Annotated in this window: 110 protein-coding genes and 1 tRNA gene (1 of these 111 cut by a window edge); 93 read left to right on the top strand and 18 right to left on the bottom strand. The window is 71.5% G+C overall.

From position 1 onward, the window contains the following. From rpoB to ACZ52J_RS05800, 11 genes are all read left to right on the top strand, one after another. Positions 1-2,462 carry the 3' portion of a DNA-directed RNA polymerase subunit beta gene (gene rpoB, locus ACZ52J_RS05750; protein WP_360494918.1) on the top strand. It extends 1,015 nt beyond the left edge of the window, so 2,462 of the gene's 3,477 nt are visible here — the last part of the coding sequence; its start codon lies beyond the left edge, outside the window; the stop codon is at positions 2,460-2,462. 98 nt (positions 2,463-2,560) lie between these two features. Continuing rightward, entirely contained in the window at positions 2,561-6,454 is a 3,894-nt protein-coding gene (locus ACZ52J_RS05755) for a DNA-directed RNA polymerase subunit beta' (protein ID WP_360494921.1), read from the top strand. A gap of 197 nt (positions 6,455-6,651) precedes the next feature. Next, a tRNA-Met gene (locus ACZ52J_RS05760) sits at positions 6,652-6,725 on the top strand. 172 nt (positions 6,726-6,897) lie between these two features. Then, positions 6,898-7,572: a DUF4097 family beta strand repeat-containing protein gene (locus ACZ52J_RS05765; RefSeq protein WP_465616136.1), complete on the top strand. Its 675-nt coding sequence runs from the start codon at positions 6,898-6,900 to the stop codon at positions 7,570-7,572. 82 nt (positions 7,573-7,654) lie between these two features. Further along, a complete protein-coding gene (locus tag ACZ52J_RS05770) occupies positions 7,655-8,842 on the top strand; it encodes a sensor histidine kinase (RefSeq protein ID WP_465616138.1) in 1,188 nt (395 codons plus the stop codon). Further along, on the top strand, positions 8,839-9,519 hold the full coding sequence (locus tag ACZ52J_RS05775; RefSeq protein WP_360494930.1) for a response regulator transcription factor: 681 nt from the start codon (positions 8,839-8,841) through the stop codon (positions 9,517-9,519). Before ACZ52J_RS05770 ends, ACZ52J_RS05775 begins: the two co-directional genes overlap by 4 nt. A gap of 148 nt (positions 9,520-9,667) precedes the next feature. Continuing rightward, on the top strand, positions 9,668-10,285 hold the full coding sequence (locus tag ACZ52J_RS05780; RefSeq protein WP_465616140.1) for a hypothetical protein: 618 nt from the start codon (positions 9,668-9,670) through the stop codon (positions 10,283-10,285). An 87-nt stretch (positions 10,286-10,372) separates the two neighbouring features. Next, complete coding sequence (locus ACZ52J_RS05785) at positions 10,373-11,113, top strand: SIR2 family NAD-dependent protein deacylase (protein ID WP_360494936.1); 741 nt, start codon at positions 10,373-10,375, stop codon at positions 11,111-11,113. Positions 11,114-11,256: 143 nt separating this feature from the next. Continuing rightward, the gene (locus ACZ52J_RS05790; RefSeq protein WP_465616142.1) at positions 11,257-12,471 is read left to right on the top strand and encodes a cytochrome P450; all 1,215 of its coding nucleotides are present in this window, start codon (positions 11,257-11,259) and stop codon (positions 12,469-12,471) included. A gap of 50 nt (positions 12,472-12,521) precedes the next feature. Beyond that, a complete protein-coding gene (locus tag ACZ52J_RS05795) occupies positions 12,522-13,520 on the top strand; it encodes an ADP-ribosylglycohydrolase family protein (RefSeq protein WP_465616144.1) in 999 nt (332 codons plus the stop codon). Between the two features lie 342 nt (positions 13,521-13,862). Next, positions 13,863-15,182: a serpin family protein gene (locus tag ACZ52J_RS05800; RefSeq protein WP_465616146.1), complete on the top strand. Its 1,320-nt coding sequence runs from the start codon at positions 13,863-13,865 to the stop codon at positions 15,180-15,182. Positions 15,183-15,222: 40 nt separating this feature from the next. On the opposite strand, the gene ACZ52J_RS05805 is transcribed toward ACZ52J_RS05800, so the two are convergent. From ACZ52J_RS05805 to ACZ52J_RS05820, 4 genes are all read right to left on the bottom strand, one after another. Further along, the gene (locus tag ACZ52J_RS05805) at positions 15,223-16,335 is read right to left on the bottom strand and encodes an ADP-ribosylglycohydrolase family protein (protein ID WP_465616147.1); all 1,113 of its coding nucleotides are present in this window, start codon (positions 16,333-16,335) and stop codon (positions 15,223-15,225) included. Positions 16,336-16,390: 55 nt separating this feature from the next. Next, entirely contained in the window at positions 16,391-17,707 is a 1,317-nt protein-coding gene (locus ACZ52J_RS05810) for a DUF2786 domain-containing protein (RefSeq protein ID WP_465616149.1), read from the bottom strand. A 167-nt stretch (positions 17,708-17,874) separates the two neighbouring features. Continuing rightward, positions 17,875-19,500, bottom strand: coding sequence for a transporter (locus ACZ52J_RS05815; protein ID WP_465616151.1), 1,626 nt, complete (start codon positions 19,498-19,500; stop codon positions 17,875-17,877). Then, positions 19,497-20,303 (bottom strand): ABC transporter ATP-binding protein, encoded by an 807-nt coding sequence (locus tag ACZ52J_RS05820; protein ID WP_465616153.1) that lies wholly within the window; start codon positions 20,301-20,303, stop codon positions 19,497-19,499. The genes ACZ52J_RS05815 and ACZ52J_RS05820 overlap by 4 nt, the downstream gene beginning before the upstream one ends. 258 nt (positions 20,304-20,561) lie before the next feature. On the opposite strand from ACZ52J_RS05820, the gene ACZ52J_RS05825 reads away from it, so the two are divergent. The 7 genes from ACZ52J_RS05825 to ACZ52J_RS05855 all read left to right on the top strand — a co-directional run bounded on the left by ACZ52J_RS05825 (position 20,562) and on the right by ACZ52J_RS05855 (position 27,691). Further along, complete coding sequence (locus ACZ52J_RS05825) at positions 20,562-21,185, top strand: DUF1707 and DUF4190 domain-containing protein (RefSeq protein ID WP_465616155.1); 624 nt, start codon at positions 20,562-20,564, stop codon at positions 21,183-21,185. A 471-nt stretch (positions 21,186-21,656) separates the two neighbouring features. Further along, entirely contained in the window at positions 21,657-22,028 is a 372-nt protein-coding gene (rpsL, locus tag ACZ52J_RS05830) for a 30S ribosomal protein S12 (protein WP_014144289.1), read from the top strand. A gap of 2 nt (positions 22,029-22,030) precedes the next feature. Beyond that, on the top strand, positions 22,031-22,501 hold the full coding sequence (gene rpsG / locus ACZ52J_RS05835) for a 30S ribosomal protein S7 (RefSeq protein ID WP_188306747.1): 471 nt from the start codon (positions 22,031-22,033) through the stop codon (positions 22,499-22,501). A gap of 39 nt (positions 22,502-22,540) precedes the next feature. Beyond that, positions 22,541-24,646, top strand: coding sequence for an elongation factor G (fusA, locus tag ACZ52J_RS05840; RefSeq protein WP_360494962.1), 2,106 nt, complete (start codon positions 22,541-22,543; stop codon positions 24,644-24,646). 195 nt (positions 24,647-24,841) lie between these two features. Further along, complete coding sequence (tuf, locus tag ACZ52J_RS05845) at positions 24,842-26,035, top strand: elongation factor Tu (protein WP_031063092.1); 1,194 nt, start codon at positions 24,842-24,844, stop codon at positions 26,033-26,035. A 193-nt stretch (positions 26,036-26,228) separates the two neighbouring features. Continuing rightward, positions 26,229-27,191, top strand: a complete 963-nt coding sequence (locus ACZ52J_RS05850; RefSeq protein WP_360494965.1) for a glycosyltransferase family 2 protein — start codon at positions 26,229-26,231, stop codon at positions 27,189-27,191. Beyond that, entirely contained in the window at positions 27,188-27,691 is a 504-nt protein-coding gene (locus ACZ52J_RS05855; protein WP_465616158.1) for a GtrA family protein, read from the top strand. The genes ACZ52J_RS05850 and ACZ52J_RS05855 overlap by 4 nt, the downstream gene beginning before the upstream one ends. Here the strand turns inward: ACZ52J_RS05855 and ACZ52J_RS05860 are convergent. Continuing rightward, positions 27,678-29,252 carry a DUF2142 domain-containing protein gene (locus ACZ52J_RS05860; protein WP_465616160.1) on the bottom strand — a complete coding sequence of 525 codons (1,575 nt, stop codon included), beginning with the start codon at positions 29,250-29,252 and terminating at the stop codon, positions 27,678-27,680. The genes ACZ52J_RS05855 and ACZ52J_RS05860 overlap by 14 nt on opposite strands. A gap of 101 nt (positions 29,253-29,353) precedes the next feature. On the opposite strand from ACZ52J_RS05860, the gene ACZ52J_RS05865 reads away from it, so the two are divergent. Further along, positions 29,354-29,791: a GtrA family protein gene (locus ACZ52J_RS05865; protein ID WP_360494974.1), complete on the top strand. Its 438-nt coding sequence runs from the start codon at positions 29,354-29,356 to the stop codon at positions 29,789-29,791. A gap of 79 nt (positions 29,792-29,870) precedes the next feature. On the opposite strand, the gene rfbC is transcribed toward ACZ52J_RS05865, so the two are convergent. After that, positions 29,871-30,476: a dTDP-4-dehydrorhamnose 3,5-epimerase gene (rfbC, locus tag ACZ52J_RS05870; RefSeq protein ID WP_465616162.1), complete on the bottom strand. Its 606-nt coding sequence runs from the start codon at positions 30,474-30,476 to the stop codon at positions 29,871-29,873. Then, positions 30,473-31,348 (bottom strand): glucose-1-phosphate thymidylyltransferase RfbA, encoded by an 876-nt coding sequence (gene rfbA / locus ACZ52J_RS05875; protein ID WP_360494980.1) that lies wholly within the window; start codon positions 31,346-31,348, stop codon positions 30,473-30,475. Before rfbA ends, rfbC begins: the two co-directional genes overlap by 4 nt. A gap of 83 nt (positions 31,349-31,431) precedes the next feature. On the opposite strand from rfbA, the gene rfbB reads away from it, so the two are divergent. The 8 genes from rfbB to ACZ52J_RS05915 all read left to right on the top strand — a co-directional run bounded on the left by rfbB (position 31,432) and on the right by ACZ52J_RS05915 (position 37,921). After that, positions 31,432-32,409, top strand: coding sequence for a dTDP-glucose 4,6-dehydratase (rfbB, locus tag ACZ52J_RS05880; protein ID WP_360494983.1), 978 nt, complete (start codon positions 31,432-31,434; stop codon positions 32,407-32,409). After that, positions 32,406-33,320, top strand: a complete 915-nt coding sequence (gene rfbD / locus ACZ52J_RS05885; protein ID WP_465616165.1) for a dTDP-4-dehydrorhamnose reductase — start codon at positions 32,406-32,408, stop codon at positions 33,318-33,320. The genes rfbB and rfbD overlap by 4 nt, the downstream gene beginning before the upstream one ends. After that, complete coding sequence (locus tag ACZ52J_RS05890) at positions 33,317-34,636, top strand: lipopolysaccharide biosynthesis protein (protein ID WP_465616166.1); 1,320 nt, start codon at positions 33,317-33,319, stop codon at positions 34,634-34,636. The genes rfbD and ACZ52J_RS05890 overlap by 4 nt, the downstream gene beginning before the upstream one ends. A gap of 109 nt (positions 34,637-34,745) precedes the next feature. Then, on the top strand, positions 34,746-35,138 hold the full coding sequence (locus ACZ52J_RS05895) for a DUF2304 domain-containing protein (protein WP_360254645.1): 393 nt from the start codon (positions 34,746-34,748) through the stop codon (positions 35,136-35,138). Then, the gene (locus ACZ52J_RS05900; RefSeq protein ID WP_360494995.1) at positions 35,135-35,914 is read left to right on the top strand and encodes a glycosyltransferase family 2 protein; all 780 of its coding nucleotides are present in this window, start codon (positions 35,135-35,137) and stop codon (positions 35,912-35,914) included. Before ACZ52J_RS05895 ends, ACZ52J_RS05900 begins: the two co-directional genes overlap by 4 nt. A 7-nt stretch (positions 35,915-35,921) precedes the next feature. Beyond that, entirely contained in the window at positions 35,922-36,815 is an 894-nt protein-coding gene (locus ACZ52J_RS05905) for a glycosyltransferase family 2 protein (protein WP_360494998.1), read from the top strand. A gap of 48 nt (positions 36,816-36,863) precedes the next feature. Continuing rightward, complete coding sequence (locus tag ACZ52J_RS05910) at positions 36,864-37,553, top strand: glycosyltransferase family 2 protein (RefSeq protein ID WP_465616169.1); 690 nt, start codon at positions 36,864-36,866, stop codon at positions 37,551-37,553. Further along, on the top strand, positions 37,550-37,921 hold the full coding sequence (locus ACZ52J_RS05915; RefSeq protein WP_360495004.1) for a DUF2304 domain-containing protein: 372 nt from the start codon (positions 37,550-37,552) through the stop codon (positions 37,919-37,921). The genes ACZ52J_RS05910 and ACZ52J_RS05915 overlap by 4 nt, the downstream gene beginning before the upstream one ends. 87 nt (positions 37,922-38,008) lie before the next feature. Here ACZ52J_RS05915 and ACZ52J_RS05920 read toward each other — a convergent pair whose 3' ends face one another. Then, positions 38,009-39,220: an acyltransferase family protein gene (locus ACZ52J_RS05920; protein ID WP_465616171.1), complete on the bottom strand. Its 1,212-nt coding sequence runs from the start codon at positions 39,218-39,220 to the stop codon at positions 38,009-38,011. 338 nt (positions 39,221-39,558) lie between these two features. Between ACZ52J_RS05920 and ACZ52J_RS05925 the strand changes: the two genes are divergently transcribed. The 37 genes from ACZ52J_RS05925 (at position 39,559) to glmM (ending at position 64,180) form a co-directional block, all read left to right on the top strand. Beyond that, a complete protein-coding gene (locus ACZ52J_RS05925; protein WP_465616173.1) occupies positions 39,559-41,370 on the top strand; it encodes a hypothetical protein in 1,812 nt (603 codons plus the stop codon). A 397-nt stretch (positions 41,371-41,767) separates the two neighbouring features. Further along, positions 41,768-42,076 carry a 30S ribosomal protein S10 gene (gene rpsJ / locus ACZ52J_RS05930; protein ID WP_012785157.1) on the top strand — a complete coding sequence of 103 codons (309 nt, stop codon included), beginning with the start codon at positions 41,768-41,770 and terminating at the stop codon, positions 42,074-42,076. A 14-nt stretch (positions 42,077-42,090) separates the two neighbouring features. Then, a complete protein-coding gene (rplC, locus tag ACZ52J_RS05935) occupies positions 42,091-42,738 on the top strand; it encodes a 50S ribosomal protein L3 (RefSeq protein WP_360495013.1) in 648 nt (215 codons plus the stop codon). 4 nt (positions 42,739-42,742) lie between these two features. Next, positions 42,743-43,420 (top strand): 50S ribosomal protein L4, encoded by a 678-nt coding sequence (rplD, locus tag ACZ52J_RS05940; protein ID WP_360495016.1) that lies wholly within the window; start codon positions 42,743-42,745, stop codon positions 43,418-43,420. Beyond that, positions 43,420-43,740 (top strand): 50S ribosomal protein L23, encoded by a 321-nt coding sequence (rplW, locus tag ACZ52J_RS05945; RefSeq protein ID WP_030055819.1) that lies wholly within the window; start codon positions 43,420-43,422, stop codon positions 43,738-43,740. The genes rplD and rplW overlap by 1 nt, the downstream gene beginning before the upstream one ends. Before the next feature lie 43 nt (positions 43,741-43,783). Continuing rightward, positions 43,784-44,620, top strand: a complete 837-nt coding sequence (gene rplB, locus ACZ52J_RS05950) for a 50S ribosomal protein L2 (RefSeq protein ID WP_188306762.1) — start codon at positions 43,784-43,786, stop codon at positions 44,618-44,620. Positions 44,621-44,631: 11 nt separating this feature from the next. Then, positions 44,632-44,913: a 30S ribosomal protein S19 gene (gene rpsS, locus ACZ52J_RS05955; RefSeq protein WP_030055821.1), complete on the top strand. Its 282-nt coding sequence runs from the start codon at positions 44,632-44,634 to the stop codon at positions 44,911-44,913. A gap of 50 nt (positions 44,914-44,963) precedes the next feature. After that, positions 44,964-45,311: a 50S ribosomal protein L22 gene (gene rplV / locus ACZ52J_RS05960; protein ID WP_033824229.1), complete on the top strand. Its 348-nt coding sequence runs from the start codon at positions 44,964-44,966 to the stop codon at positions 45,309-45,311. Further along, positions 45,311-46,135: a 30S ribosomal protein S3 gene (gene rpsC, locus ACZ52J_RS05965; protein ID WP_030393298.1), complete on the top strand. Its 825-nt coding sequence runs from the start codon at positions 45,311-45,313 to the stop codon at positions 46,133-46,135. Before rplV ends, rpsC begins: the two co-directional genes overlap by 1 nt. A 5-nt stretch (positions 46,136-46,140) precedes the next feature. Continuing rightward, a complete protein-coding gene (rplP, locus tag ACZ52J_RS05970; RefSeq protein WP_030055824.1) occupies positions 46,141-46,560 on the top strand; it encodes a 50S ribosomal protein L16 in 420 nt (139 codons plus the stop codon). Then, a complete protein-coding gene (gene rpmC / locus ACZ52J_RS05975) occupies positions 46,560-46,784 on the top strand; it encodes a 50S ribosomal protein L29 (RefSeq protein WP_049649042.1) in 225 nt (74 codons plus the stop codon). The genes rplP and rpmC overlap by 1 nt, the downstream gene beginning before the upstream one ends. After that, positions 46,784-47,056: a 30S ribosomal protein S17 gene (gene rpsQ / locus ACZ52J_RS05980; RefSeq protein ID WP_030055826.1), complete on the top strand. Its 273-nt coding sequence runs from the start codon at positions 46,784-46,786 to the stop codon at positions 47,054-47,056. Before rpmC ends, rpsQ begins: the two co-directional genes overlap by 1 nt. 102 nt (positions 47,057-47,158) lie before the next feature. Next, positions 47,159-47,530, top strand: a complete 372-nt coding sequence (gene rplN / locus ACZ52J_RS05985; RefSeq protein ID WP_030393301.1) for a 50S ribosomal protein L14 — start codon at positions 47,159-47,161, stop codon at positions 47,528-47,530. Between the two features lie 15 nt (positions 47,531-47,545). After that, positions 47,546-47,857, top strand: coding sequence for a 50S ribosomal protein L24 (rplX, locus tag ACZ52J_RS05990; protein WP_030055828.1), 312 nt, complete (start codon positions 47,546-47,548; stop codon positions 47,855-47,857). Continuing rightward, positions 47,857-48,426, top strand: a complete 570-nt coding sequence (gene rplE, locus ACZ52J_RS05995) for a 50S ribosomal protein L5 (protein ID WP_030393302.1) — start codon at positions 47,857-47,859, stop codon at positions 48,424-48,426. Before rplX ends, rplE begins: the two co-directional genes overlap by 1 nt. Positions 48,427-48,430: 4 nt before the next feature. Then, a complete protein-coding gene (locus ACZ52J_RS06000) occupies positions 48,431-48,616 on the top strand; it encodes a type Z 30S ribosomal protein S14 (protein ID WP_030055830.1) in 186 nt (61 codons plus the stop codon). A gap of 266 nt (positions 48,617-48,882) precedes the next feature. Beyond that, positions 48,883-49,290 carry a 30S ribosomal protein S8 gene (rpsH, locus tag ACZ52J_RS06005; RefSeq protein WP_033824224.1) on the top strand — a complete coding sequence of 136 codons (408 nt, stop codon included), beginning with the start codon at positions 48,883-48,885 and terminating at the stop codon, positions 49,288-49,290. A gap of 22 nt (positions 49,291-49,312) precedes the next feature. Continuing rightward, entirely contained in the window at positions 49,313-49,852 is a 540-nt protein-coding gene (rplF, locus tag ACZ52J_RS06010; RefSeq protein ID WP_030055832.1) for a 50S ribosomal protein L6, read from the top strand. 3 nt (positions 49,853-49,855) lie between these two features. After that, on the top strand, positions 49,856-50,239 hold the full coding sequence (gene rplR, locus ACZ52J_RS06015) for a 50S ribosomal protein L18 (protein WP_030280785.1): 384 nt from the start codon (positions 49,856-49,858) through the stop codon (positions 50,237-50,239). Positions 50,240-50,287: 48 nt separating this feature from the next. Beyond that, a complete protein-coding gene (rpsE, locus tag ACZ52J_RS06020) occupies positions 50,288-50,908 on the top strand; it encodes a 30S ribosomal protein S5 (protein ID WP_030393306.1) in 621 nt (206 codons plus the stop codon). Next, positions 50,908-51,090, top strand: coding sequence for a 50S ribosomal protein L30 (gene rpmD, locus ACZ52J_RS06025; protein WP_030055835.1), 183 nt, complete (start codon positions 50,908-50,910; stop codon positions 51,088-51,090). Before rpsE ends, rpmD begins: the two co-directional genes overlap by 1 nt. Before the next feature lie 2 nt (positions 51,091-51,092). After that, complete coding sequence (gene rplO / locus ACZ52J_RS06030; RefSeq protein ID WP_360495020.1) at positions 51,093-51,545, top strand: 50S ribosomal protein L15; 453 nt, start codon at positions 51,093-51,095, stop codon at positions 51,543-51,545. 326 nt (positions 51,546-51,871) lie between these two features. Then, positions 51,872-53,182, top strand: coding sequence for a preprotein translocase subunit SecY (secY, locus tag ACZ52J_RS06035; protein ID WP_360495023.1), 1,311 nt, complete (start codon positions 51,872-51,874; stop codon positions 53,180-53,182). Continuing rightward, a complete protein-coding gene (locus ACZ52J_RS06040; protein WP_360495026.1) occupies positions 53,182-53,835 on the top strand; it encodes an adenylate kinase in 654 nt (217 codons plus the stop codon). The genes secY and ACZ52J_RS06040 overlap by 1 nt, the downstream gene beginning before the upstream one ends. 117 nt (positions 53,836-53,952) lie before the next feature. Beyond that, the gene (map, locus tag ACZ52J_RS06045; RefSeq protein ID WP_360495029.1) at positions 53,953-54,792 is read left to right on the top strand and encodes a type I methionyl aminopeptidase; all 840 of its coding nucleotides are present in this window, start codon (positions 53,953-53,955) and stop codon (positions 54,790-54,792) included. A 142-nt stretch (positions 54,793-54,934) separates the two neighbouring features. Continuing rightward, entirely contained in the window at positions 54,935-55,360 is a 426-nt protein-coding gene (gene mscL, locus ACZ52J_RS06050) for a large conductance mechanosensitive channel protein MscL (RefSeq protein ID WP_360495032.1), read from the top strand. A 194-nt stretch (positions 55,361-55,554) separates the two neighbouring features. After that, positions 55,555-55,776 carry a translation initiation factor IF-1 gene (infA, locus tag ACZ52J_RS06055; RefSeq protein WP_003956442.1) on the top strand — a complete coding sequence of 74 codons (222 nt, stop codon included), beginning with the start codon at positions 55,555-55,557 and terminating at the stop codon, positions 55,774-55,776. A gap of 33 nt (positions 55,777-55,809) precedes the next feature. After that, entirely contained in the window at positions 55,810-55,923 is a 114-nt protein-coding gene (rpmJ, locus tag ACZ52J_RS06060; RefSeq protein ID WP_003956441.1) for a 50S ribosomal protein L36, read from the top strand. Between the two features lie 176 nt (positions 55,924-56,099). Beyond that, positions 56,100-56,480, top strand: coding sequence for a 30S ribosomal protein S13 (gene rpsM / locus ACZ52J_RS06065; protein WP_360495035.1), 381 nt, complete (start codon positions 56,100-56,102; stop codon positions 56,478-56,480). A 72-nt stretch (positions 56,481-56,552) separates the two neighbouring features. Then, the gene (gene rpsK / locus ACZ52J_RS06070; protein WP_030232513.1) at positions 56,553-56,960 is read left to right on the top strand and encodes a 30S ribosomal protein S11; all 408 of its coding nucleotides are present in this window, start codon (positions 56,553-56,555) and stop codon (positions 56,958-56,960) included. Between the two features lie 145 nt (positions 56,961-57,105). Continuing rightward, positions 57,106-58,128 carry a DNA-directed RNA polymerase subunit alpha gene (locus tag ACZ52J_RS06075; protein ID WP_030055844.1) on the top strand — a complete coding sequence of 341 codons (1,023 nt, stop codon included), beginning with the start codon at positions 57,106-57,108 and terminating at the stop codon, positions 58,126-58,128. A gap of 127 nt (positions 58,129-58,255) precedes the next feature. Next, positions 58,256-58,735, top strand: a complete 480-nt coding sequence (gene rplQ, locus ACZ52J_RS06080; protein WP_360495038.1) for a 50S ribosomal protein L17 — start codon at positions 58,256-58,258, stop codon at positions 58,733-58,735. Between the two features lie 75 nt (positions 58,736-58,810). Beyond that, complete coding sequence (truA, locus tag ACZ52J_RS06085) at positions 58,811-59,719, top strand: tRNA pseudouridine(38-40) synthase TruA (protein WP_465616181.1); 909 nt, start codon at positions 58,811-58,813, stop codon at positions 59,717-59,719. Between the two features lie 41 nt (positions 59,720-59,760). After that, on the top strand, positions 59,761-61,419 hold the full coding sequence (locus tag ACZ52J_RS06090; protein ID WP_465616183.1) for an ABC-F family ATP-binding cassette domain-containing protein: 1,659 nt from the start codon (positions 59,761-59,763) through the stop codon (positions 61,417-61,419). Between the two features lie 232 nt (positions 61,420-61,651). Beyond that, positions 61,652-62,095: a 50S ribosomal protein L13 gene (gene rplM / locus ACZ52J_RS06095; RefSeq protein ID WP_465616185.1), complete on the top strand. Its 444-nt coding sequence runs from the start codon at positions 61,652-61,654 to the stop codon at positions 62,093-62,095. Positions 62,096-62,128: 33 nt separating this feature from the next. After that, a complete protein-coding gene (rpsI, locus tag ACZ52J_RS06100; RefSeq protein WP_396288796.1) occupies positions 62,129-62,650 on the top strand; it encodes a 30S ribosomal protein S9 in 522 nt (173 codons plus the stop codon). A 165-nt stretch (positions 62,651-62,815) separates the two neighbouring features. Next, positions 62,816-64,180, top strand: coding sequence for a phosphoglucosamine mutase (gene glmM / locus ACZ52J_RS06105; RefSeq protein WP_465616187.1), 1,365 nt, complete (start codon positions 62,816-62,818; stop codon positions 64,178-64,180). A gap of 65 nt (positions 64,181-64,245) precedes the next feature. On the opposite strand, the gene coaA is transcribed toward glmM, so the two are convergent. Beyond that, on the bottom strand, positions 64,246-65,241 hold the full coding sequence (gene coaA / locus ACZ52J_RS06110) for a type I pantothenate kinase (RefSeq protein WP_360495053.1): 996 nt from the start codon (positions 65,239-65,241) through the stop codon (positions 64,246-64,248). Positions 65,242-65,340: 99 nt separating this feature from the next. Here coaA and glmS point away from each other — a divergent pair, with 99 nt between their 5' ends. From glmS to ACZ52J_RS06140, 6 genes are all read left to right on the top strand, one after another. Further along, positions 65,341-67,197 (top strand): glutamine--fructose-6-phosphate transaminase (isomerizing), encoded by a 1,857-nt coding sequence (glmS, locus tag ACZ52J_RS06115; RefSeq protein WP_360495056.1) that lies wholly within the window; start codon positions 65,341-65,343, stop codon positions 67,195-67,197. 114 nt (positions 67,198-67,311) lie between these two features. Further along, positions 67,312-68,787, top strand: coding sequence for an NAD(P)H-hydrate dehydratase (locus ACZ52J_RS06120; RefSeq protein WP_465616189.1), 1,476 nt, complete (start codon positions 67,312-67,314; stop codon positions 68,785-68,787). Positions 68,788-68,969: 182 nt separating this feature from the next. Further along, entirely contained in the window at positions 68,970-70,169 is a 1,200-nt protein-coding gene (alr, locus tag ACZ52J_RS06125; protein ID WP_465616191.1) for an alanine racemase, read from the top strand. Then, positions 70,166-71,449, top strand: coding sequence for an alpha/beta fold hydrolase (locus tag ACZ52J_RS06130; RefSeq protein ID WP_465616193.1), 1,284 nt, complete (start codon positions 70,166-70,168; stop codon positions 71,447-71,449). Before alr ends, ACZ52J_RS06130 begins: the two co-directional genes overlap by 4 nt. 109 nt (positions 71,450-71,558) lie before the next feature. Then, on the top strand, positions 71,559-72,065 hold the full coding sequence (tsaE, locus tag ACZ52J_RS06135; RefSeq protein ID WP_465616195.1) for a tRNA (adenosine(37)-N6)-threonylcarbamoyltransferase complex ATPase subunit type 1 TsaE: 507 nt from the start codon (positions 71,559-71,561) through the stop codon (positions 72,063-72,065). A 128-nt stretch (positions 72,066-72,193) separates the two neighbouring features. After that, the gene (locus tag ACZ52J_RS06140; RefSeq protein ID WP_465616197.1) at positions 72,194-72,388 is read left to right on the top strand and encodes a hypothetical protein; all 195 of its coding nucleotides are present in this window, start codon (positions 72,194-72,196) and stop codon (positions 72,386-72,388) included. A gap of 41 nt (positions 72,389-72,429) precedes the next feature. Here ACZ52J_RS06140 and ACZ52J_RS06145 read toward each other — a convergent pair whose 3' ends face one another. Beyond that, the gene (locus ACZ52J_RS06145; RefSeq protein WP_360495408.1) at positions 72,430-72,999 is read right to left on the bottom strand and encodes a hypothetical protein; all 570 of its coding nucleotides are present in this window, start codon (positions 72,997-72,999) and stop codon (positions 72,430-72,432) included. A gap of 153 nt (positions 73,000-73,152) precedes the next feature. Here ACZ52J_RS06145 and tsaB point away from each other — a divergent pair, with 153 nt between their 5' ends. The 5 genes from tsaB (at position 73,153) to ACZ52J_RS06170 (ending at position 76,692) form a co-directional block, all read left to right on the top strand. Continuing rightward, positions 73,153-73,815, top strand: a complete 663-nt coding sequence (tsaB, locus tag ACZ52J_RS06150; protein WP_465616199.1) for a tRNA (adenosine(37)-N6)-threonylcarbamoyltransferase complex dimerization subunit type 1 TsaB — start codon at positions 73,153-73,155, stop codon at positions 73,813-73,815. A gap of 23 nt (positions 73,816-73,838) precedes the next feature. Next, positions 73,839-74,345 (top strand): ribosomal protein S18-alanine N-acetyltransferase, encoded by a 507-nt coding sequence (gene rimI, locus ACZ52J_RS06155; protein WP_465616371.1) that lies wholly within the window; start codon positions 73,839-73,841, stop codon positions 74,343-74,345. After that, the gene (gene tsaD / locus ACZ52J_RS06160) at positions 74,338-75,441 is read left to right on the top strand and encodes a tRNA (adenosine(37)-N6)-threonylcarbamoyltransferase complex transferase subunit TsaD (protein ID WP_465616201.1); all 1,104 of its coding nucleotides are present in this window, start codon (positions 74,338-74,340) and stop codon (positions 75,439-75,441) included. The genes rimI and tsaD overlap by 8 nt, the downstream gene beginning before the upstream one ends. Beyond that, positions 75,441-75,701: a hypothetical protein gene (locus ACZ52J_RS06165; protein WP_465616203.1), complete on the top strand. Its 261-nt coding sequence runs from the start codon at positions 75,441-75,443 to the stop codon at positions 75,699-75,701. Before tsaD ends, ACZ52J_RS06165 begins: the two co-directional genes overlap by 1 nt. A gap of 79 nt (positions 75,702-75,780) precedes the next feature. Beyond that, positions 75,781-76,692, top strand: a complete 912-nt coding sequence (locus tag ACZ52J_RS06170; protein ID WP_360495079.1) for a polysaccharide deacetylase family protein — start codon at positions 75,781-75,783, stop codon at positions 76,690-76,692. A gap of 32 nt (positions 76,693-76,724) precedes the next feature. On the opposite strand, the gene ACZ52J_RS06175 is transcribed toward ACZ52J_RS06170, so the two are convergent. Continuing rightward, positions 76,725-77,921, bottom strand: a complete 1,197-nt coding sequence (locus ACZ52J_RS06175) for a THUMP-like domain-containing protein (protein ID WP_465616205.1) — start codon at positions 77,919-77,921, stop codon at positions 76,725-76,727. Continuing rightward, positions 77,918-78,232 (bottom strand): hypothetical protein, encoded by a 315-nt coding sequence (locus tag ACZ52J_RS06180; protein WP_465616207.1) that lies wholly within the window; start codon positions 78,230-78,232, stop codon positions 77,918-77,920. The genes ACZ52J_RS06175 and ACZ52J_RS06180 overlap by 4 nt, the downstream gene beginning before the upstream one ends. A gap of 249 nt (positions 78,233-78,481) precedes the next feature. Between ACZ52J_RS06180 and groES the strand changes: the two genes are divergently transcribed. The 3 genes from groES to ACZ52J_RS06195 all read left to right on the top strand — a co-directional run bounded on the left by groES (position 78,482) and on the right by ACZ52J_RS06195 (position 81,983). Continuing rightward, on the top strand, positions 78,482-78,787 hold the full coding sequence (gene groES / locus ACZ52J_RS06185; RefSeq protein ID WP_014136232.1) for a co-chaperone GroES: 306 nt from the start codon (positions 78,482-78,484) through the stop codon (positions 78,785-78,787). A gap of 114 nt (positions 78,788-78,901) precedes the next feature. After that, the gene (gene groL, locus ACZ52J_RS06190; RefSeq protein ID WP_360495088.1) at positions 78,902-80,533 is read left to right on the top strand and encodes a chaperonin GroEL; all 1,632 of its coding nucleotides are present in this window, start codon (positions 78,902-78,904) and stop codon (positions 80,531-80,533) included. A 451-nt stretch (positions 80,534-80,984) separates the two neighbouring features. Further along, entirely contained in the window at positions 80,985-81,983 is a 999-nt protein-coding gene (locus ACZ52J_RS06195; protein ID WP_465616209.1) for a LysR family transcriptional regulator, read from the top strand. 97 nt (positions 81,984-82,080) lie between these two features. On the opposite strand, the gene ACZ52J_RS06200 is transcribed toward ACZ52J_RS06195, so the two are convergent. After that, the gene (locus tag ACZ52J_RS06200) at positions 82,081-82,407 is read right to left on the bottom strand and encodes a WhiB family transcriptional regulator (protein WP_049654358.1); all 327 of its coding nucleotides are present in this window, start codon (positions 82,405-82,407) and stop codon (positions 82,081-82,083) included. A 562-nt stretch (positions 82,408-82,969) separates the two neighbouring features. Between ACZ52J_RS06200 and ACZ52J_RS06205 the strand changes: the two genes are divergently transcribed. The 4 genes from ACZ52J_RS06205 (at position 82,970) to ACZ52J_RS06220 (ending at position 87,733) form a co-directional block, all read left to right on the top strand. Next, the gene (locus ACZ52J_RS06205; protein ID WP_014136228.1) at positions 82,970-83,581 is read left to right on the top strand and encodes a response regulator transcription factor; all 612 of its coding nucleotides are present in this window, start codon (positions 82,970-82,972) and stop codon (positions 83,579-83,581) included. Between the two features lie 332 nt (positions 83,582-83,913). Then, positions 83,914-84,639, top strand: coding sequence for a sigma-70 family RNA polymerase sigma factor (locus ACZ52J_RS06210; protein ID WP_465616211.1), 726 nt, complete (start codon positions 83,914-83,916; stop codon positions 84,637-84,639). A gap of 300 nt (positions 84,640-84,939) precedes the next feature. Next, complete coding sequence (gene guaB / locus ACZ52J_RS06215) at positions 84,940-86,442, top strand: IMP dehydrogenase (protein WP_360495096.1); 1,503 nt, start codon at positions 84,940-84,942, stop codon at positions 86,440-86,442. Between the two features lie 166 nt (positions 86,443-86,608). Beyond that, positions 86,609-87,733: a GuaB3 family IMP dehydrogenase-related protein gene (locus ACZ52J_RS06220; RefSeq protein ID WP_360495099.1), complete on the top strand. Its 1,125-nt coding sequence runs from the start codon at positions 86,609-86,611 to the stop codon at positions 87,731-87,733. Positions 87,734-87,836: 103 nt separating this feature from the next. Here ACZ52J_RS06220 and ACZ52J_RS06225 read toward each other — a convergent pair whose 3' ends face one another. Then, complete coding sequence (locus ACZ52J_RS06225; protein ID WP_465616213.1) at positions 87,837-88,400, bottom strand: hypothetical protein; 564 nt, start codon at positions 88,398-88,400, stop codon at positions 87,837-87,839. 252 nt (positions 88,401-88,652) lie between these two features. Between ACZ52J_RS06225 and ACZ52J_RS06230 the strand changes: the two genes are divergently transcribed. Next, positions 88,653-90,644, top strand: a complete 1,992-nt coding sequence (locus ACZ52J_RS06230; RefSeq protein WP_465616215.1) for a serine/threonine-protein kinase — start codon at positions 88,653-88,655, stop codon at positions 90,642-90,644. 42 nt (positions 90,645-90,686) lie between these two features. On the opposite strand, the gene ACZ52J_RS06235 is transcribed toward ACZ52J_RS06230, so the two are convergent. Further along, positions 90,687-91,238, bottom strand: a complete 552-nt coding sequence (locus ACZ52J_RS06235) for an SHOCT domain-containing protein (protein ID WP_465616217.1) — start codon at positions 91,236-91,238, stop codon at positions 90,687-90,689. 57 nt (positions 91,239-91,295) lie between these two features. On the opposite strand from ACZ52J_RS06235, the gene ACZ52J_RS06240 reads away from it, so the two are divergent. From ACZ52J_RS06240 to ACZ52J_RS06270, 7 genes are all read left to right on the top strand, one after another. Then, positions 91,296-92,426 carry a protein kinase family protein gene (locus ACZ52J_RS06240; RefSeq protein WP_465616219.1) on the top strand — a complete coding sequence of 377 codons (1,131 nt, stop codon included), beginning with the start codon at positions 91,296-91,298 and terminating at the stop codon, positions 92,424-92,426. Positions 92,427-92,587: 161 nt separating this feature from the next. Continuing rightward, the gene (locus ACZ52J_RS06245; RefSeq protein WP_465616221.1) at positions 92,588-94,381 is read left to right on the top strand and encodes a serine/threonine-protein kinase; all 1,794 of its coding nucleotides are present in this window, start codon (positions 92,588-92,590) and stop codon (positions 94,379-94,381) included. A gap of 145 nt (positions 94,382-94,526) precedes the next feature. After that, complete coding sequence (locus ACZ52J_RS06250; protein ID WP_465616223.1) at positions 94,527-96,158, top strand: succinic semialdehyde dehydrogenase; 1,632 nt, start codon at positions 94,527-94,529, stop codon at positions 96,156-96,158. Between the two features lie 89 nt (positions 96,159-96,247). Continuing rightward, positions 96,248-98,053, top strand: a complete 1,806-nt coding sequence (locus ACZ52J_RS06255; RefSeq protein ID WP_465616225.1) for a GMC oxidoreductase — start codon at positions 96,248-96,250, stop codon at positions 98,051-98,053. A gap of 291 nt (positions 98,054-98,344) precedes the next feature. Further along, a complete protein-coding gene (locus ACZ52J_RS06260; RefSeq protein ID WP_465616227.1) occupies positions 98,345-99,982 on the top strand; it encodes a proline-rich domain-containing protein in 1,638 nt (545 codons plus the stop codon). A 1,014-nt stretch (positions 99,983-100,996) separates the two neighbouring features. Beyond that, positions 100,997-102,592 carry a glutamine-hydrolyzing GMP synthase gene (gene guaA, locus ACZ52J_RS06265; protein ID WP_360495125.1) on the top strand — a complete coding sequence of 532 codons (1,596 nt, stop codon included), beginning with the start codon at positions 100,997-100,999 and terminating at the stop codon, positions 102,590-102,592. Positions 102,593-102,794: 202 nt separating this feature from the next. Further along, positions 102,795-103,814, top strand: a complete 1,020-nt coding sequence (locus ACZ52J_RS06270) for a Rieske 2Fe-2S domain-containing protein (RefSeq protein ID WP_465616229.1) — start codon at positions 102,795-102,797, stop codon at positions 103,812-103,814. Between the two features lie 59 nt (positions 103,815-103,873). Here ACZ52J_RS06270 and ACZ52J_RS06275 read toward each other — a convergent pair whose 3' ends face one another. Next, on the bottom strand, positions 103,874-104,083 hold the full coding sequence (locus tag ACZ52J_RS06275) for a hypothetical protein (protein WP_360495131.1): 210 nt from the start codon (positions 104,081-104,083) through the stop codon (positions 103,874-103,876). After that, positions 104,080-105,510, bottom strand: a complete 1,431-nt coding sequence (locus tag ACZ52J_RS06280; protein ID WP_465616232.1) for a PspC domain-containing protein — start codon at positions 105,508-105,510, stop codon at positions 104,080-104,082. The genes ACZ52J_RS06275 and ACZ52J_RS06280 overlap by 4 nt, the downstream gene beginning before the upstream one ends. Positions 105,511-105,773: 263 nt before the next feature. Here ACZ52J_RS06280 and ACZ52J_RS06285 point away from each other — a divergent pair, with 263 nt between their 5' ends. The 3 genes from ACZ52J_RS06285 (at position 105,774) to pcrA (ending at position 110,525) form a co-directional block, all read left to right on the top strand. After that, positions 105,774-107,105 (top strand): ATP-binding protein, encoded by a 1,332-nt coding sequence (locus ACZ52J_RS06285; RefSeq protein ID WP_465616373.1) that lies wholly within the window; start codon positions 105,774-105,776, stop codon positions 107,103-107,105. Then, positions 107,098-107,802, top strand: a complete 705-nt coding sequence (locus ACZ52J_RS06290; protein WP_465616234.1) for a LuxR C-terminal-related transcriptional regulator — start codon at positions 107,098-107,100, stop codon at positions 107,800-107,802. The genes ACZ52J_RS06285 and ACZ52J_RS06290 overlap by 8 nt, the downstream gene beginning before the upstream one ends. An 83-nt stretch (positions 107,803-107,885) precedes the next feature. Further along, positions 107,886-110,525 carry a DNA helicase PcrA gene (pcrA, locus tag ACZ52J_RS06295; RefSeq protein WP_465616236.1) on the top strand — a complete coding sequence of 880 codons (2,640 nt, stop codon included), beginning with the start codon at positions 107,886-107,888 and terminating at the stop codon, positions 110,523-110,525. A 2-nt stretch (positions 110,526-110,527) separates the two neighbouring features. Here pcrA and ACZ52J_RS06300 read toward each other — a convergent pair whose 3' ends face one another. Continuing rightward, positions 110,528-111,328 (bottom strand): M23 family metallopeptidase, encoded by an 801-nt coding sequence (locus ACZ52J_RS06300; RefSeq protein WP_465616238.1) that lies wholly within the window; start codon positions 111,326-111,328, stop codon positions 110,528-110,530. Between the last annotated feature and the right edge of the window lie 309 nt (positions 111,329-111,637).

Consider the following 111,637-nt stretch of genomic DNA (forward strand, 5'->3'; position numbering starts at 1 on the left):
GTGACGGCGAGGGCCGCGACATCGTGGTCGAGGTCGACGACATCGACCACTTCGGCAACCGCCGCCTGCGCAACGTCGGCGAGCTCATCCAGAACCAGGTCCGTACGGGTCTCGCCCGTATGGAGCGCGTCGTGCGCGAGCGCATGACCACCCAGGACGTCGAGGCGATCACGCCGCAGACCCTGATCAACATCCGGCCGGTCGTCGCCTCCATCAAGGAGTTCTTCGGCACCAGCCAGCTGTCGCAGTTCATGGACCAGACGAACCCGCTGTCGGGCCTGACCCACAAGCGTCGTCTGTCCGCGCTCGGCCCCGGCGGTCTCTCCCGTGAGCGCGCCGGCTTCGAGGTCCGTGACGTGCACCCCTCGCACTACGGCCGCATGTGTCCGATCGAGACCCCCGAAGGCCCGAACATCGGTCTGATCGGGTCGCTGGCCTCGTACGGCCGGGTCAACGCCTTCGGCTTCATCGAGACCCCGTACCGCAAGGTCATCGAGGGTGTCGTCACCGAGCAGGTCGACTACCTCACGGCCGACGAGGAGGACCGCTACGTCATCGCGCAGGCCAACGCCCCGCTGACGGCGGAGCTGACCTTCGCCGAGCCGCGCGTCCTGGTCCGCCGCCGTGGCGGCGAGATCGACTACATCCCCGGCACCGAGATCGACTACATGGATGTCTCGCCGCGCCAGATGGTGTCGGTCGCGACCGCCATGATCCCGTTCCTCGAGCACGACGACGCCAACCGCGCACTCATGGGCTCGAACATGATGCGCCAGGCGGTGCCGCTGCTGAAGAGCGAGGCTCCGCTGGTCGGTACCGGCATGGAGTACCGCTGCGCCGTCGACGCCGCGGACGTCATCACCGCCGAGAAGGCCGGTGTCGTCCAGGAGGTCTCGGCCGACTACGTCACCGTGGCCAACGACGACGGCACGTACACCACGTACCGCGCCGCCAAGTTCACCCGCTCCAACCAGGGCACCGCCTTCAACCAGAAGGTGCTCGTGGACGAGGGCGCCCGCGTCGAGGTCAACCAGGTGCTGGCCGACGGCCCCTGCACCGACGAGGGCGAGATGGCCCTCGGCAAGAACCTCCTCGTGGCGTTCATGTCCTGGGAGGGTCACAACTACGAGGACGCGATCATCCTGTCGCAGCGCCTCGTGCAGGACGACGTCCTCTCCTCGATCCACATCGAGGAGCACGAGGTCGACGCCCGTGACACCAAGCTGGGCCCCGAGGAGATCACCCGGGACATCCCGAACGTCTCCGAGGAGGTCCTCGCCGACCTCGACGAGCGCGGCATCATCCGCATCGGCGCCGACGTCGTCACCGGCGACATCCTCGTCGGCAAGGTCACCCCGAAGGGCGAGACCGAGCTGACCCCGGAGGAGCGCCTGCTCCGCGCGATCTTCGGTGAGAAGGCCCGTGAGGTCCGCGACACCTCGCTGAAGGTGCCGCACGGTGAGTCCGGCAAGGTCATCGGCGTCCGCGTCTTCGACCGCGAAGAGGGCGACGAGCTGCCCCCGGGCGTGAACCAGCTGGTCCGCGTCTACGTGGCCCAGAAGCGCAAGATCACCAACGGTGACAAGCTCGCCGGCCGTCACGGCAACAAGGGTGTCATCTCCAAGATCCTGCCGGTCGAGGACATGCCGTTCCTGGAGGACGGCACCCCGGTCGACATCATCCTCAACCCGCTGGGCGTCCCGTCCCGAATGAACCCCGGGCAGGTCCTGGAGATTCACCTCGGGTGGCTCGCCAAGCAGGGCTGGGACGTCTCCGGCCTCGCCGACGAGTGGGCCCAGCGCCTGCAGGCGATCGGCGCCGACACCGTCCAGGGCGGCACCAACCTCGCCACCCCGGTCTTCGACGGCGCCCGCGAGGACGAGATCACCGGCCTGCTGGACAACACCACCCTCACCCGTGACGGTGAGCGCCTGGTGAACTCCACCGGCAAGGCCCGGCTGTTCGACGGCCGCTCCGGCGAGCCGTTCCCGATGCCGGTCTCGGTCGGCTACATGTACATCCTCAAGCTGCACCACCTGGTCGACGACAAGCTGCACGCCCGCTCGACCGGCCCGTACTCGATGATCACCCAGCAGCCGCTCGGTGGTAAGGCGCAGTTCGGTGGTCAGCGCTTCGGTGAGATGGAGGTGTGGGCCCTCGAGGCGTACGGCGCGGCCTACGCGCTGCAGGAGCTCCTCACCATCAAGTCCGACGACGTCCTCGGCCGCGTGAAGGTCTACGAGGCCATCGTCAAGGGCGAGAACATCCCCGAGCCCGGCATTCCCGAGTCCTTCAAGGTCCTCATCAAGGAAATGCAGTCGCTCTGCCTCAACGTGGAGGTGCTGTCCTCGGACGGCCAGTCCATCGAGATGCGGGACTCCGACGAGGACGTGTTCCGCGCCGCCGAAGAGCTCGGCATTGACCTGTCCCGGCGCGAGCCGAGCAGCGTCGAAGAGGTCTGACGGAGGTTGGGCCGGCTGCCCGCGCAGCCGGCCCGCCCCCAGGCCCCCCTCAGACCACATGAACGACTCTCGACTTACGAAAGAGGGCTTGACGACCAGTGCTTGACGTCAACTTCTTCGACGAGCTCCGCATCGGCCTGGCCACCGCCGACGACATCCGCCAGTGGTCGCACGGCGAGGTCAAGAAGCCGGAGACCATCAACTACCGCACCCTGAAGCCGGAAAAGGACGGGCTCTTCTGCGAGAAGATCTTCGGCCCCACCCGGGACTGGGAGTGCTACTGCGGTAAGTACAAGCGCGTCCGCTTCAAGGGCATCATCTGCGAGCGCTGCGGCGTCGAGGTGACCCGCGCCAAGGTGCGTCGCGAGCGGATGGGCCACATCGAGCTGGCCGCCCCGGTCACCCACATCTGGTACTTCAAGGGTGTCCCGTCCCGCCTGGGCTACCTGCTGGACCTGGCGCCGAAGGACCTCGAGAAGGTCATCTACTTCGCCGCCTACATGATCACCTGGGTCGACGACGAGCGCCGCCAGCGCGACCTGCCGTCCCTGGAGGCGCACGTCTCGGTCGAGCGTCAGCAGATCGAGAACCGCCGCGACTCCGACCTCGAGGCCCGCGCCAAGAAGGCCGAGACCGACCTGGCCGAGCTGGAGGCCGAGGGCGCCAAGGCCGACGTGCGCCGCAAGGTGCGCGAGAGCGCCGAGCGCGAGATGAAGCAGCTGCGCGACCGCGCGCAGCGCGAGCTCGACCGCCTCGACGAGGTGTGGGCCCGCTTCAAGAACCTCAAGGTCCAGGACCTCGAGGGCGACGAGCTGCTCTACCGCGAGCTGCGCGACCGCTTCGGCACCTACTTCTCCGGCTCGATGGGCGCGGCGGCCCTCAAGGACCGCCTCGAGACCTTCGACCTGGCGGAGGAGTCCGAGCGCCTGCGCGAGATCATCCGCACCGGCAAGGGCCAGAAGAAGACCCGTGCGCTGAAGCGCCTCAAGGTCGTTTCCGCGTTCCTGCAGACCACCAACAAGCCCAACGGCATGGTGCTGGACTGCGTCCCGGTCATCCCGCCGGACCTGCGTCCGATGGTGCAGCTGGACGGTGGCCGCTTCGCGACCTCCGACCTGAACGACCTGTACCGCCGCGTCATCAACCGCAACAACCGCCTGAAGCGGCTTCTCGACCTCGGTGCCCCCGAGATCATCGTGAACAACGAGAAGCGCATGCTCCAGGAGGCCGTCGACGCGCTGTTCGACAACGGCCGTCGTGGCCGTCCGGTCACCGGCCCGGGCAACCGCCCGCTGAAGTCCCTCAGCGACATGCTGAAGGGCAAGCAGGGTCGTTTCCGTCAGAACCTGCTCGGCAAGCGAGTCGACTACTCGGCCCGTTCGGTCATCGTCGTCGGCCCGCAGCTCAAGCTGCACCAGTGCGGTCTGCCGAAGGCCATGGCGCTGGAGCTCTTCAAGCCGTTCGTGATGAAGCGCCTGGTCGACCTGAACCACGCGCAGAACATCAAGTCGGCCAAGCGCATGGTCGAGCGCGCCCGTCCGGTCGTGTGGGACGTCCTCGAAGAGGTCATCGCCGAGCACCCGGTCCTGCTGAACCGTGCGCCCACCCTGCACCGCCTCGGCATCCAGGCCTTCGAGCCGCAGCTGGTCGAGGGCAAGGCCATCCAGATCCACCCGCTCGTCTGCACCGCGTTCAACGCGGACTTCGACGGTGACCAGATGGCCGTCCACCTGCCGCTCTCCGCGGAGGCGCAGGCCGAGGCCCGCATCCTGATGCTGTCCTCGAACAACATCCTGAAGCCGGCCGACGGTCGCCCCGTCACCATGCCGACCCAGGACATGGTGCTCGGTCTGTTCTTCCTCACCTCGGACCGCGAGGAGGTGAAGGGCGGTGGCCGTTCCTTCTCCTCCACCGCCGAGGCCGTCATGGCGTTCGACGCCAAGGAGCTGGACGTCCAGGCCGTCATCGACGTCCGTCTGCCGATGGGCACCGTCCCGCCCCGTGGCTGGACCCCGCCGATCGACGAGGACGGTCAGCCGGGCTGGTTCGAGGGCGAGTCCTTTCGCCTGCAGACCACCCTGGGCCGCGCGCTCTTCAACGAGCTGCTGCCCGAGGACTACCCGTTCGTCGACTACGAGGTGGGCAAGAAGCAGCTCTCCGCGATCGTCAACGACCTGGCGGAGCGCTACCCCAAGGTCGTCGTCGCGGCGACCCTGGACAACCTGAAGGCGGCCGGCTTCCACTGGGCCACCCGCTCGGGTGTCACCGTCTCGATCTCCGACGTCGTCGTCCCGCCGAGCAAGCCCCAGATCCTCGAGGGCTACGAGGCCAAGGCCGAGAAGGTCCAGCGTCAGTACGAGCGCGGCCTGATCACCAACGACGAGCGCAAGCAGGAGCTCATCGGCATCTGGACCCAGGCGACCAACGAGGTTGCCGAGGCCATGAACGCGAACTTCCCGAAGACCAACCCCATCTTCATGATGGTCGACTCGGGTGCTCGTGGAAACATGATGCAGATGCGCCAGATCGCCGGTATGCGTGGTCTGGTGTCCAACGCCAAGAACGAGACGATCCCCCGTCCCATCAAGGCGTCGTTCCGTGAGGGCCTCACCGTTCTCGAGTACTTCATCTCGACCCACGGTGCCCGTAAGGGTCTGGCCGACACCGCTCTGCGTACCGCCGACTCCGGCTACCTCACCCGTCGTCTGGTCGACGTCTCCCAGGACGTCATCATTCGCGAGGAGGACTGCGGCACCGAGCGCGGCCTCAAGCTGTCGATCGGTTCCGTGGGCGCCGACGGCGTGCTGCGCAAGGCCGACGACGTCGAGACCAGCGTCTACGCCCGCATGCTCGCCGAGGACATCACGGTGGACGGCAAGCTCCTTGCCACCGCCAACACCGACCTCGGTGACGTGCTGATCGACGAGCTGATCCGCCACGGCATCGGCGAGGTCAAGACCCGCTCGATCCTGACCTGTGAGTCGGCCGTCGGCACCTGCGCCATGTGCTACGGGCGCTCGCTGGCCACCGGCAAGCTGGTCGACATCGGTGAGGCGGTCGGCATCATCGCCGCCCAGTCCATCGGTGAGCCCGGTACCCAGCTGACGATGCGTACCTTCCACACCGGTGGTGTGGCCGGTGACGACATCACCCAGGGTCTGCCGCGTGTCGTCGAGCTCTTCGAGGCCCGTACCCCCAAGGGTGTGGCCCCGATCTCGGAGGCGCAGGGCCGGGTCCGCATCGAGGACACCGAGAAGACCCGCAAGCTGGTCATCACGCCGGACGACGGCAGCGAGGAGATCGCCTACCCGGTCTCCAAGCGTGTGAAGCTGCTCGTCAGCGAGGGCGAGGCGGTCGAGGTCGGCCAGAAGCTGACCATGGGTGCCACCAACCCGCACGACGTGCTGCGCATCATGGGCCAGCGGGCCGTCCAGATCCACCTGGTCGCCGAGGTCCAGAAGGTCTACAACTCGCAGGGTGTGTCGATCCACGACAAGCACATCGAGATCATCATCCGGCAGATGCTCCGCCGCGTGACGATCATCGAGTCGGGCGACGCCGAGCTGCTCCCGGGCGAGCTCGTCGAGCGCGGCCGCTTCGAGACCGAGAACCGTCGCGTGGTCGCCGAGGGCGGTCACCCCGCCTCCGGCCGTCCGCAGCTGATGGGTATCACCAAGGCCTCGCTGGCCACCGAGTCCTGGCTGTCGGCCGCCTCCTTCCAGGAGACGACCCGGGTCCTCACCGACGCGGCGATCCACGCCAAGTCGGACCCGCTGCTGGGCCTCAAGGAGAACGTCATCCTCGGTAAGCTCATCCCGGCCGGTACGGGTCTGCCCCGCTACCGCAACATCCGGGTCGAGCCGACCGAGGAGGCCAAGGCCGCGATGTACTCGGCCGTCGGCTACGACGACTACGACCTGTCGCCCTTCGGCGCCGGCTCCGGCCAGGCGGTTCCGCTGGACGACTACGACTACGGCCCGTACACCGGCTGAGTCGCGCGTCACTGATCGCAGGGCGGTCACCCCTCACGGGGTGGCCGCCCTGCGGCGTTTCCGGGCCTCTGCGGCGTTTCCCCGGGCCCCTGCGGGGTTTCCGGGGCCCTGGCCGAGGCCGGCGGGGGTCGGCCAGGGCCCCGGAGGGAAAGCGATTAGGTCTTTTGGTCGAAGTCGCGTAAGGTCGTGTTTACCGACGCGGGGTGGAGCAGCTCGGTAGCTCGCTGGGCTCATAACCCAGAGGTCGCAGGTTCAAATCCTGTCCCCGCTACTCGTTCGAAGGGCCCGGAGGCATTTGCCTCCGGGCCCTTCGGCATTCCCGGAGGAGCTCCTCGCCCGTGCGGGGGAGACGGGGGAACCGCTCCGGGGAGGGAGGCGTGGGAACGGTCGGGTGCGGAAGGCTTCTCGGTGTCGGGTGACGGGGCTTTCGAAGGGGGCCGGGGATGAAGCGGGTACTGGGCGCGGTGGCGATCACGGCGGGGGTGCTGGTCGGGATGTCGGGCTGCCTGCCGATCGGGGACGACCAGGAGCACCGGACGGTCGAGTACGGGGTGGCCGAGCCGGTCAGGGAGCTGGTGGTCGAGGGGGAGAACGGCGGCGTGGTGGTGACCGGCGCCGGTGACACCGTGCACGTGGTCGAGAACCAGAACTACAGGGGGGACGCGCCGAAGAGCACGCACGAGGTGAAGGACGGCGTGCTCCGGCTGACGTACGACTGCGACCACTGCGGCATCGGGTACACCGTGCACGTGCCGGCCGGGACCAAGGTGCGGGTGAAGGAGACCAACGGCGGCATCAAGCTGAACGGGCTGGCCGGCGAGGCGGAGGCCGACGTGAAGAACGGCGGGGTCGAGGCCAGCGGGCTGACCTCCCCGCAGGTGAAGCTGACCGCGGTGAACGGCGGGGTGCGGGCCGACTTCGCCGCCGCGCCGTCGAAGGTGGAGGCGAAGACCTTGAACGGCGGGGTGCGGGTGCAGGTGCCGGGCGGGGAGGCGTACGCGGTGGACGCGAAGGCGTCGGTCGGCGGGGTGGACGTGAGCATCCCCTCGCAGCCGGGAGCGGCGCGCACCATCACCGCGCGGGCGGAGACCGGCGGTGTGACGGTCAGCGGTGCCTGACCGGGCCGTTCCGGAGGTACTGCCGGTAGGGCATGATCTTCTCCGCGGGGGCGGTGTCCCCGGTTACGGGGGAGGTGCCGGGGTGGAGCGTGCTTCGGGCCGGCTGAACCGGCCGGCCGGGCTGAGTCCGTACGTGCAGGACTCGCTGCTGGCGGTGGTGTCGGCCGGGATCTCGATCTGGGCGGTCTACAACGACGACACGGCCTGGCCGTGGTGGGTCTACCTGGTGGCCGTGTCCACCGCGCTGCCGCTGCCCTGGCGGCGCCGGGCGCCGCTGACCGCGCTGGCGGCGAGCAGTGTGGCCTTCGTCGCGCTGTCGCTGCTGGCGCACTCGGCGAACCCGCAGGTCCCGCTGGCCGGGGTGATCGGCCTCTACACGGTCGCCGAGCGGTGCTCGGACCGGGCGCGCTGGACGGTGCTGGCGGCGACGGTGGTCGGCAACGTGATCGGCACCCACTCGCCCAACGGCGCGCTGTTCAGCCTGATCACCTCCGTCGGCTCGTTTGTGTTCGGCTCGCTGGTGCGCGCCCAGCGGGAGCTGGCCCGGGTGCAGGCGGAACGTGCCCGGGAGGCCGGTGAGCGGGCGGCCAGCGAGGCCGGCCGGGCGGTGGCGCAGGAGCGGGCCAGGATCGCCCGGGAAATGCACGACATCCTGGCGCACGCGGTCTCGCTGATGGTGATCCAGGCCGAGGCCGGGCCGGTGGTGGTGCGCAGCAACCCGGACCGGGCGATCCGCGCGTTCGACACCATCGCCGACGCGGGGCGCGACGCGATGGTCCAACTGCGTCGCGTGCTCGGGGTGTTGAAGGAGGAAGGGGTCGGCCCGGAGCTGGCGCCGCAGCCCCGGCTGGCCGAACTCGCCGACGTGGCCGAGCGGGTGCGCCAGGCCGGGCTGGCGGTGGAGCTCGAACTGGCCGACGGGCTGCGCACGGCGCCCGCCGACGTGCAGGCCGCGGCCTACCGGATCGTGCAGGAGGCGCTGACCAACACGGTCAAGCACGCCGGGGCCGACCGGGCCGCGATCCGGGTGCGGCAGGCCGGGGACGTGCTGGAGGTCGTGGTCTCCGACAACGGCCGCGGGGTGCCGCCGACGGCCGGCCGTACGGTGGTCGGCTGGTCCGGCGGGCGCGGGCTGGTCGGCATCCGGGAGCGGGCGGCGGCCTGCGGCGGGCGGGCCGAGGCCGGTCCGGGGCCGGAGGGCAGGGGTTTCCTGGTGAGCGCCCGGCTGCCGCTGGGGGCGGGCGGAACGGTGGAGGGGGTGGGCGGATGACGCCGATTCGGGTGGTCGTCGCGGACGACCAGGAGCTGGTGCGGGCCGGGTTCGGGATGATCCTGGACGCGCAGCCGGACATCGAGGTGGTGGCCGAGGCGGCCGACGGCGCCGAGGCCGTCGAGGCGGTGCGTGAGCACGGCCCCGACGTGCTGCTGCTGGACGTCCGGATGCCGGTGATGGACGGGCTGGAGGCGGCCCGCCGGGTGTGCGCCGAGTTCCCGTCCACCAAGGTGATCATGCTGACCACCTTCGACATCGACGACTACGTCTTCGACGCGCTGTACGCGGGCGCCAGCGGCTTCCTGCTCAAGGACGTCCGGCGGGACGACCTGGCGCACGGGGTGCGGATGGTCGCCTCGGGGGAAGCGCTGCTCGCGCCCTCGGTGACCAGGCGGCTGATCGGCGAGTTCGCCGCCCGCCGGCCGGGGGCGCCGGAACGGGCGGTGCGGCCGCCCTCCAAGCTGCTGGAGCAGCTGACCCTGCGCGAGCAGGAGACGCTGCGGCTGATCGCGCGCGGGCTGTCCAACGCCGAGATCGCGGCCGAGCTGGTGGTCAGCGAGCACACGGTGAAGACGCATGTCAGCAATGTGCTGAGCAAGCTCGGGCTGCGGGACCGGGTGCACGCGGTGGTGTTCGCCTACGAGGCGGGGGCGGTGGTGGTGGGGGAGTCCTGACGGGCTCCGCCACGGCGGGCTCGGCCGGGGTGCCTCCCTCGTGCGGGGGAGGCGGGGAGTTCGCCGGTGCGGGCGATCCGGGACGAGGGCCTGGGCCGGGAGGCTCTGGGGTGTCGGAAACGGACCACACCGCTGGAGAGATCGTCAGATGAACGCCACTCACGCCACCCGTCACACCCGCCTCACCCCGTACGCCGTCGTCGGCGCCCCCGCCCTGATGGCGCTCTACGGCGGCATCCGCCTGGTCCCGGGCTCCCGCGAGCCGGGCCTCGGCTGGACGGCCGGTCACACCGCGATGCTGGCCGGGCTGCTGCTGTTCGCCCCGGTCTTCCTCGCCCTGCGCCGACAGCTCGCCCCACGCGGCACGGCCGGGCGGATCGCGGCCGGGACAGCGCTGGGGACGGCCTTCGCGGGGCTGCTCTGCTCGCTGGTGCAGATCGGGATCGACCTGGTCGTCGGCCTCGCGGCGGCGGACAAGGGCGAGCAGTCGCGGCTCTTCGGCCGGGTGCAGGACGTCCCGGGTGTGCTGCCGGCCGTCTACCAGGTCGGCCCGCTGCTCTTCTACGTCGGCCTGCTGGCGCTGCTGACCGCCGCCGCGGCCGGCCGCTCCCGGGCGCTGCGCTGGTGGAGCCCGGTGCTGGTGCTGCTCGGCACGCTCGCTTCGGGGGCCGACCTGGCCTTCATCCCGCTCGCCGCCGCCTGCTACCTGGTGGCGCTGGCCCCGCTCGTCCGTCCGGCCGTCGCGCCGCGGCCGGTGCTGGTCTGACCTCCGCGCGCCGCCCGTCGGCTCACGGCGCGGAGCACCCGGAATTTCGGTGGCCGTGCCCGGGCCGGTGGCCGTACCGTCCGGTCCATGAACGCGAAGCGCCCCCTGATCGCCGTGCTCACCGGCGCGGGCATCTCGACCGACTCCGGCATCCCCGACTACCGCGGCCCGCAGGGCCTGTGGCAGAAGGACCCGGCGGCGCAGGAGCTGGTCACCATCGGGCCGTACCGGGACGACCCGGAGGTCCGGCGGCGGTCCTGGCTGCTGCGGCTGGAGACGGGCGCGCTGGCCGCCGAGCCGAACGCCGGGCACCGGGCGCTGGTCGACCTGGAGCGCTCCGGGCTGCCGCTGCGGGTGCTCACCCAGAACGTGGACGGGCTGCACCAGGCGGCCGGGCTGCCCGCCCGCAAGGTGCTCGAACTGCACGGCACCGCACGGGAGACGCAGTGCCTGCGCTGCCGGGTGGTCGCGCCGATGGCCGACGCGCTGGCGCGGGTCGAGGCAGGCGAGCCGGACCCGGCCTGCCGGGAGTGCGGGGGGATCCTCAAGCCGCGCACGGTGATGTTCGGCGAGAACCTGGACCCGGAGGTGCTCGGCCAGGCCGAGTCGATCGCCCGCGGCTGCGACGTCTTCATCGCGGTCGGCACCAGCCTGCAGGTGTTCCCGGTGGCGGCGCTGCCGTACAGCGCGGTGGAGGCCGGGGCGAAGCTGATCATCGTGAACGGCGAGCCCACGCCGTACGACGAGGCGGCGGACGAGGTGATCCGGGAGCCGATCTCGGAGGCGCTGCCCGAGCTGGTGCGGCGGCTGGTGAGTGAGCGGGCGTGAGGGGTGGCGGGCAGCCCGAAGGGCCTGAAGGCGGAAGGGTCTCAAGGCGGAAGGGTCTGAAGCCGGAAGGGTCTTAAATCGGACGTACCGCGTGCGTACGATGATCCTTCCGGCTTCCCCTCACGGCCTGGAGTGATCGACCGATGACGACGACGGCGAAGTTCGACCCCTGGTCGGCGGCGTTCGTGGCCCACCCGTACGACGCGTACGCCGAACTGCGCGACCACGCGCCGGTGACGTACTTCGAGCCGACGAACCAGTGGCTCGTCGCGCGCCACGAGGACGTCAGCGCGCTGCTGCGCGACCGACGGCTCGGCCGCACCTACACCCACCGCTTCAGCCACGCGGAGTTCGGCCGCCCCGGGCCCGACCCGGCGCACGAGCCCTTCCACACCCTGAACGACCACGGGCTGCTCGACCTGGAGGCGCCGGACCACACCCGGATCCGCCGGCTCGTCTCCAAGGCCTTCACCCCGCGCATGGTCGAGGGCCTGCGCCCGACCGTCCGGCGCCTGGCCGGCGAGCTCGTCGACGACCTGCTCGCGGCCGGCGGCGGCGACCTGATCGCCACCGTCGCCGAGCCGCTGCCGGTCGCCGTGATCGCCGAGATGCTCGGCGTCCCGGCGGGCGACCGGCACCTGCTGCGGCCGTGGTCCGCCGACATCACCGGGATGTTCGAGCTCAACCCGACCGAGGAGGCCGCCCGCCGGGCCGTCACCGCGAGCATCGAGTTCTCCGACTACCTGCGCGCCCTGATCCGCGAACGCCGGGTGAACCCGGGCGAGGACCTGATCAGCGCGCTCATCCAGGCCCAGGAGGGCTCCGACGCGCTGAGCGAGCAGGAGATGATCTCCACCTGCGTGCTGCTGCTCAACGCCGGCCACGAGGCGACCGTCAACACCACCGGCAACGGCTGGTGGGCGCTCTTCCGCCACCCCGAGGAGCTCGCCCGGCTACGCGGCGCGGTGGACGAGCTGCTGCCCACCGCGATCGAGGAACTGATGCGCTGGGACACCCCGCTGCAGATGTTCGAGCGCTGGGTCCTGGAGGACATCGAGGTCCGCGGCGTCACCATCCCGCGCGGCTCCGAGGTCGCCCTGCTCTTCGGCTCCGCCAACCGCGACCCCGAGCGCTTCGCCGACCCCGACCGGCTCGACCTCGGCCGCGCCGACAACCCGCACATCACCTTCGGTGCCGGAATCCACTTCTGTCTCGGCGCCCCGCTTGCCAGACTGGAGCTCACCGAGTCCTACGGCACCCTGCTGCGCCGGGCCCCGGGCCTGCGGCTGGTCCGCGAGCCCGAGTGGAACCCGGGGTACGTGATCCGGGGGCTCAGGGAACTACTGGTCGAGGTCTGACGGACAGCCGGGCAGACGGACAGACAGACGGAGAAGAGGGGGGAGCGGCCGTGGGCAAGGCGACGGGGGCGCTGCTGGGGCTGGCGATCGGCGACGCGATCGGCCGGGTGACGGAGTTCAAGACCGTCGAGGCGATCGCCGCCGACCATCCGGACTGGCGGCAACTCCCGCTGCCCGACAAGGCCTTGGTCACCGACGACACCCAGATGACGCTCGCCCTCGGCCGCGGCCTGCGCACCGCCCTGGCGCGCGGGCCCCTCACGCCCCTACGGCTGGAACGGCCGGTTCGCGAGGAGTTCGTCGACTGGTGGCGCTCCCCGGAGAACAACCGCGCCCCGGGCATGACCTGCCTGCGCTCCTGCGAGCGGCTCAGCCACGCCGAGTACCGCTGGCAGCAGGCGAGCGACGTCGGCTCCAAGGGCTGCGGCGCCAACATGCGGGTCGCCCCGATCGGGCTGATCCGCGAGCTGGACGCCCGGCAGCTCTCCGGCGCCGCCCAGCTGCAGTCCGCGCTCACCCACGGCCACCCCACCGCGCTCGCCGCCAGTGACCTCACCGCGTACGCCGTCCGCAAGCTCGCCGAGGGCGTGCCGCCGGCCGGCCTGCCCGCGGCGCTGCGGGCGTACGCGCTGGCGAGCCGGGAGCGGTACGACGAGTTCTGGCTCGGCGACCTTGCCGCGCTCTGGTACGGCGCCTCGCCGCAGGCCGTCATCGCCCGCGGCTGGGACGACTGCCTCGCCGTCCTCGACCAGCTGGAGGCCGCGCTCGCCGCCCCCGACCCGGAGGCCGACCCCTGCCTGGCCACCGGCGAGGGCTGGGTCGCCGAGGAGGCCTTCGGCACCGGCCTGCTCTGCTTCCTGCTGCTGCCGGACGACCCCGTGGCCGCCGTCCGCCGGGCCGCCTACTCCAGCGGCGACTCCGACTCCCTCGCCTGCCTGACCGGCGCCTTCGCGGGCGCCCACCACGGCGAGACGGCCTGGCCGGCCGAGTGGGTGGAGCGGATCGAGCACCGGGACGAACTGCTGGAGCTCGGCGCGCTCTGGGACTGAGCGGAGCCGGGCGGCGGGGTCCACCCAGGGCCGCTCGGCGGGGTCCACCCAGGGCCGGGCGGCGGGTCCACCCAGGGCTGCTCGGCGGGGTCCACCCAGGGCCGGGCGGCGGGTCCACCCAGGGCCGGGCGGCGGGTCCACCCAGGGCTGCTCGGCGGGGTCCACCCAGGGCCGGGCGGCGGGTCCACCCAGGGCTGCTCGGCGGGGTCCATCCAGGGCCGGGCGGCGGCGTTCGCGCAGGGCCGCTCGGCGGGGTCCATCCAGGGCCGGGCGGCGGCGTTCGCGCAGGGCCGCTCGGCGGGGCGAGCGGAACCGGTCGGCGGGGCGGCGCGTCGAAGGGCCATGACGAACCGCAGCACCGGAACCCGTCGTCCACCGCGCCGCCCGGCGGCGCTGCTCCTCGCCGCCGCGCTCGCCGCACCGCTGCTCGCCGGCTGTGGCAGCAGCGGGGCGGCCGCGCCCGCGGAGCTCAGGGCCTCGGCGCCCGCCAGCCGGCCCCCGGTCGACCCGGCCCAGCTGACCGCGACCGCGACCGCCACCGACGCCTTCGGCCTCGATCTCCTGCACACCCTCACCACGCGGCCCGACGACGCCGGCCGCAACCTCGTGGTCTCCCCGTCCGGCCTGGCCACCGTGCTCGCCATGCTGCTGCCCGGCACCCGGGGCACCACCGCCGACGAACTCGCCAAGGCCCTGCACACCGAGCTCACCCCGCAGCAGTACGCCCTCGCCATCGGTGCGCTGAACCGCCAGGCACCCTCCGGCAACGGGCTCACCCTGCGCCAGAGCGACGACCTCTGGGCCCAGCGGGGCCTCGCCGTCTCACCGGACTACCTGGCCACCCTCGCCGCCGCGTTCGACGCCGGCGTGCACCCCGCCGACTTCGCCAAGGATCCGGAGGGCTCCCGCAAGGCCGTCAACGCGGCCGTGGAGAAGGCCACCGAGGGCCGGATCAAGGACCTCTTCGCCCCGAACGCGATCACCGCGGACACCCGGCTGGTGCTCACCGACGCGCTCTACCTCAAGGCCAAGTGGGCCTCCGCGTTCAAGCCCTCGCAGACCGCCGACCGCCCGTTCCACAAGCTCGACGGTTCCGCCCCGGCCGTCCCCTCGATGAGTCAGACCGGCGGGTTCAAGTACGCCGACGGCTCCGGCGGGATCGTCGGCGAGCCCTGGCAGGCCGTCGAACTCCCGTACGCGGGCGGCGGGTTGGCGATGGACCTGATCGTCCCCGCGCAGGGCGGCTTCGCGGCCTTCACCAAGGGCCTGGACCAGCCCCAGCTCGACCGGATCCTCGGTGCCCTCGCCGAGCGGCACGTCGACCTGCAGCTTCCGCGCTTCCACTTCGACACGTCCAACGAGCTCACCTCCGCGCTGCGCTCGCTCGGCGTGAAGTCGCTCTTCGACGGGGCCGACCTCAGCGGCATCGCCAAGGATCCGCTCGCCGTCAGCACGGTGGTGCAGAAGGCCACCGTCGAGGTCGACGAGGACGGCACGGTCGCGGCGGCCGGCAGCGGCGTCGGGATCGCCGGAGCGGCCGCGCCGGCCCCGGACCAGCCCGTCCAACTGCACATCGACCGGCCGTTCCTGTTCCTGATCCGGGACACCCAGGGCGGGCGGCCGCTGTTCCTCGGCCAGGTCACCGATCCGCAGGCACGCTGAGGGACCCGTACCGGGGAGGGAACCCGCCAGGGAGGCGCCCCTACCAGGCCGGGTAGCGCCCGCCGAGCCCCGGGTGGAGCGGGTCGCGGCTGCCGAACAGCACCAGCAGGTCGTCCGCGACCTGCCGCAGCTCGGCCCGCCCCTCCACCGCCCCGGCCCACTCGGCGGGCAGTGCCGAGGCGCCGTACGCGGCCCCGACCAGGTTGCCGCAGACCGCGCCGGTCGAGTCGCTGTCCCCGGAGTGGTTCACCGACAGCAGCAGCGCGGTGCGCACCGGGTCGGGGTCGAGGGTGGCCGCCAGCAGCGAGTACACCGCGATGGCCAGGCACTCCTCGGCGATCCAGCCGAGCCCGACCCGCTCCACCGCCTCCGCCGCGGGCTCGGACTCCTGGGCGACCCGCACCGCCCGGGCCAGCGCCTGGACGGTCTCCTTGGAGCCCGGCAGCTCGCGGATCTGCTCCACGGTCTCGCCGACCGCCGCCCACGGCTCCGTCCCGTTCGCGAGCCGCTCGATCAGCGCCGCGAAGGCGCCCGCCGCGAGGTAGCCGGTCGGGTGCCCGTGGGTGAGCTGGGCGCACTGCACGGCCAGCCCGAAGGACTGCTCGACGCCCAGCCGGGCCAGCCCGAACGGCGCCGAGCGCATCACCGTGCCGCAGCCCTTGGAACCCGGGTTGATCGGCCCCGGCCGCCCGATCACGGACGGTGCCTCGAACACCGGGTGCTCGGACACCCCGCTCAGACAGGCGTTGCCCGGCGCCCGCCGCGCGTACAGGAAGGGCTGCCGCAGCAGCCAGCCGTCGTACGGGCGGGGCTGCGGCACGGTGTCCGGCGCGGGCTGGTACTGCGTCAGCAGCCAGCGCCGGTAGGCGCCGTGGACGGCCTCCGGCACCGAGCCTCCGCCGCCCGTCCAGCCGCGGACGAAACCGCGGATCAGGCCCTCGGCGGTGAACAGCGTCATCTGGGTGTCGTCGGTGACCTCGACCGGCCCGGGACCGCCCGGCAGGGAGGTCACGCCCGCCGGCCCGTAGTGGCCCTGGATCTGGTGGAGCTGCTGGAACTCCACCGGCCAGCCCAACGCATCGCCGATGGCCCCGCCGAGCAGCGCTCCGCGCACCCGGTCCCGATACCCCGACTCGGCAGCCGGCTCCGTCACGTCGAATCCCCCTTCGTTCGTGGCGGAATACGTTCTACCAGGTCTCGGTGCGGTGCTACCGACGGATCTCCCCGGCGCGCCCGTGCAGCGCGGCCCGGTCGGCGGCGGCCCGTCCGGCCGCCCAGCCCTTGCCGTCGCTGACCCGGACCCGCTGCGAGACCAGCTTCGGGAACAGTCGGCCGATCTCCTCGTCCACCGCCTCCGAGCGGGCGGCGAGCGCGGGCAGCAGCCGCTCGTCCGGCAGCAGCTGCTCCTCGGTGCCGTCCTCGCGCAGGTGCCGGCCGGCCGCGGCGGCGCTGGTGGTCCGCTCGGTGGCGGCGGTCAGCCGCTCGCGGATCCGCGCCGCGTACGCGACCAGGAAGGAGTGCCGGAACGCCTTGCTGCGCGAGTCCCGGCGGGAGCCCGCCTTGTTGAGCGCGTGGGTGGCCTGCACCAGCAGCGAGGTGTAGAGCAGCTCGACGCCGTCCAGGTCGCCGTCGAAGCCGACCACGGTGCAGAAGCCGAACTCCTTCGCCCACACCACCCGGCACCGGTTGGCCACCGCGACCGCGTCCAGCAGCATCGTCTTGGGGCCCTCGTACGGGTTGTCCACCCCGATCCGCAGCGCCGCCGGGGCGTCCCGGTCCGCACCGGCGGCCGCCAGCAGCGCCTCGTCGATGCTGTGCTGGGCCATCAGCTGCTGGGCCTTGGCGGTCAGCGCCTCGGCCTCCTCCGGGTACTCGGTGGACTCGGCCTTGGCCAGCAGCGCCCGGATCCGGGCCAGCATCCGCGGCTCGCCGGCCAAGGAACCGGGACGCTCCGACCCCGAGTGCCGCGGCCCCGACTGCCGCGACCCGACGTGCTGCGGCCGCACCGTCTGCCCGGGAGCCGGTCCCACCGGGGCGATCGGCGGCAGCCGGCCCCAGGTGCGCAGCAGCTCCAGGACGGCGGTGGCGAGCGCGAAGCGGTCCAGCCGGTGCCGCTGGGCGAACGCCCCCAGGTACTGCTCGTCGCCGGACCACCAGGCCTCGACCTCCAGCTCGCGCAGCTGCTCCTGCCAGCGCCGGTCGAGCGCCGCCGCGGGGTGGCGGCGGTCCTCGGCGGCGATCAGGTCCACCGCGAGGGCCAGGTGGACGGGCTTCAGCCCGCGCCGCACCACCCGCGCCAGGTCGGCCGGGCGCCACCCGGCGGACCAGCAGCGGCCGACGGCGGTGTCCGCGTACCCCAGCAGGGCCCGGCTGACCGCCGGCCACTGCCCGGCCGAGGCGGCCAGCAGCGACGCCCCGGTGTCCAGCGCGAGGTCCAGCCGCTCCTCGGGGGCCGTCAGCACCGCCCGCACCGCCTGCTCCAGTAGCGGCCCGGCGTCTCCGCCCTGCTGCGCGCCCTTGCCCACGGTGTGTCCCTGCTCTCCTCGACGGCCCTGTTCCTCCTGCCCATGATGCCGGAGCCCGCACCGACGACCGGGACGGACGACTGCGGAGGACGGCGGGGAGGGGCGGGGGAGCAGGCAGCGGCGCCCGGCCCCAGGACGGGACCGGGCGCCGGAGGAAACGGTTCGGCTCAGCGCTGGACGGCCTTGGCCAGGATCTCCGGGATGCGCTCCAGCAGCCGGGTGGCCGCCATCCGTACGCCGAGGACGGCGACCAGGGCGCCGTACAGCGGGCCGATCAGCAGGACCGGCCAGCTCGGCCCGTCCGAGGTCAGCGCCCAGCCGAGGTAGCCGCCGACCGGCAGGGCGAGCAGTGCGACGCCGAACATCGAGCCGAACGAGTTGAGCATGACCAGCCCGCTCTGGCCGGGGGCGGCATTGCGCATCGGGTTGTTGTCGGCGGGCATGGCGTACGGCACCAGCACGCTGAACATCGCGCCGAGCGCCACCCCGCAGCCGAGCAGTGCGAAGGCCAGGCCGAGCGCGGCCGGCAGGTCCGCCCACGTGCCGGTGACGCCCGCCAGTGCCAGCCCGAGCACCCCCGTCACCGGGATCGCGTAGGACAGCACCGCGTACGCCCGGCCGCGCAGCTCGTCGCGGGCGTCGGCCGGGGTGCGCAGGGTGGCGGCGACCATCCAGAACGCCGAGCCGTCCATGCCGAACAGGTTGAGCATCTGCAGTCCGAGGAACATCCCGGTCATCGCGAGCAGGTACACGCTCGCCCAGCCCTGGACCATCGACAGCACGCAGATCACCACCGTCATGCCGATGCTGGTGAACAGCGCGGCCTTGGCCCGCGGTTCGCGCCAGGCGTACCGCAGGTGGCGCTGCATCACCGCGCCGGCCCGGCCCTGGGGCAGGAAGCCCCAGCCGCGCGAGCGCTGCACCCCGCGCGCCACCTCCAGGGTGGAGGAGTCGGCGGTGACCATGAGTTCCTGCAGGCTGCCGCGCCACCAACGCAGCAGCAGCGCCAGCAGCACGCCGGCCGCGGCGAGCTGCAGCAGCGCGAGCCCGTACCGGCCCTCGGCGGCGGTGCGCGGCGCGTCGGCGGCGCTGATCGGCGGGATCCAGCGCAGCACGGAGGCGATCGGCTTCAGCGGACCGAGGTCGAGGTCGTCGCCGGGGCGACCGAAGACGCTCTGCGAACCGACGTTGGCGGCCTGGATCAGGAGCGCGAAGGCCAGCCCGCCGAAGATCGCGAAGTCCTTGCCGCGACGGCTGGAGAGCATCCGGGCGTTGCCGGCCGCGACCGCCCGGGAGAGCGTGACCAGGCAGAGCACCGCGAGCGGCACGCCGACCACGGCGACCGCGGCCGAGGCCCCGCCGCCGGCGCCGGCCAGTACCGCGCCGGTCACCAGCACCAGGTTGATCAGCGGCCCGGGCCCGATCAGCGCGGCCAGCAGCGAGCCGCGCAGCAGCGGGCCGGGCCGCAGCGGCAGCATGGTGAGCCGGGTCGGGTCGGCGCTCTCGTCGCTGGAGAACAGGAAGAGCGGCAGCGCGGCCCAGCCCAGGGTCAGCACGCCGAGCAGCATCACGCCGGCGTCCCCGGAGCCCGCGAAGCGCCCGTTCAGCGCGGCCAGGGCGACGGCGATGCCACCCGCGAAGGCCAGGCCCACGACGCCGCCGATCACGAAGACGGCGGTTCGGCCGGGGCTGCGCCGCAGCCCGTTGCGCAGCAGCCGCAGCTTGAGCGCGACCAGGGCGCGGACCACCGTCCGCCCGTCGGGGACGGGGGTGCGGACGGCGGCGGTGCTCACTGGGTGCCCCCGAGCCAGCCGAGCGCCTGCCCGTCGTCCTCGCGGACGCCGATCAGGTCGAGGAAGGCCTCGTGCAGGCTGCGCCCGCCCCGCACCGAGTCCAGCGGGCCCTGGGCGATCACCCGGCCCGCGTTGACCACCGCGACCCAGTCGCAGAGCTGCTCGACCAGCTCCATCACGTGGCTGGAGAAGACGACCGTGGAACCGGCCGCCGCGTACCGCTTGAGCACGCCGCGGATGGTCTGGGCGGAGACCGGGTCGACGCCCTCGAAGGGCTCGTCCAGGAACAGCACGTCGGGGTTGTGCAGCAGCGCGGCGGCCAGGCCGATCTTCTTGCGCATGCCGGTGGAGTAGTCGGCGACCAGCTTGTCGGCGTCCCGGCCGAGGTCCAGGACGGTCAGCAGGTCCTCGGCGCGGCGGTCCACCTCGGCGCCGGGCAGGCCGCGCAGCCGCCCGGTGTACTGCAGCAGTTCGCGTCCGCTGAGCCGCTCGAACATCCGCAGGCCCTCGGGCAGGATGCCGATCCGCGCCTTGACCGTGACCGGGTCCGCCCACACGTCGGTGCCGTGCACCAGGACGGTGCCCTGGTCGGGCCGCAGCAGTCCGGTGACCATCGACAGCGTGGTGGTCTTGCCGGCGCCGTTCGGGCCGACCAAGCCGATGAACGAGCCCGCCGGCAGTTCCAGGCTCAGCCCGGCCACGGCGGCCTGGGTGCCGAAGTGCTTCCACAGCCCTCGGATGCTGACGGCGGACGGGGTGCCCGGTTCGGGGTGGTCGGAGGAGGGCGGTGATGACGCCTGCATGGCGGCCTTCTCTGCTCGTGGTGGCCGGAGTTCGTGGTGGCCGGACTCCCGGGGTTCAGCCTGGCACTGCCCGAACGGGCTGTCGCCCGAGTTGAGGATTCCCTGAGCGTGTCCGCCGAACAGGTGAGCCGCGCCGCCCTGAATCCCATTCCCGACGTCTACTGGGCCGAATCGGCAACTACTCAGTTCCCCTGTTCGTCCTGCACTATGAGGACCAGTGAGGGTGCGCGGGGGTGCCGCGGTACCGGGAGGTGGCGGATGTCCGTTCAACCGTGGGGCGAACCCGGTCCCGGCCACAAGCACGGCCAGGGCCGCCAGCAGGGCTACGGGCAGGGCTACGGCCACGGGCAGGGCTACGGCCACCGGCCGGTCGTTGGCTGGCAGCAGGCCCCGTCCCCGCAGGCGCCGTCCCCGCAGGCCGCGATGCGGGCGGGCCACGCGGACCGCGACCGGACGGTCGACGTGCTGAAGGCCGCGTTCGCCGAGGGCCGGCTCTCCGTCGAGGAGTACGAGCAGCGCCACGAGGCCGTGGTCGCGGCGCAGACCTACGGCCAGCTGGCCGCGCTGGTGGCCGACCTGCCGGCCGGCCCGATGGTGACGCCGGCCACGGTCGCCACACCGGTTCCGGCCACATTCCTGCCCGCCCCGCCCCCGCCCCCGCAGGCCCGCCCCACCAACGTGCTGGCGGTGGTGTCCCTGGTGTGCGGCCTGACCGGCTTTCTGGCGCTGCCGGTGCTGCCCGCGGTGATCACCGGCCACATCGCCCGGTCCCAGATCCGCGACCGCAACATGGACGGTGACTGGGCGGCCGTCCTCGGCCTGGTCCTCGGCTACATGGGCACCGCGTTCTGGGCCCTGCTGGTCCTCGCCGGCATCGCCTAGGGTCGGCCGACCGGTGCGGCGGCGTGGTGGCGCTGCGCTCCGTCACGTGGCTCTCCGTCGCTGCGCTCCGTCGGCGCGTGGGTGGCACATAGCGGACGACTGTGGTAGAGCGGGTGGAGGTGGCCCGACACCGGGCGGTCACGTGCGGGACACCCGCGTGACGCTCGGCCGAAGGCGGCGACCTGCGGCGTTGCATTTGTTTTGACCGAGCCCCATGCGCTAGGTACGCTCTGACCTTGTGCCTGGGGTGTCCCCGGGTCCTTGTGCGTGCATGCACACCGGTCGCCGCGCCGAGCCGGAGCGTCTTACAGCGCCCCGCGCGTAGAGCGCCGTCGCTGTACATCAGCCATGGGATTCCGTGTCGGAAAAGCCCAACACACCCGACCGCGTGGGTCGACCACGGGGTTGTGTGCGAGGGAGACACCGCAGGTTAGTTCCACCAAGCCTTGGCACACAGAAAACGGAGAAACGGTGCCTACGATCCAGCAGCTGGTCCGAAAGGGCCGGCAGGACAAGGTCGAGAAGAACAAGACTCCCGCGCTGAAGGGTTCCCCGCAGCGCCGTGGGGTCTGCACGCGTGTGTACACGACCACCCCGAAGAAGCCGAACTCGGCGCTTCGTAAGGTCGCCCGTGTGCGCCTCACCAGCGGGATCGAGGTCACCGCTTACATTCCGGGCGAGGGCCACAACCTGCAGGAGCACTCCATCGTGCTGGTGCGCGGTGGTCGTGTGAAGGACCTTCCTGGTGTCCGCTACAAGATCATCCGCGGTTCGCTTGACACCCAGGGTGTCAAGAACCGCAAGCAGGCTCGCAGCCGCTACGGCGCCAAGAAGGAGAAGTAAGAATGCCTCGTAAGGGCCCCGCCCCGAAGCGCCCGGTCATCATCGACCCGGTTTACGGCTCCCCGGTCGTCACCCAGCTGGTCAACAAGATCCTGCTGCACGGCAAGCGCTCCACCGCCGAGCGGATCGTCTACGGCGCCCTCGAGGGCGTTCGTGAGAAGACCGGCGCCGACCCGGTCGTCGCGCTGAAGCGCGCGCTGGAGAACGTGAAGCCGGCCCTCGAGGTCAAGTCCCGCCGTGTCGGTGGCGCGACCTACCAGGTTCCGGTCGAGGTCCGCCCGGGCCGCGCCAGCACCCTGGCGCTGCGCTGGATGGTCGGTTACTCCCGCGCCCGTCGCGAGAAGACCATGACCGAGCGTCTGATGAACGAGATCCTCGACGCCAGCAACGGTCTGGGCGCTTCCGTGAAGCGTCGCGAGGACACCCACAAGATGGCCGAGTCCAACAAGGCCTTCGCGCACTACCGCTGGTAGTCCCTACCCCGTCACTAGACAGAGAGAGAACGAGCCACCATGGCTGCAACCTCCCTTGACCTCGCCAAGGTCCGCAACATCGGGATCATGGCGCACATCGACGCGGGCAAGACCACCACCACCGAGCGGATCCTGTTCTACACCGGTGTGTCGTACAAGATCGGTGAGGTCCACGATGGCGCTGCCACCATGGACTGGATGGAGCAGGAGCAGGAGCGCGGCATCACGATCACGTCGGCCGCGACGACCTGTCACTGGACCGTCGACGATGCCGATCACACCATCAACATCATCGACACCCCGGGTCACGTCGACTTCACCGTCGAGGTGGAGCGTTCGCTGCGCGTCCTCGACGGTGCCGTGACGGTGTTCGACGGTGTTGCCGGTGTCGAGCCCCAGTCCGAGACCGTGTGGCGGCAGGCTGACCGCTACGGCGTTCCGCGCATCTGCTTCATCAACAAGCTGGACCGCACGGGCGCGAACTTCTTCTTCTGCGTCAAGACCATCGTGGACCGCCTCGGCGCGACCCCGCTGGTCATGCAGCTCCCGATCGGTGCCGAGTCGGACTTCCAGGGCGTTGTCGACCTGGTCCGCATGAAGGCGCTGGTCTGGTCCGCCGAGGCCGCCAAGGGCGAGATGTACGACGTCGTCGACATCCCGGCCGACCTGGTGGACCAGGCGAACGAGTACCGCGAGATGCTCCTGGACGAGGTGTCGAACGTCAGCGATGACGTGATGATGCTCGCCATGGAGGGCGAGGACGTCCCCGAGGAGCTCCTCTACGAGGCGATCCGCAAGGGCACCCTCGAGTCGGCCTTCACGCCGATCTTCTGTGGCACCGCGTTCAAGAACAAGGGTGTTCAGCCCCTGCTCGACGCCGTCGTCAAGTACCTGCCGTCGCCGCTGGACATCGAGTCCATCGAGGGCACGAAGCCGAACGACCCGGAGACCAAGATCTCCCGCAAGGCTTCGGACGACGAGCCGCTGGCCGCGCTGGCGTTCAAGATCATGTCCGACCCGCACCTGGGCAAGCTCACCTTCGTCCGGATCTACTCCGGCCGCCTGGAGTCCGGCACCTCGGTGCTGAACGCCGTGAAGGGCAAGAAGGAGCGCATCGGCAAGATCTACCGCATGCACGCCAACAAGCGTGAGGAGATCGAGTCGGTGGGCGCCGGCGACATCGTCGCCGTCATGGGCCTGAAGCAGACCACCACCGGTGAGACGCTGGCCGACGAGAAGAACCCGGTCATCCTGGAGTCCATGGACTTCCCGGCCCCGGTTATCCGCGTCGCCATCGAGCCCAAGTCCAAGGGTGACCAGGAGAAGCTGGGTGTTGCCATCCAGCGTCTCGCCGAGGAGGACCCGTCCTTCCAGGTCAACACGGACGAGGAGACCGGCCAGACCATCATCGCGGGTATGGGCGAGCTGCACCTCGAGGTGCTGGTCGACCGTATGAAGCGTGAGTTCAAGGTCGAGGCCAACGTCGGCAAGCCGCAGGTCGCGTACCGCGAGACGATCCGTGCGGCCGTCGAGCGCATCGACTACACCCACAAGAAGCAGACCGGTGGTTCCGGTCAGTTCGCCAAGGTGCAGATCGCGATCGAGCCGCTCGAGAAGGCCGAGGGCTACGAGTTCGTCAACATGGTCACCGGTGGCCGCGTCCCGCGGGAGTACATCCCGTCGGTCGACGCCGGTTGCCAGGAGGCCATGGAGTTCGGTGTTCTCGCCGGCTACCCGCTGCAGGGTGTCCGCGTGAAGCTGCTCGACGGTCAGTCGCACGACGTCGACTCCTCCGAGCTGGCGTTCAAGATCGCCGGTTCGATGGCCTTCAAGGAAGGCGCGAGGAAGGCCAAGCCGGTCATCCTCGAGCCGATGATGGCCGTCGAGGTCACCACGCCCGAGGACTACATGGGCGACGTGATCGGTGACATCAACTCTCGCCGTGGCCAGATCCGGTCCATGGACGAGCGTCACGGTGCCCGCGTCGTCTCGGCGCTGGTGCCCCTCTCCGAGATGTTCGGCTACGTCGGTGACCTGCGCAGCAAGACCTCTGGTCGCGCGAGCTACTCGATGCAGTTCGACTCGTACGCCGAGGTCCCCAAGGCCGTGGCTGAGGAGATCATCGCCAAGTCCAAGGGTGAGTGACATCCCGATATTCGGGATGATTCCGACCCCTTAGGCTATTAGGAGGCGACCCGGGAGGATCCGGACGGATTCTCCCGGGGCCTCCGGCCCCCACCCCGCGGGACGGCGCGCGGTGCCTACGGCACCCGGGCCCAATCCCGACCAAGACCAACTGACGTCAGCACGGCGTACAGAACTGTCCTCAGGAGGACTGCAGTGGCGAAGGCGAAGTTCGAGCGGACGAAGCCCCACGTCAACATCGGCACCATCGGTCACATTGACCACGGTAAGACGACCCTTACCGCGGCCATCACCAAGGTGCTGCACGACGCGTACCCGGAGATCAACCCCTTCACGCCGTTCGACCAGATCGACAAGGCGCCGGAGGAGCGGCAGCGCGGTATCACCATCTCGATCGCGCACGTCGAGTACCAGACCGAGGCGCGTCACTACGCCCACGTCGACTGCCCGGGTCACGCGGACTACATCAAGAACATGATCACCGGTGCGGCCCAGATGGACGGTGCGATCCTCGTCGTCGCCGCCACCGACGGCCCGATGCCGCAGACCAAGGAGCACGTCCTCCTGGCCCGCCAGGTCGGCGTCCCCTACATCGTCGTCGCCCTGAACAAGGCCGACATGGTGGACGACGAGGAGATCCTGGAGCTCGTCGAGCTCGAGGTCCGTGAGCTCCTCTCCGAGTACGAGTTCCCGGGCGACGACCTGCCGGTCGTCCGCGTCTCCGCGCTGAAGGCGCTGGAGGGCGACAAGGAGTGGGGCGAGAAGCTCCTCGGCCTGATGCACGCCGTCGACGAGAGCATCCCGACCCCGGCCCGCGCCGTGGACCAGCCGTTCCTGATGCCGATCGAGGACGTCTTCACGATCACCGGTCGTGGCACCGTCGTCACCGGTCGTATCGAGCGTGGCATCCTCAAGGTCAACGAGACTGTCGACATCATCGGCATCAAGGAGACCAAGACCACCACCACGGTCACCGGCATCGAGATGTTCCGCAAGCTGCTCGACGAGGGCCAGGCCGGTGAGAACGTCGGTCTGCTGCTCCGTGGCATCAAGCGCGAGGACGTCGAGCGCGGCCAGGTCATCATCAAGCCGGGTTCGGTCACGCCGCACACCGACTTCGAGGCCCAGTCCTACATCCTGTCGAAGGACGAGGGTGGCCGTCACACCCCCTTCTTCAACAACTACCGCCCGCAGTTCTACTTCCGTACCACGGACGTGACCGGCGTCGTGACCCTCCCCGAGGGCACCGAGATGGTCATGCCGGGCGACAACACCGCCATGACGGTCGCGCTGATCCAGCCGATCGCCATGGAGGAGGGCCTGAAGTTCGCCATCCGTGAGGGTGGCCGCACCGTCGGCGCCGGCCAGGTCACCAAGATCATCAAGTAATTGATGCTCTGACCTGCCTGCCTCGTACAGGCTGAGTCTGCCGAAGGGCCCCGCGCACCGCACGGTGCGCGGGGCCCTTCGACGTTTCACGGGCACCTCACCGGAGCGCGCCTCCTTTCACCGGCCGCTCATCGCAGACTGTTATGGTCGGGCCACAAACCAGCCCCGCCGTCGCGGAAAGTGGGACCAACGCATGTCTACGGCACCGCTGTTGTCGGTCGTGATGCCGATCTACAACGAGCAGGAGGCGCTCCCGCTGACCGTCGAGCGGCTGCGGCCGATCCTCGACGGGCTCGACGTGGCCTACGAGGTGGTCGGGGTCGACGACGGCAGCACCGACGCGACACCGGTGCTGATGCAGAAGATCCGCCAGGACTGGCCGGAGTTCCGCATCGTCCGCTTCGCCCGCAACTCCGGGCACCAGGCCGCCCTCACCGCCGGCATCCACCGCGCCTTCGGCGACTACGTCGTCTCCATCGACGCCGACCTGCAGGACCCGCCGGAGAAGATCCCCGAGATGCTGGAGCTCGCCCGCGAGCAGGGCCTCGACATCGTCTACGGCGTCCGCGGCGACCGCGGCACCGACACCTTCTTCAAGCGGCACACCGCCGGGGCCTACTACTGGCTGATGCGCAAGCTGGTCGGCAAGCGGATGCCCACCCAGGCCGGCGACTACCGGCTGCTCAGCCGGGCCGCGGTGAACGCGCTGAAGGCGATGCCCGAGCACCAGCCGGTCTACCGGCTGCTGGTGCCGTGGCTGGGCTTCCCCAGCGGCGAGGTGGTCTACGTACGCGAGGAGCGGGTCGCGGGCAGCACCCACTACCCGCTGTCCAAGATGGTCCGGCTGGCGCTGGACAGCGTCACCAACTTCTCGGCGTCCCCGCTGCGGCTGGCCACCTGGCTCGGGCTGTTCAGCTTCCTGGTCTGCATCGCGCTGGCGCTCTACACCACGGTCGCGTACGCGGTCGGCTCCACCGTGCCCGGCTGGTCCTCGCTCTTCATAGGGATGCTGTTCATCGGTGCCGTCCAGCTGGTCTGCGTCGGACTGCTCGGCGAGTACGTCGGCCGGATCTACTCGGCGGTCCAGGCACGGCCCGCCTACTTCGTCGGCTACGACTCGGCCGAGGAGCCGGAGCGGTACGGTACGGGCGAGTGAACGAGATCCTCTCCGCGAACCGCGACGGACACGACGGACACGACGAACACGGCGGACACGGCGGGCACGAGCACCGGGACGAGCCCGACGCAAAAACCGCCGGACCGCGATCGGTCCGGCGGCAGCTGCCGTCCTTCCTGGTCATCGGGGTGCTGAGCACCCTCTTCTACCTGGCGCTGTTCGTCGCCCTGCGCCCGGTCACCTCGTCGCAGGTGGCCAACCTGGTCGCGCTGGCCGTCAGCGCGGTGGCCAACACCGCGGCCAACCGCCGCTTCACCTTCGGCATCACCGGCTCGGACAGCGCGGTGCGCCACCAGCTCCAGGGCGCGGTCGCGTTCCTGATCGGGCTCGGCCTCAGCAGCGGTGCCCTGGCGCTGCTCGGCGTGGCGGTGCCGCACGCGTCCCGCGTGGTGGAGGTGACCGGGCTCGTGGTGGCGAACGGTCTCGCCACCGTGGCCCGGTTCGTCCTCCTCAAACTGTGGGTCTTCAGGAAGCGCTGACCGCGGCCGGCCGCTCCTCCGGGGCGGCCCCGGCCCGGCGGCCGGTGCTGGTCCACGCCCAGATCCCGAGCACCACGCAGCCGGCCGCGGCGGTCAGCAGCGCCGTGACCGAGCCCGCCGGCGGGTGCCAGGTGCCGGCCAGCGGGTTGAGCGGCGTGTAGTCCACGGCGGTGCCGATGCCGGCCTGCCAGCGGATCATGGTGTACCCCAGGAAGGCCAGCTGCAGCGGCAGCACCACCAGCGCGACCGTGCGGACCAGCGAGGCCGACCGGGCTCCTTCGAGGACGCCGCGCCGTCCGAGGACGAAGGCCGCGAGCAGCGGGACCCCGACGGCGACGGGCAGCAGGTACCGGCCCTGGCCGACGAAGCCGACCTTGTGCGCCGAGATCGCGTCCGAGAGCGTGATCACCGCGAACGGGGCCAGGAAGAACGCGAGCACCCGCCAGCGGTCGCTCCACGCGCCGAAGGCGAGCGCGGGCAGCACCAGGCAGCCGATGGCCAGGTACCAGAGGTAGTAGGCGGTGCCGGGCAGGTGCGTGTCGAGCCAGGACGGGACGCCGATCACTTCGGTGAAGTAGTCGGGCCAGCGCACGACCACCTCGTGCCGGATCGCCTTGGGCACCGTGATGCCGGGCGGCACCTGGACGGGCATCAGCTCCGAGGCCTTCATGACCACGGTCCACAGCGCCCCCGCGGCGCCGGTGGCGAACAGCGTGCCGGCCGCCCACCAGGCCGGTCGGAAGCGCAGCAGCTGCTTCAGCCGTTCCCGCTTGGCCGGGATCAGCATGATCCCGAGGACCGCCGCGCACCAGAGCGGACCGAGCGCGCGGACCGTCATGAGCACCGAGCCGGCGATCCCGATCTGCACCATGGCCGCGCGGCGCAGCGGCTGGTCCGGGTCCAGCATGGTCGGGATGAGGGCCGCGACCAGGGCCACGCCGGCCGCGATCTCGATGCCGTTGGGGTTGATCGAGCCCGCCAGGTGCGCGGTGATCGGGGTGACCGCGACCAGCAGCCCTGCCGCCGCGATCCGGTGCCTGGTCCAGGCGACGAGGCTGTGCGCGGCGCAGGCGAGCAGCGCCGAGACCAGGCCCGCGCTGATCAGCCGGGCCAGGGTGAGGCCCAGCCAGTTCGGCCAGAGGGCCATCGGCCAGCCGACGAGCGCGTAGTAGACGGGGTTGTACCGGCCGGCCCTGGTGGCCACCCGCTCGATCTGCTGGTCCGCACCGCCGGGCGCCTTGGCGCAGGCCGCCGACTTGGTGGGGTCGAACCACCAGCAGTTGTCCCGGACGATCGAGGCCGGCACGTGCTGGAAGGCGCCGATGCCGCCGCCGGCCGCCTCGGGCTTGGGCGCGAACTCGCCCCGGGCCACCCCGACCGCGCGGATGATGTGCTCCCGCTCGTCCGGGCTCGCGTCGTACGGCGAGGCGAGGGCCCAGCCCGCGCAGACCAGGAAGAACCCGATGAACGCGGTCCACCAGGTCCGCCGGAACAGCAGGCGGCCCGGACGGCTGGAGCTGTCGCCGGATCTGCTCGCGGCGGGCGAGGGAGGAGAGGTCACGGCGGGGGAGTATGAGGGCACGCGACCAAGATAACGGGTGGCCGAATTCGCCTGGCCCGGGCGGCTGTGTGGCCGCCGGGCGTTGCACTTACGATTCCCCCGTGACTCAACTGGAATCGCCCTCCGAAGTGTCCGGCTCCACCGTGAAGGGCCGGATCGCCGGACTCCTGGGCCATAGCGCGGTGCGGTTCCTGGCCGCCGGCGTCACCAGCACCACGGTCGACATGGGCCTGCTGTACCTCCTGCACGGGGTGCTCGACCTGCCGCTGGCGCCGTCCACCTTCGTCGCGGTGCTGGCCGGCTTCACCACGAACTTCCTGCTGAACCGGATCTGGGCCTTCGACAGCTCCTCGCCGGTCGGCAAGCAGACCGCCCGCTACCTGGTGATGGCTGGCGGCAACTGGGTCGGCACCGTGCTGCTGGTCGGCGGCCTCGTGAAGCTGGGCCTGTTCTACCTGCTGGCCCGCGCCGTCGCGCTGGTGCTGCTCTCGGTGGTGAACTACTTCGGCTACAAGTACTGGGTGTTCCGGGACAAGTGACCGCAAGCGCGAAGGCCCGGCCGGATTCCTCCGGCCGGGCCTTCGCGCGTCCTCGCGGGACCTCGGTCCTGTGGGGACCTCAGTTCTCCTGGGTGCGCAGGCTCTCGGTGAACGCCTTGCAGGTCTCGTACGTCGGCAGCAGGCCGGAGGAGATCGCCTCCGCCAGCGACGGCGCGGCCTCGTCCCGGGCCGACAGCAGCGGCTGCTCGGCCGGCCACTCGATGCCCAGGTCGGGGTCGAGCGGGTGGACCGAGTGCTCGCCGGTCGGGTTGTACGTCTCGGAGCAGAGGTACGACAGCGTGGCGTCGTCGGACAGCGCGCAGAAGCCGTGGCCGAGGCCCTCCGGGATGTAGACCGCGCGGCGCTCCACGTCGTCGAGCCGCACGCCCTCCCAGCGGCCGAAGGTCGGCGAGCCGACCCGCAGGTCCACGATGACGTCGAGGACGGCGCCGCGCACGCAGGTCACGTACTTGGCCTGGCCGGGCGGCACGTCGGCGAAGTGGATGCCGCGCACCACACCGCGCGAGGAGACCGACATGTTGGCCTGGGCCAGCCGCAGCGGGTGGCCGACGACCTCGGCCAGCCGGTCGAAGCGGTACCACTCGGTGAACATGCCGCGCGGGTCGCCGTGCAGCTGAGGGGTGATCTCGACCAGGCCCTCGATGCTCAGTTCACGGAACTTCACCGGGCGTTCTCCTCGTCCAGCAGGGCCAGCAGGTACTGTCCGTAACCGCTCTTCAGCAGCGGCTCGGCGAGCTCGCGCAGCTGCTCGGAGCCGATCAGGCCGGCCCGCCAGACGGCCTCCTCGATGCAGCCGATCTTGAAGCCCTGGCGCTCCTCGATGACCCGGACGAACTCCGAGGCCTGCACCATCGAGACGAAGGTGCCGGTGTCCAGCCAGGCGGTGCCGCGATCCAGGATCGTGACGTTCAGCTCACCCTTGCGCAGATAGGCGTCGTTGACCGCGGTGATCTCCAGCTCGCCGCGCGCGCTGGGCTTCAGGCCGCGGGCGATCTCCACGACCTGGTTGTCGTAGAAGTAGAGGCCGGGGACGGCGTACCGGGACTTGGGCTTCTCGGGCTTCTCCTCGATGGAGATCGCCTGGCCCTGCTCGTCGAACTCGACCACGCCGTACGCGGTCGGGTCGGCCACCGGGTAGGCGAAGACCCGGCCGCCGGGGGAGTCGGTGTGCTCGGCCAGCCGGGTCCCGAGGCCGCTGCCGTGGAAGATGTTGTCGCCGAGGATGAGGGCGACCGAGTCGTCGCCGATGAAGTCCGCGCCGAGGACGAAGGCCTGGGCGATGCCCTCGGGCTTCTCCTGGACGGCGTACTCCAGCTTGAGGCCGAGCTGCGAGCCGTCGCCCAGCAGGCGTTCGAACTGCTCGCGGTCGGCCGGGGTGGTGATGATCAGGATCTCGCTGATGCCCGCCATCACCAGGGTGGACAGCGGGTAGTAGATCATCGGCTTGTCGAAGACCGGGAGCAGCTGCTTCGAGACCGCTCGGGTCAGTGGCCACAGGCGCGAGCCGGTCCCGCCGGCCAGGAGGATTCCACGCATGCGAGCAGCTTAAGTGAGAGGCGGGCGGGCCCTGTCCTGGGCCGTTCGAGGGGGCCGATCGGCGACGGTAGACTACGCGCATTATGCGCATCCTCGTGACCGGCGGCGCCGGATTCATCGGTTCGGAGTTCGTCCGTCAGCTTCTCGGAGCGGATGAGAGCGCCCGGATCACCGTCTTTGACAAGCTCACCTACTCGGGCGTCCTGGAGAACCTGGCTCCGGTGGCCGACCACCAGGGCTACACCTTCGTCCAGGGCGACATCTGCGACGCGGACGCCGTCGACCAGGTCATGCCGGGCCACGACGTGGTGGTGCACTTCGCCGCCGAGTCGCACGTGGACCGGTCGATCGCCGGCGCGGGCCCGTTCGTGCTGACCAACGTCGTGGGCACCCAGGTCCTGCTGGACGCCGCCCGCAAGCACGGCGTCGGCCGCTTCGTGCACATCTCCACCGACGAGGTGTACGGCTCGATCAGCGAGGGCTCCTGGACCGAGACCTGGCCGCTGGTGCCGAACTCCCCGTACTCGGCCTCCAAGGCCTCCTCCGACCTGCTGGCGCTGGCCTACCACCGCACCCACGGCATGGACGTCGTGGTGACCCGCTGCTCCAACAACTACGGGCACTACCAGTTCCCGGAGAAGGTCATCCCGCTGTTCACCACCAACCTGATCGACGGCAAGAAGGTGCCGCTGTACGGGAACGGTGGCAACGTCCGCGACTGGCTGCACGTCTCGGACCACTGCCGGGGCATCGAGCTGGTCATGCGCGGCGGTCGCGCGGGTGAGGTCTACAACATCGGCGGCGGCACCGAGGCCACCAACAAGGAGCTGACCGGCCTGCTGCTGGAGGCCGCGGGCGCCGGCTGGGACAGCGTCGAGTACGTCGAGGACCGCAAGGGTCACGACCTGCGCTACTCGATCGACATCAGCAAGATCCGCGAGGAGCTCGGCTACGAGCCGCAGGTCCGCTTCGAGGACGGCCTCGCCGCGACCATCGCCTGGTACCGCGAGAACCGCGCCTGGTGGGAGCCCCTGAAGCAGAAGGCGGCCCTGGCGAAGTGACCGTGAACGCCACCGGCCGGGTGCGCTGGCTGGTCACCGGCGCGGCCGGGATGCTCGGGCAGGACCTGCTGTCGGTGCTGGCCGCCGACCCGACCGCCGAGATCACCGCGCTGCGCCGGGCGGACCTCGACATCACCGACGCCGCGGCCGTGCAGGCCGCCGTCGACGGCCACGACATCGTGGTCAACTGCGCCGCGTGGACGAACGTCGACGGTGCGGAGACCGAGGAGGAGGCCGCCACCGCCGTCAACGGCACCGGCGTGCGCCACCTGGCCGCGGCCTGCGCCAAGACCGGCGCCCGGCTGCTGCACGTCTCCACCGACTACGTCCTGCCGGGCGACGCCACCGAGCCCTGCCCGGAGGACGCCCCGACCACGCCGGTCAACGCGTACGGCCGCAGCAAGCTGGTGGGGGAGCGGGCCGTCGCCGAACTGCTCCCCGAGCACGGCTACGTCGTGCGCACCGCGTGGCTGTACGGCGAGCACGGCCCGAACTTCGTGGCCACCATGCTCAAGCTGGCCGCCCAGCGGGACACCCTGGACGTGGTCGACGACCAGCACGGCCAGCCGACCTGGTCGTACGCGCTCGCCGGCCGCCTGGTCGAGCTCGGCCGGGCCGCGCTCGCCGGGCAGGCCCCCGCCGGGGTCTACCACGGCACCGCGAGCGGCCGGACCACCTGGTTCGGACTGGCCCGCGAGACCTACGCGCTGAGCGGGCTCGACCCGGAGCGGATCCGCCCCACCACCTCGGAGGCGTTCGTCCGCCCGGCCGTCCGCCCCGCCTTCAGCGTGCTCGGCCACGACCGCTGGGCCGCCGCCGGACTGGCACCGCTGCCCGAGTGGCGGGCGATGCTGGCCGAGGCCCTGGAGCGTCCGGCCTTCCGGGCGCTGCGCATCGCGGCGGAGCGGTGAGCGGCGTGCTCGGCCGGCTGACGCGCGCGCTGCCACCGGGACTGCTGGCGGTCGGCGTCGGGACGGTCACCCTCGGGGTGGCCTCGTACGCGCACCTCGCGGTGGCCGGGCACGCGCTCGACCGCGACTCGCTCGCCGAGGTCTCCGTCCTGTGGACGATGGCGATGTCCTTCGCGCTCGGGCTGTTCTTCCCGGTCGAGCAGGAGCTGACCCGGGTGATCGCCGCCCGGGCCGCCCGGGGCGAGGGCGCGGCCCCGGTGCTGCGCAAGGCGGCCGTGCTGACCGGCGGGCTGCTGCTGGCGGTGCTCATCGGGCTGGGGGTGTTCTCCCGGCAGCTCGCGGACGTGTTCTTCCACGGCGACCGGAGCCTGGTCGTGGCGCTGGCCGCGGCCTTCGTCGGACCGGCCGCGTGCTACCTGACCCGCGGGGTGCTGGCCGGCCTCGGGCACTTCGGTGCGTACGGCCTCCAGCTCGGGCTGGACGGCGTCCTGCGGATCGTCTTCTCGATCGGCCTGCTGCTGGCGGGCGTGCACTCGGCGCTCGCGTACAGCCTGATCCTGGCCGTCTCCCCGGTGCTGGCCATGCTGGTGAGCCTGCCGAGGACGCTGCGGATCGCGCTGCCCGGGCCGGCCATCGGCTGGCGGGAGCTGTGCAGCGGCCTGGGCATGCTGACCGTCTCGTTCCTGCTGGCGCAGTTCGTCGCCAACGCCGCCGTGCTCAGCATCCAGGTGCTGGCGCCCTCGCAGGCCGTGCTGGTCGGCGCGTTCACCGGCGCGATGGTGCTCAGCCGGGTGCCGCTGTTCGTCTTCGGCGCGCTGCAGGCCTCCCTGATGTCGGGGCTGTCGACGGCCGTGGCCACCGGGGACCGGGCCGGTTTCCGTAAGCTCCTCACCAAGACCTGTGGCATGGTGGCCGCCCTCGGCGTCCTCGGCGGGGTGCCCGCCGTGGTCCTGGGGCCATGGGTGATTCACGTCGCGTTCAACGCGGACCGGCATGCTCTGGGCCCGGTGGACTTCCTCTGGCTCTCGGTGGGCACGCTCGCCTACCTGCTCGCCACGGTCGTCGGCCAGGCGGTCATCGCCCGCGGCCACCACCGCCGGCAGCTGCTCGGATGGGTGCTCGGCACCGTGACGCTGCTGCTGGTGACCTGCCTGCCGGGCGCTCCGGCGAGCCGGGTGGAGGCCGCGTACACCGTCGGTCCGCTGGTGGTGCTGGCGGTCATGTTGCTGGCGCTGCGCGGCGACGGTAGCGTGCGCGGCGCCGGTACGGGGTCTTCGCAGGCCGCCGTCTCCGCCGACACGGTCTCCGCGAGCTGATCACGATGTCGTCACCGCTCCCCCCGGCGACGCCCCGCGGTACCGGCGTCCCTAGCATGTGCTCCATTCACCCCTATGCCTCACCGACGCGTGAAAGGCGAGATCCATCGTGCAGCTGAGTGTGCTGACTTCGATCACCGGCGTGCTGGTGCTCGTGTGGATTCTGGAGCTGCTGCGCCGCCAGCAGCTCCGGGAGAAGTACGCGGCCCTCTGGCTGGCCATCGGCGTGGTGATCGCCCCGCTGGGCTTCTTCCCACGGCTGCTGGACTCGACCGCGCGGCGCCTCGGGGTGGCCTCCGGGGTCAGCCTCGTGCTGTTCGCCGGCTTCGTGCTGGTCCTGCTGGTCTGCGTGCACCTCAGCTGGGAGACCAGCCGGCTGGAGGCCGAGACCCGCACGTTGGCCGAGGATGTCGCGATGATGCGCGCCCACCTCGCCGAGCACCACGACTTCCCGATTGCCCGCTCGGGCAGCGACGTGAACGACCCCGAGGTGAAGGCATGATCGACGGCAAGCGGGTACTGATCATCCTTCCCGCCTGGAACGAGGCCGAGGGCCTGCCGAAGATCCTCCGCGAGATCCAGCAGAAGCTCCCCGGCGTCGACACCCTGGTCGTCGACGACGGCTCGACGGACAGCACCGCCGCCGTCGCCGCCGCCTACGGCTCCAAGGTCGCGCAGCTGCCGTACAACCTCGGTGTCGGCGGCGCGATGCGCTTCGGCTACCGCTACGCGCACCTGCACGACTACGACGTGGCGATCCAGTGCGACGCGGACGGCCAGCACGACCCGGCCTACGTGCCCGCGCTGCTCGAGAAGCTCCGCAGCGAGGCGGACCTGGTCATCGGCGCCCGCTTCGCCGGCGAGGGCTCGTACCGGGTGCGCGGCCCGCGCTCCTGGGCGATGAAGCTGCTCTCGGTGGTGCTGTCGCGGGTCGCCAAGACTCGGCTCACCGACACCACCTCGGGCTTCAAGGCCTGCAACAAGCCGATGATCGAGTTCTTCTCGCACTGGTACCCGGTCGAGTACCTGGGCGACACCATCGAGAGCATGGTCGGCGCCGCCCGCTGCGGCTTCGTCATCCGCCAGGTCCCGGTCGCGATGCGCGAGCGGACCACCGGCACGCCCTCGGCCTCCCCGATCAAGGCGACGATCTACCTGGCCCGGGCCGGCCTGGTGCTGCTGCTCGCCCTCATCCGCCGGATGCCGGCGAACGTGAAGGCCATCGAGCCCGCCACCCGCGCCGCCGCCCGCCGGCCCGAGCTCATTGGCAAGGTCTAGGTACCCGATGTCCCGTTTCGAGATCCTGATGCCGTACTACGGCGACGTCCGGCTGATGCAGGACGCCGTTCGCAGCGTGCTGGCCCAGGACGGTGACGACTGGCGCCTCACGGTCGTCGACGACGGCAAGGAGCCGGACGTCCCCGGCTGGTTCGAGTCCCTCGCGGACCCGCGGGTGCGGTACCTGCGCAACGAGACCAACCTGGGCGTCAGCGGCAACTTCAACCGCTGCGTCCAGCTCGCCGAGTACGACTACCTCGTGCTCATGGGCTGCGACGACCTGCTGCACCCCAACTACCTGAAGGTGGTCCGGGACGCGCTGGAGCGCTTCCCGGACGCGGGCATGGTCCAGCCCGGCGTGCTCGTCATCGGCGCCGACGGCAACCCGGTCGGCAGCCTCGCCGACACCGTCAAGCGCCGGCTGTACGCGCCGAAGGACCCGGGGCCGCTGCTGATGTCCGGCGAGCCGCTCGCGATGAGCCTGATGCGCGGCGACTGGCTGTACTTCCCGTCCGTGTGCTGGCGCACCAAGGACATCCAGGCGACCAGCTTCCGGGCGGACCTGGGCGTCATCCAGGACCTCGCGATCATCGTCGACCTGCTCCTCGCGGACGTCCCGCTGGCGGTCGTGCCCGAGGTGTGCTTCAGCTACCGGCGGCACGCGGTCAGCGAGTCCTCGGTCACCGCCTTCACGGGCAAGCGCTTCGAGGAAGCCCGGCGCTTCTTCCGCGAGACCGCCGACCGGCTGGACGCCCACGGCTGGCACCGGGCGGCCACCATCTCCCGCCGCTTCATCTCGTCCCGGCTGCACGCGCTCAGCATGATCCCCGCGGCCGGCCGCAAGGCGGGCCTGCGAGGCGTCGGGGCGATGCTGAGCCATGTGGCCGGCCGCCGGGCCTGATCCGTGAGATCCCTCCAGCAACCCCCTCCCAGTGCCCAGGAAGCGACCATGTCCCAATACGACGACGTCTGGCTGGTGATCCCCGCCTACAACGAAGGCCAGGTGATCGCCGATGTGGTGGAGAACGCCCGCAAGACGTTCCCGAACATCGTCGTGGTCGACGACGGGAGCACCGACGGCTCGGCCGAGCACATCCTGACCACCGGGGCCCACCTGGTGCGGCACCCGGTGAACCTGGGCCAGGGCGCCGCCCTGCAGACCGGGCTCTCCTACGCGCTGCAGCAGCCCGGCGCCCAGTACTTCGCCACCTTCGACGCCGACGGCCAGCACCAGACGGCCGACGTCGAGAAGATGGTCGCCGTGCTGCGCGGCGGGACCGCCGACGTGGTCCTGGGCTCCCGGTTCATCGAGCAGTCCGAGCAGGTCCCGATGATCAAGCGCGTGGTGCTCCGCACGGCGGCCGCGGTCAGCCCGACCGCCCGCAAGCTGAAGCTCACCGACTCGCACAACGGGCTGCGGGTGATCAACCGCCAGGCGGCCTCCCAGCTGCGCATCACCATGAACGGGATGGCCCACGCCTCGGAGATCGTCGGCCTGCTGGCGAAGTCCTCGCTGCGCGTCGTGGAGGTCCCCGTGGACATCCTCTACACCGACTACTCACGCGCCAAGGGCCAGTCCCTGATCAACGGCGTCAACATCCTCTTCGACATCTCGCTCCGGGAGCGTGGCCGGCGATGAAGTACTTCTGGATCCAACTGGTGCTGGTGCTGGGCGCCGGTACCGCGGCGCTCATCTTCATCCGGCGCTGGGACCGGACCAACACCAGGGCCTGGAAGCGCATCGCCTTCGTGCTGTTCGTACTCGCGAACATCTACGCGGTGCTGCGTCCGAGCGACGTCACCTGGGTGGCGAACCGGCTCGGCGTCGGCCGCGGCACCGACCTGGTGCTGTACCTGATGGTCCTGGCGCTGGCCTTCCTGGCGCTCAACACCTACCTGCGCTTCCGCTCCCTGGAGAGGAAGCTCACCGACATGGCCCGCACGGTCGCCATCACCGAGGGCGCGCGGCTCAACCAGGAGCGCTTCGACGAGAAGGTCTCCGGCTAGCTCCGGGCGGTCCCCCGAGGACCGTACGAACCGGGCCCGGTACGCAGTGCGCGTACCGGGCCCGGATCCGTTCGGGGGCGGGGAGGGTCAGGTCGAGACCTGCGACAGGGGCCGTACCGGCGGTGCGGCCGGCGGCTCCTCCTGCCGCGGCGGCTTGCGCAGGCCCAGGTCCTTCAGCTTCAGCGCGGGCTTCTCCACGGCGTACCAGGAGCAGACCGCCGCCGTGACCGAGAGCGCCACCGAGGCCGCCGTGTAGGTCCAGTAGCCGTGCTTGTTGACGCCCCAGAGCGCCAGGCACTGCTGGATCGGGAACGCGTAGATGTACACCCCGTACGAGAGGTCCACCTTGGTGCCGACCTTGGTCAGCGGGCCGGGCATCCGGCAGGCGAGCCAGACCAGCAGGTAGGCGAAGGCGGGCAGGCCGAACACGGTGAAGCCGCCGTAGTGGGCGCTGCCGAGGAACACGACGGCGGCCAGCACACCGGCCGGGTCGTTGATCGGCAGGCGGTTCTTGTACAGCTCCGCCAGCGCGCCGAGGCCGAACATGAAGGTCAGCGGTATGAACATGTCCAGGCTGATCGAGCCCAGGAAGGGCAGCTGCCAGCCGGTGAGGCCGGTCGGCGCGTACTCGGGGGCGCGCAGCAGGTGGAAGCCCGACGCCAGGTGGACCATGTACGCGTAGAGCCCCAGGACCATCAGGGTGACGGCCCAGCGTGCGCGCCGCAGCACCCCGACCGCGGCCAGCGAGACCACCAGCAGGTAGCAGAGGACCTCGTACGCCAGCGACCAGACCGAGCCGTTGAAGGCGGTGGGGTGCGGGACGTGGTCGAGCAGTCCGGAGATGCCCCACTGGTACACCCCGATCGACCAGTTGGCCTCCAGGTAGGCCAGCGGGCCCTCCGGGTGCGACCAGAAGCCCGCCATCCGGCCCTGGTGGTAGGCCACGACCGGGGCGACCACGAAGGCCGTCAGCAGCAGACAGGCCCAGAGGCCGGGCAGGATGCGGATGGCGCGGTTCCACAGGAAGCGCGCCGGGCTCAGCCGCATGCCGCTGCGCGTGATCAGCAGACCGGACAGCACGAAGAAGCCGCTCACCGCGATCGCACCGACGTTGGTCTGACCGCGGCTCTGCAGCAGCCCGAGGTCGGGCTTGCCCATCCCGAGCGGCATCGCGTGGGCGAAGATCACGGCGAGGGCCAGGACGAGCCGCAGGAGGCCGAACCCGTTCTTCCGTCCGAGGGCCTCCGTCAAGGGCGGGCAGGCCGTCAGAACCGACCTCTTGCGTGCGGTGCGAGACATGGGCAGGAGGCTCCGGGCCGGTAGTCGTGGAGGGCGGGAACTGCGCGGAGCTCACCCTATCCGCCCGGGTTCCGCCCCCACTGGGTCGGAAGAGGCCCCGTGAGGGCCCGGAGGCACGCCATGACACGCTCTTGGGGGTGCGATTACCATAAGTCGCGGCCCGGGCCCGGCATCGCCGCCGCCGGCAACGATGCATCCGCCGGACGCCCGCAGCACCTCCACGAGTTTCGGCCGACCTGCGCCGACCGGGCGCCCGGCCGCCGCCCGCTGAGCTCGCCCCCCATCCGGCGAGACGGTCCGACCCGCGGCACTGCGCCGCTTCACGGAAGCGAAGAGACATGACGGATTTGGCCCCGGACGTTGTCGGCGGCCGTGCCGGCGCGCCCGACGCGTCGACCACGGCGTCCTCCGACGGGTCACCGACCGGCCGGCCGGGCGACCGCTTCTCGCGGTGGACCGAGAAGCGCTGGGTCCTCCCGCTGGCGGAAGGCCTGGTCAGCGTCGGCGTCGCGCTCGGCTTCATGCTGCTGTGCACGCACATCAGCGTCAACCCGACCACCCGGATCGGCCAGGTCAGCGGCCTCGCCAAGATCCAGCAGTACGCGGCGCTCCTCGGCATCCCCGTCCTCGCGGTGCTGCTGCTGCTCGCCTACCGCGGGACGCTGCGCTACTACCAGGTCGCGCAGCGGCTGGCGTGCGCCGCGGTGGCGGGCCTGGGCACCGGCGTCGTGGCCGGCGGCGTCGTGGTCGCCCTGCACGGCACCCCCTGGGGCCTCGGCGGCCAGGAGGGCGACCCCGGCAACCTCATGGGCATGGCCAACGACATGATGCGCGGCCACGGCCTGCCCGGGGTGTACCCGCCGCTGTTCCCCGCCCTGCTCGCCCTCTGGGCCAAGCTCTTCCACCACGGCATCCCCGGCGTGGGCCACGCGCTCAAGGACCTGCAGCTGATCCTCAGCGCGCTGGTCGGGCCGATGGCCTACCTCTCCTGGCGGATGCTGCTGCGCCCGTTCTGGGCGATGGCGATCGCGGTGCCGGCGTCGATCGTGTTCCTCGACCCGATCCGTCCGTACAGCCACGGCTCCATGCTGGTGCTGCTGCCGCTGCTGGCGGCCTGCTTCCGGGAGATCCGCCGGTCCGGCGAGCTCTCGACCCGCTCGGCGGTGCTGCGCGGCCTCGGCTTCGGCGCCGCGTTCGGCGTGATGTTCCTCTGGTACTCGGGCTGGTACCTGTGGGCGGCGCCGGGCTCGTTCATCCTCGTCCTGATGCTCTTCCCGTGGCGCCGCGGCCGGACCGCCCTCAAGCGCGCGCTGGTCTTCCTCGCCACCATGCTGGTCACCGCCGGTGTGATCGGCGCCCCGCTGCTGTACCAGCTGGTCCGCCTCGGCGCCTCCACGATGGACCGGTACGCCTACATCAACACCTACATCGACCCGGCCTACGTCATGGGCTGGGCCTCGGACCGCTCCGGCACCCTGAGCTACCACAACTGGCCGGGTGAGGGCGACATCGCCGGGCAGACCGGCTTCGGTGTGCTCCTGCTGGTCGGCGTGGGCATCGGCGTCGGCGTGGGCCTGCGCAGCATGGTGGTCCGCACCGCGGGCTTCGTCCTCGCCGGCGCCTGGCTGATGCGCTTCTGGTTCGCCTCGCACATGGAGCACAACCAGGCCGTCCAGCTGTACCCGCGGACGACCTGGATCATCTTCTACTGCCTGATCATCCTGGCCGTCATGGGCGTGATGCTGACGTACGAGCGCGGCTTCGGCTGGATCCGCGGCACGCTGCGCGAGGTGGCCCCGGCCCGGGCCGCGCGGATCTCGCCGCGGGTGATGTCGCAGCTGGCCGCCGGCCTCGTGTGCGCGCTCGCCCTGTTCGCGACCATGGGCGGCTCCTGGTCGGCCAACCGCTTCATGCCGTCCACCAACCCGGGCGTCGAGGACATGGGCCTGGACGCGCTCCGCGCCCACCTGCAGCAGCTCGACGACGGGCAGTGCCCCAAGTACTCGCCCTACAAGGGCAAGCAGGCCTGCAACCCGATCAACATGGACCTGAGCGAGTACACCTTCGTTCCGGACCAGCCGAGGCTCTGGTGCGCCAACACCACGGCGACGGACGTGGACGTCACCTGCGGACGTCCGCCCAAGAACTGACACGACCCACCATCGGGTGACCGTCGGGGCCGGTGAGGATCACCTCACCGGCCCCGATTGGCATCCGGGCTGCTCCATGTGGCAGTATGTCCAAGTTGCTCGGTTGAGTGCCGATGCTGCGCGCCTCCCGCCGGGAGGACTGGAAGCGAGTCCCACCTACTCGTCGTTCCCGTGATGGCCGTCAAGCGTGAGTTCTACGCCACGGCAGCTGCGGGGCGAAAGTACGGGAATCTTCCGGGAAGCGTGTGCGGGGCCTCAATCCGGCACCCCCCACCCCAGAAGTTCTAAACCGACGAGTTATTTCGCCGGTTTTTTACAAGCGCGAGTGCGACACGCCCGAGCGCGGGGGTCGGAGGGAAGTCGAGAAGCAATTAGACAGAAGGACTACTGAGTAGCCATGGCGGGACAGAAGATCCGCATCCGGCTCAAGGCCTACGACCACGAGGTCATCGACTCCTCGGCGAAGAAGATCGTCGAGACGGTGATCCGTACTGGTGCGCAGGTCGCAGGCCCGGTGCCGCTGCCCACTGAGAAGAACGTGTACTGCGTCATCCGCTCGCCGCACAAGTACAAGGACTCGCGCGAGCACTTCGAGATGCGCACTCACAAGCGTCTGATCGACATCCTCGACCCCACGCCGAAGACGGTTGACTCGCTGATGCGTCTCGACCTGCCGGCTGGCGTCGACATCGAGATCAAGCTCTGAGAGGCGCACCGAAGATGGCTAAGCAGATTAAGGGCATCCTGGGCGAGAAGCTCGGCATGACCCAGGTCTGGGACGAGAACAACCGGGTTGTCCCGGTGACCGTCGTCAAGGCTGGGCCCAATGTCGTGACCCAGGTCCACACCGCCGACAGCCCGGCCGGCTACGACGCCGTCCAGATCGGCTTCGGCGAGATCGACCCCCGCAAGGTGAACAAGCCCCTCGCGGGCCACTTCGCCAAGGCCGGTGTCACCCCCCGCCGCCACCTGGTCGAGCTCCGTACCACGGACGCCTCCGAGTACACCCTCGGCCAGGAGATCACCGCGGAGCTGTTCGAGGCGGGTGTCAAGGTCGACGTGACCGGCACCTCCAAGGGCAAGGGCTTCGCCGGTGTCATGAAGCGCCACAACTTCCGGGGCCTCGGCGCCGGTCACGGTGTGCAGCGCAAGCACCGCTCGCCCGGCTCGATCGGTGGCTGCGCCACCCCGGGTCGCGTGTTCAAGGGCGTGAGGATGGCCGGCCGGATGGGCCACGAGCGTGTGACCACCCAGAACCTGACCATCCATGCCGTTGACGCGGAGAAGGGGCTGCTCCTGATCAAGGGCGCAATCCCGGGCCCGAACGGCGGCCTCGTCCTCGTCCGCACCGCGGCGAAGGGGCTGTGAGGATATGAGCACCATTGACATCCTGTCGCCCTCGGGCGACAAGACCGGCAGCCTCGAGCTGCCGGCCGAGATCTTCGACGCGAAGGTCAGCGTTCCGCTGATGCACCAGGTCGTCGTGGCGCAGCTCGCTGCGGCCCGTCAGGGCACCCACAAGACCAAGACTCGTGGCGAGGTCCGCGGTGGCGGCAAGAAGCCGTACCGCCAGAAGGGCACCGGCCGCGCCCGTCAGGGCTCGACCCGTGCGCCGCAGTTCGCCGGCGGTGGCGTCGTGCACGGTCCCGTGCCGCGTGACTACTCGCAGCGGACCCCGAAGAAGATGATCGCCGCCGCCCTGCGCGGTGCGCTCACCGACCGGGCCCGCCACAACCGCATTCACGTCGTCACCGACGTGACCGCGACCGAGGCGCCGTCGACCAAGGCCGCCAAGGGTCTGTTCGGCAAGATCACCGAGCGCAAGAACATCCTCCTCGTCGTCGAGCGTGCCGACGAGCTGGGTCTGAAGAGCGCCCGCAACCTGCCGCACGTGCACATCCTGGACGCCGGTCAGCTGAACACCTACGACGTGCTCGTCTCCGACGATGTGGTCTTCACCCAGGCCGCCTTCGAGCGTTTCGTGGCCGGTCCGGCCGCGTCCGCCAAGGCCGTGGCTGCTGAGGGCGAGCTCGAAGGGAGCGCCGCCTGATGGCTGCAGAGATCACGAGCAAGACGTTCACGGACCCCCGTGACGTCCTGGTGAAGCCGGTCATCTCCGAGAAGAGCTACAGCCTTCTCGACGAGAACAAGTACACGTTCATCGTGTCGCCGGGCGCCAACAAGACCCAGATCAAGCAGGCCGTCGAGGCGGTCTTCTCGGTCAAGGTCGAGGCTGTCAACACGATCAACCGTCAGGGCAAGCGCAAGCGCTCCAAGACGGGCTTTGGCAAGCGCAAGGACACCAAGCGCGCCATCGTGACGCTGGCCGAGGGCAACCGCATCGACATCTTCGGTGGTCCGGTCTCCTAACGGAGATCGTGATCGTCGATAAGGACGAGGACGAGAGAGCCAAATGGGCATCCGCAAGTACAAGCCGACTACGCCGGGCCGTCGTGGCTCCAGCGTGGCCGACTTCGTAGAGATCACGCGGTCCACGCCGGAGAAGTCGCTGGTTCGCCCCCTGCACAGCAAGGGCGGCCGTAACAACGCCGGTCGGATCACCGCTCGCCACCAGGGTGGCGGCCACAAGCGCGCCTACCGCGTGATCGACTTCCGTCGTCACGACAAGGACGGCGTGCCGGCCAAGGTCGCTCACATCGAGTACGACCCGAACCGCACCGCGCGCATCGCGCTCCTGCACTACCTGGACGGCGAGAAGCGCTACATCATCGCGCCGCGCGGCATCGCGCAGGGTGACCGGATCGAGAACGGCGCTGGCGCCGACATCAAGCCGGGCAACAACCTGCCGCTGCGCAACATCCCGGTCGGTACCACCATCCACGCGGTGGAGCTGCGTCCCGGTGGCGGTGCCAAGCTGGCCCGCTCCGCCGGGTCCGGCATCCAGCTGCTGGCGCGTGAGGGCAAGATGGCGCACCTGCGCATGCCCTCCGGTGAGATCCGCCTGGTCGACGCGCGCTGCCGCGCGACCGTCGGCGAGGTCGGCAACGCCGAGCAGTCGAACATCAACTGGGGCAAGGCCGGCCGTATGCGCTGGAAGGGCGTCCGCCCGACCGTGCGTGGTGTCGCCATGAACCCGATCGACCACCCGCACGGTGGTGGTGAGGGTAAGACCTCTGGTGGCCGCCACCCGGTCTCGCCGTGGGGCCAGAAGGAGGGTCGTACCCGTCGCCCGAAGAAGGCGTCGGACGCTCTCATCGTGCGCCGCCGCAAGACCAACAAGAAGCGCTAGGAGCAGGTCAGATGCCGCGCAGTCTCAAGAAGGGCCCCTTCATCGACGGCCACCTTCTCAAGAAGGTGGACGCGCAGAATGAGGCGGGTACCCAGAACGTCATCAAGACCTGGTCCCGTCGCTCCGTGATCTTCCCGGCCATGCTCGGCCACACGATCGCGGTGCACGATGGCCGTAAGCACGTCCCGGTGTTCGTCACCGAGTCGATGGTCGGCCACAAGCTCGGCGAGTTCGCGCCGACGCGCACGTTCCGCGGTCACGTCAAGGACGACCGCAAGTCGAAGCGTCGCTAGTCGCCAGCGAGATTACCGACTCAATGACTTACACCAGCAAGGGGACAACCATGGAAGCCAGGGCCCAGGCGCGGTACATCCGCGTCACGCCCATGAAGGCCCGCCGCGTGGTGGACCTCATCCGTGGCCTGAACGCCACGGAGGCCCAGGCGGTCCTGCGTTTCGCTCCGCAGGCCGCCACCGTGCCGGTCGGCAAGGTGCTCGACAGCGCCATTGCCAACGCCGTGCACAACTACAACCACAACAACGTGGACGACCTCGTCATCAGCGAGGCGTACGTTGACGAGGGTCCGACCCTGAAGCGGTTCCGTCCGCGCGCCCAGGGCCGTGCCTACCGGATCCGCAAGCGGACCAGCCACATCACCGTGGTCGTCAGCAGCAAGGAAGGGACCCGGTAATGGGCCAGAAGGTTAACCCGCACGGGTTCCGCCTCGGCATCAGCACGGACTTCAAGTCCCGCTGGTACGCCGACAAGCTGTACAAGGACTACGTCAAGGAAGACGTTGCCATTCGTCGCATGATGACGAAGGGCATGGAGCGCGCCGGCATCTCCAAGGTCGAGATCGAGCGCACCCGCGACCGCGTCCGCGTCGACATCCACACCGCTCGCCCCGGCATCGTCATCGGTCGCCGTGGCACCGAGGCCGACCGCATCCGCGGCGACCTCGAGAAGCTGACCGGCAAGCAGGTCCAGCTGAACATCCTCGAGGTCAAGAACCCCGAGCTGGACGCCCAGCTCGTGGCTCAGGGCGTCGCGGAGCAGCTGTCCTCCCGCGTGTCGTTCCGCCGTGCCATGCGCAAGTCGATGCAGGGCACCATGAAGTCCGGCGCCAAGGGCATCAAGGTCCAGTGCTCCGGTCGTCTCGGCGGCGCCGAGATGAGCCGTTCGGAGTTCTACCGCGAGGGCCGTGTGCCGCTGCACACCCTGCGCGCGAACGTCGACTACGGCTTCTTCGAGGCCAAGACGACCTTCGGCCGCATCGGTGTGAAGGTCTGGATCTACAAGGGCGACGTCAAGAACATCGCCGAGGTCCGCGCTGAGAACGCCGCTGCCCGCTCGGGCAACCGCCCGGCCCGTCCCGAGGGTGGTCGTCCCGCCCGCGGTGGCGAGCGCCGTGGTGGCGAGCGCGGTGGCCGTGGCCGTCGCCCCGCCGCTTCCGAGGCCCCCGCGGCCCCGGTCGCCGAGGCTCCGGCTGCCGAGAACACCGGAACGGAGGCCTGACCCCAATGCTGATCCCCCGTCGGGTCAAGCACCGCAAGCAGCACCACCCGAAGCGCCGTGGCGCTGCCAAGGGTGGCACCGAGCTCGCCTTCGGCGAGTACGGCATCCAGGCCGTCACCCCGGCCTACGTGACGAACCGGCAGATCGAGTCCGCTCGTATCGCCGTCACCCGTCACATCAAGCGTGGCGGCAAGGTCTGGATCAACATCTACCCGGACCGTCCGCTCACCAAGAAGCCGGCCGAGACCCGCATGGGTTCCGGTAAGGGTTCGCCCGAGTGGTGGATCGCGAACGTGCACCCGGGTCGGGTCATGTTCGAGCTGTCGTACCCCAACGAGAAGGTGGCTCGTGAGGCGCTGACCCGCGCTGCTCACAAGCTCCCGATGAAGTGCCGGATCATCCGGCGCGAGGCAGGTGAGAGCTGATGTCGGCCGGCACCAAGGCTGCTGACCTCCGCGAGCTGGACAACGAGGGTCTCGTTGCCAAGCTCCGTGAGGCCAAGGAGGAGCTGTTCAACCTCCGCTTCCAGGCGGCGACCGGGCAGCTCGACAACCACGGACGGCTCAAGCTCGTCCGTAAGGACATCGCGCGGATCTACACCCTGATGCGCGAGCGCGAGCTGGGCATCGAGACGGTGGAGAGCGCCTGATGACTGAGAACACCAACGAGACGCGCGGTTTCCGCAAGACCCGTGAGGGTCTCGTCGTCAGCGACAAGATGGACAAGACCGTCGTCGTCGCCGTCGAGGACCGCGTCAAGCACGCTCTGTACGGCAAGGTCATCCGCCGTACGAACAAGCTGAAGGCGCACGACGAGGCGAACGCCTGCGGCATCGGCGACCGGGTCCTCCTGGCGGAGACCCGCCCGCTGTCCGCGACGAAGCGCTGGCGCGTCGTCGAGATCCTCGAGAAGGCCAAGTAACGAAGTTGATGCGGTACGGCCGTATGTGCACCAGGCCCCTCGTGGGCGCTGGTGTGAGCAGCGGCCGGCCCGTCAGCTCTCGTTGACGATCAGGAGAAAGCTGTGATCCAGCAGGAGTCGCGACTGCGTGTCGCCGACAACACGGGCGCGAAGGAAATCCTTTGCATCCGCGTTCTCGGTGGTTCCGGTCGCCGCTACGCCGGCATCGGGGACGTCATCGTCGCGACCGTCAAGGACGCGATCCCCGGCGGTTCGGTGAAGAAGGGTGACGTCGTCAAGTGCGTCGTCGTCCGTACCGTGAAGTCGCGTCGTCGTCCGGATGGCTCGTACATCCGTTTCGACGAGAACGCCGCGGTCGTTCTGAAGAACACCGATGGTGACCCCCGTGGTACCCGCATCTTCGGCCCGGTGGGCCGCGAGCTGCGTGACAAGAAGTTCATGAAGATCATCTCGCTTGCGCCGGAGGTGCTCTAACTCATGGCGAACAGCATGAAGATCAAGAAGGGTGACCTGGTTCAGGTCATCACCGGCAAGGACCGCGGCAAGCAGGGCAAGGTCATCCAGGCCATGCCCGCCGAGAACAAGGTCCTGGTCGAGGGTGTGAACCGGGTCAAGAAGCACACCAAGCCGGGCCCGGGCACTCAGGGTGGCATCGTCACCGTCGAGGCCCCGGTGCACGTCTCCAACGTCCAGCTGGTCGTGGAGAAGGACGGCAAGAAGGTCGTCACCCGCGTTGGCTACCGCTTCGATGACGAGGGCAACAAGATCCGCGTTGCCAAGCGAACCGGTGAGGACATCTGATGTCTGAGACGACTGTTGAGAAGGTGACCCCCCGTCTCAAGGAGCGTTACAACTCCGAGATCAAGGGTCAGCTGCAGGAGCAGTTCTCGTACGAGAACGTCATGCTGACGCCCGGCCTGGTCAAGGTCGTCGTCAACATGGGTGTCGGCGAGGCCGCCCGTGACAGCAAGCTGATCGAGGGCGCGATCCGCGACCTGACCGCGATCACCGGTCAGAAGCCGGCCGTGACCAAGGCTCGCAAGTCCATCGCGCAGTTCAAGCTGCGCGAGGGCCAGCCGATCGGCACGCACGTCACCCTCCGTGGTGACCGCATGTGGGAGTTCCTGGACCGTCTGGTTTCGCTGGCCCTGCCGCGAATCCGCGACTTCCGCGGCCTCTCCCCGAAGCAGTTCGACGGCCGTGGCAACTACACCTTCGGTCTGACCGAGCAGGTTATGTTCCACGAGATCGACCAGGACAAGGTCGACCGTCAGCGCGGTATGGACATCACCGTCGTGACCACCGCTCAGACCGACGACGAGGGCCGGGCGCTCCTGCGTGCTCTGGGCTTCCCGTTCAAGGAGGCGTGAGCCAATGGCGAAGAAGTCCCTCATCGCGAAGTCCGAGCGCAAGCCGAAGTTCGGCGTCCGGGCCTACACCCGGTGCCAGCGCTGCGGCCGTCCGCACTCGGTGTACCGCAAGTTCGGCCTGTGCCGTGTCTGCCTCCGTGAGATGGCGCACCGCGGCGAGCTGCCGGGCGTGACCAAGAGCTCCTGGTAATCCAGGCGCTTTAGGCACCCAGCGAAGCAGAGGTGCCCGATCCCACACCGGCCCGTTTTGGGCCTGCCGTACGGATTCCCGTAAGGTAGTGGGGTCGGGCCCCCTGCCACGGCTTCCCCATGGATGTTCGTGGCCCTTTACGGAGGGCTCGCACCCAGTCTTACGACGTCGCAGGTCCCCTGCGCTTGTGCCCCTACCGCACTCGGAAGAGTGCGGGAGGGGGACCTGGCGCGGAGAAACCGCGGCGAGAGAGGCCTGAGGCCATCATGACCATGACCGACCCCATCGCAGACATGCTCACGCGTCTGCGTAACGCGAACTCGGCGTACCACGACACCGTGGCGATGCCGGCCAGCAAGATCAAGGCGCACGTCGCCGAGATCCTGCAGCAGGAGGGGTACATCTCCTCCTACAAGGTTGAGGAGCCCGTCGAGGGCGAGGTCGGCAAGAAGCTGACCATCGAGCTCAAGTTCGGCCCCAACCGTGAGCGCTCCATCGCCGGCATCAAGCGCATCAGCAAGCCGGGTCTGCGCGTTTACGCAAAGTCCACCAACCTGCCGAAGGTTCTCGGCGGCCTGGGCGTGGCGATCATCTCCACGTCCTCCGGCCTCCTGACCGACAAGCAGGCCGCCAAGAAGGGCGTAGGCGGAGAAGTCCTCGCCTACGTCTGGTAATTCGGGAAACGGAGGTACAGCAATGTCGCGCATTGGACGGCTGCCCATCCAGGTCCCCGCTGGCGTGGACGTCACCATCGATGGCCAGGCGGTCTCGGTGAAGGGCCCGAAGGGCTCCCTCACCCACGTCGTCGCCGCGCCGATCGAGATCGGTAAGGGCGAGGACGGCACGCTGCTCGTCACCCGCCCCAACGACGAGCGTCTGTCGAAGGCCCTGCACGGCCTTTCCCGCACGCTGGTGGCGAACATGATCACCGGCGTGACCGCGGGCTACCGCAAGTCGCTGGAGATCAGCGGTGTCGGCTACCGAGTTCTGGCGAAGGGCTCCGACATGGAGTTCCAGCTGGGCTACAGCCACCCGATCCTCGTCGAGGCGCCCGAGGGCATCTCCTTCGTCGTCGAGTCGGCCACCAAGTTCCACGTGGACGGCATCGACAAGCAGAAGGTCGGCGAGGTCGCCGCGAAGATCCGCAAGCTGCGCAAGCCCGACCCGTACAAGGCCAAGGGTGTCAAGTACGCGGGCGAGGTCATCCGCCGCAAGGTCGGAAAGAGTGGTAAGTAAGCGATGAGTGTCTCTGTCAAGATCGGCAAGGGCAACGCCTACAAGAGCGCCGCTCGCAAGCGCCGCGCGATCCGCGTTCGCAAGCGCGTCGTCGGCACCGAGGTGCGTCCGCGTCTCGTCGTGACGCGCTCGAACCGTCACATGGTCGCCCAGGTCATCGACGACGCCAAGGGTCACACCCTGGCGTCGGCGTCCACCCTCGACGTGTCCATCAAGGGCGCCGAGGGCGACAAGACCGAGCTGGCCAAGAAGGTCGGGAGCCTGGTCGCCGAGCGCGCCAAGGCCGCCGGCATCGAGTCGGTCGTCTTCGACCGCGCGGGCAACCGGTACGCCGGCCGCATCGCCGCCCTGGCGGACGCGGCCCGCGAGGCCGGGCTCGACTTCTAAGCCGCTCGTCGACTCTGTCGGCGGACGTAATCGAGAGAGGTAATTCCAATGGCTGGACCCCAGCGCCGCGGTAGCGGCGCCGGCGGCGGCACCGGTGGCGAGCGGCGTGACCGTAAGCGTGACGACCGGGGCAACGCCCCCGCCGTCGAGAAGACCGCTTACGTCGAGCGCGTCGTCGCGATCAACCGTGTCGCCAAGGTTGTCAAGGGTGGTCGTCGTTTCTCCTTCACCGCGCTGGTCGTGGTGGGCGATGGCGATGGCACCGTGGGTGTTGGTTACGGGAAGGCGAAGGAGGTTCCGGCCGCCATCGCCAAGGGTGTTGAGGAGGCCAAGAAGAACTTCTTCAAGGTCCCCCGTATCCAGGGCACCATCCCGCACCCCATCCAGGGTGAGAAGGCCGCCGGCGTCGTGCTCCTGAAGCCCGCCGCCCCCGGTACCGGTGTTATCGCCGGTGGTCCGGTGCGCGCCGTCCTGGAGTGCGCCGGCATCCACGACATCCTGTCGAAGTCGCTCGGCTCGGACAACGCGATCAACATCGTGCACGCCACCGTGGCTGCTCTGAAGGGCCTCGTGCGCCCCGAGGAGATCGCCGCTCGTCGTGGCCTGCCGCTGGAGGACGTGGCCCCCGCTGCTCTGCTGCGGGCGCGTGCTGCTGGGGTGAGCGCCTGATGGCTCGCCTGAAGATCACGCAGACCAAGTCGTACATCGGCAGCAAGCAGAACCACCGTGACACCCTGCGTTCGCTTGGTCTCAAGCGCATGCACGACGTCGTGGTGAAGGAGGACCGTCCCGAGATCCGCGGGATGGCCCACACGGTCCGTCACCTGGTGACGGTTGAGGAGGTGGACTGATCATGGGCGAGAACCCGATCAAGATCCACAACCTGCGTCCCGCCCCTGGTGCCAAGACCGACAAGATCCGTGTCGGTCGTGGTGAGGGCTCCAAGGGTAAGACCGCTGGTCGTGGTACCAAGGGCACCAAGGCCCGCTACCAGGTTCCGCAGCGCTTCGAGGGTGGCCAGATGCCCCTCCACATGCGCCTGCCGAAGCTGAAGGGCTTCAAGAACCCCTTCAAGATCACCTTCCAGGTGGTCAACCTCGACAAGCTGGCCGAGCTCTACCCGCAGGGTGGAGAGGTCACCGTCGAGGGTCTCGTCGAGAAGGGCGCGGTTCGCAAGAACTCGCTCGTCAAGGTGCTCGGCACCGGCGAGATCTCGGTTGCCCTGCAGGTCTCGGTGGACGCCGTCTCCGGCACCGCCGCCGAGAAGATCAAGGCCGCCGGCGGTACGGTCAACGAGCTCATCTGAGCCCGCTGACACTCCGGCTTCGAGCCCCGCACCTCCTTCGGGAGGTGCGGGGCTCGTGCCGTTCCCGGGCCGTGCGGGACCGTTCGGTTCCGGACGGCCGGGTGCTCGTTCTTTTGTGTGGCAAACCCGGGCATCCCGTACCCCGTGAGTGGGGGAGGGGCCGTACGCGCTTCTTCCGAGTGGCCGCGCACTGTTAGAGTCCGTGGAGTTCCCTTGTAGGCTGCGCGTAGGCTCGCCTGTGCCGTCTGTACGGGAGCCCGAACCGCAAACTCCCCATTCAGGACCGACCCTCCCGCCGACGACGTGCGGGAGGCGCAGGAGGCACCGTGCTCAGTGCGTTCGCGCGGGCGTTCCAGACGCCCGACCTGCGCAAGAAGCTGCTGTTCACGCTGGGCATCATGGTGCTGTTCCGGCTGGGCTCGCACATTCCGATCCCCGGCGTGAGCTTCACGGCCGTGAACGAGTGTGTGAAGGCGACAAAGAACAACGGCCTCTTCGGGCTCGTCAACCTGTTCAGCGGTGGCGCGCTCCTCCAATTGACGATCTTCGCGCTCGGCATCATGCCGTACATCACGGCGAGCATCATCCTCCAGCTCCTCACCGTCGTGATCCCGCGACTGGAGATGCTGAAGAAGGAGGGCCAGGCCGGCCAGGCGAAGATCACCCAGTACACCCGCTACCTGACCATCGCGCTCGCCGTGCTCCAGGGCACCGGCATCGTCGCGACGGCCTCCAGTGGCGCGCTGTTCTCGGGCTGCCCGGTGGCCAACCAGATCGTCCCGGACACCGGAGTGTTCCGGATCGCGGTCATGGTCCTCACGATGACGGCCGGCACCACGGTCATCATGTGGCTGGGTGAGCTGATCACCGACCGCGGCATCGGCAACGGCATGTCGCTGCTGATCTTCACCTCGATCGCGGCGCAGTTCCCGACCTCGATGTGGGCGATCAAGACCGGCGGCACCATCGGCGGCGGCTGGGTCGAGTTCCTCTCCGTGGTCGCGGTCGGCATCATCGTCGTGATGCTGGTCATCTTCGTCGAGCAGGCCCAGCGCCGGATCCCGGTCCAGTACGCGAAGCGGATGATCGGCCGCCGGGCGTTCGGCGGCACCTCGACCTACATCCCGCTCAAGGTGAACCAGGCCGGTGTCATCCCGGTCATCTTCGCCTCGTCGCTGCTCTACATTCCCGCCCTGGTGGTCCAGCTGACCAACAGCCAGGCGGGCTGGGCCACGTGGATCCGGACGAACTTCGTCAAGGGTGACCACCCGATCTACATGGCGACCTACTTCCTGCTGATCGTCTTCTTCGCCTTCTTCTACGTCGCGATCTCCTTCAACCCCGAAGAAGTTGCCGACAATATGAAGAAGTATGGTGGGTTCATCCCGGGCATCCGGGCCGGCCGGCCGACGGCCGAGTACCTGAACTACGTGCTGACCCGAATCACGTGGCCGGGTTCGCTCTACCTGGGCCTGATCGCGTTGATCCCGATGATCGCCCTGGTCGCCTTCGGACAGCAGACCGCTTTCCCGTTCGGCGGCACCAGTGTGCTCATCGTCGTCGGCGTCGGACTCGAAACTGTGAAGCAGATCGAGAGCCAGCTCCAGCAGCGCAATTACGAAGGGTTCCTCCGCTGATGCGTATCGTCCTCGTTGGTCCTCCCGGGGCCGGGAAGGGTACTCAGGCGCACCTGCTCGCCAAGACCCTGTCCATTCCCCACATCTCCACCGGAGACCTGTTCCGCGCCAACATCGGTCAGGGCACCCCGCTGGGGCTCGAGGCCAAGAGCTACATGGACGCGGGCCGTCTGGTACCGGACGAGGTCACCATCGGGATGGCCAAGGACCGCATGCTCCAGGAGGACGCCGTGAACGGCTTCCTGCTGGACGGCTTCCCCCGCAACCTCGGCCAGGCCGAGGCGCTCGACGAGTTCCTCGCCGAGCAGGGCATCAAGCTGGACGGCGTGCTGGACCTGGAGGTCCCGGAGGACGAGGTCGTCAAGCGGATCGCGGGCCGTCGCCTGTGCCGCAACGACGGTGGCCACGTCTTCCACGTGGACTACAACCCGCCGAAGGCCGAGGGCGTCTGCGACGAGTGCGGCGGCGAGCTGTACCAGCGCTCGGACGACACCGAGGACAAGGTGCGCACGCGCCTGGAGGTCTACCACACCGAGACCGAGCCGATCATCGGTTACTACAAGGAGCAGGGTCTCCTGGTGACCATCCCGGCCCTCGGCAAGGTGGACGAGGTCACCGCCCGCGCGATCGAGGCGCTGAAGCAGGACAGCTGAGTCTCTCGGCGAACGTACGACGGTACGGCCGGGTCGCCCGCCCAGCGGGTGGCCCGGCCGTTTCGGCGTCGTACGGTGGTAGGGCAGTGGTAATCCGGACTTGGAAGGCGTGACCAGATGGTGGAGATCAAGACCCCCGAGCAGATCGCGAAGATGCGAGCGGCCGGGCTGGTCGTCGCCGAGGCCCTGAAGGCCTGCCGCGAGGCGGTCGCTCCGGGGGTGACCACCCAGGACCTCAACGACATCGCGGACAAGGTCATCACCGACCACGGCGCCACCTCGAACTTCCGCGCCAACCACGGCGGTCTCTGGTTCCCCGGCGTGATCTGCGCCTCGGTGAACAACGAGGTCGTGCACGGTATCCCGGGCGAGCGGGTGCTGCAGGAGGGCGACCTCATCTCGATCGACTGCGGCGCCATCCTGGACGGCTGGCACGGCGACGCGGCGATCAGCGTGGCGGTCGGCGAGGTCCGCCCCGAGGTCGAGATGCTGAGCCGGGTCACCGAGGGCTCGATGTGGGCCGGCATCGCCCAGATGAAGAAGAACAACCGCCTGGTCGACGTCTCCAAGGCGATCGAGGGCTTCATCCGCCGCCAGCCGCTGCCGCCGAAGGGCAAGTGGGGCATCACCGAGGGCTACGGCGGCCACGGCATCGGCACCGCGATGCACATGGAGCCCCACGTGCTGAACTACGTCGAGCGCGGCCGCGGCAAGGGCCCCAAGCTGGTCCCCGGCACCGTGCTGGCGATCGAGCCGATGGTCTCGCTGGGCACCCCGCACACGACCGTCCTGGACGACGAGTGGACGGTCGTCACCAACGACGGCACCTGGGCCTCGCACTGGGAGCACTCGGTGGCCGTGACCGAGCAGGGCCCGCTGGTCCTGACCGCCTTCGACGGCGGCCGGGCCGAACTGGCCAAGCTGGGCATCACCGCAGCTCCGGACCCGCTCGCGTAGTCGTCGCGGCGCCCGAGCGCCGCTGCTGACAAGGCATCAGAGCCCTGGAGGTTTGGACCTCCAGGGCTTTTGTCCTATTTTTATCGGCTGGCAGTGGTCAGCTGCCGTCCGACCGGTTTACGAGCGATGCAGGAGTGAGCACGTGCTCAAGGGATTCCGCGACTTCATGATGCGCGGCAACGTCATCGACATGGCGGTCGGCGTGGTCATCGGTGCCGCGTTCACCGGGGTGGTGAACGGCTTCGTGTCCGCCTTCCTCACCCCGCTGGTGGGCGTGGTGGTCGGTGCGGCCGGCGACTTCAGCTCGTACAAGGCGACGGTGGCGGGGGTCACCTTCCCGTACGGCCAGTTCCTCAACGTGCTGATCGCCTTCGTCATGACCGCCGCGGTGCTCTACTTCTGCGTGGTGCTGCCGATCACCAAGGCGACCGCGCGCTACCTGCCGAAGAAGCCGAAGGCCCCCAAGCGCCCGTGCCCCGAGTGCCTCACCGAGATCCCCGAGGCCGCCCGCCGCTGCTCGGCCTGCACCGCGCACGTCCAGCCGCTGACGCTCTCCGCCGGGGTCTGACGCCGCCGGTGTGACGGGTGCCGCTTTCCGGGGCCCCCGTTTTGGTCCACCGGAAACGCTGGCGTAGGATGGACCGTCGGCTCACTCGTAGCGTGCTTCAGCGCGCCCTCTTCCCCTCGGGGACGGGGTGAACCCAGGTTCGCACGAGCGTTCCGCATACGGTAGCCGGTCCCGGAAGGTGGATCTCGCAGTTCATGGCTAAGAAGCAAGGCGCCATTGAGATCGAGGGCACCGTGATCGAGTCTCTTCCGAACGCGATGTTCAAGGTCGAGCTGCAGAACGGTCACAAGGTCCTCGCGCACATCAGTGGCAAGATGCGCATGCACTACATCCGCATCCTGCCGGACGACCGGGTCGTCGTGGAGCTCAGCCCCTACGACCTCACGCGCGGCCGGATCGTCTACCGCTACAAGTAAGAACGTCAGATCTAGACCCGGAGAACCTGAAGCATGAAGGTCAAGCCGAGCGTCAAGAAGATCTGCGACAAGTGCAAGGTGATCCGCCGTCACGGCCGGGTCATGGTGATCTGCGACAACCTGCGCCACAAGCAGCGCCAGGGCTGATCGCTCTCCAGCATTTCTCGTAGTACTTCGCGCGACGCGAAAACGTCATAAGCGGGCTACCCGATCCGTCCCTTCGCGGACGGACTGCCGCCCCCGGTAAGAGGCCGGGGCTCCCTCACCGTGAGGTGTCGGAGTAGGTAGCACGCAAGACCTCTGAAGAACCACAGGAGCCTTGAATGGCACGCCTCGCCGGCGTTGATCTCCCCCGTGAGAAGCGGATCGAGATCGCCCTTACGTACGTGTACGGCATCGGCCGTACCCGCGCCCAGCAGACCCTCGCCGAGACCGGTGTCAGCCCGGATGTCCGCGTTCGCGACATCTCCGAGGACGACCTGATCAAGCTCGGCCAGTACATCGACGCCAACTACACGGTCGAGGGTGACCTCCGCCGTGAGGTGGCCGCCGACATCCGCCGCAAGGTCGAGATCGGCTGCTACGAGGGTCTGCGTCACCGCCGTGGCCTGCCGGTCCGCGGCCAGCGCACCCACACCAACGCGCGTACCCGCAAGGGCCCGCGTCGCGCGATCGCCGGCAAGAAGAAGCCGGGCAAGAAGTAGTCCGTCCCGTCACCGGACATCCCTCCGGCCCGCGGGTCAGCGGACCGACCACCTCAGTAGGAGAACAGACTTATGCCCCCCAAGGGTCGTCAGGCTGCCGGCGCGAAGAAGATCCGCCGCAAGGAAAAGAAGAACGTCGCTCACGGCCACGCGCACATCAAGAGCACGTTCAACAACACCATCGTTTCGATCACCGACCCCGCGGGCAACGTGATCTCCTGGGCCTCCGCCGGCCACGTCGGCTTCAAGGGCTCGCGCAAGTCCACCCCGTTCGCCGCGCAGATGGCCGCCGAGGCCGCTGCCCGTCGCGCGCAGGAGCACGGCATGCGCAAGGTTGACGTCTTCGTGAAGGGTCCGGGCTCCGGCCGCGAGACCGCGATCCGTTCGCTCCAGGCCACCGGCCTGGAGGTCGGCTCGATCCAGGACGTCACCCCCACCCCGCACAACGGCTGCCGTCCGCCGAAGCGCCGCCGCGTCTGACGCAGCGCCTTCGGGCACGCTGGGTTCTGTTTTAAACCTCGTACGGGCTCCCACGTAGTGAATAGTCACTGCTTTCGGGAGCCCGTACGCTTGGTCCTGTCGGCATCAAATAGTGGGTGCCGAAGACAACTGGAGGAACGCCCCCATGCTTATCGCTCAGCGCCCCTCGCTGACCGAAGAGGTCGTCGACGAGTTCCGCTCGCGGTTCGTGATCGAGCCGCTGGAGCCGGGCTTCGGCTACACCCTCGGCAACTCCCTGCGCCGCACGCTCCTGTCGTCGATCCCGGGTGCCGCTGTCACCAGCATCCGCATCGACGGCGTCCTGCACGAGTTCACCACCGTGCCGGGCGTCAAGGAGGACGTGACCGACCTCATCCTCAACATCAAGCAGCTGGTCGTCTCCTCGGAGCACGACGAGCCGGTCGTGATGTACCTGCGCAAGCAGGGCCCGGGTGTCGTCACCGCCGCCGACATCGCCCCGCCGGCGGGTGTCGAGGTGCACAACCCCGAGCTGGTCCTCGCCACGCTCAACGGCAAGGGCAAGCTGGAGATGGAGCTGACCGTCGAGCGCGGTCGCGGCTACGTCTCCGCCGTCCAGAACAAGGCCTCCGGCCAGGAGATCGGCCGCATCCCGGTCGACTCGATCTACAGCCCCGTGCTGAAGGTCACCTACAAGGTCGAGGCCACCCGTGTCGAGCAGCGGACCGACTTCGACAAGCTGATCGTCGACGTCGAGACCAAGCCCGCCATGCGTCCGCGCGACGCCATGGCCTCGGCCGGCAAGACCCTGGTGGAGCTGTTCGGCCTCGCCCGCGAGCTGAACATCGACGCCGAGGGCATCGACATGGGCCCGTCCCCGACGGACGCCGCCCTGGCCGCCGACCTGGCGCTGCCGATCGAGGAGCTGGAGCTCACCGTTCGGTCGTACAACTGCCTCAAGCGCGAGGGCATCCACACCGTGGGTGAGCTCGTCGCCCGCTCCGAGGCCGACCTGCTCGACATCCGCAACTTCGGTGCGAAGTCGATCGACGAGGTCAAGGCGAAGCTGGCCGGCATGGGCCTGGCCCTCAAGGACAGCCCGCCCGGGTTCGACCCGACCGCCGCCGCCGACGCCTTCGGCGCCGACGACCTGGACGACGCGGGTTACGCGGAGACCGAGCAGTACTGAGAGACTTGACCGCGGGGGCGGTTCTCCGGAACCGCCTCCGCTGTCGTGAAAGTCGTGCGGGCACCGTGCCCGTACGCCCGCTGCGGTACCTGGTACGGCCGCAGTCGGAGATTCGAGGAGTAATTCCATGCCGCGTCCCACCAAGGGTGCCCGCCTCGGCGGCGGCCCGCACCACGAGCCGCTGCTGCTCGCCGGTCTGTGCCGGGAGCTGTTCCAGTACGGCCGCATCACCACGACCGAGGCCAAGGCCCGTCGGATGCGCCCGCTGGCGGAGAAGCTGATCACCAAGGCGAAGAAGGGCGACATCCACAACCGTCGTCTGGTTCGTAAGACGATCACCGACATCGCCGTGCTGCACACCCTCTTCACCGAGATCGCGCCGCGCTACGAGAACCGCCCGGGTGGTTACACCCGTATCACCAAGATCGGTCCCCGTCGTGGCGACAACGCCCCGATGGCCGTGATCGAGCTGGTCGAGGCGCTGACCGTCGCGCAGACCGCCGTCGGCGAGGCCGAGGGCGCCACCAAGCGCGCCGTCAAGGAGGCCGACGAGGCCGCTGCCGTCGAGACCAAGGCCGCCGAGGCCGAGGCCGCCGAGCAGGCCTGACACCTGTAGGTGTAGTGCGGGCCCGTTCTCCCATTCGTGGGGGAGCGGGCCCGTTCCTTCTGTCTGGAGTGGATTGTGGTCAACGATTGCGCCGAGCAGCCGCCGGTGAAGGACGGACCGGCGGACGGGTACGTCCGGGTCCGCCTCGACCTCGCCTACCAGGGCGCCGAGTTCTCCGGCTGGGCCCGGCAGAAGGGCGGCCGGCGGACGGTCCAGGAGGAGATCGAGAGCGCGCTGCAGATCGTCACCCGCAGTCCGGAGCTGTTCCCGCTGACCGTGGCCGGCCGTACCGACGCCGGGGTGCACGCCCGCGGCCAGGTCGCGCACGTCGACCTGCCGGCCGAGCTGTGGGAGGCGCACCGGGACAAGCTGCTGCGCCGGCTGGCCGGCCGGCTCCCCGGGGACGTCCGGATCTACCGGGTCGGCGAGGCGCCGGCCGGGTTCGACGCCCGCTTCTCGGCGATCTGGCGGCGGTACGCGTACCGCGTCGCCGACCACCCGGGCGGGGTGGACCCGCTGCTGCGCGGCCACGTGCTCTGGCACGACCGCCCGCTGGACGTGGACCGGATGAACGCCGCGGCGAAGCTGCTGCTCGGCGAGCACGACTTCGCCGCGTACTGCAAGAAGCGCGAGGGCGCCACCACCATCCGCACCCTGCTGGAGCTGCACTGGGACCGGGTCCCGGTGGACGCCTACGCCGCCCAGGAAGGCTCGCTCGCGGTCGCCACCGTCCGGGCCGACGCCTTCTGCCACAACATGGTCCGGGCGCTGGTCGGCGCGATGCTGCTGGTCGGCGACGGGCACCGGCCGGTGGAGTTTCCCGGCGAGGTGCTGGCGGGCGGGGTGCGCAACTCCGCGGTCAACGTGATCCGGCCGTACGGGCTGACGCTGGAGGAGGTCGGCTACCCGGCGGACGACCAGCTGGCCGAGCGCAATCGCCAGGCCCGGCGGATGCGCACCCTGCCGGGGCAGCCCGTCGGGTAATCCGTTTTGGCCATGGGCGTCCGCTTGGGACAATCGCTCCCATGGGACACGTCGAAATTTCGCACCTTGAGTACTACCTGCCGGACGGACGGGTGCTGTTCGACGACGCGTCCTTCCGGGTCGGCGAGGGCGCCGCGGTCGCCCTGGTCGGCGCGAACGGCGCCGGCAAGACCACCCTGCTGCGGATGATCGCGGGGGACCTCCAGCCGCACGGCGGCTCGGTGACGATCAGCGGCGGGCTCGGCGTGATGCGCCAGTTCGTCGGCACCACCGGCCGCGAGGACCAGCGGTCCACCCCGGGCGCGCTGCCGGCCGACGCCTCGGTCCGCGACCTGCTGGTGTCGGTCGCCCCCGAGCGGATCGCGGTGGCCGCCCGCGCGGTGGACGCGGCCGAGCTGGCGATGATCGCCCAGGACGACGAGAAGACGCAGATGGCCTACGCCCAGGCGCTCTCCGACTGGGCCGACGTCGGCGGCTACGACTACGAGACCGACTGGGACGTCTGCACCATGGCGGCCCTCGGCGTGCCCTTCGACAAGGCCCAGTGGCGCGGCCTGAACACGCTCTCCGGCGGCGAGCAGAAGCGGCTCGTCCTGGAGACGCTGCTGCGCGGCCCCGAGGAGGTGCTGCTGCTGGACGAGCCGGACAACTACCTGGACGTGCCGGGCAAGCGCTGGCTGGAGGAGGCCATCAAGGCGACCTCGAAGACCGTGTTGTACATCTCACACGACCGCGAGCTGCTCTCCCGCACCGCCGAGAAGATCATCAGCGTGGAGTCCGGTGCCGCCGGCAGCAGCGTCTGGGTGCACGGTGGCGGCTTCGACTCCTTCCACGAGGCCCGCAAGGACCGGTTCGCGCGCTTCGAGGAGCTGGGGCGGCGCTGGGACGAGGAGCACGCCAAGCTCAAGAAGCTGGTGGTGACCCTGCGCCAGGCCGCATCGGTCAGCCACGCCCTCGCCACCCGCTACGCGGCCGCGCAGACCCGGCTGAAGAAGTTCGAGGAGGCCGGCCGGCCGGAGGAGCCCCCGCGCGAGCAGAGCATCACCATGCGGCTCAAGGGCGGCCGCACCGGCGTGCGCGCGTTCACCCTGGAGCAGTTGGAACTCACCGACCTGATGCAGCCCTTCGACCTGGAGGTCTTCTACGGCGAGCGGATCGGGGTGCTGGGCGCCAACGGCGCCGGCAAGTCGCACCTCCTGCGGCTGCTGGCCGGCGACGAGACGGTCGCGCACACCGGCGGCTGGAAGCTCGGCGCCCGGGTCGTGCCCGGCCACTTCCGGCAGACCCACGCCCACCCGGAGCTGTTCGGCCGTACCGTCCGCTCCATCGTCGAGGAGGAGCACGCGCTCAGCCGCGGCGCCGCGATGGGCGCGCTGCGGCGGTACGAGCTGGACCGCCAGGAGGAGCAGAAGTTCGAGTCGCTGTCCGGCGGGCAGCAGGCCCGGCTGATGATCCTCAAGCTCGAACTCTCCGGTGTGACAGCCCTGTTGCTCGACGAGCCGACCGACAACCTGGACCTGGAGAGCGCCGAGGCGCTGCAGGCCGGGCTGGAGGCCTTCGACGGCACCGTGCTGTGCGTCACCCACGACCGCTGGTTCGCCAAGACCTTCGACCGCTTCCTGGTGTTCGGGGCCGACGGCCGGGTGTACGAGTCGCCGGAACCGGTCTGGGACGTGACCCGGGTGGAGCGCGAACGCTGAGTGACGGCGAGGGGGGTCCACGTCGATTTTTGACCCCTTCCCGTCGTGCCGGTAACCTGGACGCTTGATGTGCGTATTGGCTCGCTCTATCTCACGTGAGAGGTCGGTACGCCGGAGACATCAGGTCGACGACCAGCGGTCCCCCTTGAATTGCGTCCAAGGTTGACCAGGCTGCTCTTCCGTCCGGGTGCTCCTGTCAGGACTCACTCACTGAAAAGCGAAGGCTACGACCGTGCGTACGTACAGCCCCAAGCCCGGCGACGTCCAGCGTCAGTGGCACGTCATCGACGCGACCGACGTCGTGCTCGGCCGCCTGGCTTCCCAGGCCGCCAACCTCCTCCGGGGCAAGCACAAGGCGATCTACGCGCCGCACGTTGACACTGGTGACTTCGTCATCATCATCAACGCCGACAAGGTGCACCTGTCCGGTAACAAGAAGACCCAGAAGCTGGCCTACCGCCACTCGGGCTTCCCGGGCGGTCTGCGCTCGGTGCGCTACGACGACCTGCTGGCGAACAACCCGGAGAAGGCCGTCGAGAAGGCCATCAAGGGCATGATCCCCAAGAACAGCCTGGGCCGCCAGATGCTCTCGAAGCTGAAGGTCTACTCGGGCGACCAGCACCCCCACGCTGCCCAGCAGCCGGTGCCGTTCGAGATCACCCAGGTCTCGCAGTAATTCGGCCACCAAGCCCCCCATCACTGAAAAGAGCTGAGGAACACCGTGGCCGAGACCACTGAAACCCTTGAGGTCGACTTCGACGAGGCCGCCGAGGCCGTCGAGGGCGAGTACACCTCCGAGGAGAGCTACACCTCCGAGTCCCTGGCCGGCCGCTTCGGCGAGGCCATCCCGGGCGCCGGCCTCGGCCGTCGCAAGGAGGCGATCGCCCGCGTGCGCATCGTCCCCGGCACCGGCCAGTGGAAGATCAACGGTCGCACCCTTGAGGACTACTTCCCCAACAAGGTGCACCAGCAGACCGTGAACGAGCCCTTCAAGCTCCTCGAGCTGGACGGCCGTTACGACGTCGTCGCCCGCATCAGCGGCGGCGGCGTGTCCGGCCAGGCCTACGCGCTGCGCCTCGGCGTGGCCCGTGCCCTGAACGAGGCCGACGTGGACAACAACCGCGGCGCGCTGAAGAAGGCCGGCTTCCTGACCCGTGACGCCCGCGCCGTCGAGCGCAAGAAGGCCGGTCTCAAGAAGGCCCGCAAGGCGCCGCAGTACAGCAAGCGCTAATCGCGTCCCAGGGGGGCGTCCGCCCTGGCGGCGCCGCCCCCCTGGTGTTGCGCAACCGTCGCCCCGGAGTACCACGTGTACTCCGGGGCGACGCGTTCCCCGGCTACTGTGCGGCGGCCGGGATCATCGGTTGGGTTCCGAGCAGTGGTGATGGAGGACGGGACAGTGGGACGACTCTTCGGTACGGACGGCGTACGCGGGGTGGCCAACCAGGGCCTGACGGCGGAGCTCGCGCTCGGGCTGTCGGTCGCGGCGGCGCACGTGCTCGGCGAGGCCGGTGCCTTCGACGGCCACCGGCCGGTCGCGGTGGTCGGCCGTGACCCGCGTGCCTCGGGAGAGTTCCTGGAGGCCGCCGTCATCGCCGGTCTGGCGAGTGCCGGAGTCGACGTCCTGCGGGTCGGCGTCCTGCCCACCCCGGCCGTGGCCTACCTCACCGGCGCGCTCGGCGCCGACTTCGGCGTGATGCTGTCCGCCAGTCACAACGCCATGCCGGACAACGGCATCAAGTTCCTCGCCCGCGGCGGCCACAAGCTGGACGACCGCATCGAGGACGCGATCGAGTCCCACTACCGCAAGCACACGCTCGGCGAGGAGGACTGGAACCGTCCGACCGGCGCCGCCGTCGGCCGGGTCCGCGAGTACACCGAGGGCTTCGACAAGTACGTCGCCCACCTGATCGGCGTGCTGCCCAACCGCCTGGACGGCGTCAAGGTCGTCATCGACGGCGCCCACGGCGCGGCCGCCTACGTCGCCCCCGAGGCCTTCGCCCGGGCCGGCGCCGAGGTCGTCCACACCCTGGGGGCCGAGCCCACCGGCCTCAACATCAACGACGGCGTCGGCTCCACCCACCTGGACCGGCTGCGCGTCGCGATGAAGGAGCACAAGGCCGACTTCGGCATCGCCCTGGACGGCGACGCCGACCGCTGCCTGGCCGCCGACGCCGAGGGCGACGAGGTGGACGGCGACCAGATCATCGCCATCCTCGCGGTCGCCATGAAGGAGGCCGGCACCCTGCGCGGCAACACCGCGGTGGCCACCGTGATGTCCAACCTCGGCTTCAAGCTGGCAATGGAGCGCGAGGGCATCGAGCTGGTGGAGACCGCCGTCGGCGACCGCTACGTGCTGGAGGCCATGAAGGAGCACGGCTTCGCGCTGGGCGGCGAGCAGTCCGGCCACGTCATCCTGCTGGACCACGCCACCACCGGTGACGGCACCCTGACCGGCCTGATGCTGGGCGCCCGACTGGCCGCCACCAAGCAGCCGCTGGCCGACCTGGCCGCCGTGATGACCCGGCTGCCGCAGGTCCTGATCAACGTCAAGGGCGTCGACAAGTCCCGGGTGAAGACCAGCACCGAGCTGGCCGCCGCGGTCGCCGCGGCCGAGGCCGAGCTGGGCTCCACCGGCCGGGTGCTGCTGCGCCCGTCGGGCACCGAGCCGCTGGTCCGGGTGATGGTCGAGGCCGCCGACCCGGTGCAGGCCGAGGCGGTCGGGCAGCGGCTGGCCGAGGCGGTCCGCACCCACCTGGGCTGAGCCCGTACACCCCGAACGCCCAGAGGGCCCCCGCCTGGTTCCGGCGGGGGCCCTCTGTCGGGTCGTCAGAGTTTGCGCAGCAGCGCCCGGCGGACCTTGTGGTCCGCCCCCTTCTGCAGGATCAGGGTGGCCCGGCCGCGGGTCGGCAGCACGTTCTCCAGCAGGTTGGGCTTGTTGATGGTGCGCCAGACCTGTCGGCCGTACTCCATCGCCTCCTCCTCCGGCACCTCGGTGAAGCGGAGGAAGTAGGAGTTCGGGTCCTGGAAGGCGGTCTGCCGCAGCTTGCGGAAGCGGTCCAGGTACCAGTGCTCGATGTCGTCGGTCCGGGCGTCGACGTAGATCGAGAAGTCGAAGTAGTCGGCCACCGCGAGGCGGGTGCGCCCGTCGCTGCCGGGCAGGGCCGGCTGGAGCACGTTCAGGCCCTCGACGATCAGGATGTCCGGGCGCTCCACGGTCAGCCGCTCGTCCGGCACGATGTCGTACACCAGGTGCGAGTAGACCGGCGCGCTGACGCGCTCCTTGCCCGCCTTCACGTCCGCCACGAAGCGCATCAGCGCCCGGCGGTCGTACGACTCGGGGAAGCCCTTGCGGGCCATCAGGCCGCGGCGGCGCAGCTCGGCGTTGGGCAGCAGGAAGCCGTCGGTGGTGACCAGTTCGACCCGGGGGTGCTCGGGCCAGCGGGCCAGCAGCGCCTGGAGGAGGCGCGCGGTGGTCGACTTGCCGACGGCGACGGAGCCGGCCACGCCGATGATGAACGGGGTCCGGGTGCGTTCGGTGTCCGGGGTGTCCAGGAAGGTGCCCAGGGTGCCGCGCAGTTCGTGCGTGGCATGGATGTACAGGTTCAGCAGCCGTGACAGCGGCAGGTAGATGTCGCGCACCTCGTCGAGGTCGAGAGCGGTGCCCAGACCGCGCAGCCGTTCCACCTCCTCGGCGGTCAGAGGCAGCGGCGTTCGCTCGCGCAGCGCGCTCCACTCGGCCCTGCTGAGGTCGACGTAGGGGGACGGCGACGGGCCGGGCGTGGTGTCGCCCCGCGTACAGAGTTCGGTCAGCACATGCTCCATTGTGAGCCGTAGCGGCGTTCACGGTGGTTGTGGTGTCGGTCACGCAGCGTTCTCGCAAGGCGGGAATACGGCCACAGAACCGCCCTTATGCTGGCACGCATGTGCGGAATTGTTGGATACGTGGGCGCGCAGTCCGCCCTCGACGTAGTAATCGCAGGCCTGCAGCGCCTGGAGTACCGGGGTTACGACTCGGCCGGTGTCGCGGTGCAGGTACAGGACTCCGACGGGCAGTGGAGCCTGTCCACCGACAAGCGGGCCGGAAAGCTCGCCAACCTCGAGAAGTCGCTCGCCGAGGCCCCTCTGCCCGGCAGCACCACCGGCATCGGCCACACCCGCTGGGCCACCCACGGCGGCCCGACGGACGCCAACGCCCACCCGCACCTGGACGACGACCTGCGGGTCGCCGTGGTGCACAACGGCATCATCGAGAACTTCGCCCAGCTGCGGGCCGAGATCGCCGAGCGCGGCCACACCCTCCGGTCCGAGACCGACACCGAGGTCGTCGCCCACCTGCTGGGCGAGTCGTACCAGGGCGACCTCGCCGAGGCCATGCGGGTGGTCTGCCGCCGGCTGGAGGGCGCCTTCACCCTGGTCGCCGTGCACGCCGACGCGCCGGACGTCGTCGTGGGTGCCCGCCGCAACTCGCCGCTGGTCGTCGGCCGCGGCGAGGGCGAGAACTTCCTCGCCTCGGACGTCGCCGCCTTCATCGCGCACACCCGCGAGGCGATCGAGCTGGGCCAGGACCAGGTCGTCGAGCTGCGCCGCAGCGGCGTGACCGTCACCAACTTCGACGGCACCCCCGCCGACGTGCGTGAGTACCACGTCGACTGGGACGCCTCCGCCGCCGAGAAGGGCGGCTACGACTACTTCATGCTCAAGGAGATCGCCGAGCAGCCGAAGGCCGTCGCCGACACCCTGCTCGGCCGGATCGGCACCGACGGCCGGCTCACCCTCGACGAGCTGCGGATCTCCGACGCCGACCTGCGGTCGGTCGACAAGGTCGTCATCGTTGCCTGCGGCACCGCCTTCCACGCCGGCATGATCGCCAAGTACGCGATCGAGCACTGGACCCGCATCCCCTGCGAGGTCGAGGTCGCCTCCGAGTTCCGCTACCGCGACCCGATCATGGGCCCGGGCACGCTGGTCATCGCCATCTCGCAGTCCGGCGAGACCATGGACACCCTGATGGCCCTGCGGCACGCCCGTGAGCAGGGCGCCAAGGTGCTGGCGATCTGCAACACCAACGGCTCCACCATCCCGCGCGAGTCGGACGCCGTGCTGTACACGCACGCCGGTCCGGAGGTCGCGGTCGCCTCCACCAAGGCGTTCCTGACCCAGCTGGTCGCCTGCTACCTGGTCGCCCTCTACCTGGGCCAGGTGCGCGGCACCAAGTGGGGCGACGAGATCTTCGCCGTCATCAAGGAGCTCGGCGACGCGCCGAAGCAGCTCGAGCAGGTGCTGGAGACCATGGAGCCGGTGCGCGAGCTGGCCCGCTCCCTGGCCGACGCCCGCTCGGTGCTGTTCCTCGGCCGCCACGTCGGCTTCCCGGTGGCCCTGGAGGGCGCGCTCAAGCTCAAGGAGCTGGCGTACATGCACGCCGAGGGCTTCGCGGCGGGCGAGCTCAAGCACGGCCCGATCGCGCTGATCGAGGAGGGGCTGCCGGTCGTGGTGGTCGTGCCCTCGCCGCGCGGGCGGTCGATCCTCCACGACAAGATCGTCTCCAACATCCAGGAGATCCGGGCCCGTGGCGCCCGCACGATCGTGATCGCCGAGGAGGGCGACGAGGCCGTCGTGCCGTACGCGGACCACCTGATCCGCATCCCGGTCACCCCGACCCTGCTCCAGCCGCTGGTCTCCACCGTCCCGCTCCAGGTCTTCGCCTGCGAGCTGGCCACGGCCAAGGGCCACGAGGTCGACCAGCCGCGCAACCTGGCGAAGTCGGTCACCGTCGAGTAGGTCCGTGCCCGCCGGTGACGGCGCCCCTGCGGTGGCTGTGTCCTACCGCAGGGGCGCCGTCGTGCTTCCTGCGGGATAGCGTCGGCGGTAGCCGACCGCTGGAGGAGCGCCGTCATGCGTCATGCCCACCGTGTGGAAGCCGTCCGGGCCGCCGAGGCCGTGCTGATGGCGCGGCTGCCGGAGGGCACGCTGATGCAGCGGGCGGCCGTCGGGCTGGCGGCGACGTGCGCGCGGCTGCTGACGCGGCGTCGGGGACGGGTGTACGGCAGCCGGGTGGTGGTGCTGGCGGGCAGCGGGGACAACGGGGGTGACGCCCTGTACGCCGGAGCCGCGCTGGCCCGGCGCGGGGCGCGGGTGACGGCGGTGCTGCTCGCGCCGGAGCGGGCGCACCCGGGCGGGCTGGCCGCCCTGCGGGCGTCCGGCGGACGGGTGACGGCGGAGCGGGACGTCGGCCTGGCCGACTTCTCGCGCGCGGACCTGGTGCTGGACGGGATCGTCGGCATCGGCGGCCGGGGCGGGCTGCGCCCCGAGGCCCGGCCGTACACGGAGGCCGGGCGGCGCGGGGTGGTGGTCGCGGTGGACCTGCCCAGCGGGGTGGACGCCGACACCGGTGAGGTGCCGGGCGCGGCGCTGCGCGCGGACGTCACGGTCTGCTTCGGCACGTACAAGCCCGGGCTGCTGGTCGACCCGGGTGCCTCGTACGCGGGCGCCGTGCAGCTGGTCGGCATCGGGCTGGAGCCGCCGGAACCGGACGTGACGGCCCTGCAGCACGCGGACGTGGCGGCGCTGCTGCCGCTGCCGGGCGCGGAGAGCGACAAGTACCGGCGCGGGGTGGTCGGGGTGGCGGCCGGCTCGGCGACCTACCCGGGGGCGGCGCTGCTGGCCGTCGCCGGGGCGCTGCGGGGCGGCGCGGGCGCCGTCCGGTACGTGGGCGCGGCGGCCGAGGAGGTGGTGCGGCGCTTCCCGGAGACGCTGGTCACCGAGGGCGGACCGGCAGGGGCCGGGCGGGTGCAGGCCTGGGTGGTCGGGCCGGGCGGCGGCGAGGGGGCGCGGCAGGCGCTGACCGAGGCACTGGCGAGCGACGTCCCGGTGTTGGTGGACGCGGACGGGCTGACCGAGCTGGGCCGGCTCGGCCCGGCCGCGCTGGCCGGCCGCACCGCGCCCACCCTGCTCACCCCGCACACCGGCGAGGCCGCCCGGCTGCTCGCGGGCGCCGACGGCACCCCGCCGCCGGCCGCCGACGACCTGGCCGCCGCCCGGCTGGCCACCGCCCGCCGGCTGGCGGCCGTCTACCGCGCGACCGTCCTGCTGAAGGGCTCCACCACGGTGGTCGCCGACCCGGGCGGCGCCGTCCGGGTGAACCCCACCGGCACCTCCTGGCTGGCCACCGCGGGCAGCGGCGACGTGCTGGCCGGGCTGGCGGGCTCGCTCCTCGCGGCGGGCCTGTCGCCGCTGGACGCCGCCTCGGTGGCCGCCTACCTGCACGGCCTGGCGGGCCGCGAGGCGGCGGGGGCGCCGGGCGCGCCCGTGACGGCCCTGGCGGTGGCCGAGGCACTGCCCGCGGTCTGGCGGGCGGTCCGGGAACGCTAGCGGTGCGGCGGATCGCCTGGGCGAGTCGGCGGAGCGGAACCGAACGCTCCGCTGCCGGCGTCCGAGCAGGCGGTGACGAGCGGTTCACCGCAGGTCCGTGCGGTGGGTGAGGCCCGGTCGTCGGCCGCCGCGCCGATGGGCCGTTCGGCGAGGACTCCGGGACGTCTGGGAGACTGACCCTGATGACAACTGCGAACACGATCGGCACCGCCACCCTCACCGACGGCGTACGGGCCGAGGCGACCATCGATCTCGCCGCCCTGCGCGGCAACCTCGCCGCGCTGCGCGAGCGCGTCGGCAGCGCGGCGGTGATGCTCGCGGTCAAGGCGGACGCCTATGGCCACGGTGCGGTCGAGTGCGCCCGCGAAGCGATCGCCAACGGGGTCGGCTGGCTCGGCTGCGCGACGCCCGAGGAGGCGCTGGCCCTGCGGGCCGCGGGCATCCGTCCGCAAGACGCCCGGATCCTGTGCTGGCTGTGGACACCCGGCGGGCCGTGGCGCGAGGCGCTCCGCGCGGACCTGGACATCTCGGTCAGCGGCCAGTGGGCGCTCGACGAACTGCTCCCGGCCGTCCGCGAGACCGGCATCCCGGCCCGCGTGCACCTGAAGGCCGACACCGGCCTCGGCCGCAACGGCTGCCAGCCGCACGACTGGCCGCGGCTGGTGGCCGCCGCCCGGCGCGCCGAGGCCGAGGGGCTGCTGACCGTGGTCGGCGTCTGGTCGCACTTCGCGGCCGCCGACGAGCCCGGCCACCCGTCGATCCAGGCCCAGCTGGACTCCTACCGCACCGCCCTGGCCGCGGCCGAGGCGGCCGGGCTGCGCCCCGAGGTGCGGCACCTGGCGAACTCGCCGGCCACCCTGCTGCTGCCCGAGTCGCACTTCGACCTGGTCCGCACCGGCCTGGCCGCGTACGGACTGTCGCCGGTGCCCGAGGTGGGCTCGCCGGCCGACTTCGGGCTGCGCCCGGTGATGGCGCTGGGTGCGCGGCTGGCGCTGGTCAAGGAGGTCCCCGGCGGGCACGGGGTCAGCTACGGCCACCACTACACGACGCCCGGACCGACCACCCTGGGCCTGGTCCCGCTCGGCTACGGCGACGGCGTCCCCCGGCACGCCAGCGGCACCGGCCCGGTGCAGATCGGCGGCAAGTGGCGCACGGTGGCCGGCCGGGTGGCGATGGACCAGTTCGTCGTGGACCTGGGCGGGGACACCCCCCGGGTCGGCGACGAGGCGCTGCTGTTCGGCAACGGCGAGCGCGGCGAGCCCACCGCCGAGGACTGGGCCCGCGCCTGCGGGACCATCGCGTACGAGATCGTCACCCGGATCGGCGCCCGGGTACCCCGCCGCTACCTGGGCGGCAGCCACGCCGAGGACCCGTCGGCATGACCGAGACACCGACCGGGGACGGAGCGGTCGCGGCGGTCGCCAAGGCGGCCGGCGCGGCCTCCGGGGTGAGCCGGGCGGGCGTGATCGGGATCTCGGTCGGCGTGCTGGCGGCCGGCGCGGCCGCCGGGGTGGCGATCGAGCGGCTGACCGTCGGGCGGGCGATGCGCCGTCGGGCCCGGGTCGAGCTGGACGCGAGCGCCCCGTACGGCTCGCTGCGCGGGCGCCCGAGGACGGTGGCCGCGCCGGACGGCACCGAGCTGTACGTGGAACTGGACGGCGCCGGCTGGGACCTGCCGGACGGTGACATCCACTCGTCCGAGCCGCTGACCGTGGTGTTCTGCCACGGCTACTGCCTCAACCAGGACAGCTGGCACTTCCAGCGGGCCGCGCTGCGCGAGGGCATGCGGCTGGTCTTCTGGGACCAGCGCAGCCACGGCCGCTCCGAGCGCTCCCGCTCGTACCTGGCGGGCGAGCCGGCCGGCATCGACCAGCTGGGCGGCGACCTCAAGGCGGTGATCGACGCCGTCGCGCCGACCGGGCCGCTGGTGCTGGTGGGCCACTCGATGGGCGGCATGACCGTGATGGCGCTGGCCGACCAGCACCCCGAGCTGTTCCGGGAGCGGGTCGCCGGGGTCGCCCTGATCGGCACGCTCGCGGGCGACTGGAACCAGGTGAACCTCGGCCTGCCCAAGGCCGGCGCGAAGCTGTTCAAGAAGGTCGCGCCCGGGATGGTGAAGCTGCTGGGCCGCCAGGTCGACCTGGTGGAGGCCACCAGGCGGCTGGGCTCGGAGGTGACCGCCGTCTTCTACAGGAGGTTCTCCTTCGGGAGCCGGGACGTCGACCCCGGCGTGGTGCGCTTCGCCGAGCAGCTGCTGGACGCCACCGCGATCGACGTGGTCGCCGAGTTCTACCCGGTGTTCGGCGCGCACGAGAAGTACGAGGCGCTGGCCGCCCTGCGCGGCCTGCCGGCCCTGGTGCTGGCCGGGACGAAGGACCTGCTGACGCCCTCGGCGCACAGCGAGGCGATGGCCGAGCGGCTGCCGGGCGCCGAACTGGTCCTGGCCGACGGTGCAGGGCACCTGGTGATGCTGGAGCGCCCGGAGCTGGTCGACCGCGAGCTGGCACTGCTGCTGCGCCGGGCCACCGACTTCGCCGGGGCCGCGCCGCTGCCCGGGGCCGTCCTCGACCTGGCCCGCGGACCGGCCGCCGAGAGCGCTGCCGAGCCCGCTGCCGGGACCGCTGCCGGGACGGCCACCGAACCGGCCGTCGACCCCGCCTGACGCCCCGTCCCGGCACCCGCCCGCCGCACCCGGGGGCGGCGATGTGGCACGGTAGCGGTGGCGGCCGGTGGTCGGTGCGCCGGTACGGACCGAAGGGCAAGACACGCGCATGGGCTCGCACGCCACTCTCACCGTCCCCACCCCGGAGCGGATGGGCCGGCTCGGCCGGGAGCTGGCCGCGCTGCTGCGGCCGGGGGACCTGGTGCTGCTCTCCGGCGAGCTGGGAGCGGGGAAGACCACGCTGACCCGGGGCCTGGGGGAGGGGCTGCAGGTCCGCGGGGCGGTGACCTCGCCGACCTTCGTGATCGCCCGGGTGCACCCCTCGCTGGTGGGCGGCCCGGCCCTGGTGCACGTGGACGCGTACCGGCTGGGCGGGGACCTGGACGAGATGGAGGACCTCGACCTGGACGTCTCGCTGCCGGAGTCGGTGGTCGTGGTCGAGTGGGGCGAGGGCAAGGTCGAGCGACTGTCCGAGGACCGGCTGGAGGTCCGGATCGAACGCGCCCTGGGCGACACCGCCGACGGGGACGACCAGGACCCGCGCCGGGTCCTGCTGACCGGCATCGGCCCGCGCTGGGCGGACGTGGAGCTCGCGAAGCTGGCCGGACAGGAGTAGCCCGCCGGACCGGAGCGGCGGCGGGTCGCGACATCTTGCCGACAGGCTGTCGGCAAGATGTTGCGGGCGGAGTACCGCGCGTGGTGGGATGGGTGCTGCGGTTAGGTCTGCCTAACTAGGGAGGCGCCATGTCGAGCACCACCCCCGCCCCGGAACGCGCCGTCCGCGCCGCCGGGGCCGGAGAGTCCGCCCGCTGCGCTCCGGGGGAGCCGATGCGGGCACTGCTGGCCGCCTGCGCGGCCGCCGAGGCGGTGTCCACCCCGCCCGAGCCGGAGCCGAGACAGGCCGAGGAGCCCGAGGCGAAGACGCCCCGGGCCGCGTGAGATCCGCCTGCGCGTGAGGTCGGCCTGCGCGTGCGGCGCCCTCAGGCGACCACGACCACCTTGGTGTCCTTCGGCGCGAAGTCCCAGAGCAGCTGCCCCTCGGCGCGGCCGCTGCGGATACCGCCGGTCTTGGCCTTCGGGTCGGCGGTCGGGGTCGCGCCGTCCACCGCCGCGCTGAAGCCGAACACCACGCCGGCCTGCTGCGCGAAGCGCACCACGTGCTCGATCTGCCGGCCGTCCGTCCCGGTGGTCGTCGCCGTGCGGCTGTACACCGCGTAGCTGCCAGGAGCCGGCTCGACCGTGCCCGGAACGACCTGGAAGGCGGCCGCGACCTGCGGGATCTTCTTCGGGTCGACCAGCCAGACGTAGTGGCTGCTCACTGAGTAGACCACCCGCGTGCCGGTGCCCGAGGTGGCCGGCAGCGGCGGGACGGTCGGGGTGGCCGAGGCGCTCGGCGCCGCGGCGGTGGCCGTGCCGGCCGCCGTGGTGGTGGCGGCCGAGGGCTTGGGAGCGCCCGCCCGGTCCTGGGCGCCGTTGGCCTGGAAGGCCAGCAGGCTCACCACCGCCAGGGCCCCCAGGGTCAGCCCCGTGACCACCACTCCAGGACCCATCTTCGCCACGTGCCGCTCCCGCTGCCGTCTTTTTACGTACCGCCTTATCGTGCCAGGTCCGTCCGTCGGGGTCGCAGCGCCTCGGATGTGTGTTCCCGGTCGGTACACCTTGCCGATCGGCCGGTCGGCCCAACGTCGGTCTAACCTTGACCCGTGCTGCTGCTCGCGTTCGACACCGCTACCCCCGCCGTCACCGCCGCCGTCCACGACGGCACCGCCGTCCTGGCCGAGGCCCACCAGGTCGACGCCCGACGCCACGGCGAACTGCTGCTGCCCGCGATCGACCGGGTGTTGAGGTCGGCCGGGGTGGACAAGCACCGGCTGACCGGCATCGCGGTCGGCGTCGGCCCGGGCCCGTACACCGGCCTGCGGGTCGGCCTGGTGACCGCCGCCGCGCTCGGCCACGCCCTCGGGCTGCCGGTGCACGGCGTCTGCACCCTGGACGCGATCGCCTTCCAGGCCCGGACCGAGGTCGAGGGCCTGAGCGGGGAGCCGTTCACGGTGGCCACTGACGCGCGCCGCAAGGAGGTCTACTGGGCCTCGTACGACGCCGAGGGCCGCCGCACCGAGGGCCCCGGCGTGGACCGCCCGGCCGAGCTGCCCCCGCAGCACCGCTCCGTCGGCGCCGGCGCGCTGCTGTACCCCGACGCCTTCCCGGGCGCGCACGGCCCCGAGCACGTGTCGGCCGGAGCCCTGGCCGGCTTCGCCGCCGCCGAGCTGGCCGCCGGGCGCGAGCTGCTGCCGAACGTCCCGCTGTACCTGCGCCGTCCGGACGCCCAGGTGCCGGCGGGCTACAAGGCGGTGCTCCCGGCGTGAACCACGGCACCACCCTGCGCCCGATGCGCTGGTGGGACATCGCGCCGGTGATGGAACTGGAGCTGCGGCTCTTCCCCGAGGACGCCTGGTCCACCGGGATGTTCTGGTCCGAGCTGGCCGAGGCCCACGCCGGCGGCACCCGCCACTACACCGTCGCCACCGCCGCCGACGGCGCGATCGTCGGCTACGCCGGGCTGATGGCGATCGCCGGCGAGGGAGACGTCCAGACCATCGCCGTCGACGACCGCCACCAGGGCGGCGGCCTCGGCACGGCGCTGCTCACCGACCTGATCCGGGAGTCCGCCCGGCGCGGCTGCGCCGAGCTGCTGCTGGAGGTGCGGGTGGACAACCCGCGCGCCCAGCGGCTGTACGAGCGCCACGGCTTCGAACCGGTGGGCATCCGGCGCGGCTACTACCAGCCCGCCAACGTCGACGCGCTGGTGATGCGCCTCGACCACCCGAGCCCTGACCGCACTGACCGCACCGACAGCACCGACCCGAAGGACATTGAGGACACCCCCCATGGCTGACGAACCGCTCGTCCTCGGCATCGAGACCTCCTGCGACGAGACCGGCGTCGGCATCGTGCGCGGCACCACGCTGCTGGCCGACGCGGTCGCCTCCAGCGTCAACGACCACGCCCGCTTCGGCGGCGTCGTCCCGGAGATCGCCAGCCGCGCCCACCTGGAGGCGATGGTCCCGACCATCCAGCGCGCCCTGGACACCGCCGGGGTCAAGGCGAGCGACCTGGACGGCATCGCGGTCACCGCCGGCCCCGGCCTGGCCGGCGCGCTGCTGGTCGGCGTCAGCGCCGCGAAGGCGTACGCCTGGGCGCTGGACAAGCCGCTGTACGGGGTCAACCACCTCGCCTCGCACATCTGCGTCGACCAGCTGGAGCACGGCCGGCTGCCCTCGCCGACGATGGCCCTGCTGGTCTCCGGCGGGCACTCCTCGCTGCTGCTCAGCGAGGACATCACCAGCGACGTCCGCCCGCTCGGCGCGACCATCGACGACGCGGCCGGCGAGGCCTTCGACAAGGTCGCCCGGGTGCTCGGCCTGGGCTTCCCCGGCGGCCCGGTGGTCGACCGGACGGCCCGCGAGGGCGACCCCAAGGCGATCGCCTTCCCGCGCGGCCTGTCCGGCCGGAACGACCCCGCGTACGACTTCTCCTTCTCCGGCCTGAAGACCGCCGTCGCCCGCTGGGTGGAGGCCAAGCGCCGGGCCGGCGAGGAGGTGCCGATCGCCGACGTGGCGGCGTCCTTCCAGGAAGCCGTCACCGACGTGCTCACCCGCAAGGCCGTCAAGGCGTGCAAGGACAACGGCGTCGACCACCTGATGATCGGCGGCGGTGTGGCGGCCAACTCGCGGCTGCGCGAGATGGCCCAGCAGCGCTGCGACCGGGCCGGCATCCGGCTGCGGGTGCCCCGGCCGGGCCTGTGCACCGACAACGGCGCGATGGTCGCGGCGCTCGGCGCCGAGATGGTGTGGCGTGACCGCGCGCCGTCCGCCTTCGACCTGTCGGCCGACTCCTCGCTGCCGGTGACCGAGGTCCACGTCCCGGCTGCCGGCCTCGGGCACGAGGACGTCCACGGCCGGGCCTACGACGCCCTCGGCGGCGGCGCCTGATGACCGTCGCCGCGATGTGGGAGGCCCGGGCGGCCGACGGCCGCGCGGCCGAACTCGCCGCCTGGGTACGGGAATCGGCGCTGCCCGCGCTGCGCGGTACGGCCGGTCTGGAGCGCCTCGAACTGTTCTCCGCCCCGGGCGAGAGGGTGCTGCTGATCACCTGGTGGAGCGGCGAGCCGGCGCCGGTCGCCGACCCGCCGGCCGTGCTGCTCGGCCGCCCGGTGCACCGCTGGTCCTTCACCAGCGAGCACGTCGAATAGTCCTGTGCGGGGAACCACGGGCCCGCCGCTACCGTGCATAGCTGAGAGAAAGCTGGACGGAAGCCGGGAGCGCGGTGCGGTGAGCAGGAACGGGCGGAGCAGGACCAGGACCAGGACCTACGCGGCGGGAGCGCTGGCCCTGCTGGCCTTCGCCACCGCGTGCGGTGACAACGGAGGCGGCGGCGCCCCGGCCGCCACCACGGCGCCGCCGGCCGCGCCCCGGCCGACCGGAGCCGCCCCGGCCGGCGGGGGCGCCTCCCCGGGCGCCACCACCGGGGCGGTCGCCGGCGCGGCGGCCTGGGCGAAGTGGAACCTCACCCCGCTCGCGCCCGCCCCGGCGGCGCCCGCCGACAAGCCCGTCAAGCTCGAACGGACCGGCCCGGTGCCGGTGTTCAGCGACGTGAAGACGACCGACAAGGTGGTCTTCATCACCATCGACGACGGCGCCGAGAAGGACCCGAAGTTCGTCGAGATGCTGACCGACCTCAAGGTGCCGATCTCGATGTTCCTGACCAAGGACATCGTCAAGAACGACTACGGCTACTTCAAGCCGCTCCAGGCGCTGGGCAACCACATCCAGAACCACACCGTCACCCACCCGGTGATGAGCAAGCTGTCGCCGGACAAGCAGAAGTCCGAGATCTGCGACGACCAGGCCGCGCTCACCCAGCAGTACGGCACCGCCCCGCTGCTGTTCCGCCCGCCGTTCGGCGACGGCGCCAACACCCCGACGCTCAACACCTCGGTGCAGGAGTGCGGCCCGCGCGCGATCGTGCTGTGGCGCGAATCGATGCAGATCCACGACATGCAGTACCAGGCCGGGGACAAGAAGCTGAAGCCCGGCGACATCATCCTGGCGCACTTCCGCGGCCCCAAGGAGCTCAAGGGCGCCACGATGACCCAGATGTTCGGCGACCTGCTGGCCCGGATCCAGGAGCAGGGCTTCTCGGTGGCCCGGCTGGAGGACTACATCCAGGCCCCCGCCTCGTAGTCCGCGTAGGCCCCGTAGGGCCCCGTAGGCCGCTACGACGCGCGGACCGGCTGCCCCAGCATCATCAGCGGGCCGTGGTCGGTCCGGCTGAGGATCACCGTGACGGTGTTCGGGCCGGAGGGCTTGAGCTGGCGGCGCAGCTCCTCCGGGGTGATCGCCATCCCGCGCTTCTTGATCACCACCGTGCCGACCCCGCGCTCGCGCAGCAGCGCCTTCAGCTTCTTGATGTGGAAGGGCAGCACGTCGGTGAGCTCGAAGGCGTGCGCGTACGGGGTGGCGACCAGCTCGTCCGAGGTCAGGTAGGCGATCTTCGGGTCGATCAGCCGGCCGCCGACCTGCTCGGCGACCTCGGCCACCAGGTGCGCCCGGATCACCGCGCCGTCCGGCTCGTACAGGTAGCGCCCCACCGGGCCGGCCGGCGGGTCGGGCAGGTCGCCGCCGGTCAGGACGGCGCCCTGCGGCAGCAGGGTGGCGCGGTGCGGGTGGGCGGCCTTGGTGCCGAACCAGAGCACCGCCTCCTTGACGTCGCCGTGGTCGGACACCCACTCGGCCTCGGCGTCCGCCGGGACGGCCTCGTGCGGGATGCCCGGCGCGACCTTCAGCGCCCCGATCGGGGCCCGCCGGCCGGCCGCGACCGCCCAGGAGAGCGGCGGGGCGTACGCCTCCGGGTCGAACACCCGGCCGCGCGAGGTCCGCCGGGCGGGGTCGGTGAACACCGCGTCGTAGCCGGCCACGTCCACGTCGGCGACGTCCGCGCAGCGCACCTCGACCAGCTCGGCCAGGCCCAGCGCGGCGGCGTTCGCGGCGGTGGCGGCGCAGGCCGCCGGGTCCTTGTCGACGGCCAGCACCTCGACGCCCGCCCGGGCCAGCGCCAGCACGTCCCCGCCGATGCCGCAGCACAGGTCCGCCAGCCGCCGCACGCCCAGCTCGGCGAACCGCCGCGCCCGCCACTCGGCGACGCTGCGCCGGGTGGACTGCTCGACCCCGTTGGGCGTGAAGTACATCAGGTCGGCGTCCGCCCCGAACTTCGCCCGCGCCCGCTGCCGCAGCCGCGCCTGCCCGAAGGCCGCCGACACCAGCTCCGCCGGGTGCTCCCGCCGCAGCCGGGTGGCCAGCGCCAGCTCCTCCTCGGGGGTGAACTCGCGCAACTCGGCGAGCAGGGCCTGGCCCTCGGGCGTCAGCAGCGGCTGGAGGTTCTCGGTGTCCACGGGGCCATTCTCGCCGGTCACAGGCCGGGGTAGCCCGCCATCGCCCAGCCCGGCACAAGGAAGGGCGCCACGGCGGCGGCGGCCGGCAGGACCGCGTACCCGGCACGCCGGGTACGGAAGGCGACGGACAGGGGCCCCCCGAGGCCGGCGGCCACGCCGATGAGCAGCCCGACGGGGACGATCACGTCCGCCGCGTCCGTGGCGGCGAAGCCGAGCCGGAGGGTCAGCCAGAACGCGACGAGCGGGATCACCGCGAGCACCGGCAGGAGAACCGCGGAGAGCAGGATGTCGTCGGTGCGGGACGGTCCTACGCGTACCGGGGTATCGGTCATGGCACGAGTGTGTCGAGCGGTCGGCCGGGCGCACATGAGTACGAGTACTCATCCGTCATTCCCGGACCTCACGGGCGCGTCGTTGGCACTCTGGTTGACTGAGTGCTAACACAGGCCTATGGTCGTCCTTGGCACTCCCCACCGGGGGAGTGCTAATGCGAGAACGTGTGTCTGACCCCCGCGACGGCAGACCCGCAGGCTCGCCCTACCCGTTAGAAAACCCCGTAATCTCCGAAGGGGAGCTCGGACGTGACCACCAGCAGCAAGGTTGCCATCAAGCCGCTCGAGGACCGCATTGTGGTCCAGCCGCTCGACGCCGAGACCACCACGGCCTCCGGCCTGGTTATCCCGGACACCGCCAAGGAGAAGCCCCAGGAGGGCGTCGTCCTGGCCGTCGGCCCGGGCCGCTTCGAGGACGGCCAGCGTCTGCCGCTCGACGTCGCCGTGGGTGACATCGTCCTGTACTCGAAGTACGGCGGCACCGAGGTGAAGTACCAGGGCGAGGAGTACCTGGTGCTCTCCGCTCGCGACGTTCTCGCCATCATCGAGAAGTAAGTCGTCCCCGACCCGCCCCGGATCCGTGTCCTTCGTGACAGTGGCCCGGGGCGTGGTTGTTGGTTCACGTAGTTCGGCGGCCGGGCCGGCCGCAGCCCCGAGGGAATAGGGAACATGGCGAAGATCCTGCAGTTCGACGAGGACGCCCGCCGCTCGCTGGAGCGCGGTGTCAACAAGCTGGCCGACACCGTCAAGGTGACCATCGGCCCCAAGGGCCGCAACGTCGTCATCGACAAGAAGTTCGGCGCCCCGACCATCACCAACGACGGTGTCACCATCGCCCGCGAGGTCGAGCTGGACGACCCGTACGAGAACCTTGGCGCGCAGCTCGTCAAGGAGGTCGCCACCAAGACCAACGACGTCGCGGGTGACGGCACCACCACCGCCACCGTGCTGGCCCAGGCCCTGGTCAACGAGGGTCTGCGCAACGTCGCCGCCGGTGCCGGCCCCGCCGCCCTGAAGAAGGGCATCGACAAGGCCGTCGCCGCCGTCTCCGAGCACCTGCTCTCCATCGCCCGCGAGATCGAGGGCAAGGACGACGTCGCCGCCGTCGCGTCCCTCTCCGCGCAGGACACCCAGGTCGGCGAGCTGATCGCCGAGGCGATCGACAAGGTCGGCAAGGACGGTGTCATCACCGTCGAGGAGTCGAACACCTTCGGCGTGGAGCTGGACTTCACCGAGGGCATGCAGTTCGACAAGGGCTACCTGTCGCCGTACTTCGTCACCGACGCGGAGCGGCAGGAGGCGGTCCTGGAGGACCCGTACATCCTGATCAACCAGGGCAAGATCTCCTCCATCCAGGAGCTGCTGCCGCTGCTGGAGAAGATCCTGCAGGGCGGTGCCACCAAGCCGCTGCTGATCATCGCCGAGGACGTCGACGGCGAGGCGCTGTCGACCCTGGTCGTGAACAAGATCCGTGGCACCTTCAACGCCGTCGCCGTCAAGGCCCCGGGCTTCGGCGACCGCCGCAAGGCGATCCTCGGCGACCTGGCCACCCTGACCGGCGGCACGGTCATCTCCGAGGAGGTCGGCCTCAAGCTCGACCAGGTCGGCCTGGACGTGCTGGGCACCGCCCGCCGCGTGACCATCACCAAGGACGAGACCACCGTCGTCGACGGTGCCGGTGACACCGAGGCCGTGGCCGGCCGCGTCGCCCAGATCAAGGGTGAGATCGCCGCCACCGACTCCGACTGGGACCGCGAGAAGCTGCAGGAGCGCCTGGCCAAGCTGGCCGGCGGCGTCTGCGTCATCAAGGTCGGCGCCGCCACCGAGGTGGAGCTGAAGGAGCGCAAGCACCGCCTGGAGGACGCCATCTCGGCGACCCGTGCCGCGGTCGAGGAGGGCATCGTCGCCGGCGGTGGCGCCTCCCTGGTCCACGCCGCCAAGGTGCTGGACGGTGGCCTGGGCCTGTCGGGTGACGAGGCGACCGGTGTCGCGGTCGTCCGCAAGGCGCTGCACGAGCCGCTGCGCTGGATCGCCCAGAACGCCGGCCTCGAGGGCTACGTCATCACCCACAAGGTCGCCGAGCTGGAGACCGGCCACGGCTACAACGCGGCCACCGGCGAGTACGGCGACCTGCTGAAGGCCGGCGTCATCGACCCGGTCAAGGTCACCCGCTCCGCCCTGGAGAACGCCGCCTCGATCGCCTCCCTGCTGCTCACCACCGAGACCCTCGTGGTGGAGAAGAAGGAGGAGGAGGCCGACAACGGTCACGGCCACTCCCACGGTCACGGCCACTCGCACTGAGGCCCGAACCACTGACCGGAGGCCCGGTCCGCACCCCGCGAGGGGTGTCGGGCCGGGCCTCCGGCTGTTACTCGCCCACTCGCCTCCGGGGCGCTCTGACCCGGTGCCGACGGTCGGCGCTCCCTCGCTCGTGCCTCGCTCCCTCGCTTCTCCCTTTCGGCACCGGCGCGCCCCTTCGGCTCGGGGCTGTTACTCGCCCACTCGCCTCCGGGGCGCTCTGACCCGGTGCCGACGGTCGGTGCTCCCTCGCTCGTGCCTCGCTCCCTCGCTTCTCCCTTTCGGCACCGGCGCGCCCCTTCGGCTCGGGGCGGTTACTCGCCCGCTCTCCCGTGACGCCGCTCGGGGCGCTTGCTCGCCCGCTCGCCCGTGACGCCGCTCGGGGCGGCGCGGCTTGAGGCTTCAATCATCAGTAGAATTTTGCAGAACGCAAAGATTGCCTTATAACTAAGGCATGATCGAGGCCCGCCATCTGCGCGTCCTGCGTGCCGTCGCCCGCACCGGCTCCTTCTCCGCCGCCGCCCGTGAGCTGGGGTGTACGCAGCCTGCCATCAGTCAGCAGATGAAGGCCCTGGAGAAGTCCGTGGACACCCCGCTGGTGGTCCGCTCGGGCCGCGGGATGCAGCTCAGCGAGGCCGGGCGGGTCCTGCTCAAGCATGCCACCGGGATCCTGGCGGGGCTCTCCGCCGCCGAGGAGGAGGTGGCCGCGATCGCCGGACTGCGGGCCGGCCGGGTGCGACTGGTCTCCTTCCCGACCGCGAGTTCCACCCTGGTGCCGCCCGCCGTAGCCCGGCTGCGGGACGGCCATCCGGGGGTGCGCGTGTCGCTGGTCGAGGCGGAGCCGCCGGAGTCGCTGGCGATGCTGCGCGGCGGCGAGTGCGAGATCGCGCTGGCCTTCCGCTACCCGCAGTCCGACGGCGCGGCCGCGCTGCCGGTGTCCGCGCACAGCACCCCCCGCGAGGCGCGGGCCGAGGCCAACCTGGAGGCCCAGCAGCTGTCGGCCGGGACCGACTGGTCCGATCTGGTGGTCACCCCGCTGCTGGACGACCCGCTGGTGGGCCTGCTGCCCGCCGCCCACCCGCTGGCCGGGCGGGGCGGGCCGGTGGAGCTGGCCGAGCTGGCGGGGGAGCAGTGGATCGCCGGCTGCCCGCAGTGCCGGGGGCACCTGGTGGAGCTCTGCGCGGGGGCCGGATTCGAGCCCCGGATCGACTTCGCGACGGACGACTACCCGGCGGTGGTCGGCCTGGTGGCGGCCGGGCTGGGGGTGGCGGTGCTGCCCCAGCTGGCCCTGCAGTCGGTGCGCCCTGACGGCGTGTCGACGGTGCCGGTGCGGACGGCTTCGGGGGCGCCGGCGGTTCGCCGGGTGGTCGCGCTGACCCTGCCGGACCTGGCCGAGGTGCCGGCTGTGGCCTTGATGCTGGAGCGGCTGGCCGAGGCGGCGGGCGCCCGCTGACGGTGGGTGACGGAACTCCCGTAGGTCCCGTACCGACTGTGAGCGGGCTGAGGCGCCGAGAAGAAACGTTTCTTCACGGCGCGTCGTGGAGGCGGGTCTAGCGCTGCGCGACCGCCGGCGGGGCCAGTGGGACCTCCACCAGCCGGTGCCGCGAGCGTCCCAGCATCTCCTCGCGCTCGTCCTCGGTCATCCCGCCCCAGACGCCGTACGGTTCGCGGACCGCCAGGGCGTGCGCCGCGCATTCGGCGATCACCGGGCAGCGCATGCAGACCTCCTTGGCGCTGGCCTCGCGCGAACTGCGCGCGGCCCCGCGCTCGCCCTCCGGGTGGAAGAAGAGCGAGCTGTCCACGCCACGGCAGGCTGCGGAGAGCTGCCAGTCCCAGAGGTCCGCATTGGGACCGGGGAGGCGGGAGAAATCTGCCATGGCTCATTCCCTTCAGAGGCCGTCGGCCGCAGGCCGGGAACTCGGCGGGCTGCTGCCGAGCGGTACGGCGGGGCTTCGATGCACTGGTGTGGACACCTGGAAATATGACTTAAGGCGACTCCATGGACAAGTCACCCACACACTGGCACAACAGTCAATGACCATACGAAAGCTATAAAAACGGGCAAAGTGGGCAAGGGCCTTCGGCGGGCGCGGGCGTGGCAATTGGGTGGCCAACGGGCGCGCGACGCACCGAATCGGTGTGCGGGTCGCACGCCCACCGCGCGCGAGCTGCGGAAAAGTGCGGCGTGTGCACCGCGATGCGGCTGATCGGTAACGAGTCGGCCACGTACAGTGGTGGAGATGGCCCTGAAGGCCGTAACTCATTCGAGTGACGGTCGTTGGAAGTGCGGAGGCGGTTAGCGGGCGTCGGACATCGGGAACGATCGCGGGCAAGTTGGGGCGATCAGCACGGAGTCTGCCGCCGATCGGCCGTGTCGGAGAGGTTCGTACCAGCCAGGAGGCTCAACGTGACGCGGATCAGCTGCGGAGGACGACAGTCATGACTTCCGTTCTCGTTTGCGACGATTCCCCGCTCGCCCGCGAGGCGCTTCGCCGCGCGGTCGCGACCGTACCCGGTGTGGACCGGGTCACCACCGCGACGAACGGGGAGGAGGTCCTCCGCCGCTGGGTGGCCGACCGCTCCGATCTCGTTCTGATGGACGTCCGGATGCCCGGCCTCGGCGGGGTCGAGACGGTCCGGCGACTGCTGTCCGCCGACCCGGGCGCGCGGATCATCATGCTCACCGTCGCCGAGGACCTCGACGGTGTCGCGCTCGCGGTGGCCGCGGGCGCCCGCGGGTACCTGCACAAGGACGCCTCGCGCGCCGAGCTGCGGGCCACCGTCACCCAGGCCCTCGCCGACCCGACCTGGCGGCTCGCCCCGCGCCGGCTGCGCAGCCCCGACATGGGTGCCGCGCCGACCTTGACGGCGCGTGAGATCCAGGTGCTGGAGGGCATGAGCCACGGCCGCAGCAACGCCGAGATCGGGCGCGAGCTGTTCCTGTCCGAGGACACCGTCAAGACGCACGCCCGACGGCTGTTCAAGAAGCTCGGGGCCTCCGACCGCGCGCACGCGGTGGCGCTGGGTTTCCGCTGGGGCCTGGTCCGCTGACCACCGGCGGCGCCGCCGGGTGCGGCGCGCCACCGGTGATCCCCGGGGCGGATGCCGCACGGGCGTGTGACGTTACGGTCCCGAGGTTGCACCATGGAGGAGTGGAGCACCTCGGGGACCAGCGGACAGGCACTGTGGCGAACCACGCAGCCGCAGGACACTCGGCGGACGGCGCGACGGACGGAACCACCGACGGCGGGGCGGGAGGCGGCACGGTGCAGGAGGGGCCGGTGGTGCGCGGCACGCCCTACGGTGCCGCAGCGCATAACGTTCCGGTGCACAACTCCGGACGCGGTGCCGCGTTTTCCCGCTCGACCAGGCACCATGGACCGATGCGCGACGACGTCGCCGGTGCGTCCGGCCAGGCGGACCCGGTGGAGGCCGAGCCCTCCGGCCCGGGTCACGATCCGTCGTACGCCGATTCCGACGGCCCGGGCGGTTCCGGTGCCGACGTCGGACTACGCCGCCCGCCGGTGCTCGGTACGGGCAGCTCGCCGCTGGTGGGCGAGCTGGTCGCGGCCGCCGTGCGCGGCGAGGGGCCGGCGATCGACGCCCTGCTCGCCTATGTCCACCCGCTGGCGCTGCGGTACTGCCGCGCCAGGCTGGTCCGGCTGCCCGGCGGGGCCCGGCACCACGTGGACGACGTCGCGCAGGAGGTCTGCGTCGCCGTGCTCTGCGCGCTGCCCCGGTACAAGGACCAGGGGCGGCCGTTCGAGGCCTTCGTGTACGGCATCGCCGCCCACAAGATCGCCGATCTGCAGCGGGCCGCGATGCGCGGGCCCGGTTCGACCGTCGTCCCGCAGGACGACCTGCCGGAGGTGCCGGACGAGGCGCTCGGCCCGGAGGAGCAGGCGCTGCTGAGCAGCGACGCGGCCTGGGCGAAGGAGCTGCTGTCCAACCTTCCGGCCCGTCAGCGCGAGCTGGTGCTGCTGCGGGTGGCCGCCGGGCTGTCGGCGGAGGAGACCGGCGAGGTGCTCGGCATGTCGCCGGGGGCCGTCCGGGTGGCCCAGCACCGGGCGCTCAGCCGGCTGCGGGCGCTCGCGGAGGAGTCCTCCTGACCTCGGCCGTTCTCGCCGGCTGGCCACTGGGGGTAGCTGTCGGCTGGGGCTGTCGGCTGGGGTTGGGGCAAGCAACGGGGCGGGGTTGTTGTCAAGGGCACACGAGGACACATTCGCGGTGCCAGTACCATGGGGTATCGGCGCCTGGGCGGGTTGCCAAAGTTTCACGGGTGCGCGCGGGGTCCCCTTGGAGGATCCTCCCATTGCACCCGGCTTCGGCGGTCTGCGCGAGTGAGCGATGAATGCGCCCCCACCCTCAGGGCGTGAGCGGATAAGGCCGGCCACGGAAGGTACCCCCAAATGTCTTACAACGCCGCAGGCGTACCCGAGAAGTTCGCCATGCTCGGGCTCACGTTCGATGACGTCCTGCTGCTGCCCGGGGCCTCCGAGGTGCTGCCGAACCAGGTGGACACGTCCTCGCGGGTCTCCCGGAACGTCCGCGTCAACATCCCGCTGCTCTCCGCGGCGATGGACAAGGTCACCGAGGCGCGGATGGCCATCGCGATGGCGCGCCAGGGCGGCGTCGGCGTGCTGCACCGCAACCTGTCGGTCGAGGACCAGGCCAACCAGGTCGACCTGGTGAAGCGCTCCGAGTCCGGCATGGTCACCGACCCGATCACGGTCGGCCCGGACACCACGCTGGCCGAGGCCGACGCGCTGTGCGCCAAGTTCCGCATCTCCGGCGTGCCGATCGCCGACGAGGCGGGCAAGCTGCTCGGCATCGTCACCAACCGCGACATGGCCTTCGAGTCCGACCGCAGCCGCCAGGTCCGCGAGATCATGACCCCGATGCCGCTGATCACCGGCAAGGTCGGCATCTCCGGCGTCGACGCGATGGCACTGCTGCGCCGCCACAAGATCGAGAAGCTGCCGCTGGTCGACGACGAGGGCCGGATCAAGGGCCTGATCACCGTCAAGGACTTCGTCAAGGCCGAGCAGTACCCGAACGCCGCCAAGGACGCCGAGGGTCGGCTGCTGGTCGGCGCGGCCGTCGGCGCCAGCGCCGAGGCGTTCGACCGGGCCCAGGCCCTGGTCGAGGCCGGCGTGGACTTCCTCGTGGTGGACACCTCGCACGGCCACAGCCACAACGCGCTGGCCTGGATCGCGAAGATCAAGTCGGCCGTCGGGGTCGACGTGGTCGGCGGCAACGTTGCCACCCGCGACGGCGCCCAGGCGCTGATCGACGCCGGCGTGGACGGCGTCAAGGTCGGCGTCGGCCCCGGCTCCATCTGCACCACCCGCGTGGTCGCCGGCATCGGCGTCCCGCAGATCACCGCCATCTACGAGGCCGCGCTGGCCTGCCGGGCGGCCGGCGTGCCGGTCATCGGCGACGGTGGCCTGCAGTACTCCGGCGACATCGGCAAGGCGCTGGCCGCCGGTGCCGACACCGTCATGCTCGGCTCGCTGCTGGCCGGCTGCGAGGAGTCCCCGGGCGAGCTGCTGTTCATCAACGGCAAGCAGTTCAAGTCCTACCGCGGCATGGGCTCCCTGGGCGCCATGCAGTCCCGCGGCCAGGGCCGCTCCTACTCCAAGGACCGCTACTTCCAGGCCGAGGTGGCCTCGGACGACAAGCTCGTCCCCGAGGGCATCGAAGGCCAGGTGCAGTACCGCGGCCCGCTGTCGGCCGTCCTGCACCAGCTGGTCGGCGGTCTGCGCCAGACCATGGGCTACGTCGGCGCCGGCACCATCGCCGAGATGGAGAGCAAGGGCCGCTTCGTCCGGATCACCTCGGCGGGCCTCAAGGAGAGCCACCCGCACGACATCCAGATGACCGTCGAGGCGCCGAACTACTCGACCCGCTGACCGGTCCGTACGGCACGAACCACCGAGGGCCCGCCGCTGCACCGCAGCGGCGGGCCCTCGCCCGTCCGGGGAACGGGCCGTCGGGGCGGGGCCGCCGGTAGTACGGGATACTGGGTGCGGCCGGGGTGACCCGGCGGGCATGAGCAACACAGCAGAAGGGCTCGAAGTGACTGAGATCGAGATCGGGCGAGGCAAGCGCGGCCGCCGGGCGTACGCCTTCGACGACATCGCCGTCGTCCCCAGCCGCCGTACCCGGGACCCGAAGGAGGTCTCGATCGCCTGGCAGATCGACGCCTACCGCTTCGAGCTGCCGTTCCTGGCAGCCCCCATGGACAGTGTGGTCTCGCCGCAGCAGGCCATCGCCATCGGCCGCCTCGGCGGCCTGGGCGTGCTGAACCTCGAGGGCCTCTGGACCCGCTACGAGGACCCGCAGCCGCTGCTGGACGAGATCGCCTCGATCACCGACGCGTCCACCGCGACCCGCCGGCTGCAGGAGGTCTACGCCGCGCCCATCCGCGCCGAGCTGATCAAGCAGCGGATCCAGGAGGTCCGCGACTCCGGCGTGGTCACCGCCGCCGCGCTCTCGCCGCAGCGCACCGCCGAGTTCTCCAAGGCCGTGGTGGACGCCGGCGTCGACGTCTTCGTCATCCGCGGCACCACCGTCTCGGCCGAGCACGTCTCCAGCGGCGCCGAGCCGCTCAACCTCAAGCAGTTCATCTACGAGCTGGACGTCCCGGTGATCGTCGGCGGCTGCGCCACGTACACCGCGGCCCTGCACCTGATGCGGACCGGCGCGGCCGGCGTGCTGGTCGGCTTCGGTGGTGGTGCCGCCCACACCACCCGCAACGTGCTCGGCATCCAGGTGCCGATGGCCACCGCCGTCGCCGACGTGGCCGCCGCCCGCCGCGACTACATGGACGAGTCCGGCGGCCGCTACGTGCACGTGATCGCGGACGGCGGCGTCGGCTACAGCGGCGACATCCCGAAGGCCGTCGCCTGCGGCGCCGACGCCGTGATGATCGGTGCCGCGCTGGCCCGCGCCACCGACGCCCCGGGCAAGGGCTTCCACTGGGGCATGGAGGCCGTCCACGAGGAGCTGCCGCGCGGCAAGCGGGTGGACCTCGGCACGGTCGGCACCACCGAGGAGATCCTCACCGGTCCGTCGCACACCCCGGACGGCACCATGAACCTGTTCGGTGCGCTGCGCCGCGCGATGGCCACCACCGGCTACACGGAGCTCAAGGAGTTCCAGCGGGTCGAGGTGACGGTCACCCCGGCGCTCGACCGCTGAGTCGCGTCCCGACGAAGGCCCCCGCCGACTCCCTGGGTTCCAGGAGTCGGGCGGGGGCCTTCGGGCTGTCCGGGGGCCGGGGGGCGGCTGTCGTCCGTGGGGGTCAGCCGCGGTCGGCGGTGCGGCGGGTGAGGAGGAAGCCGCCGACGAGGGCGATGGCGTAGAAGGCGGCGTCGAGCGGGCGGAGGTCGGCACGCCAGGTCGTCAGGGTGTCGTACAGGAGCCCTCGCGGGCCGGGGCCGTCGGCGTGCACCCGGCGGAGGTGTTCGGTCAGCTGGCCGAGGAGGAGCGCGCCGGCCGCGAGGAGGGCGCCGAGCGGCGGGAGCAGCCGGTTCCGGCCACCGAGCAGGCCGAGCGGGAGGGCGACCAGGCCGGCCGGGGCGATGGCCAGCCAGCCGAGGCTGTCCGCGGCCCGCAGCGGGGCGCAGCCGTAGGCCAGGCCGCCGAGCAGCATGGCGAGGACGGCGAGGGCGACGGCCAGGGCGGTGCGGCGGCGGGGGGTGGTCCGGGGCGCGGGGGTGACCGGGTCGTAACCGGTCACCGGGGCGCCGGGCATGCCGGGCGCCACGTAGCCGTCGGGGGAGGTCGGAGGGGGTGCGACCGAGTAGTGCTGGGCGGTGCGCGGCCGGGCCGAGGGGCCGTCAGTGCCCGGTGCGGGTGCGGTCATGGGCGTCGAATCCCCCCGGAAAAGACGATGAGCTGCCGAACGGTAGCAGTGAATCGAACGGATCTTGGCGAGTTTTCGATCACAGATCGGGCACGGAGCGCCGCACCCGTTCCGGTTCGTCCCAGCTTGGAGCGGGGGGCGGGTGGTCCTGGGCCCCCGGGACAGGGGATGATGGAGGCTTGGGCGTTCGGGCCCGGCCGGTCCGACGCGCCGTCACCACGACCGCCAGCAGCACATGGGGGAACGTTCCGAATGACCCAGGCGAAGGGTTCCACCGGCCGCCTCCTGGCCGGCCGCTACCGCCTGAACGGCGTGCTCGGACGCGGCGGCATGGGCACTGTCTGGCGCGCCGAGGACGAGATGCTCGGCCGGACCGTCGCGGTCAAGGAACTGCGGATGAACGCCAGCGTCGAGGAGGAGGAGAAGCACCGGCTGATCGTCCGGACGCTGCGCGAGGCCAAGGCGACCGCCCGGATCCGGCACACCTCCGCGGTCACCGTCTTCGACGTGGTCGACGAGGACGACCGGCCGTGGATCGTCATGGAGCTGGTCGAGTCCCGCTCGCTGGCCGACGTCATCCGCGAGGACGGGCCGCTCGCGCCCGGCCGGGCCGCCGAGATCGCGCTCGACGTGCTGGGCGTGCTGATCGCCGCGCACGCGCTGGGCATCCTGCACCGGGACGTGAAGCCCTCCAACGTGCTGATCGGCGAGGACGGCCGGGTCGTGCTGACCGACTTCGGCATCGCCAGCGTGGAGGGCGACGCCTCGGTCACCTCCACCGGCATGCTGGTCGGCGCGCCCTCGTACATATCCCCGGAGCGGGCCCGCGGGCAGAAGCCCGGGCCGCCGGCCGACCTGTGGTCGCTGGGCGGCACGCTGTACGCGATGGTCGAGGGGCGGCCGCCGTACGACCGCGGCTCGGCACTGGCCACGCTGACCGCGGTGATGACCGAGGACCTGGTCACGCCGGTGAACGCCGGGGCGCTGCGGCCGGTGATCGAGGGGCTGCTGGAGAAGGACCCGGCCGATCGGCTGGACGCCTCGCAGACCCGGTCGATGCTCAAGCGGGTGGTCGCGGACGCGACCGTGAGGGCCGAGTCGACCACCGAGCACGCGGTGCCGATGGGGAAGCCGGCCGCCGCGGCGGAGTCGAAGGCCGAGTCCGAGTCGAAGGCCGAGTCCGAGGCGAAGCCGCCGGCGGAGGCGAAGCCGCAGTCGGAGTCGGAGCCGAAGAGGCCCGAGGACGGCCGGAAGCGGACCGTGGGCGGGCTGCTGGGGACGGTCCGGGTGGGCAGCCGGGCCCGGGACGAGGAGCCACCCGCAGCCGCCGTGGCGGATCCCGTCACGGCGGCGGCGGAGCCGGTGCCCGAGCCGATCCGGCCGGTGACCAGCGAGTGGACCTTGGGCGCGACGCAGGCCGCCGGGGCGAACCCGCGCACCGGCCGGCGACGGCTGGCCATCGCCACCGTGGTCGTGGTGCTGCTGCTGATCGCGGGAGTGGTCGCGGTGGTCCAGGCCCTCGGTGGCGGTACCGGCGACACGAAGGGCGCGGCCACCCACAGCGCGGGCGCCACCACGCCGGGGGCGGCGACCACGGACGCCACGCCGAGCGCCACACCGCCCGCGCCGGAGCCGGTGCCCGCCGGCACCGCCCCCGGGACGCCGGGCACGGACGCCACCACGCCCGCCGCTCCCGTGCCCGCGCAGCCCGCCACCACGCCTGGCGCCACCACGCCCGCGGCTCCCGTGCAGCCCCCGGTGCCCGCCCAGACCCCGGCGCAGCCCGCACCGGGCGGCGCGGTGCCGGCCGGGTACCACGAGTACAAGGACCCGAGCGGCTTCTCGGTCGTGCTGCCGGACTGGCTGCAGCCGAGCAGCTCGGACGCCAACCGGAGGATCTTCAAGAACGCGGCCGACGGCAGTCAGCTGCGGATCGAGTGGACGACCACGCCGGGCGCCAGCGCCGTCGCCGACTGGCAGGAGTCCGAGCCCGGCCTGCGCGGCCAGGTCAGCAACTACCAGCGGCTGAACCTGTCCGCGATCTCCTACCGGCAGTGGAGCAACGCCGCGGACTGGGAGTGGACCAGCGGCACGCCCAAGACGCACTCGCTCAACCGCGGCTTCGTGACCGGGACTCCGGCCAAGTACGGCTACTCGATCTACTGGATCGTCCCGGATGCGGAGTGGTCCGCGCAGGCCCCGGTCCGGGACGTCGTCTTCGGCAGTTTCCAGCCCGCGCCGTAGCCAGCGCTGGGCCCACGGGGGACGGGTTCAGCGGGGACGGGTTCAGCCGATCAGGCGCTGCTTGGCCCGGGTGAACTCGTCCTCGGTGAGCGCCCCGGAGGCGTGCAGGGCGGCCAACCGCTCCAGCCGGCCGACGAGTTGCTCGCCCTCGCCGAGCGCGGCAGGGTCCGTCGGTGCGGCGGCGGCGGCGGCGGGCGCGGCCGGCGGGGCGGTGCGGGCGAGCCGGGCGGACTCCCGTACCTGCTCGGCGAAGACGTCGGCCTTGACCACGTCCTCGAAGCGGTGCGAGCCGGTCAGCGCGACGACCGTCAGCACCTCGCCGTTGAGCTTGGTGCGGGTCACGGTGGCGTCGGTGACGGCGGTGAGCGGAACCGGTACCGGAGGCTTCCCGTCTTTCAGGAAGAGCAGCCGATGGGTGGTCAGCACGAGCATCCCCTTGCGGAAGTGGTCGGGGTGGCGCCCGGCGGTGGAGGCGACCGGCTTCTCGCCGTCGATGACCGTCCCCTCGACCGTGCGGACGGCCTCCGCCCGGTTCGCCTGGTTGTTGTTTCCCGTCACCTTGAAGGCGGTGTCGATCAGATCGGTCCAGTCCATGGGACCGAGCGTAAAGGAGCCGCTCAGTAGGCTGCTCGGTGAGCGAGAGGAACTGGCATGCGAGGCGGCCCCGGGCAGTTGCTGGCGGGACGGTACCGGCTGACGGACCGTCCCGAACCTTTCCGCGCCCAGGCGGTGGACGAGCGGACCGGCGAATCGGTGTTGCTGCGTGCCCTGGAGCTGCCCGCGCTGCTGACCGCCGGTCAGGACCCGGAGGACGTGGCACCCGCCCAGGCGGACCGGCTGGTGCGGCGGGTGGCGGCGGTCGGCTCGGCCGCGCCGGCCGCGCACCCGCGGCTGCTGCGCGGGGTCGGGGCCTTCGCCGAGGGCGAGCTGTTGTGGACGGCGGAGGAGCGGCCGGCCGGGCTGACGGCGGCCGAACTGCTGGTCGGCGGGCCGGTCCCGCCGTACCGGGCGGCCGAGTTGGCGGCGGACCTGGCCGGCGCGCTGCGGGCGCTGCACGGGGCCGGGCTCACGCACGGCAACCTGACCGCCGAGTCGGTGCTGCTCTGCGAGGACGGTGCGGCGATGCTCGGCGGACTGCTCGCCGGGGTGGCGGAGGAGGCGCTGGCCGAGGAGCTCGGCGGGCCGGGCGGACGGCGCCGGTACGACGTACGGGCCACCCTGGTCGGCCCGGTGGCGGAGCGCTGGCCGCTGGACGGCGGCCCGGCGGGCGACTGCTGGGCGCTCGGGGTGCTGGTGCACCGGCTGGTCACCGGCCGCTCGCCGTACCCGGAGGGCGGCGTGCCGGAGCTGGTGACGGCCGTACGGGACGGGCGGCGCGAGCACTCGGCGGTCTGCGGGCCGCTGGGGCCGCTGGTCGAGCGGCTGCTGCAGCCCGACCCGGTGCTGCGGCCGACCGCGGAGGCGGTGTGGCGCGAGTTGGTGGAGCTGCTGGCGGGCGCGCCGGAGCCGGTGGACGAGGAGCGGGTGGCGCGGGCGGTGACGCTGAAGCCGGAGGCGCCGCTGGTGCCGGTGCGGCCGCGCCGGGGCGCCCGGGTCGGCCGACGGGGTGGAAACGCCGGGGGTTCCGGGAAGGCCGGGGCGGGCGACGGCGCCGGTAACGGGCCCGGTGGCGGGGTGAAACCGCCGCGGATACCCCCCTCCCTCCTGGGTCCGCTGCTGGTGGGGGGCGTCTTTGTCCTGCTGGCGCTGGGAATGGTCGCCGTGGTGCTGTTCGCAGGCTGACGGCCCGGGCGGATCCGGCACCGCTGGTCCGGGAGGTGGGCGTGATTACCGAGGGCGGCACCGTACGCCTAATGTGTGCGTGGGATTTGTTCGAACAGTGGTCTGCACCAGGCCATCCGTCGCGGTGACGGCAGGCGGAATGTGTGGGGGAGCGGTCGCGGATGGGCGTGCAGGACCGGCCGGAGGCGGCCGAGGCGGAGCGGTTGCTGGCCGGGCGGTACGAGCTCGGCGAGCGGCTCGGCCGGGGCGGCATGGGCACCGTCTGGCGGGCCTGGGACCGGATGCTCGACCGGGAGGTCGCGGTCAAGGAGCTGACCGTCAACCACCTGCCCGAGGAGGACCTGCAGATCCTGCACACCCGGATGAAGCGCGAGGCCAGCGCGGCCGCGCGGATCAAGCACCCCGGTGTGATCACCGTGCACGACGTGCTGGAGCAGGACGGCCGGCCGTGGATCGTGATGGAGCTGGTCGACGGCCGCTCGCTGGCCGACGTGATCAGCCAGGACGGCACCCTGCAGCCGCGCGCCGCCGCCGAGGTCGGCAGCCAGGTGCTCGCCGCCCTGCACCGCGGCCATCAGCTGGGCGTGCTGCACCGGGACGTGAAGCCGGCCAACGTGCTGCTGGAGCGCGGCACCGGGCGGGTGGTGCTGCTGGACTTCGGCATCGCGAAGTACGAGGGCTCGACCGAGCTGACCCGGCCGGGCGACCTGGTCGGCTCGCCGGACTACCTGGCGCCGGAGCGCGCCCAGGGCGAGCGGCCCGGCCCGGCCTCCGACCTGTGGGGCCTCGGGGCCACGCTGTACGCGGCGGTCGAGGGCCAGTCGCCGTTCCGCCGGGACTCGCCGATCAGCACGCTGGCCGCGGTGGTCGACGAGCCGCTGCCGGAGTCGCGCCGCGCCGGGCCGCTGGGGCCGGTACTGGCCGCGCTGATGGCCAAGGACCCGGCTGACCGGCCGACCGCGGACGAGGTGGCCCGGATGCTGGCCGAGGTGCAGGCCGGGCACACGATGGGCTTCAAGGCCGTCGCGCCGGTGCGGCTGCCCACCCAGTCGGTACCGGTGGTGGACCGCAGAGAGCACCGGGCGGAGGCCGCGGAGGCCCCGGACGGGAGCACCGAGGGCTCCGAGGGGCCGACCGAGCCGCGGGCGTCCGCCGGTGACCCCGCCGCAGCCGCCCCAGTCGCTGCCGTCGCGGCCTCCGGCGTCGTGGCCCCCGCCGTCCAGGACACCTCCGGGGGCGGGGTGGCCGCCGGGCAGGCGCACACCGCGCCCGTCGCGCCGGTACCGCACTCCGTCACGCCCGCGCGCGGCCCGGCCAAGCGCCGCAGCACCGCGAAGATCGTCGCCATCGCGGTGGCCGTCGGCCTGCTGGCGGCCGCGGGGACCTTCCTCGCCACCCAGCACGTGGTGGGCGACGGCTCCGACGACCCGACGCCGACCGGTCCGGTCGAGTCGACCGGACCGGGGCCCAGCAGCGACGCCAGCCCCCCGAGCGCGGCGCCCGACGGCTACCACTGGGTCGACGACCCGGCCGGCTTCCGCTTCCCGCTGCCCTCGGGCACCCCGGCCTGGCAGCGCACCGCCGCGTCCGACAACCAGATCTACTACAGCCCCGACAACAAGACGCACTACCTGCAGTTCGCCGTCACCGTCGGGCAGTCGGTCAAGCCGCTGGAGCACATGCGGCAGATGGAGAGCTCCGTCTCCAAGTCCCTGAAGGACTACAAGCAGCACAAGATGACCAGCGTCGCGGTCAACGGCCACGAGGCGGCCGTCTGGGAGTTCAGCTACGCCGCCCAGGGCGGCGGCCGGCGGCGGGCGATCGAGGCCGAGTTCATCGACGACGACGGCACCAGCTACGCGATCTACTCGTCCAGCCCGGAGCGGGGCAACGAGTGGAACGAGGCCGAGCAGCGCTTCAACGCGGTGCTCCACTACTTCGCGCCGACCCGCTGAGCCGACGGCGCCCACGGCGCCCACGTCGGAACGCTTCGACGGCCGGAACGCTTCGACGGCCGGAGCGTCCGCTTTCGCCCGACTGCGGCAGATTCTTGTTACCGACGGGTACCGGACCGGCCCCCGAAGGCCTAGGCTGCGCCGTATGTCGGACCTCACAGCAGATGCAGTGGCCACCGAACACCCCGGCGCCGGCAACCCGGCGGCCCCCGGCGGCGGCCGGACCGTCGCAGCGGCCGTCCCGCGCTCCCTGGTCGACCGGCTGGCCGCCGGCGTCACCGCCGCCGGCGAGCCCGACCTGGTGGACACCGTCGCCCCGCTGACCGGCGAGCGGCTGGCCGGCCTGCCTCAGTCCACCCCGGCCGACGTCGAGGTCGCCTTCCAGCTGGCCCGCCGCGCCCAGTCGGCCTGGGCCGCGCTGCCGGTGCGTCGCCGCGCCGCCGTCCTGCTGCGCTTCCACGACCTGCTGCTCAAGCGGCAGGACGAGGTGCTGGACCTGATCCAGGCGGAGACCGGCAAGGCCCGACTGCACGCCTTCGAGGAGGTGCTGGCCGTCGCCATGGCCGCCCGGCACTACGGGCGCGCCGCGCACACGTACCTCAAGGACAAGCGGCACGGTGGCGCGCTGCCGGTGCTCACCCACGCGGTCGAGGCCCGCCGCCCCAAGGGCGTGATCGGCCACATCTCGCCCTGGAACTACCCGCTGGAGCTGTCCATCGGCGACGCCCTGCCCGCCTTCGTGGCCGGCAACGCCGTGGTCAACAAGCCCGACACGCAGACCGCGCTGACCGCGCTGTGGGCCCGCGAGCTGCTGGTCGAGGCCGGGCTGCCGGGCGACCTGTGGCAGGTCGTGATCGGCGACGGGCCGGTGATCGGCCCCGCCGTGGTGGAGCACGCCGACTACGTCTCCTTCACCGGCTCCACCCGCACCGGCCGCGACGTGGCCCAGCGCGCCGCCGCCCGGCTGGTCGGCGCCTCGCTCGAACTCGGCGGCAAGAACGCCATGCTGGTGCTCTCCGACGCCGACCTCGACGCCGCCGCCGCGGGCGCCGTACGGGCCTGCTTCTCCTCCGCCGGGCAGCTGTGCATCTCGATCGAGCGGCTGCTGGTGCACCGCTCGGTGGCCGACGAGTTCCTGGAGCGCTTCGCCGCCCGCACCCGGGCGCTGCGCCTCGGCGGCGGCCTCGCGTACGGCGCGGACATGGGCTCGCTGGTCTCCGTCCGCCAGCTGGAGACCACCACCCGGCACGTGGAGGAGGCGGTCAAGGCGGGCGTCACCGTGGTGGCCGGCGGCCGCGCCCGGCCGGACCTCGGCCCGTTCTTCTTCGAGCCGACCATCCTCGACGGCGTCACCCCGGACCTGGCGGTCTGTGCCGAGGAGACCTTCGGCCCGGTCGTCTCCGTCTACCGCTTCGACACCGAGGACGAGGCGGTGGCCGCCGCCAACTCCACGCCGTACGGCCTGAACTCCAGCGTCTGGACCAGGGACCGGCGGCGCGGCCGGACGGTCGCGGCCCGGCTGCGCACCGGGACGGTCAACGTCAACGAGGCCTACGCGGCCGCGTACGGCTCGGTCGCCTCCCCGATGGGCGGCATGGGCGACTCCGGGCTGGGCCGCCGGCACGGCGCCGAGGGCATCCTGCGCTTCACCGAGGCGCAGACCATCGCGACCCAGCGGTTGATGCCGATCGCGCCCTCGTTCGGCCTGGACGACAAGCAGTTCGCCGCCGTGATGACCGGCGGGCTGCGCGCGCTCAAGGCGCTGCGCTTCAGGTAGGCCCCCGCGACAGCCGGGCCCCGCGGTCGTGCGGGGCCCGACTCGTGGTTCCCACAGGCATGTTCATCCCGGCGAAGGAGCGGTGGCAGATGGTGGAGTCCGGCGGTGCGACGGAGTTCGACTACGACGTGGTCGTGGTCGGATCCGGCTTCGGCGGATCGGTCGCGGCGCTGCGGCTGACCGAGAAGGGCTACCGGGTCGCCGTCCTGGAGGCCGGACGGCGCTTCGACCGGGACGAACTGCCCAGGAACTCCTGGGACCTGCCGAACTACCTGTGGGCTCCGCAGCTCGGGCTGTACGGCATCCAGCGGATCCACCTGCTCGCCAACGTGCTGATCCTGGCCGGCGCCGGGGTCGGCGGCGGCTCGCTGAACTACGCCAACACCCTGTACGTGCCGCCGAAGGCCTTCTTCGAGGACCGCCAGTGGCGCCACATCACCGACTGGCAGGAGGAGTTGGCGCCGTTCTACGACCAGGCGCAGCGGATGCTCGGGGTCCGGCTCAACCCGACCGTCACCCCCTCCGACGTCCACCTCAAGGCGGCCGCCGAGCGGATGGGCGTCGGCGACACCTTCCACATGGCACCGGTCGGGGTGTTCTTCGGCGACGGCAAGGACACCGACGGCACGGCCAAGGCGGCGCCCGGCGACGAGGTCGCCGACCCGTACTTCGGCGGCGCCGGCCCGGCCCGCAAGGCCTGCGTGGAGTGCGGCGAGTGCATGACCGGCTGCCGGCACGGCGCCAAGAACATGCTCACCGAGAACTACCTCTACCTGGCGGAGCGGGGCGGCGCGGAGATCCACCCGCTCACCACGGTGGCCCGGATCCGCGAGCTCCCCGGTGCCGACGGGAACCACGGTTTCGCCGTGGACGTGCGCCGCACCGACTCGCGCTCGAAGACGGACCGGGTGAAGGCGGGCGCGCGGACCATCACCGCCGCCCGGGTGGTCGTCGCGGCCGGCACCTACGGCACCCAGTCGCTGCTGCACCGGATGCGCGACGCCGGGCACCTGCCCCGGATCTCCGCCCGGCTCGGCGAGCTGACCCGCACCAACTCCGAGGCCCTGGTGGGCGCGCAGACCACCGACCGGCGCTACGGCACCAAGGCGGACTTCACCAAGGGCGTCGCGATCACCTCCTCGATCCACCCGGACGCCAACACCCACATCGAGCCGGTCCGCTACGGCAAGGGCTCCAACGCGATGGGCGCGCTGTCGATCGCCCAGGTCAAGGGTGGCGGAGCGGTCCCGCGCTGGCTGCGCTACCTGGGCAACTCGGTGCGCCACCCGGTGACCTTCGCCCGCTCGATGAACCAGCGCGGCTGGTCCGAGAAGACGATCATCGGCCTGGTGATGCAGTCGCTGGACAACTCGATCACCGTCTCGCTGAAGAAGGGCCCGCTCGGCAAGCCCCGGCTCACCTCCGGCCAGGGCCACGGCGAGCCCAACCCGACCTGGATCCCCGCCGCTGAAAAGGGCGCCCAGGCGCTGGCCGACGAGATCAACGGCTTCGCGGGCAGCACCGTCGGCGAGATCTTCGACATCCCGATGACCGCGCACTTCCTCGGCGGCTGCCCGATCGGCGACGCCCCCGAGACCGGCGTGGTCGACCCGTACCACCGGCTGTACGGATACCCGGGGATCAGCGTGGTGGACGGCGCGGCCGTCTCCGCCAACCTCGGCGTCAACCCCTCGCTCACCATCACCGCGCAGGCCGAGCGCGCCCTGTCGATGTGGCCGAACAAGGGCGAGACGGACCGGCGCCCGGCGCAGGACCAGGCGTACCGGCGGGTCACCCCGGTGGCGCCGGTGCGGCCGGCCGTGCCGGAGAGCGCGTTCGGCGCGCTGCGACTGCCGCTGCTGCCCGTCCCGGAGGTTCCCGAGAAGCGCGGCTGAAGCCGGTCCGACCCCCCAATCCGCCTGCCCCTGTTCCCGGTTGACATCCGTTCGGGTCCGATGGGATAAACGGGCTCCTTGGGGCAACCCAGGGACTCGTCGAGCGGGGGGAACCGGTCCATGGCCAACTGCGCATCGTGCGGCGCGACTTCGGTGGAGGGGGCGTCGGCGTGCGGCTCGTGCGGGCGGCCGCTCGCGCCTCCGCCCCCGCCCCCGCCCGCCGCGGCCCCGCCCCTGCCGGCCCCGCCTGCGGGGGCCCCGCCTCTGCCTGCCCCGCCTGCCCCGCCCGCGGTGGGCACGTGGGGCGCCGGGACGCCGTACACCCAGCCGCCTCCTGTCCGCCGTCTGCTGACCGGGCCCGACTGGCGCCCGGCGTTCAGGGCGGCCGTCGCGCCGACCGTCGTGCTGCTGATGGCCGCGCTGATCGCGGCCATCCCGGGCGACTACCAGTACGAGTACCGGTTCCGGTCGCCCGACTTCGGCGACCGCTTCGGCGCGACACTGTCGATGGCGCTGAACGCGCTCGGCGCGCCGTTCAAGCTCGGGTACCAGAGCCCGCTGAGCCGGGGCCACGCCGAACGGATGGACATCGTCTTCCGGGTGGCGCCGATGACCGTCACCGCCCTGTGGTGCCTGGCGCTCTGGTTCGGCCTGCGGGCCGGGCTGCGGCGGCGCAAGGCGGTGGAGGGCCAGCTGACCCGGGTCCAGGCCGCCGGTGAGGCGCTGCGCACCGCCCTGGTCCTCGCCGGGGTGACGACGGTGCTCTGGGCGGTCGGCGGTACGACCTGGCAGCCGCAGGACACCTACGACATCCCGGACTACACCGGTACCAGCGGCCAGGACCTGGCCCGGCCGGTGATCACCGCGGGCGCCGGCTGGCCGGAGGCGGTCGGCTGGACCGTGGTGCTGGCCGGACTGCTGGCCTTCACCGTCTACGGCACCGACGCGCTGCGCTGGGCCGCCTGGCGTAGCCGGTCGGTGCGGGGCTGGGCGGTGGCCGCGCTGACCGCCGGCCAGGCGATGGCGCTGTCGGTGGCCCTGTCCGCGACGGCGGCCTTCGTCCTGGTCGCGGCGAACAGCACGAGCGGCGGGCAGACCGGGCTGTCGCTGGCCTTCCTGCCCAACCTCGGCCTCACCCTGCTCGGCTTCGGCTCGGGCGCGACCTTCCAGGCGCACAGCGGCATGACCGGCGGCAAGACGTCCTGGGGCGACCGCAGCGAGGACCTGGACCTCTCCTTCTTCGACCTGCGCGACCAGGTGACCGCCGACTGGCGCTGGGCCGGCCTGCTGGCGCTCGCCGCGGCGGGCCTGCTCGGCTGGACGGCGTACCGGCGACAGCTGGACGCGGCCGACCGGCTGCGCCTGGCGGCGGTGCACGCCACGGCGCTCACCGCGCTGATGGCGGTGGCCGGGGCGATGATGACCCGGACCTCGTCCGTGGCGGGCTGGAGCCGGGCCACCGACACGGCGGTGTCCCAGGAGAACTCGGTCGGGCTGACCTTCCTCACCGTCCTGGCGGCCAACGCGGCCTGGGCGGTGGCCGGCGCGCTGCTGGTGCCGCCACTGCTGGCGGCGGTCCGCGGCGGGGGCGCGCCGCAGGGCACTGCTCCGCATCCGCATCCGTATCCGTACGCGCCCGCGCCCGTGCCGCCGGAGGTGCCGTACGGGCCGACGCCGCCGCACGGCGTCCCCGCGCAGGGTGGTCCGGCGCAGGGAGCTCCCGTGCAGAGCGGTCCGCCGCACGGTGTCCCCGCGCAGGCCGCCGTGCCGCAGGACGGGCCGACCGCCCCCGGGGCCGGGGTGAGCGAGGTGCTGGGCTCGCACGAGGCGCCGCCCACCCCCGCGGCCGGGACTCCGGTCCCCGCCGACGCGCCGCAGGCCCGGGGCGAGGAGTCGGTGGACCCGAGCGTCTGGCGCGAGCACCCCTGAGGTCCGAAGGGTCCGGACGGCACAGGGCGGCCGGACCGGGGGGCGGAGGCGTCCGGAACGGGCAAAGGGCCCCGCGGGGGAGCGGGGCCCTTTGTCGTTCAGCACTCGGCGTCAGGGCCGCGCCGGTGCTGGGGTGACGGCGCCGGGGGAGGAGCGCCGTCGTGTCGGTTGGCCTGGGGTCGCGCCCTCGCGGCTCCGGCGTGGGTGGCCGGCGGTCTGGGGCGCGCGCGCTCGTGGAGCGGCAGGCGGCGCGCAGGTCTGCGCCGGTCCCTCGCTCACGGAGCGTGAAGTGAAAACCGCTGTCGCCTGGCTGGGCGGCGGCTGCGGAACGTCGTCGGCGGGCCCTCTCGGTGAGCCGTCAGGTCGCCGGGAGAACCGCTTACAACGAGCATCGTGCTGGACGAGGGGCTCGCTCTGCAACCGATTCGGCACAGTTCGACCCTGTCCATTTGCTGCCAGGGCGACCGCCGATGATCACGGTGCGTAGTGGTCGGGAGGGTGCGGCGCACGGGGACGCGCGTAGCGGCGCGGGACGGCCGGGGGCGTGCGCCGGGTGTGCCCCGGATCGGGCCGGGGGTGCGACGGCCGGTCCCGGGCGTCCCCGGACTCCGGCCGTCCCACCTCTCGGCCCAGTCGCGGCCGGGTTCGCTGTCCCCTGCTCGCCGACCGCGGCACCCGCGCACGGTCCCACGGAGCCGCGCTCCCGGCGGAGCCGGGCGGCGGCGCCACATGCGCCGGTGGACTGGGGTGAAGCTCCACGCGTGGTCCTGCAGCCGTACGGCGATGCCCCCGCGGGGGTCGGTCGGCGCGTCTGGCGGACGCGGCGCGGCCGTGCGGTCGTCTGAAGCAACGAATCGCGGCCCCGTCCGGTCACGGTCCTTTGGATGGGCAGACGAGTGAAACCGGACAGCCCGGTAGAATCGGAGCCAGACACCCCACGCCCGTCGCCACCGCAGCCCCGCAGGGGGAGGCGGCTCCGCGTGACACCTCGATACCGCTGCCGGAAGGCCGTCTGTGTCCTCTGCAATTCCCGTCCAGTCCGCGCCGGACAACGACACCGTCCTGGTGGTCGACTTCGGTGCCCAGTACGCCCAGCTCATCGCCCGTCGGGTGCGTGAGGCGCGGGTCTACAGCGAGATCGTGCCGAGCAGCATGCCGGTCGCCGAGATGCTCGCCAAGAACCCCAAGGCGATCATCCTCTCCGGCGGCCCGTCGTCGGTCTACGAAGAGGGCGCGCCGCAGATCGACCGCGCGATCTTCGAGGCCGGTGTCCCGGTCTTCGGCATGTGCTACGGCTTCCAGCTGATGGCCGTGACCCTCGGCGGCACCGTCGACAACACCGGTGCCCGCGAGTACGGCCGCACCCCGCTGACCGTCTCCCGCTCCGGCTCGACCCTGTTCGAGGGTGTCCCCGCGCAGCACTCGGTGTGGATGTCGCACGGCGACGCCTGCTCGGCCGCGCCGGAGGGCTTCATCGTCTCCGCCTCCACCGACGTGGTCCCGGTCGCGGCCTTCGAGAACGACGCGGCCCGCCTGTACGGCGTCCAGTACCACCCCGAGGTGCTGCACTCCGACCACGGTCAGCAGATCCTGGAGCACTTCCTCTACCGCGGCGCCGGCATCGCTCCGACCTGGACCACCGGCAGCGTGGTCGAGGAGCAGATCGCCCTGATCCGCGAGCAGGTCGGCACCAAGCGCGCGATCTGCGGCCTGTCCGGCGGCGTGGACTCCGCGGTCGCGGCCGCCCTGGTCAACAAGGCCATCGGCGACCGGCTGACCTGCGTCTACGTCGACCACGGCCTGATGCGCAAGGGCGAGACCGAGCAGGTCGAGAAGGACTTCGTGGCCGCCACCGGCGTGCAGCTGAAGGTCGTCGACGCCGCCGAGCGCTTCCTGAGCGCGCTGAAGGGGGTCACCGACCCCGAGGAGAAGCGCAAGATCATCGGCCGGGAGTTCATCCGGGTCTTCGAGCAGGCCCAGGCCGAGATCATCGCCGAGGCCGGCGAGCAGGGCGAGTCGGTCGACTTCCTGGTCCAGGGCACCCTGTACCCGGACGTCGTGGAGTCCGGCGGCGGCACCGGCACCGCCAACATCAAGTCCCACCACAACGTCGGCGGCCTGCCCGAGGACCTGCAGTTCCAGCTGGTCGAGCCGCTGCGCAAGCTGTTCAAGGACGAGGTCCGGATGGTCGGCCAGGAGCTGGGCCTGCCGGAGGAGATCGTCCAGCGTCAGCCGTTCCCGGGCCCGGGCCTGGGCATCCGGATCGTCGGCGAGGTCACCGAGGAGCGCCTGGACCTGCTCCGCGACGCCGATGCGATCGCCCGCGAGGAGCTGACCGCGGCCGGTCTGGACCGCGAGATCTGGCAGTGCCCGGTCGTGCTGCTCGCCGACGTGCGCAGCGTGGGCGTGCAGGGCGACGGCCGCACCTACGGCCACCCGATCGTGCTGCGTCCGGTCTCGTCCGAGGACGCCATGACCGCGGACTGGTCGCGCCTGCCGTACGACGTGCTGGCCCGGATCTCCACCCGGATCACCAACGAGGTCCGCGACGTGAACCGCGTCGTCGTCGACGTCACCAGCAAGCCGCCGGGCACCATCGAGTGGGAGTGACCACTCCCGCCGGCCGTTAGACCGACGACCGGAGCCTGAACGGTCGCGCCGTCGTTCCCGTATGGAAGGGAACGGCGGCGCGGCCGTTCGCGGTGCGGGCGCCGTTCCCCGGGTGGGACCTCCCACCGAAAGCGGTCAGGAGCGGGCAGAATGCGGACCGGACCTGTCAGGGAGTGACAGGCCGAGAGGGAAGGTGTGCGGGATGTCGGAGGCCAGCAACTCGGTGCCGGCCGGCGGGGGAGCGGCCGACCGGGCCGACCGGGCGGCGCAGCGGCGGGCCCTCGGGTCCAGGTACGCACTGCTCCCGCTGCGGCTCTTCCTCGGCGTCACCTTCGGGTACGCCGCCCTCGACAAGCTCTCCGACGCGCACTACCTGGCCGGGGCGGGAGACCCGGCCTCCTTCGTCTCCCAGACCCAGGCGGCCAAGGCCGGCGGCAGCCCGATCTCGTTCCTGCTCGGCCCCGCCTTCGACCACCCGACCCTGTTCGCGCTCGCCATCGCCTTCGGCGAGCTGGCGGTCGGCCTCGGCACCCTGTTCGGCCTCTGGGGCCGGGCCGCCGCGCTCGGCGGCGCGCTCCTCAACCTCAGCCTCTGGCTGACCGTCAGCTGGAGCGTCTCGCCGTACTACCTCGGCAACGACCTCGCCTACCTGATGGCCTGGACCCCGCTGGTGCTGGCCGGCACCCCGTACCTGTCGGTGGACGGCTACCTCGCCCGCCGGGCCGGCCGGGACCGCGCGCGGGGGCTGGGCGAGGACCACGCCAGGCGCCGGGCACTGGTGGACGGCGGGATCGCGGCCGTCGCGATCGGCGGGGCCGGGCTGCTCACCGGCTCGCTGACCCGCACCTTCGGCCGGGACAAGGGCGCCGCGCCCAAGCAGTCGGCGGCCCCGGTCTCCGCCGCCCCGGGGCCCGCCCCCACGGTGTCCGCCGCGAGCGTGCCGGTCGGCGGCTCGGCCCAGGTCAAGGACCCGGCCACCGGGGACGCCGTCTACATCATGCAGCCCACGGCGGGCCAGTACTGCGGCCTCTCCTCGGTGTGCACCCACTCCGGCTGCGCCGTGGACGCCCCGAAGAACGGCCGGCTCTACTGCCCCTGCCACGGCTCCCGGTTCGACGCCGCGACCGGCGCGGTGGTGAACGGGCCGGCGGTCAAGCCGCTGCCGAAGTACACCGTCACCAAGGACGGGGACAAGCTGACCCTGGGCCCGCAGCAGAGCTGAGGCCCAGGGCCGGGGGCTCGCTCGGGAGCGGGAGTCCGGGGGCGGCGACTCGGGGCGGATTACTCCTCGCGGCCGGGGCGGCCGCGCCGGGCCACCGCCGCGACCGCGCCGGCCAGGCCGCCGACGCCGAGCACGATGAAGGTGACCGGGATGACGATCCGCCCGTTCACCGACTGGTCGTTGAGCGCGGCGACCAGGTAGAGCACGGCGAGCACGGTGAACAGTGCGCCCGCGATCAGCGAGAACAGGTCGAGCCGGTGCTTCCTCACTGCTGGACCACCTTGATGTTGCCGAGCCCGATGCCGAGTTCGAGGTTGAGCGTGCCCTTGGAGGCCTGGCCGTCGGCCGGGTCGATCAGATAGCTGTGCCGTCCGGTGCTGTTGCTGCGGTCGCCGGGGACGGTGACGTCGCCGAGGCCGACCCGGGCGGTCACGTTCACCGTCACGTCGGCCGGCACGGTGACGGTCATGTCGCCGGCGCCGAGGTCGACCTTGGTGGCGAGGGTGCCGCCGGCCGGGGCGAGCCCGGACAGGTCCAGCCGGAGGTTGCCCGCCCCCAGGTTGTACCGGTCGTGAAGGTCGGACGCCGCGGTGACCGTCCAGTCGCGATCGCCGACGGCGTTCCTCATCGAGTCCGGCGAGTGGCCGACGAAGGCCAGCGCCAGGGTGAGCAGCAGGCCGGTCGCCGCCAGCTTGCGGGCCCGGCCGAACTTCGCGCCGACCAGCAGGGTCAGGCCGACCACCAGCAGCGCGGCGGCCAGCGCCGTCGCGCTCAGCACGGTGGGGTTGTGGTGGTTCGACGAGGCGGACCAGACCGCGGCGGCCGCGCCGATCGCCAGCAGGAAGCCGAAGAAGCCGAGCGCCGAGCGCTCCCGGGGGTGCCGTACGACGGCGGGCTCGGAGCGGCGCTTCGGGTGCTCCTTGCGCAGCGGGTCGCCCTCGGGCAGGTCGGCGCGCTGCCACCAGGGCTGGGCCGGGCCGCCGACCGGCGGCACCGGGGTGCCGAACGGCGGGGTCGCGGTCGCGGAGGTGGCGCCGTACGGGTTGCGCTCGGGGTGGCGCGGGTCCCACAGGTACCCGCTCGCGCCCGGGGCGGGACTGTCGGCGGGGACCGTTCCGGCGGCCCGGTCGGCGGCGTGCCGGGCGCGGGCAGCCTCGTCCGGCGCCGACTGCGGCCAGAGGTGGCCCTCGGACTCGGACCCGGGCAAGTGGCGGTCGTACGGACCCCCGTGCCGGCGGCCACGCCCCCGGCCGCGGCGGCGGTCCGGGTCGTAGCGCACCGCCAGGAAGACCAGGCCGGCGAGCAGGAGCAGCGGGAACATCTGGTCGCCGTCGCCCATCGAGGAGAAGAACACCCCGGTGCCGATCACGGTCAGCAGCACCGCGCCGACCGACTGGCCGTCCACCCGTCCGGTGAGCACCCGCTGGAGCTCGGTGCGCCCGCCGCGGCCCTTGGACGGGTCGTCGGTCGGGACGATCAGCCAGGCCAGGCCGTACAGGAACAGCCCGAGCCCGCCGGAGAGGCAGAGCACCACGGTGACCACCCGGAAGACCACCGGGTCGATGTCCAGGTGCCGGCCGAGGCCGCCGCAGACGCCTGCGACCACACGGCGGTGCTCGGCCCTGGTCAGCGGCGGGCGTTCCGGCTCCGGCGGGGCGGCGGGCCCGGCCTCCTCGATGCGGGGGTCCTCGGTCATGGACACCATCCTTCCGGCAGGTACGGGTCCGGCCCAACCGGGAGCGCCCCTGCCCGTACCCTGACTTGTCCCTGATACGGGCTAGGGACACACCCTGATGCGCCCGCGGGGCCGCGCGTGGAACCATCGGTGGCGTGGCAGCCCCCGGTACCGACCCCCGAACCATCGCCTCCGACGCCGTGCCGTCGGCCGGCGCCGAGTCCAACGCGTCCGACGGCGGGAAGCCGCCGTACCGCCGGCTCTACCGCAGCCCGCAGGGCCGCATGCTCGGCGGCGTCGCGCACGGTCTGGCGGTGCACCTCGGGCTGCCGGTGCGCTGGGTGCGGCTCGCCTTCGTCCTGCTGTTCTTCGCGCAGGGGATCGGCGCGCTGCTGTACGCCGCGTTCTGGTTCGTGGTGCCGATCGGCATCGGCGAGCCCTCGCAGCGCGGCGGCGCCCAATGGGTGTACCTCAACGGCGTGTTCGTGCCGGCCGCGCCCGGGCTGCAGAGCGGCCTGCTGAGCAAGGGCCCCGCCGGCGGCTGGCTCGGGCGGCTGCGTCAACTGCTCCAGCACACCCTGCAGGGCGAGCCGGTGGCGCCGCTCGCGGAGGGCGAAGCCGCGGCGCCGACCGGCAAGAGCGGACAGGGCGGCCTCGCCCAGCTCGCCGCCCTGGTCATGGTCGTGATCGGCCTGATCGCCCTGCTCAACGTGCTCGGCTGGCAGACCGCCAAGCCGTACACCTGGCCGCTGCTGGCGATCGGCGTCGGCGTCGCGCTGGTCTGGCGGCAGGCCGACGACTCGCGCTGGCAGCGCTGGTTCGGCATCGAGGAGGGCGAGAAGCGGCGCGGCGCCTACACCCGGGTCGGCGCGGGCGTGCTGCTCACGGTGGCCGGCACCATCGCGCTGCTCGCCATGCAGGGCAGCGGTTCCGCGCTCGGCTCGGTCATCGAGGCCTCGCTCGCGGTGCTCGCCGGGGTGCTGGTGCTGCTCGGCCCGTACGGCCTGCGGCTGTGGCAGGACCTCGGCGCCGAGCGCACCGCTCGCATCCGCGCCCAGGAGCGGGCCGAGATCGCCGCGCACATCCACGACTCCGTGCTGCACACCCTGACCCTGATCCAGCGCCGGGCCGAGGACCCCAAGGAGGTGCTGCGGCTGGCCCGCTCGCAGGAGCGCGAGCTGCGGCTGTGGCTGTACCGCCCGGAGGCCGCCGCCGAGGCCGCCCCGGACACCATGGCGGAGAGCCTGCGCGCCGCCGTCGCCGAGGTCGAGGACCGGCACGGCGTCCCGGTCGAGCTGGTCATCGTCGGTGACTGCCCGATGGACGAGAGGATCGCGGCACAGATGCAGGCCGCGAGGGAGGCGACCGTCAACGCGGCCAAGTACGGTGGCGGGGGACCGGTCCAGGTCTACGCCGAGGTGGAGGGGAGGACGGTGTCGGTGTTCGTCCGCGACCACGGCCCCGGCTTCGACCCCGACACGGTGCCCGAGGACCGGATGGGCGTACGGGAGTCGATCATCGGCCGGATGAAGCGCAACGGCGGCACCGCTCGGGTGCGGCCGGCGGCGGGCGGCGGTACCGAGGTCGAGCTGGAGATGGAGAGAACGAATGACTGAGGCAGCGCCGATGGGGGTCCCCGCGGCCGAAGGCTCCGGGCGTACCGCGCGGGTCGTCCTGGTGGACGACCACCGGATGTTCCGGACGGGGGTCCGGGCCGAGATCGGCCGCACCGACGTGACCGGCATCGACGTGGTCGGCGAGGCCGACGACGTGGACTCGGCGGTCCGCGTGGTCGCCGAGACCAGGCCCGACGTGGTCCTGCTCGACGTCCACCTGCCCGGCGGCGGCGGCGTCGAGGTGCTGCGCCGCTCGGTCGGCGTGATGGGCGAGCAGGGCGGGGTGAAGTTCCTGGCGCTGTCGGTGTCGGACGCCGCCGAGGACGTCATCGGCGTCATCCGCGGCGGCGCGCGCGGCTACGTCACCAAGACCATCACCGGCACCGACCTGGTGAACGCGATCTTCCGGATCGCCGACGGCGACGCCGTGTTCTCGCCCCGACTGGCCGGCTTCGTCCTGGACGCCTTCGCCGCCACCGACACCCCGCCGGTCGACGAGGACCTGGACCGCCTCACCCAGCGCGAGCGCGAGGTCCTGCGCCTGATCGCCCGCGGCTACGCCTACAAGGAGATCGCCAAGCAGCTCTTCATCTCGGTGAAGACCGTCGAGAGCCACGTCTCCGCCGTCCTGCGCAAGCTCCAGCTGAGCAACCGCCATGAGCTGACCCGCTGGGCCACCGCCCGCCGCCTGGTCTGATCACCCCCGGCGTCTAGCCCGTCCGGTCCGGTTCCTCCGGGCCGGGCGGGCTTGTCGGTGGGTGGCCATAGACTCGGAGTGCCATGAGTAGCCTCTTTGACGACCTTCCGCTCCCCGGTTTCGAGGCACTTGCCGCCGGGTCGAAGCAGCCCGACGCGCCCATCGACGAGGAGCCCCCGCCGTACGAGGACGACGTTCCGTACGACGCGTACGAGGAGGCGATCCCGGACGGGCTGTTCCGGACCGACCACTCCGCCGACGCGGAGCGGGACGCCTGGTACCGCAACGGCGCCGCCCGTACGGTGATCGACCCGGCGCAGCTGCTGGAGGGGATGAACGACCCGCAGCGCGAGGCCGTGCTGCACGCGGGGTCGCCGCTGCTGATCGTGGCCGGCGCCGGTTCGGGCAAGACCCGGGTGCTGACCCACCGGATCGCCTACCTGCTGGGCGCCCGCGGGGTGCAGCCGGGGGAGATCCTGGCGATCACCTTCACCAACAAGGCCGCCGGCGAGATGCGCGAGCGCGTCGAGGCACTGGTCGGCCCGCGCGCCCGGGCGATGTGGGTGTCCACCTTCCACAGCGCCTGTGTGCGGATCCTGCGCCGCGAGTCCAAGCAGCTGGGGTTCACCTCCAGCTTCTCGATCTACGACTCGGCCGACTCGCAGCGGCTGATGTCGCTGGTCTGCCGCGACCTCGACCTGGACCCGAAGCAGTTCCCGCCGAAGTCCTTCACGGCGAAGGTCAGCAACCTCAAGAACGAGCTGATCGACGAGGAGACCTTCGCCGACCAGGCCGCCAACCCGATGGAGAAGAAGCTCGCCGAGGCGTACGCGCTGTACCAGCGGCGGCTGCGCGAGGCCAACGCGCTGGACTTCGACGACATCATCATGACGACGGTGAACCTGCTGCAGGCCTTCCCCGACGTCGCCGAGCACTACCGGCGCCGGTTCCGGCACATCCTGGTCGACGAGTACCAGGACACCAACCACGCCCAGTACATGCTGGTCCGGGAGCTGAGCGGCGGATCCGTCACGGCCGCGCCGAAGCGCACCGCGGACGGGGACTTCGTGAACCCGGCCGCCGCGCACCTCGCCGAGGTGCCGCCGGCCGAGCTGTGCGTCGTCGGTGACGCGGACCAGTCGATCTACGCCTTCCGCGGCGCGACCATCCGCAACATCCTCCAGTTCGAGGAGGACTACCCGAACGCGACCACGATCCTGCTGGAGCAGAACTACCGCTCCACGCAGACCATCCTGAGCGCCGCCAACGCCGTCATCGAGCGCAACGCCAACCGCCGCGAGAAGAAGCTCTGGACGGCCGGCGACCACGGCGAGAAGGTCATCGGCTACGTCGCGGACGACGAGCACGGCGAGGCCCAGTTCATCGCCGACGAGATCGACCGGCTCACCGACAAGGGCGAGGCCAAGCCCGGCGACGTCGCGATCTTCTACCGGACCAACGCCCAGTCCCGGGTCTTCGAGGAGGTGTTCATCCGGGTCGGCCTGCCGTACAAGGTGGTCGGCGGGGTGCGCTTCTACGAGCGCAAGGAGGTCCGGGACGTCCTGGCCTACCTGCGGGTGCTCTCCAACCCGGAGGACACCGTGCCGCTGCGCCGGATCCTCAACGTGCCCAAGCGCGGCATCGGCGACCGGGCCGAGGCGATGATCGACGCGCTGGCCGCGCGGGAGCGGATCTCCTTCGCCCAGGCGCTGGCGCGGGTGGACGAGGCGTACGGGATGGCCGCGCGCTCGGCCAACGCCGTCAAGAAGTTCAACACCCTGATGGCCGGGCTGCGCCAGGTCGTCGAGTCGGGCGCGGGCCCGGCGGCGGTGCTGGAGGCCGTCCTGGAGGAGACCGGCTACCTGGCCGAGCTCCAGTCCTCCACCGACCCGCAGGACGAGACCCGGGTGGAGAACCTGCAGGAACTCGCCTCCGTCGCCCTCGAGTACGAGCAGGACCCGGGCGAGCGGCCGGACGCCGAGGAGGACGGCGCGCCGCCGGTCGGCTCGCTGGCCGACTTCCTGGAGCGGGTCGCGCTGGTCGCCGACTCCGACCAGATCCCGGACGAGGACGAGGAGGGGCGCGGCGTCATCACGATGATGACCCTGCACACCGCCAAGGGCCTGGAGTTCCCGGTGGTCTTCCTGACCGGCATGGAGGACGGGATCTTCCCGCACATGCGGGCGCTCAACCAGGTCAAGGAGCTGGAGGAGGAGCGCCGACTCGCGTACGTCGGGCTGACCCGGGCGCGCGAGCGGCTGTACCTGACCCGCTCGGTGCTGCGCAGCGCCTGGGGGCAGCCGGCGTACAACCCGGCCTCGCGGTTCCTGGAGGAGATCCCGGAGACGCTGGTGGAGTGGAAGCGCACCGGGGCGGTGCAGGCGCCGGCCCAGCGCGGCTACTCCTCGGGCTCGTCCTGGGGCAAGTCCTCGTCCGGGGGCGGCAGTTCGCGTTCGTCCTCGGGGTCCTCGTCCTCGTCGTCGTTCTCGGCCTCGGCCTCGCCGAAGGCGGGCTGGGGGCAGTCCGCGCGGCGCGGCGGCAAGGTGGTGGAGCGCGACGGCGTCTCGCTGGCCGTCGGCGACCGGGTCACCCACGACAGCTTCGGGCTGGGCACGGTGGTGGCCGTGACGGGCGTGGGCGACCGGGCGCAGGCCACCGTCGACTTCGGCACGCAGGGGCGCAAGCAGCTGCTGCTGCGCTACGCGCCCGTCGAGAAGCTGTAGCGCTAGCGGGGGTCCAGGCCGTTGGCCAGGAACCACGGCAGCGGGTCGATCGGCCCGCTGCCGGCCGGCCGGATCTCGAAGTGCAGGTGCGGCCCGGTGCTGTTGCCGCTGCTGCCGACGAAGGCGATGACGTCGCCCTGCTTCACCGGCCCCTTGCGGATCTTGTAGCCGCGCAGGTGGCAGTACCAGGCCTCGGTGCCGTCGGACATCTTGAGGACCGACATGTAGCCGTAGAACGGGTTCCACTGGGTGCGGATCGTGCCGTCGGCGACGGCCATGACCTGGCTGCCGCCGTCGACCGGGAAGTCGATGCCGGTGTGGCGGTTGGCCCAGTGGGTGCCCGCCTCGCCGAACAGCTCGCCGAGGCCGTGCTGCGCGACCGGCATGACCACCTTGGGTTTGACCGGTTCCGGGGCCGGCTCGGCGGCGGGCTGCGCGGTCGGGGGGTCGCTCGGCCGGGCGTCGGTGGGCTGGGTGCCGGCCAGCGGTCGGCGGGCGTCGCCGCGCGAGGCCTGGGCCTGGTCGCCGGTCGCGAGGGCCTGCCGCGCCGCGGTCCGGGCGGCGGTGTTGTCCGGGGCGTCGGCCGCCGAGGCCTGCGACGGCACCCGCCCGTCCTGCTCCTGCACCACCGTGACGGCCGCCGCGCCGGCGACCCCGAGCGCGGCCATCGACGGGAGCGCGACCCGCAGCAGCGCCGTCCGGGTGGCCGCCTTGGCGGCACCGCGGCGCTCGGCGCGGGACTGCTCGCGGGCGGCGAGGCGCAGCTGCGCACGGGTCGGACGGGCGGCTGCTTCGGGAGCCATCGGGGGCTGCCTCCTCGGTGGGCCTCGGTCACGGACGTCGTCGGTCGAGGTCGAACAGCCGTGACTGTAGCCGGAAGGCCGATGCGCCGGAAAAACCTCCGGTTGTCAAGGGGGCGCTCGGGGGGTCTGTGGGGAGGTCGGCGGAAGGATGGGTATACCCGCTGGTAGCAAGGCTTGGAGCTGTGACTTTGCCCTCCTCTTGGGAGGGGGCGCGGTCAAGCGGGCCGGGTGGCGCTAACCTCCCCTCAGGTTGGTTATTGACCGTTAACCGCGCCCGTGGCCCACGAAGCCCGGTGGGGTGGTGGACAA

This window comes from Kitasatospora sp. NPDC034035, assembly GCF_055575755.1.

What these genes read in the sequence shown, in the direction of transcription:
- ACZ52J_RS05765 (WP_465616136.1), top strand. Translation starts at nt 6,898, where the DNA reads ATGAAGCGGGTACTGGGCGCGGTGGCGATCACGGCGGGGGTGCTGGTC.
- ACZ52J_RS05775 (WP_360494930.1), top strand. Translation starts at nt 8,839, where the DNA reads ATGACGCCGATTCGGGTGGTCGTCGCGGACGACCAGGAGCTGGTGCGG.
- ACZ52J_RS05780 (WP_465616140.1), top strand. Translation starts at nt 9,668, where the DNA reads ATGAACGCCACTCACGCCACCCGTCACACCCGCCTCACCCCGTACGCC.
- ACZ52J_RS05785 (WP_360494936.1), top strand. Translation starts at nt 10,373, where the DNA reads ATGAACGCGAAGCGCCCCCTGATCGCCGTGCTCACCGGCGCGGGCATC.
- ACZ52J_RS05790 (WP_465616142.1), top strand. Translation starts at nt 11,257, where the DNA reads ATGACGACGACGGCGAAGTTCGACCCCTGGTCGGCGGCGTTCGTGGCC.
- ACZ52J_RS05800 (WP_465616146.1), top strand. Translation starts at nt 13,863, where the DNA reads ATGACGAACCGCAGCACCGGAACCCGTCGTCCACCGCGCCGCCCGGCG.
- ACZ52J_RS05820 (WP_465616153.1), bottom strand. Translation starts at nt 20,303, where the DNA reads ATGCAGGCGTCATCACCGCCCTCCTCCGACCACCCCGAACCGGGCACC.
- ACZ52J_RS05825 (WP_465616155.1), top strand. Translation starts at nt 20,562, where the DNA reads ATGTCCGTTCAACCGTGGGGCGAACCCGGTCCCGGCCACAAGCACGGC.
- rpsG (WP_188306747.1), top strand. Translation starts at nt 22,031, where the DNA reads ATGCCTCGTAAGGGCCCCGCCCCGAAGCGCCCGGTCATCATCGACCCG.
- fusA (WP_360494962.1), top strand. Translation starts at nt 22,541, where the DNA reads ATGGCTGCAACCTCCCTTGACCTCGCCAAGGTCCGCAACATCGGGATC.
- ACZ52J_RS05850 (WP_360494965.1), top strand. Translation starts at nt 26,229, where the DNA reads ATGTCTACGGCACCGCTGTTGTCGGTCGTGATGCCGATCTACAACGAG.
- rfbA (WP_360494980.1), bottom strand. Translation starts at nt 31,348, where the DNA reads ATGCGTGGAATCCTCCTGGCCGGCGGGACCGGCTCGCGCCTGTGGCCA.
- rfbB (WP_360494983.1), top strand. Translation starts at nt 31,432, where the DNA reads ATGCGCATCCTCGTGACCGGCGGCGCCGGATTCATCGGTTCGGAGTTC.
- ACZ52J_RS05900 (WP_360494995.1), top strand. Translation starts at nt 35,135, where the DNA reads ATGATCGACGGCAAGCGGGTACTGATCATCCTTCCCGCCTGGAACGAG.
- ACZ52J_RS05905 (WP_360494998.1), top strand. Translation starts at nt 35,922, where the DNA reads ATGTCCCGTTTCGAGATCCTGATGCCGTACTACGGCGACGTCCGGCTG.
- ACZ52J_RS05910 (WP_465616169.1), top strand. Translation starts at nt 36,864, where the DNA reads ATGTCCCAATACGACGACGTCTGGCTGGTGATCCCCGCCTACAACGAA.
- ACZ52J_RS05915 (WP_360495004.1), top strand. Translation starts at nt 37,550, where the DNA reads ATGAAGTACTTCTGGATCCAACTGGTGCTGGTGCTGGGCGCCGGTACC.
- ACZ52J_RS05920 (WP_465616171.1), bottom strand. Translation starts at nt 39,220, where the DNA reads ATGTCTCGCACCGCACGCAAGAGGTCGGTTCTGACGGCCTGCCCGCCC.
- ACZ52J_RS05925 (WP_465616173.1), top strand. Translation starts at nt 39,559, where the DNA reads ATGACGGATTTGGCCCCGGACGTTGTCGGCGGCCGTGCCGGCGCGCCC.
- rpsJ (WP_012785157.1), top strand. Translation starts at nt 41,768, where the DNA reads ATGGCGGGACAGAAGATCCGCATCCGGCTCAAGGCCTACGACCACGAG.
- rplC (WP_360495013.1), top strand. Translation starts at nt 42,091, where the DNA reads ATGGCTAAGCAGATTAAGGGCATCCTGGGCGAGAAGCTCGGCATGACC.
- rplD (WP_360495016.1), top strand. Translation starts at nt 42,743, where the DNA reads ATGAGCACCATTGACATCCTGTCGCCCTCGGGCGACAAGACCGGCAGC.
- rplW (WP_030055819.1), top strand. Translation starts at nt 43,420, where the DNA reads ATGGCTGCAGAGATCACGAGCAAGACGTTCACGGACCCCCGTGACGTC.
- rplB (WP_188306762.1), top strand. Translation starts at nt 43,784, where the DNA reads ATGGGCATCCGCAAGTACAAGCCGACTACGCCGGGCCGTCGTGGCTCC.
- rpsS (WP_030055821.1), top strand. Translation starts at nt 44,632, where the DNA reads ATGCCGCGCAGTCTCAAGAAGGGCCCCTTCATCGACGGCCACCTTCTC.
- rplV (WP_033824229.1), top strand. Translation starts at nt 44,964, where the DNA reads ATGGAAGCCAGGGCCCAGGCGCGGTACATCCGCGTCACGCCCATGAAG.
- rpsC (WP_030393298.1), top strand. Translation starts at nt 45,311, where the DNA reads ATGGGCCAGAAGGTTAACCCGCACGGGTTCCGCCTCGGCATCAGCACG.
- rplP (WP_030055824.1), top strand. Translation starts at nt 46,141, where the DNA reads ATGCTGATCCCCCGTCGGGTCAAGCACCGCAAGCAGCACCACCCGAAG.
- rpmC (WP_049649042.1), top strand. Translation starts at nt 46,560, where the DNA reads ATGTCGGCCGGCACCAAGGCTGCTGACCTCCGCGAGCTGGACAACGAG.
- rpsQ (WP_030055826.1), top strand. Translation starts at nt 46,784, where the DNA reads ATGACTGAGAACACCAACGAGACGCGCGGTTTCCGCAAGACCCGTGAG.
- rplX (WP_030055828.1), top strand. Translation starts at nt 47,546, where the DNA reads ATGAAGATCAAGAAGGGTGACCTGGTTCAGGTCATCACCGGCAAGGAC.
- rplE (WP_030393302.1), top strand. Translation starts at nt 47,857, where the DNA reads ATGTCTGAGACGACTGTTGAGAAGGTGACCCCCCGTCTCAAGGAGCGT.
- ACZ52J_RS06000 (WP_030055830.1), top strand. Translation starts at nt 48,431, where the DNA reads ATGGCGAAGAAGTCCCTCATCGCGAAGTCCGAGCGCAAGCCGAAGTTC.
- rpsH (WP_033824224.1), top strand. Translation starts at nt 48,883, where the DNA reads ATGACCATGACCGACCCCATCGCAGACATGCTCACGCGTCTGCGTAAC.
- rplF (WP_030055832.1), top strand. Translation starts at nt 49,313, where the DNA reads ATGTCGCGCATTGGACGGCTGCCCATCCAGGTCCCCGCTGGCGTGGAC.
- rplR (WP_030280785.1), top strand. Translation starts at nt 49,856, where the DNA reads ATGAGTGTCTCTGTCAAGATCGGCAAGGGCAACGCCTACAAGAGCGCC.
- rpsE (WP_030393306.1), top strand. Translation starts at nt 50,288, where the DNA reads ATGGCTGGACCCCAGCGCCGCGGTAGCGGCGCCGGCGGCGGCACCGGT.
- rpmD (WP_030055835.1), top strand. Translation starts at nt 50,908, where the DNA reads ATGGCTCGCCTGAAGATCACGCAGACCAAGTCGTACATCGGCAGCAAG.
- rplO (WP_360495020.1), top strand. Translation starts at nt 51,093, where the DNA reads ATGGGCGAGAACCCGATCAAGATCCACAACCTGCGTCCCGCCCCTGGT.
- ACZ52J_RS06040 (WP_360495026.1), top strand. Translation starts at nt 53,182, where the DNA reads ATGCGTATCGTCCTCGTTGGTCCTCCCGGGGCCGGGAAGGGTACTCAG.
- map (WP_360495029.1), top strand. Translation starts at nt 53,953, where the DNA reads ATGGTGGAGATCAAGACCCCCGAGCAGATCGCGAAGATGCGAGCGGCC.
- infA (WP_003956442.1), top strand. Translation starts at nt 55,555, where the DNA reads ATGGCTAAGAAGCAAGGCGCCATTGAGATCGAGGGCACCGTGATCGAG.
- rpmJ (WP_003956441.1), top strand. Translation starts at nt 55,810, where the DNA reads ATGAAGGTCAAGCCGAGCGTCAAGAAGATCTGCGACAAGTGCAAGGTG.
- rpsM (WP_360495035.1), top strand. Translation starts at nt 56,100, where the DNA reads ATGGCACGCCTCGCCGGCGTTGATCTCCCCCGTGAGAAGCGGATCGAG.
- rpsK (WP_030232513.1), top strand. Translation starts at nt 56,553, where the DNA reads ATGCCCCCCAAGGGTCGTCAGGCTGCCGGCGCGAAGAAGATCCGCCGC.
- ACZ52J_RS06075 (WP_030055844.1), top strand. Translation starts at nt 57,106, where the DNA reads ATGCTTATCGCTCAGCGCCCCTCGCTGACCGAAGAGGTCGTCGACGAG.
- rplQ (WP_360495038.1), top strand. Translation starts at nt 58,256, where the DNA reads ATGCCGCGTCCCACCAAGGGTGCCCGCCTCGGCGGCGGCCCGCACCAC.
- ACZ52J_RS06090 (WP_465616183.1), top strand. Translation starts at nt 59,761, where the DNA reads ATGGGACACGTCGAAATTTCGCACCTTGAGTACTACCTGCCGGACGGA.
- coaA (WP_360495053.1), bottom strand. Translation starts at nt 65,241, where the DNA reads ATGGAGCATGTGCTGACCGAACTCTGTACGCGGGGCGACACCACGCCC.
- glmS (WP_360495056.1), top strand. Translation starts at nt 65,341, where the DNA reads ATGTGCGGAATTGTTGGATACGTGGGCGCGCAGTCCGCCCTCGACGTA.
- ACZ52J_RS06120 (WP_465616189.1), top strand. Translation starts at nt 67,312, where the DNA reads ATGCGTCATGCCCACCGTGTGGAAGCCGTCCGGGCCGCCGAGGCCGTG.
- alr (WP_465616191.1), top strand. Translation starts at nt 68,970, where the DNA reads ATGACAACTGCGAACACGATCGGCACCGCCACCCTCACCGACGGCGTA.
- ACZ52J_RS06130 (WP_465616193.1), top strand. Translation starts at nt 70,166, where the DNA reads ATGACCGAGACACCGACCGGGGACGGAGCGGTCGCGGCGGTCGCCAAG.
- tsaE (WP_465616195.1), top strand. Translation starts at nt 71,559, where the DNA reads ATGGGCTCGCACGCCACTCTCACCGTCCCCACCCCGGAGCGGATGGGC.
- ACZ52J_RS06140 (WP_465616197.1), top strand. Translation starts at nt 72,194, where the DNA reads ATGTCGAGCACCACCCCCGCCCCGGAACGCGCCGTCCGCGCCGCCGGG.
- ACZ52J_RS06145 (WP_360495408.1), bottom strand. Translation starts at nt 72,999, where the DNA reads ATGGGTCCTGGAGTGGTGGTCACGGGGCTGACCCTGGGGGCCCTGGCG.
- rimI (WP_465616371.1), top strand. Translation starts at nt 73,839, where the DNA reads ATGCGCTGGTGGGACATCGCGCCGGTGATGGAACTGGAGCTGCGGCTC.
- tsaD (WP_465616201.1), top strand. Translation starts at nt 74,338, where the DNA reads ATGGCTGACGAACCGCTCGTCCTCGGCATCGAGACCTCCTGCGACGAG.
- ACZ52J_RS06165 (WP_465616203.1), top strand. Translation starts at nt 75,441, where the DNA reads ATGACCGTCGCCGCGATGTGGGAGGCCCGGGCGGCCGACGGCCGCGCG.
- ACZ52J_RS06180 (WP_465616207.1), bottom strand. Translation starts at nt 78,232, where the DNA reads ATGACCGATACCCCGGTACGCGTAGGACCGTCCCGCACCGACGACATC.
- groL (WP_360495088.1), top strand. Translation starts at nt 78,902, where the DNA reads ATGGCGAAGATCCTGCAGTTCGACGAGGACGCCCGCCGCTCGCTGGAG.
- ACZ52J_RS06195 (WP_465616209.1), top strand. Translation starts at nt 80,985, where the DNA reads ATGATCGAGGCCCGCCATCTGCGCGTCCTGCGTGCCGTCGCCCGCACC.
- ACZ52J_RS06200 (WP_049654358.1), bottom strand. Translation starts at nt 82,407, where the DNA reads ATGGCAGATTTCTCCCGCCTCCCCGGTCCCAATGCGGACCTCTGGGAC.
- ACZ52J_RS06205 (WP_014136228.1), top strand. Translation starts at nt 82,970, where the DNA reads ATGACTTCCGTTCTCGTTTGCGACGATTCCCCGCTCGCCCGCGAGGCG.
- ACZ52J_RS06210 (WP_465616211.1), top strand. Translation starts at nt 83,914, where the DNA reads ATGCGCGACGACGTCGCCGGTGCGTCCGGCCAGGCGGACCCGGTGGAG.
- guaB (WP_360495096.1), top strand. Translation starts at nt 84,940, where the DNA reads ATGTCTTACAACGCCGCAGGCGTACCCGAGAAGTTCGCCATGCTCGGG.
- ACZ52J_RS06225 (WP_465616213.1), bottom strand. Translation starts at nt 88,400, where the DNA reads ATGACCGCACCCGCACCGGGCACTGACGGCCCCTCGGCCCGGCCGCGC.
- ACZ52J_RS06230 (WP_465616215.1), top strand. Translation starts at nt 88,653, where the DNA reads ATGACCCAGGCGAAGGGTTCCACCGGCCGCCTCCTGGCCGGCCGCTAC.
- ACZ52J_RS06235 (WP_465616217.1), bottom strand. Translation starts at nt 91,238, where the DNA reads ATGGACTGGACCGATCTGATCGACACCGCCTTCAAGGTGACGGGAAAC.
- ACZ52J_RS06240 (WP_465616219.1), top strand. Translation starts at nt 91,296, where the DNA reads ATGCGAGGCGGCCCCGGGCAGTTGCTGGCGGGACGGTACCGGCTGACG.
- ACZ52J_RS06245 (WP_465616221.1), top strand. Translation starts at nt 92,588, where the DNA reads ATGGGCGTGCAGGACCGGCCGGAGGCGGCCGAGGCGGAGCGGTTGCTG.
- ACZ52J_RS06250 (WP_465616223.1), top strand. Translation starts at nt 94,527, where the DNA reads ATGTCGGACCTCACAGCAGATGCAGTGGCCACCGAACACCCCGGCGCC.
- ACZ52J_RS06255 (WP_465616225.1), top strand. Translation starts at nt 96,248, where the DNA reads ATGGTGGAGTCCGGCGGTGCGACGGAGTTCGACTACGACGTGGTCGTG.
- ACZ52J_RS06270 (WP_465616229.1), top strand. Translation starts at nt 102,795, where the DNA reads ATGTCGGAGGCCAGCAACTCGGTGCCGGCCGGCGGGGGAGCGGCCGAC.
- ACZ52J_RS06280 (WP_465616232.1), bottom strand. Translation starts at nt 105,510, where the DNA reads ATGACCGAGGACCCCCGCATCGAGGAGGCCGGGCCCGCCGCCCCGCCG.
- ACZ52J_RS06285 (WP_465616373.1), top strand. Translation starts at nt 105,774, where the DNA reads ATGCTCGGCGGCGTCGCGCACGGTCTGGCGGTGCACCTCGGGCTGCCG.
- ACZ52J_RS06290 (WP_465616234.1), top strand. Translation starts at nt 107,098, where the DNA reads ATGACTGAGGCAGCGCCGATGGGGGTCCCCGCGGCCGAAGGCTCCGGG.
- pcrA (WP_465616236.1), top strand. Translation starts at nt 107,886, where the DNA reads ATGAGTAGCCTCTTTGACGACCTTCCGCTCCCCGGTTTCGAGGCACTT.
- ACZ52J_RS06300 (WP_465616238.1), bottom strand. Translation starts at nt 111,328, where the DNA reads ATGGCTCCCGAAGCAGCCGCCCGTCCGACCCGTGCGCAGCTGCGCCTC.